Source organism: Pseudooceanicola antarcticus (assembly GCF_900215355.1).
Taxonomy (GTDB): domain Bacteria; phylum Pseudomonadota; class Alphaproteobacteria; order Rhodobacterales; family Rhodobacteraceae; genus Pseudooceanicola; species Pseudooceanicola antarcticus.
The window spans coordinates 274193-384924 of sequence record NZ_OBEA01000001.1 but is presented as its reverse complement, the minus strand read 5'-3'; the positions used below and the strand labels follow the sequence as shown (position 1 = coordinate 384924).

At 67.3% G+C, this 110732-nt stretch carries 111 protein-coding genes and 1 riboswitch (2 of these 112 running past the window's edge); of the genes, 61 read left to right on the top strand and 50 right to left on the bottom strand.

What is annotated here, in order from left to right; all coding sequences use genetic code 11:
* Positions 1–846, bottom strand: the 5' portion of a protein-coding gene (locus tag CRO50_RS01925) for a polyamine ABC transporter substrate-binding protein (protein WP_097144179.1). 243 nt of this gene lie to the left of the window's left edge; the window shows 846 of its 1089 coding nt (coding positions 1–846); the start codon lies at positions 844–846; the stop codon falls past the left edge of the window.
* Positions 847–1004: 158 nt separating this feature from the next.
* Here CRO50_RS01925 and CRO50_RS01920 point away from each other — a divergent pair, with 158 nt between their 5' ends.
* The 3 genes from CRO50_RS01920 to CRO50_RS01910 all read left to right on the top strand — a co-directional run bounded on the left by CRO50_RS01920 (position 1005) and on the right by CRO50_RS01910 (position 4246).
* Positions 1005–1700, top strand: a complete 696-nt coding sequence (locus tag CRO50_RS01920) for a GntR family transcriptional regulator (protein WP_097144178.1) — start codon at positions 1005–1007, stop codon at positions 1698–1700.
* Between the two features lie 85 nt (positions 1701–1785).
* Positions 1786–3180 (top strand): aspartate aminotransferase family protein, encoded by a 1395-nt coding sequence (locus CRO50_RS01915; RefSeq protein WP_097144177.1) that lies wholly within the window; start codon positions 1786–1788, stop codon positions 3178–3180.
* Positions 3181–3307: 127 nt separating this feature from the next.
* Positions 3308–4246, top strand: coding sequence for a formate/nitrite transporter family protein (locus CRO50_RS01910; protein ID WP_097144176.1), 939 nt, complete (start codon positions 3308–3310; stop codon positions 4244–4246).
* Between the two features lie 32 nt (positions 4247–4278).
* On the opposite strand, the gene CRO50_RS01905 is transcribed toward CRO50_RS01910, so the two are convergent.
* Positions 4279–5145 (bottom strand): branched-chain amino acid aminotransferase, encoded by an 867-nt coding sequence (locus CRO50_RS01905; protein ID WP_097144175.1) that lies wholly within the window; start codon positions 5143–5145, stop codon positions 4279–4281.
* A 240-nt stretch (positions 5146–5385) separates the two neighbouring features.
* Here CRO50_RS01905 and CRO50_RS01900 point away from each other — a divergent pair, with 240 nt between their 5' ends.
* From CRO50_RS01900 to CRO50_RS01890, 3 genes are all read left to right on the top strand, one after another.
* Positions 5386–5883, top strand: coding sequence for a MarR family winged helix-turn-helix transcriptional regulator (locus tag CRO50_RS01900; protein WP_097144681.1), 498 nt, complete (start codon positions 5386–5388; stop codon positions 5881–5883).
* The gene (locus CRO50_RS01895; protein WP_097144174.1) at positions 5880–6593 is read left to right on the top strand and encodes a response regulator; all 714 of its coding nucleotides are present in this window, start codon (positions 5880–5882) and stop codon (positions 6591–6593) included. The genes CRO50_RS01900 and CRO50_RS01895 overlap by 4 nt, the downstream gene beginning before the upstream one ends.
* A gap of 105 nt (positions 6594–6698) precedes the next feature.
* Positions 6699–7625: a histone deacetylase family protein gene (locus CRO50_RS01890; RefSeq protein ID WP_097144173.1), complete on the top strand. Its 927-nt coding sequence runs from the start codon at positions 6699–6701 to the stop codon at positions 7623–7625.
* Here CRO50_RS01890 and CRO50_RS01885 read toward each other — a convergent pair.
* Positions 7622–8590 carry a phosphotransferase gene (locus CRO50_RS01885; protein ID WP_097144172.1) on the bottom strand — a complete coding sequence of 323 codons (969 nt, stop codon included), beginning with the start codon at positions 8588–8590 and terminating at the stop codon, positions 7622–7624. The genes CRO50_RS01890 and CRO50_RS01885 overlap by 4 nt on opposite strands.
* Positions 8591–8722: 132 nt before the next feature.
* Between CRO50_RS01885 and CRO50_RS01880 the strand changes: the two genes are divergently transcribed.
* From CRO50_RS01880 to CRO50_RS20345, 4 genes are read left to right on the top strand one after another with little or no spacing between them, the layout of a single operon-like run.
* Positions 8723–8965 (top strand): exodeoxyribonuclease VII small subunit, encoded by a 243-nt coding sequence (locus CRO50_RS01880; protein WP_097144171.1) that lies wholly within the window; start codon positions 8723–8725, stop codon positions 8963–8965.
* Between the two features lie 2 nt (positions 8966–8967).
* The gene (locus CRO50_RS01875; protein WP_097144170.1) at positions 8968–9828 is read left to right on the top strand and encodes a polyprenyl synthetase family protein; all 861 of its coding nucleotides are present in this window, start codon (positions 8968–8970) and stop codon (positions 9826–9828) included.
* A 40-nt stretch (positions 9829–9868) separates the two neighbouring features.
* Positions 9869–11794 carry a 1-deoxy-D-xylulose-5-phosphate synthase gene (gene dxs, locus CRO50_RS01870; RefSeq protein ID WP_097144169.1) on the top strand — a complete coding sequence of 642 codons (1926 nt, stop codon included), beginning with the start codon at positions 9869–9871 and terminating at the stop codon, positions 11792–11794.
* 23 nt (positions 11795–11817) lie between these two features.
* Positions 11818–12750, top strand: a complete 933-nt coding sequence (locus CRO50_RS20345; RefSeq protein WP_097144168.1) for a restriction endonuclease — start codon at positions 11818–11820, stop codon at positions 12748–12750.
* Here CRO50_RS20345 and CRO50_RS01860 read toward each other — a convergent pair whose 3' ends face one another.
* Both CRO50_RS01860 and CRO50_RS01855 read right to left on the bottom strand, forming a co-directional pair.
* Positions 12751–13371 carry an exopolysaccharide biosynthesis protein gene (locus CRO50_RS01860; RefSeq protein WP_097144167.1) on the bottom strand — a complete coding sequence of 207 codons (621 nt, stop codon included), beginning with the start codon at positions 13369–13371 and terminating at the stop codon, positions 12751–12753.
* 51 nt (positions 13372–13422) lie between these two features.
* On the bottom strand, positions 13423–14289 hold the full coding sequence (locus CRO50_RS01855; RefSeq protein ID WP_097144166.1) for an SDR family oxidoreductase: 867 nt from the start codon (positions 14287–14289) through the stop codon (positions 13423–13425).
* A 141-nt stretch (positions 14290–14430) separates the two neighbouring features.
* On the opposite strand from CRO50_RS01855, the gene CRO50_RS01850 reads away from it, so the two are divergent.
* Positions 14431–15897, top strand: a complete 1467-nt coding sequence (locus tag CRO50_RS01850) for an AMP nucleosidase (RefSeq protein WP_097144680.1) — start codon at positions 14431–14433, stop codon at positions 15895–15897.
* Positions 15898–16040: 143 nt separating this feature from the next.
* On the top strand, positions 16041–16328 hold the full coding sequence (locus CRO50_RS01845; protein WP_010141693.1) for an HU family DNA-binding protein: 288 nt from the start codon (positions 16041–16043) through the stop codon (positions 16326–16328).
* A gap of 241 nt (positions 16329–16569) precedes the next feature.
* On the opposite strand, the gene CRO50_RS01840 is transcribed toward CRO50_RS01845, so the two are convergent.
* The 3 genes from CRO50_RS01840 to CRO50_RS01830 are packed head-to-tail and all read right to left on the bottom strand — an operon-like array spanning position 16570 to position 19708.
* Positions 16570–17613 carry an HlyD family secretion protein gene (locus CRO50_RS01840; RefSeq protein WP_097144165.1) on the bottom strand — a complete coding sequence of 348 codons (1044 nt, stop codon included), beginning with the start codon at positions 17611–17613 and terminating at the stop codon, positions 16570–16572.
* Between the two features lie 9 nt (positions 17614–17622).
* Positions 17623–19254 carry an MFS transporter gene (locus tag CRO50_RS01835; protein ID WP_097144164.1) on the bottom strand — a complete coding sequence of 544 codons (1632 nt, stop codon included), beginning with the start codon at positions 19252–19254 and terminating at the stop codon, positions 17623–17625.
* Complete coding sequence (locus CRO50_RS01830; RefSeq protein ID WP_097144163.1) at positions 19247–19708, bottom strand: MarR family winged helix-turn-helix transcriptional regulator; 462 nt, start codon at positions 19706–19708, stop codon at positions 19247–19249. Before CRO50_RS01830 ends, CRO50_RS01835 begins: the two co-directional genes overlap by 8 nt.
* Before the next feature lie 272 nt (positions 19709–19980).
* On the opposite strand from CRO50_RS01830, the gene CRO50_RS01825 reads away from it, so the two are divergent.
* The 4 genes from CRO50_RS01825 (at position 19981) to CRO50_RS01810 (ending at position 22456) form a co-directional block, all read left to right on the top strand.
* Positions 19981–20880 (top strand): DMT family transporter, encoded by a 900-nt coding sequence (locus CRO50_RS01825; protein WP_097144162.1) that lies wholly within the window; start codon positions 19981–19983, stop codon positions 20878–20880.
* Between the two features lies 1 nt (position 20881).
* Positions 20882–21235 (top strand): cupin domain-containing protein, encoded by a 354-nt coding sequence (locus tag CRO50_RS01820; protein WP_097144161.1) that lies wholly within the window; start codon positions 20882–20884, stop codon positions 21233–21235.
* Between the two features lie 71 nt (positions 21236–21306).
* Positions 21307–22020, top strand: a complete 714-nt coding sequence (locus tag CRO50_RS01815) for a cytochrome c biogenesis CcdA family protein (RefSeq protein WP_097144160.1) — start codon at positions 21307–21309, stop codon at positions 22018–22020.
* 13 nt (positions 22021–22033) lie between these two features.
* The gene (locus tag CRO50_RS01810) at positions 22034–22456 is read left to right on the top strand and encodes a thioredoxin family protein (RefSeq protein ID WP_097144159.1); all 423 of its coding nucleotides are present in this window, start codon (positions 22034–22036) and stop codon (positions 22454–22456) included.
* On the opposite strand, the gene CRO50_RS01805 is transcribed toward CRO50_RS01810, so the two are convergent.
* From CRO50_RS01805 to aroC, 3 genes are all read right to left on the bottom strand, one after another.
* Positions 22434–22745: a hypothetical protein gene (locus CRO50_RS01805; RefSeq protein WP_143516837.1), complete on the bottom strand. Its 312-nt coding sequence runs from the start codon at positions 22743–22745 to the stop codon at positions 22434–22436. The two genes, CRO50_RS01810 and CRO50_RS01805, sit on opposite strands and share 23 nt — an antisense overlap.
* Before the next feature lie 272 nt (positions 22746–23017).
* Entirely contained in the window at positions 23018–23965 is a 948-nt protein-coding gene (locus CRO50_RS01800) for an AEC family transporter (RefSeq protein ID WP_097144157.1), read from the bottom strand.
* Entirely contained in the window at positions 23966–25117 is a 1152-nt protein-coding gene (gene aroC / locus CRO50_RS01795) for a chorismate synthase (protein ID WP_097144156.1), read from the bottom strand.
* Between the two features lie 206 nt (positions 25118–25323).
* Between aroC and CRO50_RS01790 the strand changes: the two genes are divergently transcribed.
* The 7 genes from CRO50_RS01790 to CRO50_RS01760 all read left to right on the top strand — a co-directional run bounded on the left by CRO50_RS01790 (position 25324) and on the right by CRO50_RS01760 (position 33790).
* On the top strand, positions 25324–26211 hold the full coding sequence (locus CRO50_RS01790) for a glycosyl transferase family 90 (protein WP_232617778.1): 888 nt from the start codon (positions 25324–25326) through the stop codon (positions 26209–26211).
* Positions 26212–26252: 41 nt separating this feature from the next.
* A riboswitch (TPP riboswitch) is annotated at positions 26253–26352 on the top strand.
* Positions 26353–26406: 54 nt separating this feature from the next.
* Positions 26407–27384, top strand: coding sequence for a thiamine ABC transporter substrate binding subunit (gene thiB / locus CRO50_RS01785; protein ID WP_097144154.1), 978 nt, complete (start codon positions 26407–26409; stop codon positions 27382–27384).
* The gene (locus CRO50_RS01780) at positions 27360–28898 is read left to right on the top strand and encodes a thiamine/thiamine pyrophosphate ABC transporter permease ThiP (protein ID WP_097144153.1); all 1539 of its coding nucleotides are present in this window, start codon (positions 27360–27362) and stop codon (positions 28896–28898) included. Before thiB ends, CRO50_RS01780 begins: the two co-directional genes overlap by 25 nt.
* Entirely contained in the window at positions 28891–29601 is a 711-nt protein-coding gene (locus CRO50_RS01775; protein WP_097144152.1) for a thiamine ABC transporter ATP-binding protein, read from the top strand. Before CRO50_RS01780 ends, CRO50_RS01775 begins: the two co-directional genes overlap by 8 nt.
* A 31-nt stretch (positions 29602–29632) precedes the next feature.
* Entirely contained in the window at positions 29633–30304 is a 672-nt protein-coding gene (locus CRO50_RS01770; protein ID WP_143516836.1) for a 2-dehydro-3-deoxygalactonokinase, read from the top strand.
* A gap of 114 nt (positions 30305–30418) precedes the next feature.
* Positions 30419–31417, top strand: a complete 999-nt coding sequence (deoC, locus tag CRO50_RS01765; protein WP_097144150.1) for a deoxyribose-phosphate aldolase — start codon at positions 30419–30421, stop codon at positions 31415–31417.
* Between the two features lie 48 nt (positions 31418–31465).
* Complete coding sequence (locus CRO50_RS01760; RefSeq protein WP_097144149.1) at positions 31466–33790, top strand: aldehyde dehydrogenase family protein; 2325 nt, start codon at positions 31466–31468, stop codon at positions 33788–33790.
* A 9-nt stretch (positions 33791–33799) separates the two neighbouring features.
* On the opposite strand, the gene CRO50_RS01755 is transcribed toward CRO50_RS01760, so the two are convergent.
* The 6 genes from CRO50_RS01755 to serB all read right to left on the bottom strand — a co-directional run bounded on the left by CRO50_RS01755 (position 33800) and on the right by serB (position 37712).
* Complete coding sequence (locus CRO50_RS01755; protein ID WP_097144679.1) at positions 33800–34282, bottom strand: GNAT family N-acetyltransferase; 483 nt, start codon at positions 34280–34282, stop codon at positions 33800–33802.
* Between the two features lie 5 nt (positions 34283–34287).
* Positions 34288–35163: an aldose 1-epimerase family protein gene (locus CRO50_RS01750; RefSeq protein WP_097144148.1), complete on the bottom strand. Its 876-nt coding sequence runs from the start codon at positions 35161–35163 to the stop codon at positions 34288–34290.
* A 134-nt stretch (positions 35164–35297) separates the two neighbouring features.
* Positions 35298–35621, bottom strand: coding sequence for a YciI family protein (locus tag CRO50_RS01745; RefSeq protein ID WP_097144147.1), 324 nt, complete (start codon positions 35619–35621; stop codon positions 35298–35300).
* Positions 35618–36100, bottom strand: a complete 483-nt coding sequence (locus tag CRO50_RS01740; protein ID WP_097144146.1) for an SRPBCC family protein — start codon at positions 36098–36100, stop codon at positions 35618–35620. The genes CRO50_RS01745 and CRO50_RS01740 overlap by 4 nt, the downstream gene beginning before the upstream one ends.
* Positions 36097–36432 (bottom strand): ArsR/SmtB family transcription factor, encoded by a 336-nt coding sequence (locus CRO50_RS01735; RefSeq protein ID WP_097144145.1) that lies wholly within the window; start codon positions 36430–36432, stop codon positions 36097–36099. Before CRO50_RS01735 ends, CRO50_RS01740 begins: the two co-directional genes overlap by 4 nt.
* Positions 36433–36833: 401 nt before the next feature.
* Positions 36834–37712: a phosphoserine phosphatase SerB gene (serB, locus tag CRO50_RS01730; RefSeq protein ID WP_097144144.1), complete on the bottom strand. Its 879-nt coding sequence runs from the start codon at positions 37710–37712 to the stop codon at positions 36834–36836.
* A gap of 370 nt (positions 37713–38082) precedes the next feature.
* On the opposite strand from serB, the gene CRO50_RS01725 reads away from it, so the two are divergent.
* From CRO50_RS01725 to CRO50_RS01710, 4 genes are all read left to right on the top strand, one after another.
* On the top strand, positions 38083–39225 hold the full coding sequence (locus CRO50_RS01725) for a phosphoserine transaminase (protein ID WP_097144143.1): 1143 nt from the start codon (positions 38083–38085) through the stop codon (positions 39223–39225).
* Between the two features lie 104 nt (positions 39226–39329).
* On the top strand, positions 39330–40922 hold the full coding sequence (gene serA, locus CRO50_RS01720; RefSeq protein ID WP_097144142.1) for a phosphoglycerate dehydrogenase: 1593 nt from the start codon (positions 39330–39332) through the stop codon (positions 40920–40922).
* Positions 40923–41022: 100 nt separating this feature from the next.
* Positions 41023–41466 carry an RrF2 family transcriptional regulator gene (locus CRO50_RS01715; RefSeq protein WP_097144141.1) on the top strand — a complete coding sequence of 148 codons (444 nt, stop codon included), beginning with the start codon at positions 41023–41025 and terminating at the stop codon, positions 41464–41466.
* 4 nt (positions 41467–41470) lie between these two features.
* A complete protein-coding gene (locus CRO50_RS01710; RefSeq protein ID WP_097144140.1) occupies positions 41471–42361 on the top strand; it encodes an NAD(P)/FAD-dependent oxidoreductase in 891 nt (296 codons plus the stop codon).
* Positions 42362–42386: 25 nt separating this feature from the next.
* On the opposite strand, the gene CRO50_RS01705 is transcribed toward CRO50_RS01710, so the two are convergent.
* Positions 42387–42755: a hypothetical protein gene (locus CRO50_RS01705; protein ID WP_097144139.1), complete on the bottom strand. Its 369-nt coding sequence runs from the start codon at positions 42753–42755 to the stop codon at positions 42387–42389.
* 177 nt (positions 42756–42932) lie between these two features.
* On the opposite strand from CRO50_RS01705, the gene CRO50_RS01700 reads away from it, so the two are divergent.
* Both CRO50_RS01700 and CRO50_RS01695 read left to right on the top strand, forming a co-directional pair.
* Positions 42933–43700: a metallophosphoesterase family protein gene (locus CRO50_RS01700; RefSeq protein WP_097144678.1), complete on the top strand. Its 768-nt coding sequence runs from the start codon at positions 42933–42935 to the stop codon at positions 43698–43700.
* Positions 43701–43769: 69 nt separating this feature from the next.
* Positions 43770–44948, top strand: a complete 1179-nt coding sequence (locus tag CRO50_RS01695; RefSeq protein ID WP_097144138.1) for an acetyl-CoA C-acyltransferase family protein — start codon at positions 43770–43772, stop codon at positions 44946–44948.
* Between the two features lie 113 nt (positions 44949–45061).
* Here the strand turns inward: CRO50_RS01695 and CRO50_RS01690 are convergent, their stop codons facing one another.
* The 4 genes from CRO50_RS01690 to puuE are packed head-to-tail and all read right to left on the bottom strand — an operon-like array spanning position 45062 to position 49232.
* The gene (locus tag CRO50_RS01690) at positions 45062–46462 is read right to left on the bottom strand and encodes a uracil-xanthine permease family protein (protein ID WP_097144137.1); all 1401 of its coding nucleotides are present in this window, start codon (positions 46460–46462) and stop codon (positions 45062–45064) included.
* A 54-nt stretch (positions 46463–46516) separates the two neighbouring features.
* Positions 46517–47011: an ureidoglycolate lyase gene (locus CRO50_RS01685; protein WP_097144136.1), complete on the bottom strand. Its 495-nt coding sequence runs from the start codon at positions 47009–47011 to the stop codon at positions 46517–46519.
* Positions 47008–47826, bottom strand: a complete 819-nt coding sequence (locus CRO50_RS01680) for a bifunctional allantoicase/(S)-ureidoglycine aminohydrolase (protein ID WP_097144135.1) — start codon at positions 47824–47826, stop codon at positions 47008–47010. Before CRO50_RS01680 ends, CRO50_RS01685 begins: the two co-directional genes overlap by 4 nt.
* Positions 47823–49232 (bottom strand): allantoinase PuuE, encoded by a 1410-nt coding sequence (puuE, locus tag CRO50_RS01675; RefSeq protein WP_097144134.1) that lies wholly within the window; start codon positions 49230–49232, stop codon positions 47823–47825. The genes CRO50_RS01680 and puuE overlap by 4 nt, the downstream gene beginning before the upstream one ends.
* A gap of 86 nt (positions 49233–49318) precedes the next feature.
* Here puuE and uraH point away from each other — a divergent pair, with 86 nt between their 5' ends.
* Positions 49319–49678, top strand: coding sequence for a hydroxyisourate hydrolase (gene uraH / locus CRO50_RS01670; protein WP_097144133.1), 360 nt, complete (start codon positions 49319–49321; stop codon positions 49676–49678).
* Between the two features lie 147 nt (positions 49679–49825).
* Here the strand turns inward: uraH and CRO50_RS01665 are convergent, their stop codons facing one another.
* The 4 genes from CRO50_RS01665 to CRO50_RS01650 all read right to left on the bottom strand — a co-directional run bounded on the left by CRO50_RS01665 (position 49826) and on the right by CRO50_RS01650 (position 52673).
* Positions 49826–50101 carry a hypothetical protein gene (locus CRO50_RS01665; protein WP_097144132.1) on the bottom strand — a complete coding sequence of 92 codons (276 nt, stop codon included), beginning with the start codon at positions 50099–50101 and terminating at the stop codon, positions 49826–49828.
* A gap of 114 nt (positions 50102–50215) precedes the next feature.
* Positions 50216–50854 carry a YiaD family glycine zipper/OmpA-like lipoprotein gene (locus CRO50_RS01660; RefSeq protein ID WP_179747197.1) on the bottom strand — a complete coding sequence of 213 codons (639 nt, stop codon included), beginning with the start codon at positions 50852–50854 and terminating at the stop codon, positions 50216–50218.
* Positions 50855–50997: 143 nt separating this feature from the next.
* On the bottom strand, positions 50998–51849 hold the full coding sequence (locus CRO50_RS01655) for a methylated-DNA--[protein]-cysteine S-methyltransferase (RefSeq protein ID WP_097144130.1): 852 nt from the start codon (positions 51847–51849) through the stop codon (positions 50998–51000).
* A gap of 182 nt (positions 51850–52031) precedes the next feature.
* Positions 52032–52673, bottom strand: a complete 642-nt coding sequence (locus CRO50_RS01650; protein WP_097144129.1) for a Hint domain-containing protein — start codon at positions 52671–52673, stop codon at positions 52032–52034.
* Between the two features lie 91 nt (positions 52674–52764).
* Here CRO50_RS01650 and nth point away from each other — a divergent pair, with 91 nt between their 5' ends.
* From nth to lpxK, 5 genes are all read left to right on the top strand, one after another.
* A complete protein-coding gene (gene nth / locus CRO50_RS01645) occupies positions 52765–53409 on the top strand; it encodes an endonuclease III (RefSeq protein ID WP_097144128.1) in 645 nt (214 codons plus the stop codon).
* Positions 53406–54392 (top strand): adenosine kinase, encoded by a 987-nt coding sequence (locus tag CRO50_RS01640; protein WP_097144127.1) that lies wholly within the window; start codon positions 53406–53408, stop codon positions 54390–54392. Before nth ends, CRO50_RS01640 begins: the two co-directional genes overlap by 4 nt.
* A 222-nt stretch (positions 54393–54614) precedes the next feature.
* Complete coding sequence (locus CRO50_RS01635) at positions 54615–54860, top strand: DUF4170 domain-containing protein (protein WP_097144126.1); 246 nt, start codon at positions 54615–54617, stop codon at positions 54858–54860.
* A gap of 39 nt (positions 54861–54899) precedes the next feature.
* Positions 54900–56084 carry a 3-deoxy-D-manno-octulosonic acid transferase gene (locus tag CRO50_RS01630; RefSeq protein WP_179747186.1) on the top strand — a complete coding sequence of 395 codons (1185 nt, stop codon included), beginning with the start codon at positions 54900–54902 and terminating at the stop codon, positions 56082–56084.
* Positions 56084–57058, top strand: a complete 975-nt coding sequence (gene lpxK / locus CRO50_RS01625; protein ID WP_179747185.1) for a tetraacyldisaccharide 4'-kinase — start codon at positions 56084–56086, stop codon at positions 57056–57058. The genes CRO50_RS01630 and lpxK overlap by 1 nt, the downstream gene beginning before the upstream one ends.
* Before the next feature lie 102 nt (positions 57059–57160).
* On the opposite strand, the gene CRO50_RS01620 is transcribed toward lpxK, so the two are convergent.
* From CRO50_RS01620 to CRO50_RS01610, 3 genes are all read right to left on the bottom strand, one after another.
* Positions 57161–57961, bottom strand: a complete 801-nt coding sequence (locus CRO50_RS01620) for an inositol monophosphatase family protein (protein ID WP_097144677.1) — start codon at positions 57959–57961, stop codon at positions 57161–57163.
* A gap of 22 nt (positions 57962–57983) precedes the next feature.
* On the bottom strand, positions 57984–59330 hold the full coding sequence (locus tag CRO50_RS01615; protein ID WP_097144123.1) for a TldD/PmbA family protein: 1347 nt from the start codon (positions 59328–59330) through the stop codon (positions 57984–57986).
* A gap of 104 nt (positions 59331–59434) precedes the next feature.
* The gene (locus CRO50_RS01610) at positions 59435–60991 is read right to left on the bottom strand and encodes a DUF2125 domain-containing protein (RefSeq protein WP_097144122.1); all 1557 of its coding nucleotides are present in this window, start codon (positions 60989–60991) and stop codon (positions 59435–59437) included.
* A gap of 194 nt (positions 60992–61185) precedes the next feature.
* Between CRO50_RS01610 and CRO50_RS01605 the strand changes: the two genes are divergently transcribed.
* Together CRO50_RS01605 and CRO50_RS01600 are read left to right on the top strand one after the other, a co-directional pair.
* Positions 61186–61941, top strand: a complete 756-nt coding sequence (locus CRO50_RS01605) for an SDR family oxidoreductase (RefSeq protein WP_097144121.1) — start codon at positions 61186–61188, stop codon at positions 61939–61941.
* Positions 61938–62549 carry an enoyl-CoA hydratase/isomerase family protein gene (locus CRO50_RS01600; protein ID WP_097144120.1) on the top strand — a complete coding sequence of 204 codons (612 nt, stop codon included), beginning with the start codon at positions 61938–61940 and terminating at the stop codon, positions 62547–62549. The genes CRO50_RS01605 and CRO50_RS01600 overlap by 4 nt, the downstream gene beginning before the upstream one ends.
* A 75-nt stretch (positions 62550–62624) precedes the next feature.
* Here CRO50_RS01600 and CRO50_RS01595 read toward each other — a convergent pair whose 3' ends face one another.
* Positions 62625–62918 (bottom strand): HNH endonuclease family protein, encoded by a 294-nt coding sequence (locus CRO50_RS01595; RefSeq protein ID WP_097144119.1) that lies wholly within the window; start codon positions 62916–62918, stop codon positions 62625–62627.
* Between CRO50_RS01595 and CRO50_RS01590 the strand changes: the two genes are divergently transcribed.
* Complete coding sequence (locus tag CRO50_RS01590; RefSeq protein WP_097144118.1) at positions 62917–64116, top strand: TIGR03862 family flavoprotein; 1200 nt, start codon at positions 62917–62919, stop codon at positions 64114–64116. The two genes, CRO50_RS01595 and CRO50_RS01590, sit on opposite strands and share 2 nt — an antisense overlap.
* On the opposite strand, the gene CRO50_RS01585 is transcribed toward CRO50_RS01590, so the two are convergent.
* The 4 genes from CRO50_RS01585 to leuS form a co-directional block, all read right to left on the bottom strand.
* Positions 64095–64721 (bottom strand): glutathione S-transferase family protein, encoded by a 627-nt coding sequence (locus CRO50_RS01585; RefSeq protein WP_097144117.1) that lies wholly within the window; start codon positions 64719–64721, stop codon positions 64095–64097. The two genes, CRO50_RS01590 and CRO50_RS01585, sit on opposite strands and share 22 nt — an antisense overlap.
* 100 nt (positions 64722–64821) lie before the next feature.
* A complete protein-coding gene (gene holA / locus CRO50_RS01580; RefSeq protein WP_097144116.1) occupies positions 64822–65850 on the bottom strand; it encodes a DNA polymerase III subunit delta in 1029 nt (342 codons plus the stop codon).
* Positions 65847–66329 (bottom strand): LPS assembly lipoprotein LptE, encoded by a 483-nt coding sequence (gene lptE, locus CRO50_RS01575; RefSeq protein WP_232617779.1) that lies wholly within the window; start codon positions 66327–66329, stop codon positions 65847–65849. The genes holA and lptE overlap by 4 nt, the downstream gene beginning before the upstream one ends.
* A 13-nt stretch (positions 66330–66342) precedes the next feature.
* Positions 66343–68907 (bottom strand): leucine--tRNA ligase, encoded by a 2565-nt coding sequence (leuS, locus tag CRO50_RS01570; RefSeq protein ID WP_097144114.1) that lies wholly within the window; start codon positions 68905–68907, stop codon positions 66343–66345.
* Between the two features lie 137 nt (positions 68908–69044).
* Here leuS and CRO50_RS01565 point away from each other — a divergent pair, with 137 nt between their 5' ends.
* Complete coding sequence (locus tag CRO50_RS01565; protein WP_097144113.1) at positions 69045–70301, top strand: glycosyltransferase; 1257 nt, start codon at positions 69045–69047, stop codon at positions 70299–70301.
* A gap of 228 nt (positions 70302–70529) precedes the next feature.
* Here the strand turns inward: CRO50_RS01565 and CRO50_RS01560 are convergent, their stop codons facing one another.
* The gene (locus CRO50_RS01560) at positions 70530–70997 is read right to left on the bottom strand and encodes a DUF3576 domain-containing protein (protein ID WP_097144112.1); all 468 of its coding nucleotides are present in this window, start codon (positions 70995–70997) and stop codon (positions 70530–70532) included.
* Positions 70998–71284: 287 nt separating this feature from the next.
* Between CRO50_RS01560 and CRO50_RS01555 the strand changes: the two genes are divergently transcribed.
* The 3 genes from CRO50_RS01555 to CRO50_RS01545 all read left to right on the top strand — a co-directional run bounded on the left by CRO50_RS01555 (position 71285) and on the right by CRO50_RS01545 (position 74081).
* The gene (locus tag CRO50_RS01555) at positions 71285–72103 is read left to right on the top strand and encodes a porin (protein WP_097144111.1); all 819 of its coding nucleotides are present in this window, start codon (positions 71285–71287) and stop codon (positions 72101–72103) included.
* Positions 72104–72438: 335 nt separating this feature from the next.
* Positions 72439–73299: a porin gene (locus CRO50_RS01550; RefSeq protein ID WP_157791752.1), complete on the top strand. Its 861-nt coding sequence runs from the start codon at positions 72439–72441 to the stop codon at positions 73297–73299.
* A gap of 122 nt (positions 73300–73421) precedes the next feature.
* Positions 73422–74081, top strand: coding sequence for a YggS family pyridoxal phosphate-dependent enzyme (locus CRO50_RS01545; RefSeq protein ID WP_097144109.1), 660 nt, complete (start codon positions 73422–73424; stop codon positions 74079–74081).
* A 159-nt stretch (positions 74082–74240) separates the two neighbouring features.
* Here CRO50_RS01545 and CRO50_RS01540 read toward each other — a convergent pair whose 3' ends face one another.
* Positions 74241–74741 carry a L,D-transpeptidase family protein gene (locus tag CRO50_RS01540; protein WP_097144108.1) on the bottom strand — a complete coding sequence of 167 codons (501 nt, stop codon included), beginning with the start codon at positions 74739–74741 and terminating at the stop codon, positions 74241–74243.
* Positions 74738–75829: a GTP cyclohydrolase II gene (gene ribA / locus CRO50_RS01535; protein WP_097144107.1), complete on the bottom strand. Its 1092-nt coding sequence runs from the start codon at positions 75827–75829 to the stop codon at positions 74738–74740. The genes CRO50_RS01540 and ribA overlap by 4 nt, the downstream gene beginning before the upstream one ends.
* Positions 75830–76000: 171 nt before the next feature.
* On the opposite strand from ribA, the gene CRO50_RS01530 reads away from it, so the two are divergent.
* Positions 76001–76687, top strand: a complete 687-nt coding sequence (locus CRO50_RS01530) for a response regulator transcription factor (RefSeq protein ID WP_097144106.1) — start codon at positions 76001–76003, stop codon at positions 76685–76687.
* A 205-nt stretch (positions 76688–76892) separates the two neighbouring features.
* Here CRO50_RS01530 and CRO50_RS01525 read toward each other — a convergent pair whose 3' ends face one another.
* Both CRO50_RS01525 and CRO50_RS01520 read right to left on the bottom strand, forming a co-directional pair.
* Positions 76893–78503 carry a methyl-accepting chemotaxis protein gene (locus CRO50_RS01525; RefSeq protein WP_157791753.1) on the bottom strand — a complete coding sequence of 537 codons (1611 nt, stop codon included), beginning with the start codon at positions 78501–78503 and terminating at the stop codon, positions 76893–76895.
* Positions 78504–78523: 20 nt separating this feature from the next.
* The gene (locus tag CRO50_RS01520; RefSeq protein ID WP_097144104.1) at positions 78524–78823 is read right to left on the bottom strand and encodes a hypothetical protein; all 300 of its coding nucleotides are present in this window, start codon (positions 78821–78823) and stop codon (positions 78524–78526) included.
* 243 nt (positions 78824–79066) lie between these two features.
* Between CRO50_RS01520 and CRO50_RS01515 the strand changes: the two genes are divergently transcribed.
* Positions 79067–79855: an exodeoxyribonuclease III gene (locus CRO50_RS01515; RefSeq protein ID WP_097144103.1), complete on the top strand. Its 789-nt coding sequence runs from the start codon at positions 79067–79069 to the stop codon at positions 79853–79855.
* Positions 79856–79884: 29 nt separating this feature from the next.
* Here CRO50_RS01515 and CRO50_RS01510 read toward each other — a convergent pair whose 3' ends face one another.
* Complete coding sequence (locus CRO50_RS01510; RefSeq protein ID WP_097144102.1) at positions 79885–81303, bottom strand: hypothetical protein; 1419 nt, start codon at positions 81301–81303, stop codon at positions 79885–79887.
* A gap of 231 nt (positions 81304–81534) precedes the next feature.
* Here CRO50_RS01510 and CRO50_RS01505 point away from each other — a divergent pair, with 231 nt between their 5' ends.
* From CRO50_RS01505 to CRO50_RS01490, 4 genes are all read left to right on the top strand, one after another.
* The gene (locus CRO50_RS01505; protein ID WP_097144101.1) at positions 81535–82419 is read left to right on the top strand and encodes a leucine-rich repeat domain-containing protein; all 885 of its coding nucleotides are present in this window, start codon (positions 81535–81537) and stop codon (positions 82417–82419) included.
* A 110-nt stretch (positions 82420–82529) separates the two neighbouring features.
* Positions 82530–83450, top strand: coding sequence for a thioredoxin (trxA, locus tag CRO50_RS01500; protein ID WP_097144100.1), 921 nt, complete (start codon positions 82530–82532; stop codon positions 83448–83450).
* A gap of 55 nt (positions 83451–83505) precedes the next feature.
* Positions 83506–84150, top strand: coding sequence for an LON peptidase substrate-binding domain-containing protein (locus CRO50_RS01495; protein WP_097144099.1), 645 nt, complete (start codon positions 83506–83508; stop codon positions 84148–84150).
* Positions 84147–84329, top strand: coding sequence for a Trm112 family protein (locus CRO50_RS01490; protein ID WP_097144098.1), 183 nt, complete (start codon positions 84147–84149; stop codon positions 84327–84329). Before CRO50_RS01495 ends, CRO50_RS01490 begins: the two co-directional genes overlap by 4 nt.
* A 212-nt stretch (positions 84330–84541) precedes the next feature.
* Here CRO50_RS01490 and CRO50_RS01485 read toward each other — a convergent pair whose 3' ends face one another.
* On the bottom strand, positions 84542–85756 hold the full coding sequence (locus tag CRO50_RS01485) for an FAD-dependent monooxygenase (RefSeq protein ID WP_097144097.1): 1215 nt from the start codon (positions 85754–85756) through the stop codon (positions 84542–84544).
* Between the two features lie 138 nt (positions 85757–85894).
* Between CRO50_RS01485 and CRO50_RS01480 the strand changes: the two genes are divergently transcribed.
* The 4 genes from CRO50_RS01480 (at position 85895) to CRO50_RS01465 (ending at position 92653) form a co-directional block, all read left to right on the top strand.
* Complete coding sequence (locus CRO50_RS01480) at positions 85895–87229, top strand: amidase (RefSeq protein WP_097144096.1); 1335 nt, start codon at positions 85895–85897, stop codon at positions 87227–87229.
* A gap of 142 nt (positions 87230–87371) precedes the next feature.
* Positions 87372–88550, top strand: coding sequence for an aminotransferase class I/II-fold pyridoxal phosphate-dependent enzyme (locus tag CRO50_RS01475; protein WP_097144095.1), 1179 nt, complete (start codon positions 87372–87374; stop codon positions 88548–88550).
* A 15-nt stretch (positions 88551–88565) separates the two neighbouring features.
* Complete coding sequence (locus CRO50_RS01470) at positions 88566–91694, top strand: DNA translocase FtsK (protein WP_097144094.1); 3129 nt, start codon at positions 88566–88568, stop codon at positions 91692–91694.
* Positions 91695–91990: 296 nt separating this feature from the next.
* On the top strand, positions 91991–92653 hold the full coding sequence (locus CRO50_RS01465) for a LolA family protein (RefSeq protein ID WP_179747184.1): 663 nt from the start codon (positions 91991–91993) through the stop codon (positions 92651–92653).
* A 33-nt stretch (positions 92654–92686) separates the two neighbouring features.
* Here the strand turns inward: CRO50_RS01465 and CRO50_RS01460 are convergent, their stop codons facing one another.
* Both CRO50_RS01460 and CRO50_RS01455 read right to left on the bottom strand, forming a co-directional pair.
* On the bottom strand, positions 92687–93268 hold the full coding sequence (locus tag CRO50_RS01460) for a transglycosylase SLT domain-containing protein (protein WP_097144093.1): 582 nt from the start codon (positions 93266–93268) through the stop codon (positions 92687–92689).
* A gap of 97 nt (positions 93269–93365) precedes the next feature.
* The gene (locus CRO50_RS01455) at positions 93366–94247 is read right to left on the bottom strand and encodes an AEC family transporter (protein ID WP_097144092.1); all 882 of its coding nucleotides are present in this window, start codon (positions 94245–94247) and stop codon (positions 93366–93368) included.
* Positions 94248–94331: 84 nt separating this feature from the next.
* On the opposite strand from CRO50_RS01455, the gene hspQ reads away from it, so the two are divergent.
* On the top strand, positions 94332–94658 hold the full coding sequence (gene hspQ, locus CRO50_RS01450) for a heat shock protein HspQ (protein WP_097144091.1): 327 nt from the start codon (positions 94332–94334) through the stop codon (positions 94656–94658).
* 169 nt (positions 94659–94827) lie between these two features.
* On the opposite strand, the gene CRO50_RS01445 is transcribed toward hspQ, so the two are convergent.
* The 3 genes from CRO50_RS01445 to CRO50_RS01435 form a co-directional block, all read right to left on the bottom strand.
* The gene (locus CRO50_RS01445; protein WP_097144090.1) at positions 94828–96402 is read right to left on the bottom strand and encodes a gamma-glutamyltransferase family protein; all 1575 of its coding nucleotides are present in this window, start codon (positions 96400–96402) and stop codon (positions 94828–94830) included.
* Between the two features lie 594 nt (positions 96403–96996).
* On the bottom strand, positions 96997–97482 hold the full coding sequence (locus tag CRO50_RS01440) for an ATP-binding protein (RefSeq protein ID WP_097144089.1): 486 nt from the start codon (positions 97480–97482) through the stop codon (positions 96997–96999).
* Complete coding sequence (locus CRO50_RS01435) at positions 97472–97810, bottom strand: STAS domain-containing protein (RefSeq protein ID WP_097144088.1); 339 nt, start codon at positions 97808–97810, stop codon at positions 97472–97474. Before CRO50_RS01435 ends, CRO50_RS01440 begins: the two co-directional genes overlap by 11 nt.
* A gap of 90 nt (positions 97811–97900) precedes the next feature.
* Between CRO50_RS01435 and CRO50_RS01430 the strand changes: the two genes are divergently transcribed.
* The 3 genes from CRO50_RS01430 to CRO50_RS01420 all read left to right on the top strand — a co-directional run bounded on the left by CRO50_RS01430 (position 97901) and on the right by CRO50_RS01420 (position 100405).
* Positions 97901–99073 carry a thiolase family protein gene (locus CRO50_RS01430; protein ID WP_097144087.1) on the top strand — a complete coding sequence of 391 codons (1173 nt, stop codon included), beginning with the start codon at positions 97901–97903 and terminating at the stop codon, positions 99071–99073.
* Positions 99074–99214: 141 nt separating this feature from the next.
* Positions 99215–99664 (top strand): GAF domain-containing protein, encoded by a 450-nt coding sequence (locus CRO50_RS01425; RefSeq protein WP_097144086.1) that lies wholly within the window; start codon positions 99215–99217, stop codon positions 99662–99664.
* A 57-nt stretch (positions 99665–99721) separates the two neighbouring features.
* On the top strand, positions 99722–100405 hold the full coding sequence (locus tag CRO50_RS01420) for an RluA family pseudouridine synthase (RefSeq protein WP_097144085.1): 684 nt from the start codon (positions 99722–99724) through the stop codon (positions 100403–100405).
* An 81-nt stretch (positions 100406–100486) separates the two neighbouring features.
* Here the strand turns inward: CRO50_RS01420 and CRO50_RS01415 are convergent, their stop codons facing one another.
* Positions 100487–101512, bottom strand: a complete 1026-nt coding sequence (locus CRO50_RS01415; protein WP_097144084.1) for a serine/threonine protein kinase — start codon at positions 101510–101512, stop codon at positions 100487–100489.
* 133 nt (positions 101513–101645) lie between these two features.
* Here CRO50_RS01415 and CRO50_RS01410 point away from each other — a divergent pair, with 133 nt between their 5' ends.
* Positions 101646–102041 (top strand): VOC family protein, encoded by a 396-nt coding sequence (locus CRO50_RS01410; RefSeq protein ID WP_097144083.1) that lies wholly within the window; start codon positions 101646–101648, stop codon positions 102039–102041.
* A gap of 283 nt (positions 102042–102324) precedes the next feature.
* On the opposite strand, the gene CRO50_RS01405 is transcribed toward CRO50_RS01410, so the two are convergent.
* A complete protein-coding gene (locus CRO50_RS01405) occupies positions 102325–103767 on the bottom strand; it encodes an aldehyde dehydrogenase family protein (RefSeq protein WP_097144082.1) in 1443 nt (480 codons plus the stop codon).
* Positions 103768–103981: 214 nt separating this feature from the next.
* Between CRO50_RS01405 and CRO50_RS01400 the strand changes: the two genes are divergently transcribed.
* From CRO50_RS01400 to CRO50_RS01390, 3 genes are all read left to right on the top strand, one after another.
* Positions 103982–104635 (top strand): peroxiredoxin, encoded by a 654-nt coding sequence (locus CRO50_RS01400; protein WP_097144081.1) that lies wholly within the window; start codon positions 103982–103984, stop codon positions 104633–104635.
* Positions 104636–104721: 86 nt separating this feature from the next.
* The gene (locus CRO50_RS01395; protein ID WP_097144675.1) at positions 104722–105867 is read left to right on the top strand and encodes a capsular polysaccharide export protein, LipB/KpsS family; all 1146 of its coding nucleotides are present in this window, start codon (positions 104722–104724) and stop codon (positions 105865–105867) included.
* Positions 105864–106736, top strand: coding sequence for a glycosyltransferase family 8 protein (locus CRO50_RS01390; protein ID WP_097144080.1), 873 nt, complete (start codon positions 105864–105866; stop codon positions 106734–106736). Before CRO50_RS01395 ends, CRO50_RS01390 begins: the two co-directional genes overlap by 4 nt.
* A 3-nt stretch (positions 106737–106739) precedes the next feature.
* On the opposite strand, the gene CRO50_RS01385 is transcribed toward CRO50_RS01390, so the two are convergent.
* Both CRO50_RS01385 and pnp read right to left on the bottom strand, forming a co-directional pair.
* A complete protein-coding gene (locus tag CRO50_RS01385; RefSeq protein WP_097144079.1) occupies positions 106740–107825 on the bottom strand; it encodes a rhamnan synthesis F family protein in 1086 nt (361 codons plus the stop codon).
* Between the two features lie 140 nt (positions 107826–107965).
* Positions 107966–110098 carry a polyribonucleotide nucleotidyltransferase gene (pnp, locus tag CRO50_RS01380; RefSeq protein ID WP_097144078.1) on the bottom strand — a complete coding sequence of 711 codons (2133 nt, stop codon included), beginning with the start codon at positions 110096–110098 and terminating at the stop codon, positions 107966–107968.
* Between the two features lie 308 nt (positions 110099–110406).
* Between pnp and CRO50_RS01375 the strand changes: the two genes are divergently transcribed.
* Positions 110407–110732, top strand: the 5' portion of a protein-coding gene (locus tag CRO50_RS01375) for a class I SAM-dependent methyltransferase (RefSeq protein ID WP_097144077.1). The gene runs 355 nt beyond the window's last position; only the first 326 of its 681 coding nucleotides appear in the window; its start codon is at positions 110407–110409; its stop codon lies off the right edge, out of view.

Genomic DNA, 110732 nt, shown 5'->3' with positions numbered 1-110732 from the left:
CTCGGGGTTCGGGGCATCGACCGGGATCGCCATCATGTCGAACCACATCAGCGCACCCTCGGTGGGGATGTAGTATCCCACCTCGACACCGTTGTCGGCCTCGGCGGCACGGTCACGGGCGATCAGCACGTCGCCGGACCAGCCGAGCGCGACGCAGACATCGCCATTGGCCAGCGCGTTGATGTATTCCGAGCTGTGGTACTTCTGGATGAAGGGACGCACGGCGGTCAGCACTTCCTGTGCCTTGGCCAGGGCCTCGTCGGACTTGTCGTCGGGGTTGTCCCAGCCGGCATAGGTCAGCGCGGCGGGCACCGTCTCGGTCGGGGCGTCGAGCATCATGATGCCGCATTCGGCCAGCTTCTCGGCGTTGGCCGGATCGAAGATCAGCGACAGCGAGTTCATCGGCGCGTCCTCGCCCAGGATCTCCTGGACCTTGCCGACGTTCACGCCGAGGCCGGTGGTGCCCCACATGTAGTTGATCGAATACTCGTGGCCGGGATCGTAGACATCGGTCCGCTTTTCGATCACGTCCCACATGTTTTCCAGGTTCGGCAGCTTGGACTTGTCCAGCGGCTGGAAGGCGCCGGCCATGATCTGGCGCTGCAGGAAGGTGCCGGTGGGAACGACGACGTCGTAACCGGAGCCGCCGGCCAGCATCTTGGTCTCGAGCAGCTCGTTGCTGTCGAAGACATCGTAGACCAGCTTGATGCCGGTTTCTTCCTCGAACTTCGACAGGAGCTCTTCGTCGATGTAGTCGGACCAGTTGTAGACATGGACCTCTTCAGCCTGGGCCATGACGGCTCCAAGCGCGAGGGTCGCGGCCGTGAGGCCAAGAATCGTCTTCATGATATACTCTCCCGTTTGCGTATTTCGGGGTCTTTCGCCCCTCGCCCCTGGATTTTGATCAAAAACCAGGGCTTCTGGCAACATGAAGATGTTTTCATGCGGCCGGAAGCCGTGCAAGATGGCCTGCGAGAACGGAGGTTTGGTCCGAGGTGAGTAATTTGCAGGCAGCAGAGGCCACATCTGGCGGGATCACCCCCCAGGAGGCGCAGAACGAGCGGCAGGGGGCGGGTTTGCCCGCCCATGAAGTGGTCTATCGGACCCTCCGGGCCCGTGTGCTCTTTGGCCAGTTCGAGCCTGGGCAGGCGGTGACGATCCAGGGGCTGGTGGCCGAGCTCGGCGCCGGGATGACCCCGGTGAGAGAGGCGCTGCGCCGGCTGATGGCCGAGGGTGCGCTCGAGTTTCGCGGCAATCGGCGGATTTCCGTCCCCCAGCTTGGCCAATCCGAGATCGAGCAGCTTCTGACCGCCCGCCGGGGCCTCGAGCCCGAGCTGGCGCGCCGTGCCTGCGCCCGGATCACGCCGCGCGACGTGGCCGCGCTGGAGCGAATCGACATGGCGCTGGACGACGCCATCCGGCGCGGAAACGTGCATGACTACCTGGTCGAGAACCACCGTTTCCACTCTGATCTGAACCGTATCGCCGAGGCGCCGATCCTGGCCGAGCTGGTCGAGGGGCTCTGGCTGCGCTTCGGTCCCTCGCTGCGCGTGGTCTGCGGCGCCTTCGGCACGCGGAACCTGCCGGACATGCACAAGGATCTTCTTTCCGCCCTGAAAACAGGCGATGGAGAGGGCGCTGCCCGCGCCATGCAGGGCGATCTGGAGCAGGGAATGGAGATGATCCTTCGCGCGCTCTGAAGTGCCGCGATTCGATTGACACTGATCAATTTGATCATATTCTGGATTCGAGCGCCCTTTGCGGGCGGAGTTCGAGGATTCCAGCATGAACAAGATCAGCAACCACCTGCCGACGGCAGAGCTTCAGGCTCTGGACGCGGCGCATCATGTCCATCCCTTCAGCACCCAGGCCGAGCTGGCAGAGCGTGGCGCCCGTGTCATCACCCGCGCCGACGGCTGCTGGCTGACCGACAGCGACGGCGAGACCATTCTCGACGCCATGGCGGGGCTGTGGTGCGTCAACATCGGCTATGGCCGCGACGAGCTGGCCGAGGTCGCCGCGCAGCAGATGCGCGAGCTGCCCTATTACAACACCTTCTTCATGACGACCCATGTGCCGGTCATCGCCTTGTCGAAGAAGCTGGCGGAGCTGGCGCCGGGCAATCTGAACCACGTGATGTATTCCTCCTCGGGTTCCGAGGCGAATGACACCAACCTGCGCCTGGTCCGCACCTACTGGGCCGAGAAGGGCAAGCCCGAGAAGCAGGTGATCATCTCGCGCTGGAATGCCTATCACGGCTCTTCCGTGGGCTCGGGCTCGCTTGGCGGGATGAAGGGCATGCATGCCCAGGGCGGTCTGCCGATCCCCGGCATCCACCACATCGACCAGCCCGACTGGTGGAACGAAGGCGGCGACATGTCCCCCGAGGACTTCGGCCTGGAGCGCGCGCAGCAGCTGGAGAAGGCCATCCTGGAGCTGGGCGAGGACAAGGTCGCGGCTTTCATCGCCGAGCCCATCCAGGGCGCCGGTGGCGTCATCGTGCCGCCCGCGACCTACTGGCCCGAGATCCAGCGCATCTGCGACAAGTACGAGATTCTGCTGATCGCGGACGAGGTGATCTGCGGCTTCGGGCGCACCGGCAAGTGGTTCGGCTCTGAAACCGTGGGTATCCGTCCCGACATCATGACCATCGCCAAGGGTCTCAGCTCGGGGTACCAGCCCATCGGTGGCTCGATCCTGTCCGACGAGGTCGCCGCCGTGATCGGCGCGACCGAGTTCAACCACGGCTATACCTACTCGGGTCACCCCGTCGCGGCGGCCGTCGCGCTGGAGAACCTGCGCATCCTGGAGGAAGAGGGCGTCGTGGCCCGTTTCGGCGCCCAGACCGCGCCCTACCTGAAGGAAAAGTTCCAAAGCCTCGCCGATCACCCGATGGTGGGTGAGGCGAACATCGTTGGCGGCATGGGCTCTCTTGCGCTGACGCCGGACAAGGCCAGCCGCGCCAAGTTCGCCGCCCCTGCCGGTACGGTGGGCTACATGGTGCGCGAGCGCTGCTTCGCCAACAACCTGGTGATGCGCCACGTGGGCGACCGGATGATCATCTCTCCGCCGCTGGTGATCACCAACGAGGAAGTCGATACGCTGATCGAACGCGCCCGTCTCAGCCTCGACGAGGCCTACGAGAAGGTGAAGGCCGAGGGGCTGTTCGTCGCCGCCTGATCCGGCGCACGGTACGAGAGTGGGCGTCCTGCGGGGCGCCCCTTCGCGTTTCGGGCCCGGCCTCGTGGCGGAACCCGGTCTCTCCGGGGGCGTTCCATCTGTACAACAGATGTGACTGGAGCCCGCCGTGACCGATCTTTCCGACGACCGAGACTCCGGCCACCTGGCCCCGCAATCGGACGCCGCCGATGTCGAGGAGCTCGAGCCGCATCTGCCCTCGACCGCCGCCGCCGTCCACGAGGTGATCCGCCGCGCCGGCGAGAAGGAGATGGACCGCGACGGCATGGCGCTGATGTGGTCCGCCATCGCGGGCGGCATCACCATGGCGACCTCCTTCATGGCGCGCGGCCTGCTGCATGCGCATCTGCCCGAGACTGAGGTCGGCTTTCTCTTCGAGGCCATGGGCTACACGGTCGGCTTCATCTTCGTCATCTGTGCCGGGCAGCAGCTGTTCACCGAGAATACCGTCACCCCGGTGCTGCCGCTGATGTCCCAGCCGCGCCTGTCCAAGCTGTGGCGGGTGCTGCGGCTCTGGGGCATCGTGCTGGCGGGCAATACCATCGGCGGTGCGGTGGCCGCGGCGGTTTTCGCCTGGATGCCGCTCTTCGATGCCGAGACCTCGGAAAGCTTCGCGCAGATCGGGCTGCACCTGATCGGCAAGCCCGCGGGCGAGATGTTCGCCGGCGGCATCGTCTCGGGCTGGCTGATCGCCACGCTGGTCTGGGCCATGGCGGCGGCGCCGCAGGCCCGGTTGCCGCTGATCTTCCTCGCCACCTGGATCATCTCGCTAGGGGACTTCCCCCACGTTGTCGCCGGCACGGTCGAGGTGCTCTACCTCGTCTTCCTCGGCAACGAGGGGCTGGTCGCCGTGCTGGGCGAGTTCTGGCTGCCGACGCTGGCGGGCAATGTCATCGGCGGCACGCTGATCTTCGCCCTTGTCGCCCATGCCCAGGTACGGGCCGATGTCGAGGCGCATCCGTCGGATCACGGCGGGAGCGGAGCGGGCAAGATGGGCGATGGAGGGATGGGAAAGGCAAAAGGGGCCCCGCCGCGCGGAGCCCCCTGAATCGCAAGTGTTGAAGCGCAAGCGCTGACGGATCAGGCGCGGACCAGCTTCTCGTAGGTCTCGACCATATCCTTGGCCATGGCGCCCACCTCGAATGTGTAATCGCCGATCTGGCCCACCGGGGTCACCTCGGCGGCGGTGCCGGTCAGCCAGCACTGCTCGAAGCCTTCCATCTCTTCGGGCATGATGTGGCGTTCGTGCACCGTGATGCCCTTCTGCTTCAGCAGGTCGATCACCGTGCGACGGGTGATGCCGTTCAGGAAGCAGTCGGCCAGCGGAGTATGCACCTCGCCATCCTTGACGAAGAAGATATTGGCGCCGGTCGCCTCGGCAACGTAGCCGCGGTAATCCATGAACAGCGCGTCAGAGCAGCCCTTGGACTCGGCCGCGTGCTTGGACATGGTGCAGATCATGTAGAGACCGGCGGCCTTGGCATGCACGGGGATCGTCTCGGGCGAGGGGCGCTTCCACTTGGCGATATCCAGCTTGGCGCCCTTCATCTTGGCGTCGCCGTAGTAGTTGCCCCACTCCCAGCCGGCGATGGCCAGGCGGACCGGGTTGCGCCGTGCGCTGACACCCATGTCTTCACCGGCACCGCGCCAGGCAACCGCGCGCACATAGGCGTCGGTCCAGCCGTTGGCTTCCAGCATGGCGTATTTGGCCGCCTCGATCTCTTCCACGGAATAGGGGATCTCGAAGTCCAGCATCTGGGCCGATTTCTTCAGCCGTTCGGAATGCTCCACCCCCTTGAAGATCTTGCCGTTGTAGCAGCGCTCACCTTCGAAGACGGAGGAGGCATAATGCAGCGCATGGGTCAGCAGGTGTACATTGGCGTCGCGCCAGTCCACCAGTTTGCCGTCCATCCAGATCTTGCCGTCGCGGTCGTCATATGCAGACATCGCAACCTCCTGACATCAAAATTTTCATATGTTGCGCCGAAATGGTCCGAAGCGGGCATAATATTTCGTCTCAACGGGGGTTTGGTAACTTTTGATTCTTGGAATGTCAACAAGCCTGACTTATTCTCGGACCACCCGAGGCGGAGGCTTGGCTAAATCGGGCCGAGCGCCTATCGTCCCGAGGCCACACAAGGAACCAGCAACAGGGCCAGCCATAAGGCCAGCAAGATGGGAGGCACCATGTCTGAGGTCCAGGTCGGAGACTCGCTCCTTTTCCTGACGGATGAACAACTTCGTCAGGGCATAGAGGCGATGTTCTTTGCCTATCGCGGTTTCACTGTCGCGCCCGATCAGATCCTCGAAGGCACCGGCTATGGCCGGGCTCACCACCGGGCGCTGCACTTCATCGCCCGTGCGCCGGGGATGAACGTGAACCGGCTGCTGATGATCCTCGGCGTGACCAAGCAGAGCCTCAATCGGGTGCTGCGGACCCTGATCGCCGACGGGCTGGTGGAAAGCCGAGTCGGCCGGGCCGACAAGCGCGAACGGCATCTCTACCTGACCGAAGAGGGTGCGGCGCTGGAACAGAAGCTGTCGGATGCGCAGCGCAAGTGGATGCGCGACGCCTACCGCAAGGCCGGCCCCGAGGCGGTCGCCGGCTTCCGCCAGGTACTGGAAGCGCTGATGGACGGCGAGATCCGCCAGTCCCATGCCGCCCTGCGAGAGAACACCCCGTGAGCGACCCGGACCCGCATCTGCTGATCGTCGATGATGACGAACGCATCCGCGATCTGCTGGCGCGGTTCCTCAAGCGGCAGGGCTTCCTGATCACCACCGCCCGCGACGCCGTTCATGCCCGCCGCCTGCTGGCCGGGCTGGAGTTCGACCTGATCGTGCTGGACGTGATGATGCCGGGCGAGGACGGGATCAGCCTGACCGAAAGCCTGCGCGAAGAGATCCGCACCCCGATCCTGCTGCTCACCGCCCGTGGCGAATCCGAGGACCGCATCCGTGGCTTCGAGGCAGGCGCCGATGACTACCTCGTCAAACCCTTCGAGCCGCGCGAGCTGGCCCTGCGCATCAACGCCATCCTGCGCCGGGTGCCCGACAGCCCCGCCACCCGCGCCCTGCCCAAGGTGCTGCACCTGGGCGAGGTGCGCTACGATGTCGACCGGGCAGAGCTCTGGGCCGGTGACACCCCCGTGCGCCTGACCGCCACCGAGGTGCAGCTGATGCGGGTCTTCTCGGCCCATCCGGGCGAACCCCTGTCGCGTCAGCAGCTGGTCGAAGAGCTGGGCCGTGGCGCCAGCGCCGACCAGCCCGGTGCGCAGGAACGGGCCGTGGATGTGCAGATCACCCGCCTGCGCCGCAAGATCGAGGCCGATCCGAAGCAGCCCCGCTACCTGCAGACCATTCGCGGCGCGGGCTACATGCTGGCCCCCGATTGACCGCTCCTGATTGACAGGACCTCCGTTCCGCCTTTCAGCTTGCCCCAAGTATGCCCGCCGGAGGCGCAGCTTTCTGCCGGGCCTGACATCTGACGGAAAGCCCCCATGACCACCGCGCTCTATACCCATCCCGACTGCCTCTCCCATGTCACCCCCGAAGGACATCCGGAGCAGGTGGCGCGTTTGCGTCACGTGCTGGCGGCGCTGGAGGGCAAGGCGCTGGACCGCCATGAGGCCCCCCTGGCCGAAGAAGCCGACCTGCGTCTCTGCCATCCGCAGCGCTATATCGACCACGTGCGCAGCTCGGAGCCCGCAGAGGGCATCACCCAGATGGACCCCGATACCTGGATGTCGCCGGGCTCGATGCGGGCGGCGCTGCGGGCCGCCGGCGGGGCGATTGCCGCCGTGGACGCGGTGCTCGACGGGCGCGCGGACAATGCCTTCGTCGCCACCCGTCCGCCGGGACACCACGCCGAGACGGAAAGCCCGATGGGCTTCTGCCTCTTCGGCAATGTCGCCATCGCGGCGAAACATGCGCTGGAGCGGCGTGGCCTGAAGCGCGTGGCGATCTTCGACCCGGATGTGCACCACGGCAACGGCACCCAGGACCTGGTGCAATCGGACGGCCGTATCCTGTTCATCTCGACCCATCAGCAGCCGCTCTATCCCGGCACCGGCAACCGTGACGAATACGGCCCCCACGACACGATCCGCAACATCCCGCTGCCGCCCGAAACCGATGGCGAGACCTATCGGATGATCGTCACCCAGCAGGTGCTGCCCAAGATCGAGAGCTTCGCGCCAGAGTTGATCCTGCTGTCCTCGGGCTTCGATGCCCACAAGGACGACCCGCTCGCCTCGGTGAACCTGGAAACACAGGATTTCGCCTGGCTGACCGACCAGATGACCGCGCTGGCGGCGAAGGTCTGCGGCGGGCGGCTCGTGTCCTGCCTGGAGGGGGGCTACAACCTCGAAGCCCTGGCCGAGGCCGCGGCGGTACATGTCGACGGGCTGATTGCCGCCGGGGCCTAGTCCTTCATCAGGGCGCGCATGTCCTCGAACAGGGCCTCCGTCATCTCCTGGGTCAGGCGGATGCGGCGGCCGGGCATCTGGGGATGCTCGACCCGCGACAGGACCTCGTGGCAGATGAAGAAAGGCAGGTCAGTGGCAAGCTCCTGATCCGTCAGGGAAAAGGCCTGCGCAAAGGCCTGGAGGCCGCCCGCGTCCACCCCGTAGCGCATCTGGCCCGACGGCAGCATGCCGCGTCGCGCCCCATGCACCAGGTAGCGGGCGATATCGCGGCAAAGCGGCGCGCGGGTCGAGGCGCCGAGGTCGATGCCCCAGCACAGGCCCGCGCCGTCCAGCATCAGGTTGTTGGGGTGGAAATCCCCGTGACCAAGCGCCGTGCGCCAGGTCTCCTGCCCGCGCATGCGCCGCGACAGGGCGTGGAACTTCTGCGCCACGCGGGTCTCGATCCCGCGCAGGGCCTCATGGGGCTGCTGCTCCAGCCCCTTGTCGGCCCACTTGCGCCAGGGTCCCCGGTTCACCGGGCTTGTCTCCAGCGTGGGCGCCGCATGGGCGGCCAGCCAGCCCGCGCCAAGCGCCTGCAGGGCGGGGCGTTCGCCGGCTTCGGCCTGCCACATGGCCTGCAGCAGCGGCTGCCCCTCGATCCGGGCCACGGCGGTCAGCTCTCCGCCCTCCAGCAGGGCCAGCGGCTCGGGCACCCGGAAGGCGCCCTGGCCCATGTAGCCATGCACGCGGGTCTGCTCGGCGAAGCCCGAGGCGAAGGCGCGCGCCTGCTCTGGGTCCAGCGCCAGGTGAAAGACCACCTCCGCGCCCTGCCAGCTGCCCGCGAAGACGGCGCGGCGACCGGGCACCAGGTGCAGGATCTCGCCCGCCTCGCCGCCGCGGGCCGCAAGCACGGCCGCCAGCCGCCGGGCGGCCTGGGCGGCGGCTTCGGGGTGCAATTCGGCGGCATTTTCCAGCAGGGCGTTCATTCCTCCATGTTGCGCCCCGTCGCCGGGCAAGGTCAACGCGCCAGAAGCTCAATTGAACCGCCCTCGCGCCGGGGCTATGGTGCGCGCAAACGCCCCGATCGTCCTGCCTGACTGCCACGAAGGAGCCCTCAGATGTCCGATACCCCGATCGCCGAAATGTCCTTTGAGGCTGCCATGAAAGAGCTGGAAGGCGTCGTCGGCCAGCTCGAGCGCGGCGATGTCGAGCTCGAGGCCTCGATCAAGCTCTACGAGCGCGGCGCGCTGCTGAAGAAACATTGCGAGAAGAAGCTGGCCGAGGCCGAAGAGAAGGTTGCGGCGATCACCCTGGATGGCGACGGCAACCCCAGCGGTCTGAAGCCGGTCGAGGGGCTCTGATCTTGTTCAAGACGGCGCTGGCCGGGACGGCAGAGACCGTCACCGCGCATCTGGAAAAGGTACTCTCGGGCTACGAGGGAGAGCTGGGCGCGGCCATGCGCTATGCCTGTGGCGGCGGCAAGCGGCTCCGCGCCTTCCTGGTGCTGGAAAGCGCCCGGCTGCATGGCGTGGCCGAGGCGCCCGCGCTGGATGCGGCGGCGGCCATCGAGGCGCTGCATGCCTATTCCCTGGTACATGACGACATGCCCTGCATGGATGACGATGACTTGCGCCGCGGGTTGCCCACCGTCCACGTGAAGTGGGACGAGGCCATGGCCGTGCTGACCGGCGACGCGCTGCAATCGCTGGCCTTCGAGCTGGTCGCGGGCCTCGACCTGCCCGCCGAGCGCCGCCTGGCGCTGATGCAGGGCCTGGCGCGCGCGGGCGGCGGCCAGGGCATGGTGCTGGGGCAGGTGCAGGATATCGCCGCCGAAAGCGCCTCTGTCCCGCTGACGCTGGATCAGATCACCCGCTTGCAGGCACTGAAGACCGGCGCGCTCTTTGACTGGTCGGCCACGGCGGGTGCCGTGATGGCCGGGGCGGACCCCGCGCCGCTCTCGACCTATGCCAGCGCCTTCGGCCTGGCCTTCCAGATTGCCGATGACATCCTGGACGTCGAAGGCGACGAGGCCGCCACCGGCAAGCGCGTCGGCAAGGACGAGGCGGCCGGAAAGGCCACTTTCGTCTCGCTGATGGGGCTGGAGCCCGCCCGCAGCGAGGCGGGGCGACTTGTCTCCTTGGCCTGTGACGCCCTTGCCCCATATGGTGAGGCAGCAGAAAACTTGCGGCAAGCCGCCCGCTTCGTTATCTCGCGCCAAAGCTGATCTGCCCCGGATCGCCCCCAGCCCCGAAGAGCCATAGCCCATGACCTCCAGACCCGAGACCCCGTTGCTTGACCGTATCGTCACCCCGGCGGACATGAAGGGCCTTTCGGATGCCGAGCTCGTGCGTCTCGCCCACGAGCTGCGGGCCGAGACCATCGCCGCGGTGTCCGAAACCGGCGGCCACCTGGGCGCAGGCCTGGGCGTGATCGAGCTGACCGTGGCGCTGCATGCGATCTTCGAGGCGCCGCGCGACAAGATCATCTGGGACGTCAGCCACCAGAGCTATCCGCACAAGATCCTGACCGGGCGCCGTGACCGTATCCGCACGCTGCGCCAGAAAGGCGGGCTGTCGGGCTTCACCAAGCGTTCGGAAAGCCCCTACGACCCCTTCGGCGCGGCCCATAGCTCGACCTCGATTTCCGCCGCCCTGGGCTTTGCCGTGGCGCGCGACCTGGGCGGCCAGCTGCCCGAGGGGCTGGGAGATGCGATCGCGGTGATCGGCGATGGCGCCATGTCGGCGGGCATGGCCTTCGAGGCGATGAACAACGCGGGCCACCTGGGCAAGCGGATGATCGTCATCCTGAACGACAACGAGATGTCCATCGCGCCGCCCGTGGGCGCTTTGTCCAATTACCTGTCCCGCCTCTACGCGGGCGACCCGTTCCAGAGCTTCAAGGAAGCTGCCAAGGGCGCGGTCTCGCTGCTGCCGCCGCCCTTCCAGGAAGGCGCCAAGCGGGCCAAGGAAATGCTGAAGGGCATGGCCGTCGGCGGCACGCTGTTTGAAGAGCTGGGTTTCTCCTACCTCGGTCCGCTGGACGGCCACGACATGGGCCAGCTGCTGCCGGTGCTGCGCACCGTGCAGGCGCGCGCCACCGGGCCGGTGCTGATCCACGTGGTGACGAAGAAGGGCAAGGGCTATGCCCCAGCCGAGCGCGCCTCGGACAAGGGCCACGCCACCGCCAAGTTCGACGTGCCCTCGGGCAAGCAGAAGAAGGCGCCGTCTAACGCGCCCAGCTACACCTCGGTCTTCGGGGACGAGCTGGTGCGTCTGGCCGCCGAGGACAGCCGCGTCTGCGCCGTCACCGCCGCCATGCCCGATGGCACAGGCCTGCAGCTGATGGCCGAGCGCTACCCCTCGCGCACCTTCGACGTGGGCATCGCCGAGCAGCACGGGGTGACCTTCGCCGCGGCGCTGGCCGCAGGCGGGCTGCGGCCCTTCTGCGCGATGTATTCGACCTTCCTGCAGCGCGGCTACGACCAGGTGGTGCATGACGTGGCGATCCAGCGCCTTCCCGTGCGCTTCGCCATCGACCGCGCCGGCCTGGTGGGCGCCGATGGCGCCACCCATGCGGGCAGCTTCGACGTGGCCTTCATGGCCAACCTGCCCGGCATGGTCGTCATGGCCGCCGCCGACGAGGCCGAGCTGAAGCACATGGTCGCCACCGCCGCCGCCCATGACGAGGGTCCCATCGCCTTCCGTTACCCGCGCGGCGAGGGCGTGGGCGTCGAGATGCCCGAGAAGGGCGTGCCGCTGGAGATCGGCAAGGGCCGGATGATCCAGGAGGGCGGGCGCGTGGCGCTGCTGACCTTCGGTGCCCGCCTGAAAGAGGTCCAGGACGCCGCCGAGGCGCTTTCAGCGCGCGGCATCACCCCCACCGTCGCCGACGCCCGTTTCGCCAAGCCGCTGGACCGTGAGATGATCCTGCAGCTTGCCGCCGACCACGAAGCCCTGATCACCATCGAGGAAGGCGCCATCGGCGGCTTCGGCAGCCACGTGGCGCAGCTGCTGGCCGACGAGGGTGTCTTCGACAAGGGTCTGAAATTCCGCTCGATGGTGCTGCCCGATACCTTCATCGACCAGTCCAGCCCGGCGGACATGTACGCCACCGCAGGCCTCAACGCCGAGGACATCGAAGCCAAGGCGCTGGACGTGCTGGGCGTGGAACGGCTGGGGAAGAGGGCCTGACGCCAGATCGCATCGGAGACGCCATGCCTGTTCCAGACTACCAGACCTTGATGAGACCGGTATTGGAAGCTCTCTCAGATGGGAATGCGCATCGCGTCCGGGATATTCTTCCGTCTTTGATAGAACGTTATGATCTGACACCCGATGAGGTCGAGGAGCTGCTTCCCAGTGGCACCCAAACCGTCTTGGCAAACAGAGCTCATTGGGCGCGGACTTATCTTTCCAAGGCTGGACTGGTGCAGTCTTCGAGGCGCGGTTTTCATGAGATTACCGATCTGGGACGCAAACTTCTCAGGTCGCACTCCGGTCCAATAGGGAATGCCACACTCGCTCAATTCGAGACCTTCGAGGAATGGAGGGTGCCTGACCGGGATAGTACGCAACCGGGTGCCGTGGGCGACACGGCGAAAACGCCAGCGCAAGCTACCAGTCTTCCTCCGGAAGAGGCCCTGGAGGCGGCGGCGGCAGAACTCTTTTCGGCGCTTGAAAGCGACCTGTTGGAAGCTGTGCTTGGCATGGACCCCACGCGCTTCGAGCAGCTTATTGTCGACCTGCTTCTCGCCATGGGGTACGGCGACGGAAAGCGTCAGATGGCAGAGCGGTTAGGCAAGTCCAGTGACGGCGGTATTGACGGTGTGGTCAACGAAGACCCTCTTGGGTTGGATGCGGTCTACATTCAGGCCAAGCGATACGATCCCAAGAATACCGTTGGAAGTCCCGCAATCCGCGAATTTATCGGCAGCCTTGTTGGCGTCAGCGCGACCAAGGGCGTGTTCGTCACCACCTCCAGCTTCTCGCGCGAGGCGATTGCCTTCCTTGATCGGGTTCAGCAGCGCGTTGTCCTGATCGACGGACGCAGGCTTGCGGAACTTATGATCCGCCATGGGGTCGGAGTCCGTTCCCGGCAGACCTATGTGGTCAAGGGTGTCGACGAAGACTACTTTGGCGACGCCTGATCAGCCCCCTCCTGCGCCGCCTGTCAGCAGCCACAGCACCAACCCGCTCGACAGCGCCACCTGGGTGTAGCCCAGCAGGGTAAACAGACCGTCTCGGGTCAGCAGGCCGATGGCGAAGAGAGAGATGGCCACGGCGAAGATCGAGGTGACCATGGGCAGGATCTCGAGCGCCGGGATCACCAGGCAGATGCCCAGGATGACCAGCAGGGTCACCACGTTGGCCGGGCGCGAGACCAGCACGGTCAGTCGCGTGTGGGTGCGCCGGTCGACCCAGCCACAGGGTTTGCGCAGCCAGGAGATCGCCTTCTGCAACTTGCCTTCCGAGACCTCGCGCCGTTGCAGCACCTGGGGCAGCCAGACATGGTTGCGGCCCAGCAGTTTCTGGATGGTGATCAGGAAGATCAGCGCGGCGCCAAGGGTCGGCAGACCGAAGATCCCCGACAGCGGCGAGATCAGGATCAGCGCCGGCACCAGGATGATCGGCGCGAAGGCGCGGGTGCCAACTTCGTCCACGACGTCTCCGATGGAGACCTTTCCGTCATGGGCCGCACCCTCGAGCTTGTCGAGGATATCGCCCAGGCTGCGCAGGCGCGGTTCGGCGGCCTGTTGCGTTTCGCTCATGTGTCGGACCACCTGTTCCATTCAGGCACAACGCCTGCGCGGCGCGCTGGTTCACCGGGATCGGTCATTTTCCTGCTCCAGCATGGCGCCAAGGCTGTCGCGATAGGTCGGGTAGAGCAGTTTGACACCCAGCTCCCGCTTGATGCGGTCGTTCCGTACCCGCTTGCTTTCGGCGTAGAAACTGCGGGCCATGGGGGTCATCTCGGCGGTCTCGAAGGGCTCTTCGGGGGGCAGGGGCTTGCCCAGAAGCTCGCAGGCATGGGCAATGACCTCCTGCGGCGGGGCCGGGTCGTCGTCGCAGAGGTTGTAGGCCGCGCCGGGGTTGGGCCGCGCGATGGAGGCCGCCAGGACCTGGGCGATGTCATCGACATGGATGCGCGAGAAGACCTGGCCTTCCTTGATGATCCGCCGCGCCTTGCCGGAACGGACCTTGGACAGGGCCCCGCGACCGGGGCCGTAGATGCCGGCCAGGCGGAAGATATGCAGCGGCAGGCCGGGGATGGACTGCCAGGCGGCCTCGGCCTCGACCCGCCACTTGCCGCGCCGGGTGGAGGGGGTCAGCGGGGTGTCCTCGTCGACCCAGCCGCCGCCGTGATCGCCGTAGACGCCGGTGGTCGAAAGGTAGCCCACCCAGTCGTAGCGGGCGGCATTGGCGGCGATACGGTCGCGCCAGAGACGCAGCACCGGGTCCCCCTCGGCATCGGGACCGGCCGAGATCAGCAGGTGACTGGCGCTGTCGATCAGGGGCCCGAGGTCCTCTCCCGGCATCAGGTGGGGCGTCACGCCTGCGGCAGAGAGCGCCTCGGCCTTGTCGTCGGAGCGGGTCGTGCCGTGGATCTGCCAGCCCTCGGGCAGCAGCAGGCGGGTGAGGGCGCGGGCGGAATAGCCATGCCCGAAGGAGAGCAGGATCTTGGTCATGCACCACAGATGCGGTCTTCGCGCCGATCTGGCAAGCCTGCGCCTGCGTGACATCTTCATGACCGCTCCTGCCAGAGGGTGCCTCGGGTCTTGCACCCGTCTTCGATGCGCATCAGAAAGGGCAGAAAGGAGTCATCCATGATGGACCAGATCCTGACGCCGACCTCCGGCCCGTCCGAGCGTTTCTCTGATGCGGAGGCCGCCGTCGACAGGCTCGCCCAACTTTACGACGAGGCGGCCGAGTTCCTGCGCGACCATTTCCTGAAGGCCATGGCCGATGGCCGCCGCCCCGAGGGCCGCATCCGCGCCTTCTACCCGGAAGTCCGCCTGACCACCCAGAGCTTCGCCCAGATCGACTCGCGTCTGAGCTTCGGCCATGTCTCGATGCCCGGCGTCTATGCGGCGACGATCACCCGGCCCGACCTCTTCCGCAACTACCTGCTGCAGCAGATCGGCCAGCTGATCGAGAACTACCGCACCCATGTCGAGATCGGCTATTCCGACACGCCGATGCCGGTGCATTTCGCGGTGGCCAATGCCGGGATCACCGTGCCGCAGGAAGGTGCCGCCAAGTTCATCCTGCGCGATGTCTTCGACGTGCCGGACCTGACCACCACCAACGACGATATCGTCAATGGCGTCTATGAGCCGGGCCCCGATGGCGCCGGCCCCCTGGCCCCCTTCACCGCGCAGCGGGTGGATTACTCGCTGGCGCGTCTGTCGCATTACACCGCGACCGATGCCGAGCATTTCCAGAACCACGTGTTGTTCACCAACTACCAGTTCTACGTCAGCGAATTCGAGGCCTATGCCCGCAAGATGCTGGCCGATCCCGACAGCGGCTATACCTCCTTCGTCTCGACCGGCAATGTCGAGATCTCGGGTCCTGACGAGGCGATTCCGCCGACCACCAAGATGCCGCAGATGCCCAGCTACCACCTGAAGCGCCCCGGCGGCGGGGGGATCACGCTGGTCAACATCGGGGTGGGCCCGTCGAACGCCAAGACCGCGACCGACCATATCGCGGTGCTGCGTCCCCATGCCTGGATCATGGTCGGCCATTGCGCCGGCCTGAGGAATAGCCAGAACCTGGGCGATTTCGTCCTGGCCCATGCCTACCTGCGCGAGGACAAGGTGCTGGACGACGACCTGCCCGTCTGGGTGCCGATCCCGGCCCTGGCCGAGATCCAGGTGGCCCTGGAAGAGGCGGTCGAGAAAGAGACCCAGCTGGAAGGTTACGACCTGAAGCGGATCATGCGGACCGGCACCGTGGCGACGCTCGACAATCGGAACTGGGAGTTGCGCGACCAGCGCGGCCCGGTGCAGCGGCTGTCGCAATCCCGCGCCGTGGCGCTGGACATGGAAAGCGCCACCATCGCCGCCAACGGTTTCCGCTTCCGGGTGCCCTATGGCACGCTGCTTTGCATCTCGGACAAGCCGCTGCATGGCGAGCTGAAACTGCCGGGCATGGCGTCGGATTTCTACAAGACCCAGGTCAGCCGTCACCTGATGATCGGCATCCGCGCCATGGAATCCCTGCGCGACATGCCCCTTGAACGTATGCACAGCCGCAAGTTGCGCAGCTTCGATGAAACCGCCTTCCTCTGATTGAAACTGACCAAATGGTCGGAAAGGTCACGCAGGGTCAGAAAAGGCAAGAAAACTTACTCTATTTATTGTGCCTTTCCGCTACATCCGGTTATATGCGGCGCACGAGGCCCAAGACATCGGGCAGCAAAAGGAGACCTTGAATGGCAAAGCCGATGACGAAGACCCAGCTCGTGGCCGCACTGGCCGAGGAAATGGGCGAAGACAAGAAGACCGCCTCCGCCGCGCTGGATGCCGTGGTGGCTGTCATTACCAAGGAAGTGTCCGAAGGTGGCGCTGTGACCCTGCCCGGCGTTGGCAAGATCTATTGCCGCGAGCGCCCCGAGCGCATGGTCCGCAACCCGGCCACTGGCCAGCAGATCAAGAAAGAAGCCGACAAGGTCGTGAAAATGACCATCGCGAAAGCGCTGAAAGACAGCGTCAACGCGTGATCGGTTCCGTTCCGGCCTAAGCCAGGAACAGTGATCGAAGGCTGCCCTTGGGCAGCCTTTTTTCTTTTTGATCAGATGGTTGGTATTTGGGCCTTTGGGCCTCGGGCGTTGTGCCCATGCCGAGGCCGGGTTGGGGGCTCTGCCCCCCGGCGCTTCTGCGAAGCCCCTCCCCCCGCAGTATTTTCAGCCATCGGATGGGGGCAGGGGGCGGTGCCCGGCGTCACCGCCCCTCCCAGCTCGGTCAGCCTGCCGAGGTCCGTTCGATCTCGACCACGACCGAGAGGCCGGGAACCAGTTTCTCGAGGTCGGGCTGGCCGGGGTCGATCGAGATCCTGACCGGCACCCGCTGCGCCACCTTGGTGAAGTTGCCGGTGGCGTTCGAGGCCGCGAGGACCGAGAACTCGGAGCCGGTCGCGGGCGAGAAACGCTCGACCGCGCCGTGGAAGGTCTCGTGCCCCAAGGCGTCGACGGTGAAGCTGACGCGCTGGCCCGGCAGTATTCCGCCGACCTGGGTTTCGCGCAGGTTGGCGATGACCCAGGTCTGCGGCGCCACGTGGGACATCAGGGTGCTGCCGGCGGTGACGAACTGGCCTACCCGCACCGAGACCTGGCCCAGCCTGCCGCTTTCGGGCGCCCGCACCACCGCGTTGCCGAGGTCGATCCGGGCCAGCTCGAGAGAGGCCTCCGCCGAGGCGACCGAGGCCGCGAGCGCGCTGCTTTGCAGCCGGGCGCCGGCGACGCTTTCCTCTGCCACGGCGATGGCGCTATGGGCCTGGTCGACGGCGGCCTGGGCCTGTTTCAGCGAGAGCTCCGCCTGGTCGAAGGCGCTGGCCGAGACGACCTCGTGCTCTTTCAGCCGGGCGTAGCGATCCCAGGAGCTTTGCGCCACGGCCAGCTGTGCCTCGGCCGAGGCAAGGGCCGCGCGGCGGGCGGTGACGGTGGCTTCGGCCGAGCGGATCGCCTGGGCGTTGCCCTGCAGGCTGGCGCGGGCGCTGTCCAGCGCGGCGGTGGCCTTGGCCACGGCTTCTTTCAGCTTGCGGTCATCGAGACGGACCAGGACGTCTCCGGCCTCGACCTGCTGGAAGTCCTGCACGGCGACCTCGGTGACATGGCCCGAGAGCTGCGGCGCGATGGCGGTGACCTGGCCCCGGATATAGGCGTTCTCGGTCCGGGCGACATGGCTGTCGAAGGGCGGCAGCTGCCAGGCGTAAAGGACAAAGCCCAGCCCGGCGCAGCCGAGCAGCAGGATGACCAGGGCGTGTTTCGATTTCTTCAGGAGGGACATGGGGGGACCTCAGGCTTGAGCGGGCGCTTCGGCGCCCGTGGCACGGCTGCGGATCAGCCAGGCCAGGTGGATGAGAAGGAGGAGAAGCGCTGCCGTCGCCACGGCGCCGAGCAGCAGGAAGGCATCGTTGTAGGCCAGCACCGTGGCCTGGGACGTCAGCTCGGAACCGATGAGCTGCACCGCACCGGCCTGCATCGCGCCGGCATCGGTGGTCTGGGTCGAGAGCCCGCGGCTCAGCCCCGCGATCAGCTGGGTGACGGCGGGATCACCGGCCAGCAGCTGCTCTTTCAGGGCGGCCCCGTGGTGCGAGGCGCGCAGGCGGATGAAGCTGCGGAAGAGGCCCGAGCCGATGATGCCGCCAAGGCTTTGCGTCGACAGGAAGACGATGATGAAGCTCAGCAGGTATTGCGGCCCCTTCTGCAGCGCCAGCATCAGGCCGATGGCCATGGCCGAGGGCAGGAAGATGGCGCCGGCGAAGGCGATCATGCCCTGGCTGAGGTAGAGATCGGCGGGGCGGGTCAGCACCGTCGACTGGCTGTCGAGGAAGGCGCCCGTGGCGATCAGCGCCAGGGCCAGCGCATGGATCAGCGGCACGGTCTTCGGGCCGATGGCCAGCGCGCAGGCGACACCGCCGGCAAGGCTGGCCGCGACGATCACCGCGAAGAGGCCGCGCAGCTGCCAGGCGCCCATGCCGAGGGACTGGAACAGCCCCGGCGCGCCCGTGCTCTGTTCCGACAGCACGATACGGAAGAGCAGAAGCACCGCCGTCAGATGCAGGATCTGCGGCGAGGCCAGCCAGCGGATGTCGAGCAGCGGCGCTTCGCGGCCGAGCTCGATCACCGCGGCCAGGGTCAGCACCGCCAGCGACCCGGCCAGCACCAGGCCCAGCCAGGGGGTCTGGGCCCACCAATGCACCGTGCCCCAGGCGAAAACCGCCGTGATGCCGGCAAAGCCTGCGGCGATCAGCGCATAGGACAGCAGGTCCTTGCCCGAGATCACCTTCTCGCGCGGCTGGTGGCCCAGGGGCAGGTAGAGGATGAAGGGCAGCGCCAGCAGGATCATCCCCAAGTCGAAGAACTTCAGCGCCTGCCAGCCGCCGAGCTCCCACAGTGGCGGAGAGATCACACGCGCCAGGCTACTGCCCAGCATGATCAGCGTCAGCGCGCCGCAGAGACCGACCGAAAGCTTGGCCTTCGTCGGCAGGGTTTCCAGCATGTAGAGGAAGGCGAGGCTCGACAGCGGCGCGGCGGCGATACCGGCCAGCAGTTCCATGGCGATGGCCGATTGCAGGTCCGAGATGAAGAAACCAAGCAGCGCGGTGACCACATAGGCCAGGATGCCGACCTCGGCGAAGCGGCGCAGGCCGTATTGGGTGCGGATCTTGATCAGCAGGACCGGCAGCGAGGCGCGCGGCGCCATGTAGGCGACGGTCAGCCATATGGCCTGGGTCTGGGTGGCGCCGATCTCTCCGGCGATCTGGCCGGAATTGGCCAGCAGGAAACCTTGGCCCAGTGACTGGCTGATGGCGATCAGCGCTCCGGCGAAGAGGAAGGCGGCGATCCGCAGCGGCGGGTGCTGCACCTCGGCCTCGCCCATGCCGGGCGCGGCGGAGGGGGATGCCGGCGGTGTTGTCTCAGCCATTGTCCCGGCCCTTTGCCCTGGAGAGCCGGTCGAGGTTGGCAAAGATCTTGTCCAGCGTCGCCTCGGCGGCATCGAGCTCTGCCTCGGGGATGCCCGCCACCAGCGCATCGCGCAGACCGGCAGAGAAGGCGGTCAGCTCATCGGCCTCGGCGCGGGCGCTCTCGGTCAGCACCACCCGGCGGATACGCTTGTCGGCCTTGTCGGCAAGGCGGGCGACGTAGCCGTCGCGCTCCAGCCCGTCGAGGGTACGATTCAGGGTCGGGGTCTCGATCATCAGGCGCTCGGCCAGCTCGGTTTGGCTGAGGCCCTCCTGGTTGCGGATCACCAGCAGCGCTTCCATCCGCGCGTAGGAGATCCCGCGCTGGCGGGCCAGGGCGTCATAGCACTTGCGCATTGCACGGCTGAGCCGGGTGCTTGTCAGGGTGATCGAATGCGGCATCTTGGGCTGGGTCATGGCGGGTGCCTTGATTTGATTAGCAGGCTAATGGTTAGCAGTCTAATTAAATGCATGTGCTGATCATTCAAGTAATTTCCGTCCGGGGCCGCTGTTGAGCATGCGTCCGGTAAGATTCCCAAGGTGCTGAAATAAATGAGAAAAGTCTGCGGCTGTGCGAAATTGACATGACGGCTCTGCCGCGACTGCATGGCAGCTGCCCGGCCAGAGGGGTTCCCCCGTCGCCGTGATCTGGCATATCCCGGAGGCCAGTTTGAAGACAGGAGCGGCAGATGGACATTCGCGCGATCATCATGGGCATCACCTTCGTGCTGATGTGGTCCAGCGCCTTCACCTCGGCCCGGATCATCGTCGAGCACGCCCCGCCGCTGCTCTCGCTTTCGGCGCGTTTCCTGATCTCGGGCGTCATCGCCATGGGCCTGGCCTGGGCGCTTGGCCAGAAGCTGCGCCTGACCCGTGGCCAGTGGAAGGCAACGCTGATCTTCGGGGTCTGCCAGAACGCGCTCTACCTCGGTCTCTTCTTCGTCGCCATGCAGTGGATCGAAGCCTCGCTGGCCTCGATCATCGCCTCGACCATGCCGCTGATGGTCGGCCTCTTCGGCTGGCTGGTGCTGGGCGAGAAGCTGCGGCCCATGGCCGTCGGGGGCCTTGTCCTGGGTGTCATCGGGGCCGGGCTGATCATGGGCACGCGGCTGTCGGGCGGCGCGGATCTGCTGGGCGTGGCGATCTGCGTGCTGGGCACGGCGGCGCTTTCCGTGGCCACGCTTTCGGCGCGCGGGGCCTCGTCCGGGGGCAATGTGCTGATGGTCGTCGGGCTGCAGATGCTGGTCGGCGCGGCCTGCCTTGGCGTGGTCTCGCCCTTCGTCGAGACCTGGGCGGTCAGCTGGGACCTGTCGCTGGTGCTGGCCTTCTCCTACACGGTGCTGATCCCCGGCGTGGCCGCGACCTTCCTGTGGTTCGTCCTCGTCGGTCGCATCGGCGCGGTGAAGGCGGCGACCTTCCACTTCCTCAACCCCTTCTTCGGCGTGCTTGTCGCCGCCGTGGTGCTGGGCGAAAAGGTGGGGCCGCTGGACATCCTGGGCGTCGCGATCGTTGCGGCGGGGATCCTGGCGGTGCAATTGTCCAAGCAGCCCGCGGTGGTTGCCGCGCCGCTCAAGACCGCAGGAGAATGACATGACCGACGCCGTGAACCTTGCCCGGAAACTCTCGCTCTTCGATGAGCACTGGTCGCCGCGCGGCGTTGCCAGCTTCAACGGCCATGACGTGATGGTGGTGAAGGTGCAGGGGGAATTCACCTGGCATTCCCACGCCGACACCGATGACTTCTTCCTCGTCCTGAAGGGAGAGATCGAGATCCGCATGCGCGACCGCACCGTCACCCTGCGCGAAGGCGAGATGTTCGTGGTGCCCAAGGGCGTCGAACATTGCCCCTTCGCCCGCGAAGAGGCGCATCTGCTGCTGATCGAGCCCGCCGGCACGCCGAACACCGGCAACCCCGAAACCGCAGCGGTGCGGCAGTCAGTCTGAAACATTTGCCGCCGGATTCTCACGCAGAGTTCGGATGACAGTGAGGGGCATTGGGCGGCAATTTACCGCCCATGGAGATCGTCTTCGCATATCTCGCCGGGCTGCTGACCCTGATCAACCCCTGCGTCCTGCCGGTGCTGCCCATCGTGCTGGGCTCGGCCCTTCAGGCCAGCCCCCGTGGCCCGCTGGCGCTGGCGGCGGGGATGAGCCTGTCCTTCGTCAGCCTCGGGCTGCTGGTCTCGGGCTTCGGCTATGCGCTTGGCATCGACGAGGTGCTGGTCGGACAGATCGGCGCGTCGCTGATGATCGCCTTCGGCGCGGTGCTGCTGGTGCCGCGCTTCAGCCATGCCTTTGCCTCGGCCACCGGCGGGATCGCCGCAGGTGCCGATCAGCGTATCACCCGCATCGAGGCGACGGGCGCGCGGGGCCAGTTCCTGGGCGGCCTGCTTCTGGGCGCGGTCTGGAGCCCCTGCGTGGGGCCCACCCTGGGCGGAGCGATCTCGCTTGCGGCCTCGGGCGAGAGCCTGATGCGCGCGGGCGTGATCATGCTGGGCTTCGCCGCCGGGGTCTCGACCCTGATCCTGGGGCTGGGCTATGGCGCGCGGGGTCTTCTGGCGCGGCATCGCGCGGGCCTGCAGCGCTTTGCCCAGACGGCGCGGCCCCTGCTGGGGGTGCTCTTCATCGCCGTCGGCCTCGCCATCCTGTTCCGACTTCATCACCTGGCCGAGGCCTGGGCGCTGCGCGTCCTGCCGCCCTGGTTTCTCGACCTGTCCGTAGCTTTCTGAGGGAGGTGTTCCCATGAACCGCCGTCACTTCATCACCACCGCCAGCGCGATCGCCCTGGCCCCCACGGGCCTGCTGGCCGCCGGCACTGCGCCGCTGGACTACGAGCCCGGCGTCCTCGACCGTCACCTTGGTGCCGGAGAGGTCGTCTTCCTCGACTTCAAGGCCAGCTGGTGTACCACCTGCGCCGCCCAGGAGCGCGTGCTGGACAAGCTCAAGGCCGAGAACCCGTCCTATGAAGAGAACATCACCTTCATCAACGTCGACTGGGATACCTACGGCCGCTCGCAACTGGTGAGCCGCATGCGCATCCCGCGTCGCTCGACCCTGGTGGTGCTGAAAGGCGACGACGAGCTGGGCCGCCTGGTCGCGGATACCCGCGAAGCCAAGATCCGCGAGCTGATGGATATCGCGCTCAGGGCCTCGATGGACGCCTGAGCTCGGGTGCCCGAGAGGGGGGCGTGGCCTGGAGAATGGCGCTGAGGTGGAGGAATTCGGCCGGCACGGGGCCTGGGGCGCGATCGGCCAGCCGGTCGCCCTCGGGCCATGCCGGGCGCGGCGTGCCGGGCTCCAGCAGCAGGCTTTGCGAGGCCCGGACCAGTCCGGTGCCGCCAGCGGGCGGCGCGCCGAACCAGCCAGAGCTGAGCCCGACGATCCCTGCCATCAGCGCCACGGCCATCAGGCCCATGCCAAGCGGCTGGTCCCCCTCGGGGGTCAGGTCGGCCATGAGGCCCGCGCGCTCCCGCCCGCGCGGCGGGCCTTCGGCCCCGGTCTCTTGCCTCGGACCTGTCCCGCCGGCATTCCATCCGGTCGAATGCGCCATATGCATGATCTCCCTCCTGGCGGGCCGCGGCCCGCGAACCCGGGGGGCCGCCACATCCGGCCCCCGATCCCGCAGCCGCGCCAGGCGCGGCCCTGATCCGCAGATGCTGGGAGCATAGTCTTAACATAAGGCAAACGGCGCCCCGAGCAGGGCGCCGGCGGGACCATGGGACGGGGTCAGACCAGCAGGGCCAGCAGCACCGTCAGGGTCACGAAGGCCAGCGCGGTCGAGATGGTGACGGCCAGCGCCGCCGCACCTTCATGGCCCGAGCCCTGGGCGATGATCGGGAAGATCCCGAAGACCGGCATCGCCGTCGACAGGATCAGCGCCGGGTAGAGGTTGCCCGGCGGCAGCGGCAGCGCCAGCAGCCCGGCGATGGTCAGCAGCAGGAAGGCCACCGTCGGATGCAGCAGCAGCTTGCAGGCCGAGATGAAGCCGGCCAGCCCCAGGTTGCCCTTCAGCGAGAGCCCGTAGAGAGAGCCTCCGATGAAGAAGAGCGCCAGCGGCGAGGCGGCGCGGGCCAGGAGCTCCAGCAGGTTGACGAGCCCGGTGGGCAGCGGCACCGCCAGGATCGACAGCACGGTGCCGAAGAGGATCGCGAGGATGAAGGGCCGCTTCAGCACCGACAGGGCGATGCTTCCGATCCGGCGCAGCGGCGAGAACCCATGGGTCTGCGACGAGGCCGAGGCGATCATGGTCAGGCCCACGGGCTGCAGCATGAAGCTCTCGACCAGCATGTTCATCGCCAGGATCGAGGCGGCCTCTTCGGGGAAGACGAACTGCATGATGGCGAAGGACAGGAAGGCCGAGTTCGGCGTGGCCGAACCCATGGTGCCGATGGCCCGTCGTCCGGGACCGACGCCACGCAGGCGCAGCAGGGTCCAGGTGATCAGCTGGGTGCAGATCGCCGCCAGTGTCAGCAGGATCAGGAAGGAGGGATCGACCAGGGACGAGAAGCTGCGCGAGGCGGTGGCGTGGAACAACAGGGCGGGCAGGGCGACGAGCATGACGAACTTGCCCAGCACCCCGATGTCACCGGCGTTGAAGACCTTCAGCCCGCAAAGCCCATAGCCAAGCGCTATGAGCCCGAAAATCGGCAACGTAATGGTGAGAATGGTCAGCATCTAGCCAAGGGGGCCCTCGTCCTGACCTCCCTGGTTGCCTCCCTCTTGCGGGCCGATCTTGCCGCCCGCGTCGCCGATCTGGCCGCGATGCAGCAGCAGGTGATCAAGGATCACGCAGGCCATCATCGCTTCGCCCACGGGCACCGCGCGGATGCCGACGCAGGGGTCGTGACGGCCCTTGGTGATGATCTCGGTCTCTTCGCCGGTCTTGGTGATCGTCTTGCGCGAGCGCAGGATCGAGCTGGTCGGCTTCACGGCGAAACGCACCACGATTTCCTGCCCGGTCGAGATCCCGCCAAGGATGCCGCCCGCGTGGTTCGAGGAATAGACCGGCTGGCCATCCTCGCCCATGTAGATCTCGTCGGCGTTCTCTTCGCCGGTCAGGGTGGCGGCGGCCATGCCCTCGCCGATCTCGACGGCCTTCACGGCGTTGATCGACATCATCGCGGCGGCCAGGTCGGTATCCAGCTTGCCGTAGACCGGGGCGCCAAGGCCCGCGGGCACGCCACGCGCCACGATCTCGACCACGGCGCCGACGGAATTGCCGCTCTTGCGCAAGCCATCCAGGTAGTCGGCCCAGGTCTGGGCGGCGCCTGCATCGGGGCACCAGAAGGGGTTTTCCTCGATCTGGGCGGCGTCGAAGGCGGCGCGGTCGATGCCATGGGGGCCGACCTGGGTCATGTAGCCCTTGATCTCGACCGAGGGGGCGAGGCGGCCCAGCACGGCACGGGCCAGGCCCCCGGCGGCGACACGGGCCGCGGTTTCGCGCGCCGAAGAGCGCCCGCCGCCGCGGTAGTCGCGGATGCCGTATTTCTGGAAATAGGTGATATCGGCGTGACCGGGGCGGAACTTCTCGGCGATATCGCCATAGTCCTTCGACCGCTGGTCGGTGTTGCGGATCATCAGCTGGATCGGCGTCCCGGTGGAGCGCCCCTCGAAGGTGCCCGAGAGGATCTCGACCTGGTCCGGCTCACGCCGCTGGGTGGTGTACTTGGACTGACCGGGCTTGCGCCGGTCCAGCCAGAACTGCAGCAGCTCCGGGTCCACCGCGATGCCCGGAGGCACGCCATCCACCGTGGCGCCAAGCGCCGGCCCGTGGCTTTCGCCCCAGGTGGTGACGCGGAAGAGATGACCGAAGGAATTGAGAGACATTGGCGGCTCCGGGAAAACTTGCCCCCCGGTTACCCGATCCCGGCAGGGCGCGCAATTGCGGGCCGGGGCAAGCTGTGCATGATGGTCCTCTTGGACACCCATCGGAGTGAAAGAGATTGGATCTATCGAGGCCCGGCTATTTCTCGGCGGCGCTCTGGCGAAAGAGTCTGCCAGTCGCAAGTTTTACCCGCAAGCTAGACGCGTTGTTGCCCGAGAGCCTCGATACGCTGCCCGAGGCGCTGCGCCAAAGGATCGACTGGTGCTGCAAGCTGGACGCCGGGAGGGCTCTGCCTTCGACGCGTCTGGGCGATATGAAGATGGAGAAGCGCCAGGAGTTCTACTTCCTGGACCTGATGCGACATGCGAAAGGTTTCGGCTGGGATATGCGGCTGGACTGGCGCTTTGGCGACGTGACGGAGGTGCCCGAAGTTCCGGCGCTGCTGAAGAGTCGCCCGATCGGGGAAGACAACGCCAACTCCGTCGTGATGCCGCTGGACTACCTGCGCCATTTCAAGTTCCCCGATGATCCGGTGCCCCTGGCCGAGAAGCGGCCCTTGGCCGTCTTTCGTGGCCGCCTGGGGTCGGTCCAGGCCCAGCCGGCCCGATACGCCGCTGTCATGCAGCTGCACGACCATCCACGACATGACGTCGGGCAGGTGAACACGCGCGAGGATCTGCCGCCAGCAAAGGGCTGGATGACGATCCCTGATCAGCTGCGCTACCGATATATCCTGGCGCCCGAGGGCAATGATGTCGCCACCAGTCTGAAGTGGATCATGAACTCCAACTCCATCGCGGTCACTCCACCGCTGGAGTACGAGACCTGGTTCATGGAAGGCCGCCTTGTGCCGGGGGAACACTTCATCGGCGTCAAACCGGACTATTCCGACCTGGACGAGAAGATAGACTGGGCCGAAAGCCATCCTGAAGAGGCCGCCCGCATCAATCGCAACGCGAAGGCCTGGTGCGCGCAGTTCCATGATCGTCAGACGGAGAACCTGGTCGCTGCGCTGGTACTGCAGAAGTACATCGAGGCGACCGGAGGCCTCGCCCACAGTCGCATTCAGCGGAACCTGTTCTTTCCTGCCGGCTGAACTGCCCCGCCTTGAAACCCCGCCCGCAGCGCTCTAGGGTCCGCCGTACCTCGGGGTGCCCTGTCGGGCTGAGATGCGTCATGCGAACCCGTTGAACCTGATCCGGTTAATACCGGCGGAGGGATGGTCAGACAGCAAGGGCGCACCCGGCGCTGTCCCTGAACGTACTCCGCCCGTAGCAGATAGGAGGATGCCATGAAGCATCTCGCACTTGCCACGGGTTGTCTTCTTGCCACGCAGGCCGTGGCAGAGACGCCTGTTCTGAACGTCTACACCTACGAATCCTTCACCTCGGAATGGGGTCCCGGTCCGCAGATTGAAGCGGGCTTCGAGGCCGAATGCGGCTGCGATGTCGTCTTCACCGGCCTTGGCGACGGTGCCGCGCTGCTGTCGCGGGTGCGGCTCGAGGGCGAACGCTCCGAGGCCGACGTGGTTCTGGGTCTCGACACCTCGCTGATGGCGCAGGCCAAGGAGACGGGGCTCTTCGCGCCGACCTCCGCCAGCGCCGACTACGATCTGCCGATCGCCTGGACGGACGAGACCTTCGTGCCCTTCGACTGGGGCTATTTCGCCTTCGTCGCCAATGTCGGCGAGGACCACCCCTCGAGCTTCGAGGCCCTGGCCGCCTCGGACGCCAGCATCGTGATCCAGGACCCGCGCAGCTCGACCCCCGGTCTGGGCCTGCTGATGTGGGTCAAGGCGGTCTATGGTGACCGCGCGCCCGAGATCTGGGACGCGCTTTCCGACAACATCCTGACCGTCACTCCGGGCTGGTCCGAGGCCTATGGCCTGTTCCTGGACGGCGAGGCGGACATGGTGCTGAGCTACACCACCTCGCCCGCCTATCACATCATCGCCGAGGGCGATGAGACGAAGGAGGCCGTGCCCTTCGACGAAGGCCACTACATGCAGGTCGAGATCGCCGGCAAGCTGGCGGCTTCGGATCAGCCCGAGCTGGCCGATGCCTTCCTGCAGTACCTGCTGGGCGCAGAGGCCCAGGGCGTGCTGCCCGAGACCAACTGGATGTACCCCGCCGTGATGCCCGAGGGCGGGTTGGCCGCGGGCTTCAACCAGGTGGTGACGCCGGACAAGGCGCTGCTGCTGTCGCCGGAAGAGGCACAATCCCTGCGCGATGAGGCCCTGGCCGAATGGCAGGCCGCGCTGGCCCGCTAGGGCGCGCCGCCGGGGGCGCGGCGGGGCTTGCCCTCGTCGTGCTGCTGGTCGCGCCCCTGGTGATGACCTTTCTCAAGGCGGGGGAGGGGCGTCTGCCCGGCCCCGCCGAATATGGTGCGCTGCGCTTCACGCTGGTGCAGGCCACGCTCTCGGCCATCCTGTCGGTGCTGGTGGCGCTGCCCGTGGCCCGCGCGCTGGCGCGGCGGCGCTTTCCGGGGCGGCGGCTTTTCGTGACGCTGACTGGGGCGCCCTTCCTTCTGCCCGTCGCCGTGGCGGTGCTGGGTCTCCTGGCGGTCTTCGGCGCGCGTGGCTGGGTCAACGATCTGCTGGGGCTCGCCGGTCTCGGCCCCTGGCGGATCTACGGGCTGCACGGCGTCGTGCTGGCCCATGTCTTCTTCAACATGCCCCTCGCCACCCGCATGCTGCTGCAGGGCTGGAGCGCCATCCCGGCCGAGCGTTTCCGCCTTGCCGCGACGCTGGACCTGCCGCCGGGCCAGGTCTTCCGCCTGCTGGAATGGCCAATGCTGCGCCAGGTGGTGCCGGGCGCGCTGGCGGCGATCTTCGCCATCTGCCTCGGCAGTTTCTCGGTCGCGCTGATCCTGGGCGGCGGGCCGCGTGCCACGACGCTGGAGCTGGCGATCTACCAGGCCTTCCTCTTCGACTTTGACCTGGGCCGCGCCGCGCTGCTGGCGCTGATGCAGTCGGGCGTGGTGGCGCTGGCCGCCGTGATCTCGCTCAGGCTGGCGCGGATGGATGGTTCGGGCAGCGGTCTGGGCCGCGAACGGCAGCGCTGGGACGCACCGGGGGGCTGGCGTCGGGCGCTGGACTGCGTCTGGCTGGTGCTGGCCGGGCTCTTCCTGACGTTGCCGCTGCTGGCGCTGGTGCTGGACGGGATCGGCGGGCTGGCGGATCTGCCGGCGCGGATCTGGCCCGCCATGGGCAACTCGGTGGCGATCAGCCTGGGCTGCGCGGCGCTGACGGTCTGCCTGTCGCTGGCCCTTTCCGCCCCCATGGCGCGCTGGTCCGAGGGGCTGGGGCTGATGCCGCTGGCGCTGTCGCCGCTGGTGCTGGGGACGGGGTATTTCCTGATCCTCAATATCTGGGTCTCGCCCGCACGGCTGGCGCTGCCGGTGACGCTGCTGGTCAACACGCTGATGGCGCTGCCCTTCTGCCTGCGCCTGATCGCCCCCGCTTGGGCGCGGGCCGAGGCCGACCACGGGCGGCTTGCCAGCCAGCTTGGCCTCACCGGCCCCGCCCGCCTGCGCTGGCTGCTGCTACCCCGGATGCGCGGTGCCCTGGGCTTCGGCGCGGGGATTGCGGCGGCGCTGTCGATGGGCGACCTTGGGGTGATCACCCTCTTCGGCTCGCCCGAGCGCGAGACCCTGCCACTGCTGATGTACCGCCTGCTGGGCGCCTATCGCACCGATGCCGCCTCCGGAGCGGCGCTGGTGCTGCTGGCAATGTCCTTCGGCATCTTCTTCCTCTTCGACCGGCTGGGAGGCCGCGATGCTTGAGCTTTCGTCCCTGGTCCTGACACAGGGCGACTTCCGCCTCGAGGCGCATCTGAGCCTCTCCGAGGGCAGCTCGGTGGCGCTGATCGGCCCTTCGGGGGCGGGCAAGTCTACGCTGCTTGCGGCCATCGCGGGCTTCCTGCCGCCCACCGAGGGGCGGATACGCTGGCGTGGCCAGGAGCTGGCGGGCCTTGCGCCCGGAAAACGACCGGTGGCGATGCTGTTCCAGGACGGCAACCTCTTTCCCCATCTCGATATCTTCCGCAACGTGGCGCTCGGGATCTCTCCGCGCGGGCGGTTGTCGGGGGCCGAGCGCGGGCGCGTCGAACAGGCGCTGGAGCGGGTCGGCCTCTCGGGCTACGGCAGCCGCACGCCGGGCGAGCTTTCGGGCGGCCAGCAGAGCCGCGCCGCCCTGGCGCGGGTGCTGGTGCAGGACCGCCCGCTCCTGCTGCTGGATGAGCCCTTCGCCGCCCTCGGTCCCGCCCTGCGCGCCGAGATGCTGGCGCTGGTGGCCGAGCTGCGCGCCGAGACCGGCGCCACGCTGCTGATGGTCACCCATGAGCCCGACGACGCGCGCCGCATTGCCGATCAGATCGTGCTGGTGGCCGAGGGCCGCGCCGCGCCGCCCGCGCCGATGCGCGCCTTGCTGGACGATCCGCCGCCCGCGCTGCGCGCCTATCTGGGCGACAATGGCGCGGGTGATTGACCCGGCCCCGCGCAGCGCCCTATCAAGACGCATGAGCTGGATCGGACAGGAATATGGCGAGGCCCGCTGCTGGGGCCCGGATGGCGCGACCCCGGATCGCGCCTGCGCCCCCGAGGCGCGGATGATCGTCGGCGCGCCGAACGTGCCCGCCGACACCCTGCCGGGCGATCTGCTGCCCGCGCAGATGGCCCGCGCCCCCGACGGGTTGCACCTGCCGCCGCTCGAAGACCTGCCCGCCGCGCAGCGCCTGCGCCTGCTGGGGTTCCAGACGCTGAACGCCGATTGGGACGGCCTGGCCGTGATGCCCTGCGCCGAGCGCACCTATTGGGCTACCCTCTCTGCCGGAGAGCTGATCCATCTGCGGATTTCCGCGACCCCCTGCCTGGCCCGCGCCCTGGGCGCGGCAGAGGCAGAACCCCAGGGGCTGGACGAGGCCATGGCCCGCGCCGAGGCCCTGCCTTTCGAGCTGGCCCGCGCCGGCAACAAGGCCGAGGTGCTGGGCCTTCTGCTGGGGGCCGAGATGGCCGGGTCGAAAAGTCTCTGGTTGGGTCAGCAGGCGGTTCTGATCGGTCATGGCGCCATGGCCAAGGCCTATCTTGCGGCGCTGCAGGGGCTTTATGTCCCCGTCACCGAGACCGCTGAGGATGCGCTGCTGCGCGAAGGCTTCCGGGCCCTGGCGAAGAAATTCGTCGCTCCGGTCTAGGGTCTTCGGCAAGTTTTTGACCCTTTGGTCCAGTTTATGCAGCGTCATGGTGGCTCGCCGCTTGCGTGAATGAAGGCGGCATGGGAATGTCGCGGCCAAGTTCAGGAGAGCGCCATGCAGACCGAGACCGCCGCCACGGCCCAGCTTCCCCAGACCATCGCCGAGCAACATGAGCCCCGCAATCCGGGCATGGAGCTGGACATGGACTGGGTCATGACCGCCCGCGCCAACCGCTCGGCCATCGAGCGGCGCGCTGCCACGCTGCCGGGGCGGCGCTCGGTCAAGAAGGACTACCAGGCGGCATGGCTGGCCCGTGCGATTTCCTGCATCGACCTGACCACCCTCGCGGGCGACGATACCGAAGGCCGCGTGCGGCGTCTTTGTGCCAAGGCCCGCCAGCCAGTGCGCGCCGACCTGCTTGAGGCGCTTGGCATGCAGGGTCTGACCACCGGCGCGGTCTGCGTTTATCACGACATGGTCGACACCGCCGTCGAGGCGCTGAAGGGCTCGGGCATCCCCGTCGCCGCCGTCTCGACCGGCTTTCCGGCAGGCCTGTCGCCCTTCCACCTGCGCCTGGCCGAGATCGGTGAAAGCGTGAAGGCAGGGGCCGAGGAGATCGACATCGTGATCACCCGCCGCCACGTGCTGCAGGGCAACTGGCAGGCGCTTTATGATGAGATGAAGGCCTTCAGTGCCGCCTGCGGCGAGGCCCATGTGAAGGCCATTCTTGCGACCGGAGAGCTGGGGACGCTGCAGAACGTCGCCAAGGCTTCGCTGGTCTGCATGATGGCCGGGGCGGATTTCATCAAGACCTCGACCGGCAAGGAGAGCGTCAACGCGACGCTGCCGGTGTCGCTGGTGATGATCCGCGCCATCCGCGACTACCATCAGCGCACCGGCTACCGGGTCGGTTACAAGCCTGCGGGTGGGATCTCGAAGGCGAAGGATTCGCTGGTCTACCTGAGCCTCATCAAGGAAGAGCTGGGTGACCGCTGGCTACGCCCCGACCTCTTCCGTTTCGGTGCCTCCTCGCTTCTGGGGGATATCGAGCGGCAGCTCGAACACCACGTGACCGGCGCCTATTCGGCGTCCTGGCGCCATGCGGCGGGGTAGCAAGATGAGTATTTTTAGCCTGGTGATGAACTTGGGTGGGGCAAAGCGATGAACGTCAAGGATATCTACGAGAGCATGGAATACGGTCCCGCCCCCGAGGCCGCCGGAGACGCCCTGGCCTGGGTTGTCGATCAGGGTAGCCGGTTCGGCCATTTCATCGACGGGGCCTTCACCAAGCCGGGTGAGACCTTCGAGACCACCAGCCCCGCCTCGGGCGAGGTGCTGGCCGAGGTCTCTCAGGCGACCTCCGCCGATATCGACGCCGCCGTCGCAGCCGCGCGCGCGGCGCAGGGCAAGTGGGAGAAGCTGGGCGGCAAGGGCCGGGCCCGCTATCTCTATGCGCTGGCGCGGCTGGTGCAGAAACATGCCCGGCTGTTTGCCGTGCTGGAAACGCTGGACAGCGGCAAGCCGATCCGCGAGGCGCGCGATATCGACGTGCCGCTGGTGGCGCGGCATTTCTACTATCACGCGGGCATGGCCCAGCTGATGGAGTCCGAGCTTCCGGGCCGCGCCGCCATCGGGGTCTGCGGCCAGGTGATCCCCTGGAACTTCCCCCTGCTGATGCTGGCCTGGAAGGTCGCGCCCGCGCTGGCCATGGGCAATACCGTGGTGCTGAAGCCTGCCGAGTGGACCTCGCTCACCGCGCTGCTGTTCGCCGATATCTGCCGCCAGGCCGGGCTGCCTGCGGGCGTGGTGAACATCGTCACCGGCGATGGTGCCGTTGGCGCCGAGCTGGTCGCCCATGAGGGCATCGACAAGGTGGCCTTCACCGGCTCCACCGAGGTGGGCCGCAAGATCCGTGCCGCGACGGCGGGCCAGGGCAAGGCCCTGACGCTGGAGCTGGGCGGCAAGTCGCCCTTCGTGGTCTTCGAGGATGCCGACCTGGATTCCGCGGTCGAGGGTCTGGTCGATGCGATCTGGTTCAACGGCGGGCAGGTCTGCTGTGCCGGCTCCCGCCTGCTGGTGCAGGAGGGCGTGGCCGAGCGTTTCCATGCCAAGCTGAAGGCGCGGATGAAGTCCCTGCGCGTCGGCGATCCGCTGGACAAATGCATCGACGTGGGCGCCATCGTTCACTCCGAGCAGCTGGCGCGGATCAAGGCGCTGGTCGCCGAGACCGATGGCGAGGTCTTCCAGACCGCCGCGCCCGAGGGCTGCTACTACCCCCCGACCCTGATCGAGGGGCTGCACACCGCCGACAAGCTGATGCAGGAAGAGATCTTCGGCCCGGTTCTGGTCTCGATGACCTTCCGCACCCCCGCCGAGGCGGTGCAACTGGCCAACAACACCCGCTACGGGCTGGCGGCGAGCGTCTGGAGCGAGAACATCAATGTCGCGCTCGACGTGGCGCCGAAGCTGGTCGCGGGGGTCGTCTGGATCAACGGCACCAACATGTTCGACGCCGCCGCCGGGTTCGGTGGCGTGCGCGAAAGCGGCTTTGGCCGGGAAGGTGGCTGGGAGGGGCTTCAGGCCTATACCAAGCCTTCCGGAAAGCCCAAGGCGCTGAAGCTGAAGGCGCCCGAGGCGGGCGCGCCGGAGCTGCCCGAGGGGCTGGACCGCACCGCCAAGCTCTATGTCGGTGGCAAGCAGGCGCGGCCCGATGGGGGGTATACCCGCACCGTCTGGGGCAAGTCGGGCAAGGCCATCGGCCAGGTCGGCATCGCCAACCGCAAGGACCTGCGCAATGCGGTCGAGGCGGCACGCGGGGCGGCTGGCTGGTCTGGCGCCACGGCCCATAACCGGGCGCAGGTGATCTATTACATCGCCGAGAACCTCGAGGCGCGGGCCGAGGAATTCGCCGCCCGCATCGACGCGGTCACCGGCAAGGGCGGCAAGGCAGAGGTCGAAGCGGCGGTCAGCCGGTTGTTCAGCTACGCGGCCTGGGCCGACAAGTTCGGCGGCGACCTGCGGCAGGTGCCGATGCGCGGCATGGCGCTTGCGGTGCGGGAACCCATCGGCGTGATTGGCGCGCTCTGCCCCGAGGAGGCGCCCCTGCTGGGGCTGATTTCCGTGATGGCGCCGGCGATTGCCATGGGCAACCGGGTGGTGCTGGTGCCGGGGCAGGCGGGGGCGCTCTCGGCCACCGACCTCTACCAGGTGCTGGATACCTCGGATCTGCCGGGCGGGGTGGTCAACATCCTGACCGGCGATCACGCCGAGCTGGCGCCGGTGATGGCCAAGCACCTGGATGTCGACGCGGTCTGGAGCTTCTCTGCCGCCGACATCAGCGAAGTGATCGAGCGCGAGAGCGCCGGCAACCTCAAGCGCACCTGGGTGAACAACGGCCTGGGGCGTGACTGGGAGCAGGCCGAAGGCCGCGAGTTCCTGGAGCAGGCGACCGAGGTGAAGACCGTCTGGGTGCCCTACGGGGCCTGATCTTGGGGCCTAGAGCTTCTTGAAATAGCGCGCGACGGGCCAGGGTTTGAAGCCTTGGCCCTCGTAGGCCTTCCGGGCCGGGGCGTGGCCGCTGTCGCCCACCGTTTCCACCATCACCATCTGCAGACCCAGATCGCGCAGGATCTCTTCGGCGCGGGCCATCAGGGCCGTGCCGATGCCCTGGCGCTGATGCGCGGGGTCGACGGCCAGCAGGTGGATCTCTCCCATCCGGTCCTCGGGATGGGCGCGCAGGCAGAGGATGCCCACGGGCAGATCGTCCTTCAGGGCGACCCATGAGGCGGCGGGATCGTCCTCCAGCAGGGCGGCCACGTCCCGGCGCTGCCGGACCTGCCAGCCCTCGGGATAGAAATTGTCGTAGACGAAGCCCGGCACCGCGTCGCGGGTGCGGGGCATGATGTCTTGCCAGGCGCGCAGGACGAGATCCAGCACCGCGTCCCGGTGGTCGGGGGCATAGGGGCGGATCTCGGTCATGGCCATCAGCTGACGCTGACCGACCAGGCGAAGCGTGCGGTCTCTCCGGGTGCGAGCTCCATCGACAGCGGGCGTTCCGCGATCTCGGGGCCGGCCCCCTGGCGGGCGGCAACGCCATGCCAGGGCTCGACGCAGATGAAGGGCGCGCCTTGGGGCTTGGTCCAGATGCCGAGGGCGGGCAGGTTCTCGAACCGGAAATGCAGCGCCGGTGCATCGGTGCCGGGCGCGGCATAGGTCAGCGCGTCGCCGGCGCCTTCGAGGAAGACCAGCGCGTCGTTCTCGAAGAGGGCATGCGCCAGCGTCAGCTCTCCGGCGGTGAAGGGCGAGGGCAGCATTTCCGGAGCCAGCAGGGAGTCGCCGTCGATGGCCGAGCAGGGCGGCTCGGCGCCATTGTCGAGCGTGATGCGGTGCGGGGCGTCCCCGGCACCGGGCAGGGGCCAGTTGAAGGCGGGGTGGAAGCCCAGTCCGAAGGGCAGGGGCTGGTCGCCGGTATTGCGCACCTCGGCGGTGGCGGTCAGGGTCGCGCCCGACAGCGCATGGGTCAGCGAGAGCTGGAAGGCGCGGGGGTAGATGGCGCGGGTCTCGGCGGTGTCGCGCAGGACATGGGTGCAGCTGGTGGCGGTATGTTCGGCCAGTTCCCAGGCCATCTTGCGGGCGAAACCGTGCTGACGCATCGGCGCCTCTTGCCCGTCCACCGCGATCACGTCCCCCGGCGCACGGCCGACGATGGGAAAGAGGATGGGCGAGCGGCCCGACCAATGGGCGGCATCGCCATGCCACAGCAGCTCTCCGCTTTCATGGGTCAGGCTTTGCAGCTCTGCGCCGAGGTCCGAGACCGTCGCGGTGAGCTGGTCGTTCGAGAGGGTGATGTCCGAGGCCATGGTCCGTCCTGCGCTGATAGGCGTCACGTCGGGAACAGGGATAGGGGCGGGGCGGCGCTCGGGCAATGGGGAAGGGGGCATCCGGCGGGGCGGGGCCGCCGGATGCCGTTTCGGGATGCTGTTTCGGGGGGCGCTTACATTTCGATGGGCACGATGGGGGTCACTTCGACCTCGCCGCCGCCAAGGATCATCGGGTTGCCCTCGGCCAGGGAGCAGGCCTCTTCGATGCTGTCGCATTCGACGATGGAATAGCCCATGATCGGCAGCGCATTGCCGCCCTGCCGGGCGCCCTTGCCGTCAACGGTCCAGCTGGTGCCGACGGGATTGCCGGGGTCGACCAGCTTCGGGCCCACCTTCTCCATCCATGCGCCCCAGGCGGCCATGGCCTTTTCGCCCTCTTCCGGGGTCGAGGGCACCTGGCTGGTTTCGGCCTTGTAGATATAGAGATACTTGGTCATTCCGGGGTCTCCGTTTGTGGTCCGAGGAAGAAGTAATCGAGGCTGCGCAGGGTCGAAAGCCAGCCACGGCTGTGGCTCTGCGCGCTTTCCAGATCGGGCAGGGCGACATGGGAGAGCGTGAGGCGGGCGCCCTTTGCGGTCTCTTCGACGGTGAAGGTGACGTGGCTTTCATGTCCGCGTGTGCCGTCCGGCCCGTGCCAGGCCCAGGTGAAGGCGACATGACCCTTTCCGCCCTCGGGCGGGCGGATCGAGGTGACCACGCCGGAGAGCACGAAGGCATCGCCGCTCTCCTTGCCGATCATGGTGCAGGACCAGGGGCCGGTGCGGGAGAAATCGGGGCTGTCGTCGCCATTGTAGAGCCCTTCCGGCCCGAACCACTGGATCAGCTGGCGCGGCTCGGTCACCGCGCGCCAGAGCCGGTCGAGGGAGACCGGGTAGTCGCGGATGAGCTCGAGCTCATGGGTTTCGCTGTCCTTCATCGGTCTTCCTCCTCTTCGGGGTCGAGTGCCAGGAGGGTGTCGAGCCGGTCCAGGCTGCCCTCCCAGAAGGCGCGGTGGTTGCGGGTCCAGCCGTGGATCTCGGCCAGGGCCTGCGGGTTGGCGCTGTAGTAGCGATGCGTGCCCGCGACGCGCTGCGTGATGAGACCCGCCTGGCGCAGGATCTTGAGATGGCGCGAGATCGCCGGGGCCGAGATCCCGGCCCCCTCGGAGAGCGCACCGGCGGGCAGCTCTCCGTCCCGGATGAGCTTCTCCAGCAGGGAGAGCCGGGTGGAATCGGCCAGGGCGGCGAAGGTGGCGGGCAGGTCTGTCATGAGAGGAGGGTGTGGCGATTCTTTATTTCGCGCAAGTGTTAATTAACGGGTGTTGGAAATATTGGAGGGATGGTGGGATGGCTCCCACCCTACGCATTCAGGCACCTTTGGCGCGGGGCGTCAGCCCCGGGCCGCGCCCGACCCTCCCCCCGGGAGGGCGCATTGGCGATGTCGGAAGATGGGGGCGCGGCGTGGATGCTTCGAGGACGGTGCGCTGGCCAGAGGCCGTGTCGCGCCCACCCAGGGTCGGGCGCGACCCTCAGCGCTGCATGGGCCACCGGGGCATCCAACGCCTGACAGGGCAGAAGGCGACATTTGCGTAGGTTGGGAGATATCCCACCAACCGGCGGCCAAAGGTGGATTGGCATCCGCCCTGCGGCTTTGGCCTGCGTCGGTCCCGGTCAGACCGGCGCGAAGTCTTCCTTCGCATAGCCCTGCAGGTAGAGCAGCGCCGTCAGGTCGCCGAAGTTCACCCGCAGCGCACATTGCGCCGCGACCGAGGGCTTGGCGTGCAGCGCCACGCCCGCGCCCGCGCGCGTCAGCATGCCAAGGTCGTTGGCCCCGTCGCCAACCGCCAGCACCTCGGCGTCCGAGATGCCCAGCTTCGCGGTGATCTCTTCCAGCGCCTGCACCTTGGCCTCGCGCCCCAGGATCGGTCGGCCGACCTCGCCCGAGAGCCTGTCTCCGTCCGTCAGCAGCGTGTTGGCGCGGTTCTCGTCGAAGCCCAGCCTGGCGGCCACTTTTGCGGTGAACATGGTGAAGCCGCCCGAGACCAGCGCGCAATAGGCGCCGTCCGCCTTCATCGTGGCCAGCAGCTCGGGGCCGCCGGGCATCAGGGTGATACGGGTCTCCAGCACCTTGTCGATGACCGAGACCGGCAGGCCCTTCAGCAGCCCGACGCGCTCGGTCAGGGCACCTTCAAAGTCCAGCTCTCCGTTCATCGCGCGGGCGGTGATGTCCTTGACGCGTTCGCCCACGCCGGCCTCTTCGGCCAGCTCGTCGATGCATTCCTGCTGGATCATGGTCGAATCCATGTCCGCCAGCAGCATCTTCTTCTTCCGCCCTTCGGAGGGCTGCAGGCAGAGGTCGACCCCCTGTTTCTGCAGATCCGCCCAGACGGTCTCGAAGTTGTCGGGACGGGCGGGCAGGGTGAACTCTCCGGCCTCGCCGGGTGCCAGCATCCGCGCGCCATCGCCACCCCAGGCATTGCGCAGGGTCATCAGCAGCTCGGGCTCGAGCGACGGAGAGGCAGGGGCGGTAATCAGGGTGGCGGTGAACATGGCGGGCTCCTTCGGTTGGGGCCTTTAAGCATGCGGCCGCGCGTCTTGGAAGAGTGGTTGGCGCTTCGTCGCATGGCGACAGGTTGGCGGGGGATGGGGGCTCTGCCCCCGTCGCAGGAGGGCGGTTGATCGAGGCAAGGAGGGGGCTCTGCCCCCGTCTCCGTGCCGGAGACTCCCCCGCAGTATTTTCAGCCGTCGGATAGGGGCAAGTTTCCGATAGGCGTCACGGGCCGTGTAGAAAATTGCGGATGCGACGGCGGCGGGTGCGTTTGCGACATTTGCGTGCTTGTCGGGGGCAGATTCGGTCTCTATACGCGGCGGCGGGACACCCTTCCCCAACGAAGGGCGATTATCTGGAAGGATACCAGCAATGGCTATCGAAGCTCCGGCCGCGCGGCCGGCCAACCCGCGTTTCTCTTCTGGCCCCTGTGCCAAGATTCCCCAATTCACCACGGATATGCTTGCCGACGCCGCGCTTGGGCGCTCGCATCGTGCTGCCATCGGCAAGGACAAGCTGAAGGCCGCGATCGAGACCACCCGCGAGATCCTCGGCGTGCCCGCCGACTACAAGATCGGCATCGTTCCGGCGTCGGACACCGGCGCCGTCGAGATGGCCATGTGGTCGATGCTGGGCGCCCGCCCCGCGACCATGGTGGCCTGGGAAAGCTTCGGTGCCGGCTGGGTCACCGATGTGGTCAAGCAGCTGAAGATCGAGGCCGAGGTCAAGACCGCCGACTACGGCGACATCGTCGACCTGGCCGAGGTGGATTTCGATACCGATGTCGTCTTCACCTGGAACGGCACCACCTCGGGTGTGCGCGTGCCCAACGGAGACGCAATCCCCGCCGACCGTGCCGGCCTGACCATCTGCGACGCCACCTCTGCCGCCTTCGCCCAGGACCTGCCCTGGGACAAGCTGGATGTGACCACTTTCTCCTGGCAGAAGGTGATGGGCGGCGAAGCGGCCCACGGCATGCTGATCCTCAGCCCCCGCGCCGTCGAGCGGCTGGAAAGCTACACCCCCGCCTGGCCGCTGCCGAAGATCTTCCGCCTGACCAAGGGCGGCAAGCTGATCGAGGGCATCTTCAAGGGCGAGACGATCAACACCCCCTCCATGCTGGCGGTCGAGGACTACCTGGTCGCACTGGACTGGGCCAAGTCCGTCGGAGGCCTGAAGGGCCTGATGGGCCGCGCCGATGCCAATGCCAAGGTGATCTGGGACTTCTGCGAGACCCGCGACTGGATCGCCAACCTGGCCAATGACCCGGCGACGCGCTCCAACACCTCGGTCTGCCTGAAGTTCACCGATGACCGCATCAAGGACGGTGCCACCTTCGCCAAGGCCGTTGCCAAGCGGCTGGAGAAGGAAGGCGTGGCGCTGGACATCGGCGCCTACCGCGACGCCCCCGCCGGTCTGCGGATCTGGTGTGGTGCCACGGTCGAGACGTCCGACCTGGAAGCGCTGATGCCCTGGCTCGAATATGCCTTCGAGGCCGAGATCGCCGCGCAGTAAGCGCGTCGGGCGGGGGGCGACCCCGCCTCCCCGGATACCTGGAGGGCGCGGAGTTCCCCGCGCCCCGTCCCCCTCAAATCCCGACTTTTGAAGGAGCGCCCAAGATGGCCCCCAAAGTTCTGATTTCCGACAAGCTTTCCGCCGCAGCCGTGCAGATCTTCAAGGATCGCGGCATCGAGGTCGACTTCCAGCCCGACCTCGGCAAGGACAAGGACAAACTGGCCGAAGTGATCGGCAATTACGATGGCCTGGCCATCCGCTCGGCCACCAAGGTCACCGAGAAGATCCTGGCCAATGCCACCAACCTCAAGGTGATCGGTCGCGCCGGTATCGGCACCGACAACATCGACAAGGAAGCGGCCTCGAAGAAGGGCGTGATCGTCATGAACACGCCCTTCGGCAACATGATCACGACGGCCGAGCACGCCATCGCGATGATGTTCGCCGTGGCCCGCCAGATCCCCGAGGCCTCTGCCAGCACCCACGCCGGCAAGTGGGAGAAGTCGAAGTTCATGGGTGTCGAGCTGACCGGCAAGACCCTGGGCGTCATCGGCGCCGGCAACATCGGCGGCATCGTCTGCAACCGTGCGCTTGGCCTGAAGATGAAGGTCGTCGCCTACGATCCCTTCCTGGGCGAGGAAAAGGCCAAGAAGATGGGCGTCGAGAAGGTCGAGCTGGACGAGCTGCTGTCCCGCGCCGACTTCATCACCCTGCACGTGCCCTACACCGAGCAGACCGCCAACATCCTCTCGGCCGAGAACCTGGCCAAGACCAAGAAGGGCGTCCGCATCATCAACTGTGCCCGTGGCGGCCTGGTCGATGAGGTCGCGCTGGCCGATCTGCTGAAGTCCGGTCACGTGGCCGGCGCCGCCTTCGACGTCTTCGCCGAAGAGCCCGCCACCGATAACGCGCTGTTCAACCTGCCCAACGTGGTCTGCACCCCGCACCTGGGCGCCGCCACCACCGAAGCCCAGGAAAACGTCGCCCTGCAGGTGGCCGAGCAGATGTCGAACTACCTGCTGGACGGGGCCGTCGAGAACGCGCTGAACATGCCCTCGATGACCGCCGAGGAAGCCAAGATCATGGGCCCCTGGGTCCAGCTCGCCGGCCATATCGGCAACTTCATCGGCCAGCTGACCGACGAGCCGATCAATGCCATCAACATCCTCTATGATGGCGTGGCCTCCGAGATGAACCTGGCGGCGCTGAACTGCTCGGTCATCGCCGGTATCCTGAAGAAGGCCAACCCGGACGTGAACCTGGTCTCCGCCCCCGTGGTGGCGAAGGAGCGTGGCGTGCAGATCTCGACCACCAGCCAGGCCAAGGGCGGCACCTTCGACGGCTACATCAAGGTGACCATCGTCACGCCCGAGCGTGAACGCTCCTGCGCCGGTACCGTCTTCAGCGATGGCAAGCCGCGTTTCATCCAGATCAAGGGCATCAACATCGACGCCGAAGTGGGCGAGCACATGCTCTACACCACCAACGAGGACGTGCCGGGCGTCATCGGCACCCTGGGCATGACCCTGGGCCAGAACGGTCAGAACATCGCCAACTTCACCCTTGGCCGCACCAAGACGGGCCAGAGCGCCATCGCGCTTCTGTACCTCGACGAGAAGGCCAAGCCGGAAGTCATCAAGGCGCTGCGCGACACGGGTCTCTTCCAGCAGATCCGCCCGCTGGAATTCACGCTCTGATCGGGCGCTGATCCAATCCCTGCGAGAGGCCGTCCTTCGGGGCGGCCTCTTTGCGTTGGTCCTCTTGATCTCGGGAACGAATCGTAACATATGAAGTTACATGAAGCGCGATAGCAGATTATCCTCGGTCCTGCATGCCCTGCTGCACATGGCAGAGCATGACGGACGCATGACCTCGGACGCCCTGGCGCAATGCCTGGGCACCAACCCGGTGGTGGTTCGCCGGACCATGGGCCTGCTGCGCAAGCAGGGGCTGGTGGACAGCGACCGCGGGCCCTCGGGCGGATGGCGGATCACGGCGGACCTGGACAAGGTCACCTTGCGCCAGCTGCACGAGGCTCTGGGAGAGCCGGCCTTCTTCGCCATCGGCCACCGGCAGGAGACGCCGGAATGCCTGGTGGAACAGGCGGTCAACGCCGCCCTGGATGATGCCTTCGGCGAGGCCGAGGCCCTGCTGCTGAAGCGCTTTGCCCATGTCACCCTGGCCGACCTGGCGAAGGATTTCGCCCGGCGGCACAGGGAGAGGAAAGCCGCAAAGGACTGACAAAATGACCCATGACGTGATCGTCATCGGGGGCAGCTACGCCGGAATGGCAGCCGCCCTGCAACTTCTGCGTGCCCGCCGTTCGGTGCTGGTGATCGACGCGGGCCAGCGTCGCAACCGCACGGCCGAGGCCTCGCACGGGTTCCTCGGGCAGGATGGGGTCGATCCGGGCCGGATTGCCGCCGAGGCCCGCGCCCAGCTCGAGCGCTACCAGACCCTGACCTGGATCGAGGGCGAGGCGGTTGCCGCCGGTGGCAGCCGCGACAGTTTCGAGGTGCTGACCTCTGACGGGACCCGGCACGCGGGACGTCGCCTGCTCTTTGCCACCGGGGTCAGGGATGCGCTGCCCCCGGTCGAGGGCCTGGCCGAACGCTGGGGCCGCCATGCCTTCCACTGCCCCTACTGCCATGGCTACGAGCTCGAGATGGGCCGGATCGGGGTCATCGCCACCGGGCCGAGCTCTTTGCACCAGGCGCTGATGCTGCCGGAATGGGGGCAGGTCACCCTGCTGGTCAATGACGCGCTGACGCTCGACGACGAGGCCCGCGCGGAGCTGGACGCCAGGGGGATCGCGATCGAGGAAACGCCGATTGCCCGGCTGAGCGGAGAGGCCACCGCCGAGCTGACCGATGGCCGCAGCCTGACCTTCGCCGGGCTCTTCGTGGCCAGCACCACCAGCCCCGCCACGCCGCTGGCCCAGGAGATGGGCTGCGCGCTGCAGGAAACCCCGATGGGCATGCAGTTGCAGACGGACGATCTGAAAGAGACCTCGATCCCGGGCGCCTATGCCTGCGGAGATACGGCACGAATGCCGCACTCGGTTTCACTGGCGGTGGCCGATGGCGCCTGGGCGGGCGCGACGATCCACCGCTCGCTGATCTTCCCGGCGGCCTGACGCGGCGCGTCAGGGGCCGAGTCGTTCAGGCCCGGCCCTTGACGATCACCGTGTAGACGAAGATCAGCATCGACAGGATGGTCAGCACCGAGCCGAGCTTGGCCAGGGTCTCTCCGGTCTGGTTCAGCGCCTGGACGATGCCGGGAACGATGATCACCACGCCGACCACCGCCAGACCGAGGTGGATCTTCGGCAGCAAGCCCTCGGCGGCCTTGGGCACGAGATGGTAGTAGGTGCCGAAGATGGCCATCGACACCCAGCCGATCAGGTTGAGATGCGCATGGGCGGGCGACAGCAGGTGGTTGCCGCTGGCGGACATCTGGATGCCCCACCCCATGCCGATCAGGCCACAGAGCGCGGCCGCGACGAAGAAATAATACGAAATGCCTTTCACTGTCTTCTCCCTGGATAGGGGTCTGATTGCCCCGTGTCTTAGGTCAGGATGCCCGGCCTCCCGCCGGAATCCTGGATCCAATATACACCATTCCTGGGCGCATGGCTGGTTTTCCCTTTGGGCTCTGGCCTTTGATCCTCTGCCATGGTCCAAGGAGGCCGTGGAAAGGGGATGCTCATGACCATCTATGCCATCGGCGATATCCACGGGCAGATCGGAATGCTGGACGCGGCGCTCGCCCGGATCGAGGCGGACGGAGGCGACACCGGCCCCGGCGGCGCGGACGAGGTGATCTTTCTCGGCGACCTGGTCGACCGCGGCCCCGCCGCGCGCCAGGTGTTGGAAAGGCTGATCGCGGGCCGGGCCGAGGGGCGGCGCTGGTCGGTGATCCGCGGCAATCACGACACCATGTTCCTGCGTTTCCTGCGCGACGGAGAGCTGAACGATCCGGCGATCAAGTCCGGCAACGGCTGGACCCATTACACCCTGGGCGGCTGCGCCACGCTGGAAAGCTACGGCGTCGACACCGCGATGGAGCGCCCGATAGAGGACCTGCTCCGCCAGGCGCAGGCGCTGGTGCCCGCAGAGCACCGCGCCTTCCTGGAAAGCCTGCCGCTGTACCTGCGGCGCCCCGGTCTGCTGTTTGTCCACGCGGGCATCCGCCCCGGCGTGGCGCTGGAGGATCAGGCCGAGCAGGACCTGATCTGGATCCGCGACGACTTCTACGCCGAGGAGGGCCCCCTCCCCTGGCTGGTGGTGCATGGCCATACCATCGTCTCGAGCCCCACGCACTTCGGCAACCGCATCGACATCGATACCGGCGCCGGTGCCAATCCGACGCCCCGCTACCTGAGCGTGGCGGCCTTCGAGGGCACCGATTGCTTCATCGTGACCGACGAGGGGCGGCAGCCCCTGCTTCCCCCGACCCCATCCCGGACGTCGTAACGAAACGTCACTGTCGCGCCGCTGCGGCGCGGTGATACTCTCCGCCCGAACGACATTCGGGAGGATCTCATGGACGATATCGTCATTCTCGGCGGCGCCCGCACCGCCATCGGCACCTTCGGTGGCAGCCTGGCCGCCGTGCCGCCCATCGAGCTGGGCACCACCGTGGCAAAGGCCGCGCTGGAGCGCGCCGGCGTCGAGGGCGGCCAGATCGGCCACGTGGTCTATGGCCATGTGATCAACACCGAGCCGCGCGACATGTACCTCAGCCGCGTCGCCGCCATGCAGGCCGGTATCCCCGAGACGACACCGGCGATGAACGTCAACCGCCTCTGCGGTTCGGGCGCCCAGGCCATCGTCTCGGCGGTGCAGTCGCTGATGCTGGGGGATGCGGATTTCGCCCTGGCAGGCGGCGCCGAAAGCATGTCGCGCTCGCCCTATATCGTGCCCAGCCAACGCTGGGGCGCGAAGATGGGCGACATCAAGACGCTGGACATGATGCTGGGCGCGCTGAACTGCCCCTTCGGCACCGGCCACATGGGCATCACCGCCGAAAACGTCGCAGCCGAGACCACGATCACGCGCGAGGATCAGGACGCCTTCGCGCTGGAAAGCCAGAGCCGCGCCGGTGCCGCCATCGAGGCGGGGCATTTCGATAGCCAGATCGTGCCGGTCACGGTGAAGGTGAAGCGGCAGGAGGTCGCGTTCGCCACCGACGAACACCCCAAGCCCACAACCACCGCCGAGGCCCTGGCCGGGCTGCGCCCGGCCTTCCAGAAGGACGGCACGGTGACGGCAGGCAATGCCTCTGGTCTGAATGATGGGGCGGCGGCACTGGTGCTGGCCCGCGCCTCGGTCGCCGAGGCACAGGGCCTCACTCCCAAGGCGCGCGTCCTGGGCTACGCCCATGCCGGGGTGCGCCCGGAGGTGATGGGGGTGGGCCCGATCCCCGCCGTGCGGAAGCTGCTGGAAAAGACCGGCCTCAGCGCCTCGGACTTCGACGTCATCGAATCGAACGAGGCCTTCGCCGCCCAGGCCATCGCGGTGAACCGCGCCCTGGGCCTGGACACCGCCAAGGTGAACCCGAACGGCGGCGCCATCGCGCTTGGCCACCCGGTCGGCGCCACCGGCGCGATCATCACCGTCAAGGCGCTCTATGAGCTGGAACGGATCGGTGGCAAGCGCGCCCTGATCACCATGTGCATTGGCGGCGGACAGGGCATCGCCCTGGCGATCGAGCGGATCTGATCGAACGGGGCGCCACGCCCCATCCTATCCGACGGCCATAAATACTGTCGCCGAAGGCAAAGGCGCGCCCCGTCAGGGGCGCGCCTTATCTCTTTCAGACGTTTGTCAGCCGATCAGGCGGCGTCGACCTCGGCCGAGGCTTCCTCTTCCGCCAGTTCCTCTGCGGTCTCTTCCGGCAGCACGAGGTTGAGGATGATCGACAGCGCCGCCGCCGGCAGCAGGCCCGAGGTCATCAGGATCTGCAGCGTGCGCGGCAGGTGCTGCAGCGCCGAAGGCTCCAGCTGCAGGCCGAAGCCCACCGAGAGCGACACGGCGAGGATGATCATGTTGCGGCGGTTCCAGGCGACCTCCGACAGCATGTTGATCCCCGAGGCGGCGACCATGCCGAACATGACGATGACGCCACCGCCCAGCACATTGATCGGCACCGTGTTGATCACCGCGCCGACCTTGGGCACCAGGCCGCAGACGATCAGGAAGACCGCGCCGATGGTCACCACGTGGCGGCTCATCACGCCGGTCATGGCGATCAGCCCGACGTTCTGGCTGAACGAGGTGTTGGGCAGGCCGCCGAAGATGCCGGCCAGCGCCGAGCCGAAGCCATCAGCGAAGGTCGCGCCCTCGATCTCCTTGTCGGTGGCCTCGCGGCCCGCGCCGCCCTTGGTGATGCCCGAGGTGTCGCCCACGGTCTCGATGGCCGAGATCACCGCCATGAAGCACATGCCGACGATGATCGCCGGATCGAAGCCGAAGCCCCACTTGAAGGGCATGGGCAGATCGAAGAAGGAGGCCCGGCCGACGTTGCCGAAGCTGACCTGGCCCATCAGGGCGGCCACGGCATAGCCCGCCAGGATGCCGATCAGCACCGAGGCGACCGAGAGCAACCCGGTGGTGAAGAACGACAGCGCCAGCGCCACGACGATCACGACTAGCGCCGGGAACCACATGGCCAGGGTGCCGAACTCGGGCTTGCCGACCAGCGGCACGCCACCGGCGGCGTACTGGATGCCGGTCTTCAGCAGCGCCAGGCCGATCATCAGTACGATCAGGCCGGTCACCAGCGGCGGCAGGGCAAAGCGGATGCGCCCGATGAAGAAGCCGATGCAGAAGTGGAAGATGCCGCCAATGACGATGCCGGTCATCAGGCCGGGCATGCCGTCGACACCCAGGCCCGCCACCGCCGGGATCATCACCGGCAGGAAGGCGAAGGAGGTGCCCTGAACCACCGGCAGGCGGGCGCCCACGGGGCCCAGGCCGATGGTCTGGAAGAGCGTCGCGATCCCGGCGAAGAGCATCGCCATCTGGATCATGTAGGTCATGTCCGGGAAGCCGAGCGCCCCCTGGTCCGACCCGAAGCCGAAGCCCGCGGCCCCGGCAATGATGATCGAGGGGGTGACGTTCGAGGCGAACATCGCCAGCACGTGCTGAATCCCCAAGGGCACCGCGTCTGCAATCGGCGGCATGTAATTCGGGTCTCGCAGCTGTTCTGCGGTCCCCACAGATGTGTCGGCCATAATACCGTCCCCTGTTGTTTCCTGAGAATTGCCCCTCTTGCCGGGGGCTGATCCTCAAAGGATGACAGTAAACGGACGATCTAGGAAATGTTCTTCGAGGTTCGGCGTGTCTCCGATCCGGTCGATCACCGCAAATAACCCCGGTTCCGCCAAAGGCGTGAGCACTCCATGCCAGGTGCCCCGGTGGAAGTTCACCCCCTGGCCGGGCTGCGGCAGGAAGGCCTGGGGTGTACCGGGGACGCCGCCGGCGTCCGGCGCAACGATCACCAGCCATGCGGCCTCGGACATCGGCACGAAGGCCTGAGAGCCCTCGGGGTGCCGTTCCAGCAGGTCGCAGCTGTAGGGCAGGGTGCGCGGCTTCGCATTGAACAGCGAAATGCCGGCCCGCCCGCCGGGGCCGAAATCGAGCTGCGCACGGTCGTGGAAGCGCTCGCACATGCCGGCGTTGATCAGCTTGTCGTAATCGCCGCGCAGCTCCAGCACGTCGCCGAAGGGCGCGAACCCCTCGGCGGTCAGGGGAACCGCGCGGATCACCGTGGTCTCGCTCACAGGGTCAGCCCCGGCAGGCGGTTCACGTCCTTGTAGAGCAGGTAGCGGAAGGGCTCGTCCCCGACCTGCTCGCAGGCCTGCGGGCAGAAGGCGCGCAGCCACATGTAGTCACCGGGGCCCACGTCGACCCAATCGGTGTTCAGCAGGTAGCGGCCCCGGCCCTGCAGCACGTAGAGGCCATGTTCCATGACATGGGTCTCGGCAAAGGGGATGCGGCCGCCGGGCTGGAAGGTGACGATGTTGACATGCATGTCATGGCGCAGGTCGTCGGGTTCGACGAAACGGGTGGTCGCCCATTTGTCGGTGTTGGACATCACATGCGCGGGCTTGTCGTCGTCATGGCTGACGAAGCTCTCCGGCGCGGCGATGCCCGGCGCGGGCTGGTAGCGCTTGCGCACCCAGTGGAAGCTGGTCGTCGCCTCGCCCGCGTTCTTCAGCGACCAGTCGGCACCGGGGGCGAGGAAGGCATAGCCGCCCGCGTCCAGCTGATGGTCCTGCCCGTCCAGCGTCAGGGTCAGCACACCGTCGGTGACGAAGATCACCCCCTCGGCGCCGGCATCGGTCTCGGGCTGGGGGGCGCTGCCGCCCGCCGAAAGCTCGACGATCATCTGACAGAAGCTCTCGGCGAAGCCCGAAAGCGGCCGGGCGATGATCCAGGCGCGGGCGCCGGTCCAGCCGGGCAGGGCCGAGGTGACGATATCGGTCATGCAGGCGGCGGGGATCACCGCATAGGCGGTGGTGAAACGCGCCGGGTCGTAAAGCTGTTCATGCTGGGCGGGCAACCCGCCGCGCGGAGTGTAGTAGCTGCGTGTCACGCAAGAAGATCCTTCACACGGTGATAGGCGATCCGCTCGACCTGACGGCAGGCCTCGGCCAGCTCGGTCTCGCGGTCATGGGCCAGACGATCCTTCATCGCCGCCATGATCGAGGCCTTCGTATGATCTTTCACGCAGATGATGAAGGGGAAGCCGAAGGTTTCTGTGTAACGCGCATTACCCTCTTCAAAGAACTTGCGCTCGTCGTCGGTCAGCGCGTCCAGCCCGGCGCTGGCCTGTTCGGCACTGCTTTCCGCGGTCAGTCGCTTGGCCGCCGCCAGCTTGCCCGCCAGGTCGGGGTGGGCCTGCAGCACGCCCAGGCGTTCCTCGGCAGAGGCCCGGCGGAAGGCGCGGGCCAGGGCGTTCCACAATCCGATGGGCCGGTCATGGGCCGGGCCCAGCTCGAGCTCCCATGCACGTTCGGCAACCCAGGGCGAATGTTCGTAGACAGAGCCATAGGCGGCGACGAAGTCCTCGCGCGACATGGTCGAGGGGCGGGGGCCCGGCGCCACATAGGGGTGATGCTCGGCCCAATGGTCGTAGATATCGCAGCGCCGCGCGACCCAGACGTCTTCGTATTCGGCGATCTGTTCCAGGAACTGCTTCAGCGCCTGGAAACGGCCCGGTCGGCCCATCAGGCGACAGTGCAGGCCGATGGAGATCATGATCGGACGCCCGGCCTGGCCCTCTTCATAGGCGGTGGCGAAGGCATCGCCGACGATGTCGAAGAAATCGGTCGGAGAGCCGAAGCCCGCCGGCACCGCGAAGCGCATGTCGTTGGTGTCCATGGTGTAGGGAATGACCAGCGTCTTCCCGTTCTCGTGCCAATAGGGCAGGTCGTCGTCGATGGTATCGGCCACCCAGTCCAGCCCGAGGTCGGCGGCGATCTTGACGGTGTTCATCGAGCAGCGCCCGGTGTACCAGCCGCGCGGCTTGGCGCCGGTGATCTCTTCATGCAGCGAGATGGCCTCTTCCATCAAACCGCGTTCCTCGGCCTCGGGCATGTCCTTGTGCTCGACCCACTTCTTGCCGTGGCTGGCGACCTCCCAGCCGGCTTCCTGCATGGCCCAGACCTGCTCGGGGCTGCGCGCCATGGCATCGGTCACGCCGTAGACGGTCAGCGGCATGTTCATCTGGGTGAACAGGCGATGCAGCCGCCAGAAGCCGGCGCGGGCGCCGTATTCGTAGCAGCTTTCCATGTTCCAGTGCCGCTTGCCCTCCCAGGGGGCGGCGCCGATGATCTCGCTCAGGAAGGCCTCGGAGGCCGCATCACCGTGCAGGATGTTGTTTTCGCCGCCTTCTTCGTAATTCAGCACGAAAGAGACCGCCACGCGGGCACCGCCGGGCCATTTCGGATCGGGCGGGTTGGGGCCGTAGCCGATCATGTTGCGCGGGTAGCGGTTCATGTGGTTCTCTCCGTCTGCATCTGGGCCGTCGCATCTTCATCGTCAGGCGGCCGGGGCTCAAGGGGATTTTTGGGAAAGGGACCGGAATGGCCGAAGGCTATCTGACGACGCATGTTCTTGATACGGCAAAGGGCATTCCCGCGGCGGGGCTGGAGATCGTGCTCTACCGCCTCGAAGGCGATGTGCACGACGAGCTGGCGCGCATGGTGACCAATGCGGACGGGCGCACCGATGCGCCGATCCTGCCGAAAGAGCATTTCCTGCCCGGCGCCTACGAGCTGGAGTTCCACGCCGGTGCCTATCTCGACGCCAGCGGCACCCCGCCCGAGAGCCCGCGTTTCCTGGACGTGATCCCGCTGCGCTTCGGCATCTCGGACGACAGCGCCCATTACCACGTGCCGCTGCTGCTCTCGCCCTTCGGCTATTCGACCTATCGCGGCAGCTGATCCGCTCTTGCGGAAGCTGTCATGGCGCAGGCGATGCCGAGGGGACGGGCCGTTCCCTCGGCACCCTTGTCGCGGCAGACCGTTCCGGCAGCGCTGCCGCCTGGAGCCCGTGCGGGTCGCGGCGACGGGCTTCCATCGGCTGAGGCCCTAGATCATCGCCACCGGCAGGAACCTGGTCTCCAACTGCTCAAGCGCCGGCGCGGCGCGGGCAGAGATCATGCGCTTGTCCTGCATGTAGGCCTCGTAGGTCTCTTCATCCGGGAAGCCGTAGAGCTGCGTCTCGCCGGTGCCGTCCAGATGGCGCAGGCAGAACAGCCGTTCCGCCCCGTATTCTGCGAGAATCGGGAAAGAAGCCGCCTCCAACGCCTCGACGTCACGGAAGTCGGCGCCGTTCGGATCCACGAAGAGCAGCACGCAATACATGCGGCGCAGCCTAGCGGGCTTTTCTCTCCAAAGCGTTCACCGAAAGGAAAAAGCCGCACCCGAGGGCGCGGCTTCCATGGTCTTTTCTGGTTTCCAGGTCTGCCCTGGCGCGGGTCAGACGCGCGGCAGGATGACGATCTCGACCCGGCGGTTCCGGGCGCGGCCCTCGGGCGTCAGGTTCGAGGCGCGGGGCTGGTCCTCGCCACGGCCGATGGCCTGGACGCGGCCCGAAGAGACGCCGTAGCTGATCAGGGTCGAGGCCACGGTAGCGGCGCGACGGCGCGACAGGTCCTGGTTGTAGGCGGCGGCGCCGGTGTTGTCGGTATGACCCAGCACCTGCACGGTGGTCTCGGGGTAATCGTTCAGCGACGCGGCCACGGCGCGCAGGTCCGAGGTCAGGTCGGGGCGCAGGGTGGCGCTGTCGGTCTGGAACAGGATGTCCTGCGGCATGGTGACGATCAGCCGGTCGCCGGTGTTGACGATCTCGACGCGGCCGCCCAAGTCCTGGCGCAGCTGCGCTTCCTGGCGGTCGAGGTAGGCGCCGTAGCTGCCGCCCGCGATCCCGCCGAGCGCGGCACCGACCACGGCCCCCTTGGCCTTGTTGTCGGACACCGCGGCACCGAGCGCGGCGCCGAACAGCGCTCCGACACCCGCGCCCTCGCGGGTCTTCTGCTGGCCGTCATCGGGATTGACGCAGGCGGTGAGAAGCATCAGCGACGCGCCGCTGAGAGCCAGAATGGATTTGTTGATCATGGTCGTCATTTCTTGTGTCCTCCGAAGGTCCCGCTGCCGGGCTGCTCGGGTTCCGGGATACAGCAGATTCCCGAACCGCCCAATGGACAACGCCCGAGCCGACGGCGGGTTTCCGCTTCCGAAGAAAAAACCTGCGCCCCCGATCAGGCGGCCAGCCCCGAGGCGGCTTCGGATCGGGCGGATTCCCGCGCCAGCATGGCCCGTTTCACCGGCAGCCCCCAGTGATAGCCGCCAAGCGCGCCATCCTTGCGCAGCACCCGGTGGCAGGGAATCAGCAGCGACAGCGGATTGCGGCCCACGGCCGAGCCGACGGCGCGGCTGGCCTTCGGATGGCCGATGGCCCGCGCCAGGGCGGAATAGCTGCTCACCTCGCCCTCGGGGATCTGCAGCAGCGCTTCCCAGACCTTGATCTGGAAGGGCCCGCCCATGACATGGGCGCGGGCCCGGCGCCCGGCAAAGGCATCCTCGGCCAGCGGCCCGATACGCTCGGGGGTTTCGTGGTAGCTGGCAGAGGGCCAGCGGGCAGAGAGATCGGCAAAGGCCGCCTCCGCGCCGGTCTCGGCGGTGAAGGCGATGCCGCAGATGCCGTGCTCGGTGGCCATGACCAGCGCGGGCCCATAGGGCGAGGCGCAGAGCGCCCAGTCGATCCGCAGCCCCTCGCCGCCGCGGGCCAGCTCACCGGGGCGCATGGCGTCCCACCGCAGCACCAGGTCATGCAGCCGTCCGGGCCCCGAGAGCCCCGCCGCCGCGGCGGTCTCGAGCAAGGTCTCGCGGGCGCGCAGCATCTCGCGCGCACGGCCCAGGCCCAGGTATTGCTGGTAACGCTTCGGAGAGATCCCGGCCCAGGCCGAGAAGACCCGCTGGAAATGCGCCGCGCTCATTCCCATCCGCGCCGCCAGCCCCTCCAGCGACAGGGGCGCCTCGGCGGCGTCGATCTCTTCGATGGCGCGGCGGATGAGCTGGTAGTGGTAGCTGTCTTCGGGGGCGGGCTGCATGGGAACCTCCTGTCTCTGTCCCCAGATTAGGAGCCGCGCGCCCGCCTTGCGACCCGGAACATGCGCAAACCAGCCGGATCCCGCCAGCCAGGCGCGCTCCGCATCGGGCGGATGCGCCACGCCCCTGGCATCACCAGGCTGAAAATACTCCCGCCGGAGGCGGTCCCGGCCCGCGCCGTGCCTCACGCGGCCAGCAGATCCAGGAGAGACAGTTCCGGCGGACATTCCTGGCGGATCAGCAGCGCCTCTTCGCGGGTCAGGCAATGGCGTGCCGCCCGCGCCTCGGGATCGAAAAGCGCCGTGGCCCGCTTCACCGCCGGCGGCAGCTCCAGCCGTTCGGCCATGGCGGTGCAGGTGCTTTCGACCCAGAGCGAGCCGGCCGAGATGATCTCGTGCTGTTCCATGATCACCAGGTGATAGGTCAGCCCGCCCATGGTCGGATCGGGACGCGAGCGGTTGCGGCGCGAGATGTCACCGAAGCGCGCCAGCGCCTCGTCACTGCCGAAGTTCAGCGCCACCTCGGGGCGGCGGATCAGCCCGCGATGGCCCGGCGCGACGCGCAGCTTTTCCGTCAGCTCGCCCTGGGGGCCGCATTCGCCGCGCAGGAAGGTCAGCGGCGGCGGCAGGGTGCCGCCACCGGGCAGCTGGCGCAGGCGCGCGATATGCAGCACCGGCTGGGCACCATGGTCACGGGTGATCAGCTTGTCGCCCGGCGCCAGCCATTCGATCGGCATTTCGCCGTCCAGCGTCAGCACCATGCAACCGGGCCCAAGGCCCGACAGCTGCAGGTCCCGCCCCTGCCGCAATGATGTAGAATCGTTCATCTGCCTGCCTCCGAAGCCACTTTCGGCACAAGCCCTTTCAGCCGGGTTAAATCCCTTGTTGCCGAAGGTCTTTCAGGGCAGAAACACCGCCATGGCCCGCCAATTGCCCTATCAGACCCTGCGCGAGATCTTCACTCGCTTCCAGCAGGCAGAGCCCACGCCCGAGGGCGAGCTCGATCACACCAATGCCTATACCCTGCTGGTTGCCGTCGCGCTTTCGGCCCAGGCCACCGATGTCGGGGTGAACCGTGCGACCAAGGACCTGTTTCCCATCGCCGATACGCCGCAGAAGATGCTGGCGCTCGGAGAGGAAGGCCTGATCGAGCACATCAAGACCATTGGCCTCTATCGCAACAAGGCGAAGAACGTCATCAAGATGGCGAAGATCCTGGTCGAGGACTACGGCGGCGAGGTCCCCAACTCCCGCGCGGCGCTCGAGAGCCTGCCGGGGGTGGGCCGCAAGACCGCCAACGTGGTGCTGAACATGTGGTGGCGGTTCCCGGCCCAGGCCGTGGACACCCATATCTTCCGCCTGGGCAACCGGGCGGGCATCGCGCCGGGCAAGGATGTCGTCGCCGTCGAGCGCGCCATCGAAGACAATATCCCCGTGGATTTCCAGCTCCACGCTCATCACTGGATGATCCTGCACGGACGTTACGTCTGCACTGCGCGTAAACCGAAATGCGGTACATGCCTGATCCGGGATCTCTGCGAATTCGAGGAAAAAGTTCTATGACCCAATATGACGTGATCGGTATCGGCAATGCCGTGATGGACGTGATCTCCCAGTCTGACGACGCCTTCCTGACCCGGATGGGCATCGAGAAGGGGATCATGCAGCTGATCGAGCAGGAGCGTGCCGAGCTTCTCTACGGTGCCATGGAAAACCGCCGCCAGATTCCCGGCGGCTCGGTGGCCAATACCGTGGCGGGCGTCGCCAACATGGGTCTGAAGACCGCCTTCATCGGCAAGGTGCGCGATGACGAGGTGGGCCGGGAATATGCCGAGAAGACCCGCCAGGGCGGCACCGATTTCCCCAATGACCCCTTCACCGGAGAGCAGCTGCCTTCGTCGCGTTCGATGATCTTCGTCTCGCCCGATGGCGAACGCTCGATGAATACCTACCTGGGCATCTCTTCCGAGGTCGGCCCGGACGATGTGCCGGACGAGGTCTGCAAGAACGCCCGCATCCTGTTCCTCGAGGGCTATCTCTACGACAAGCCCAAGGGCAAGCAGGCCTTCGAGACCGCCGCCCGCATCACCCGCGCCGCCGGTGGCATGGCCGGGATTGCCCTGTCGGACCCCTTCTGCGTCGACCGCCACCGCGAGGACTTCCGCAAGCTGGTGAAGGAGCTCGACTACGTGATCGGCAACGAGCACGAGTGGAAATCCCTCTACGAGACCGAGGACCTGGGCTTTGCCCTGGAAACCGCCGCCGCCGAGTCGGGCCTGGTTGTCTGCACCCGCTCCGGCCACGACGTGGTCATCGTGCGCGGCGAGGAAGAGGCCATCGTCCCGGTGACCGAGGTCACCCCGGTGGATGCCACCGGCGCCGGTGACCTCTTCGCCGGCGGCTTCCTCTTCGGCCTGGCCAAGGGCGCGGACCTGGCCACCGCGGGCCGCATGGGCTGCGTTGCCGCGGCCGAGGTGATCTCTCATTACGGTGCACGCCCCGAGACGGACCTCAAGGCGCTCTTCAAGGCCGAAGGGCTGCTCTAAGCGCGCGCGGGGGCGGGCGCCCCGCCGGGGCGCGGCCTCCGGGTGGCGGATCTGGGGACGGGCTCAAAGCAGGGCGCGCGCTGCCGTTCGGCTAGATTGCGCGTCCGTCACGCCCCGTCGGCGGCCTCCGGCGACCCATCATCGCAGGGCGGAGGCCGCACTTGACCCGCCCCCCGCAATCGGCGCAAACCTGCGCCTGAAGCATCCGGAAAGGAAACGCCCATGGCGCAGCGCCTGCACCTTGTCTTCGGCGGAGAGCTTGTCGATCCGTCCAAGAACGTCTTCCGTGACATCGACGACCTGCATATCGTCGGCATGTTCCCCTCTTATGCCGAAGCCTATGACGCCTGGAAGGCAGAGGCCCAGAAGACCGTCGATAACGCGCATATGCGCTACTACATCGCCCATATCCATCGGCTGCGGGACGAAGAGCTGGAAGGCTCGCCCACCGAGGAACTGGGCAACTGAGGCTTGATGGGCCCGACGGGACGCATTGCGCATAAGGCGTTGACCCGGCGGGGTGCGCGGGGCGGAGAGGATCTGCCGCCGCGCCCCGAGGGACCGCTGGTCTGGATTCACTGCCCCCGCGCCGGGCGCCGCAAACCGGCGGAAGAGCTGGCCCGGCGCCTGCTGCAGATGGATCACGGGGTCAGCGTCCTGCTGACCCTGGGAGAGCCCGACCGGCTGCCTCCCATCGACGATCCCTCGCTGATCACCCTGCCCGCTCCGGGGGACGAGACCTCGGTGTTGCAGTCCTTCTTCGCCCATTGGCGGCCGGCGCTGCTGGTCTGGCTCTCGGGCGATCTGCGCCCGGCGCTGCTGGCCCAGGCGCGGCGTGCCGGTTGCCGGATGCTGCTGGCCGAGGCCGAAGAGGATGGCTTCACGGCGCCGCGGTTCAGCCTGCGCCCCAACCAGACCCGCCGCATGCTGGAGCGCTTCGATGCGCTCTGCGCCAGCACCGCCAATGCGGCGCGGCGCTTGCAGCGCCTGGGGGCCGATCCCGCCAAGATCGAGATCACCGGCCCGCTGCAGGAAGCGGGCGCGGCACTGCCCTGCAACGAGGACCTGCGCGACGAGCTGGCCGGAGAGCTGGCAGGCCGTCCGATCTGGCTGTCCGCCATGGTCCACCGGGAGGAACTGGCCGCGGTGCTCGACGCGCATCGCCGCGCCTCGCGGCTGGCGCATCGGCTGCTGTTGCTGCTGGTGCCGGATGACCCGGAAGAGGCCGGTGCGTTCCGCGAGGTGCTGGACGAAGAGGGCTGGCGCTATCTCAGCTGGTCCGAGGGCGACATGCCGCGCGAGGAAACCCAGGTGCTGCTGGCCGATACCCGTGGCGACATGGGGCTCTGGTACCGGCTTTCGCCGGTTACCTTCATGGCGGGTTCGCTGATGCGGGGGATGAAGGGGCATGATCCCTTCGAGCCGGCGACGCTTGGCTCCGCGGTGCTCTACGGGCCCTTCGTGGCGCATCATCTGCCCGCCTATTCGCGGCTGGCGCAGGCGGGCGCGGCGCGGCTGATCCGCGATTCCGACAGCCTGGCGCAGGGGCTGTCGCGTATCCTCGCCCCCGACCAGGCCGCCACCATGGCCACCGCCGCCTGGGACGTGGCCACCGAGGGGGCCGAAATGACCGACCGCGTCTTTGCCTGGGTGGCCGAGGCGCTGGACGAAAGCCTGGAAGGGGCAAGTTGATGCAGGCTCCGGATTTCTGGTTCCGCCCGCCCGGTGTCCGGGCGCGGCTGCTGTCGCCGTTAGGCAAGCTTTATGCCACCGCCACGGCGCGCCGGCTGGCCGGTGGTACGCCGGTCGATCCCGGCGTGCCGGTGATCTGCGTCGGCAATCTCAACGCCGGGGGCACCGGCAAGACCCCGACGGCGATCGAGCTGCTGATGCGGCTCTCGGCGCGAGGGCTCAACCCGCATTTCCTGTCGCGCGGCTACGGTGGCACGCTGGAGGGGCCGGTCCAGGTCGACTCCAAACAGCACAGTGCCGATCAGACCGGCGACGAGCCGCTGCTGCTTGCCGCCTTCGCGCCGGGCTGGATCTCGAAGGATCGCCTGGCCGGGGCCCGAGCGGCGGTCGCGGCAGGGGCCGGGGTGATCGTCATGGACGATGGCTTCCAGGACCCTGCGTTGCGGAAGGCGCTCTCGATCGTCGTGGTGGATGCGGCGCGGGGCTTCGGCAACGGGCTCTGCCTGCCCGCCGGACCCCTGCGCGAGCCTGTCGCCGTCGGTATGGCGCGTGCCGACCTGTTGCTCTCGATCGGCAATGACGCGGCCCAGGCGGGCTTTGCCGCGCCCGAGGGGGTGCCGCATATGAAGGGCAGCCTGATGCCGCTGCCCACGGGGATGGACTGGCAGGACATGAAGGTCATGGCCTTCGCGGGCATCGGCCACCCCGAGAAGTTCTTCGCCACGCTCAAGTCGCTGGGGGTGCAGCTGCTGCATGGAGAGGCGCTGTCGGATCATCAGCCGCTGACCAACTCGCTGCTGACCCGGCTGGAGCGCGACGCGGCCCAGCATGGCGCCCAGCTGGTCACGACCGAGAAGGACGCCGTGCGCCTGCCGCAGGAGTATCGCCAGAAGGTGCTGACCCTTCCGGTGCGCCTGGCGCTCGAGGATGACACGGCGCTGGAAGAGCAGCTGGATCGTCTGTTTCCGGGCTAGGCCCCGTCGCCGTAAGGCGACAAATCTGTCCCGTCGCCCCGTGTGGCGACAAAAATGTTCCGTCGCCGGAGGCGTGGACCGCTGGGGCGGGCGCTTGGGTCTTCAGTCTCGCAGCGGCGGCAGAGAATCGCGCGGGGCGTCGGGATCGAGGCGCGAGAGGATCTGGGCATGCAGCGCCGCGCCTGCGGCGACCACGCCATCCAGCAGCGGACGCGGAGCGTTGAAGCGCAGCGGCCCGCCCGTGCGGTCGGTGACCGTCGCACCGGCTTCTTCCGCCAGCAGGGCGCCGGCGGCGATGTCCCATTCCCAGGAGGGGCGCAGGGTCATCATCGCGTCAAAGCGGCCTTCGGCCACCGAAGAGAGGCGATAGGCCAGCGAGGGGCGGTAGTGGCGGGCCACGTCCGGCACCGGGCCCAGCCAGTTCGCGGGGGCGTAATTGGGCTTTGCGGCGAGGAACTTCGCCCCGGAGATCCCGGCGCGGGTGGTGGCGCGGATCGGGGCGCCGTTCAGTGTCGCGCCGCTGCCCCTGGCTGCGGCATAGAGGCTGTCCTTGGCGGGCAGGAAGACCACCGCCGCCGTCACCACGCCATTGCGCGTCACGGCCAGTGAATGGGCCCAGGCGGTATTGTCCCCGGCGATGAAGGCGCGGGTGCCGTCGATCGGGTCGATGATGAAGACATGCTCATGGGCGAGCCGCGCCGCGTCGTCGGGGCGTTCTTCCGAGAGCCAGCCGTAGCCGGGACGCGCAGCGCGCAGGATCTCGTGCAGGCGCGCGTCCACGGCCAGGTCGGCATCTGTGACCGGCCCCTGGCCATCGGCTTTCTCGGTGATCTCGAGCCCGCGCGCCTTGCAGGCGAGGGCGATCTCTCCGACCTCGCGCGCCGCCTCTACCAGCAGCGCCATGTCCTCGGTGGGCTGTCCGGCCTCAGTTCCCGGCAAGGGTCATTCCTTCGACCAGCAGCGAGGGCACCCGCATCGAGGCCCAGGGCCTTGCGTCATTGGCCGGGATGATCCGGCCCAGCATGTCGCGCAGGTTGCCGGCGATGGTGCATTCGTTGACCGGGCGGGCGATCTGCCCGTTCTCGATCCAGAAGCCGCTGGCCCCGCGCGAGTAATCCCCGGTGTCGGGGTTGATCGTCGAACCGATCATCGAGGTCACCAGCAGCCCGGTGCCCATCTGCGAGATCAGCTCGGCCTGGCTGGCGCTGCCGGGGGTGAGCTCGATGTTCCAGTTGGTGGGCGAGGGCGGAGAGGTCAGCCCGCGCGCCGCATTGGCCGAGGGCGAGACGCCCAGCTTGCGGGCGGTGGCGAGGTCCACGGTCCAGCCGGTCAGCACGCCGTCCCGGACGATGTCGCGGGGCGCGGTCTGCAGCCCCTCGGCATCGAAGGGCCGCGAGGAGGTGCCGCGCGGGCGCAGCGGGTCCTCGGTCAGGCTCAGGCCCTCGGGCAGCACGGTCTCGCCAAGCGCGTTGCGCAGGAAGGAAGAGCCCCTCGCCACGGCCATGCCATTGGCGGCCGAGAGCAGGTGCCCGATGAGGCTGGCAGCGACGCGCTCGTCGAAGAGCACCGGGTAGGTGCCGGTCTTGGGGGCGGTGGCGCCCATGCGCTCCACGGCGCGGCGGGCGGCGCGTTCGCCGATCTCTTCGGCGCTGCGCATGTCGCTGGCGAAGATGCGGAAATCGCTGTCGTGGTCTCGTTCCATCGCGGCGCCGGTGCCGGCGATGGCGACACAGGCCAGCGAATGCGACGAGCGCCGGTAGCCGCCCTCGAAGCCGTTGGAGGCGGCCAGGTAGACCTCGCTCTCGCCATAGGCGGCGGAAGCGGTGGAGACCTGCGAGATCCCCTTCTGTGCCAGCGCCACCTCTTCGGTGCGGATGGCGGCCTCCTTCATGGCCTCGGGCGAGGGCTCGCCCGCCGGGTCGTACATTTCCAGGCCTGCCGCATCGCGGCGGGTGGCCAGCTGTTCAGGCTCAGCCAGGCCGATCCATTGATCCTCGGGGGCTTCGCGGGCCATGGCGACGGCGCGTTCGGCCATCATCGCCAGCCCTTCGCCCCGCGCGTCCGAGCCCGAGACACAGGCCTGCCGCTTGCCGATCAGCACCCGCAGGCCGATCTCGAAACCTTCCGAGCGTTCGGCCTGTTCCAGCGTGCCGCCGCGCACGTCGATCGAGACCGAGGTGCCCTGGCGCGCCAGCACATCGGCGCTGTCGGCACCGGCGCGGGTGGCGGCCTGGAGAAGGGCCTGCGAAAGATCGGGAAGCGAATGGGACATGGGAAAGCCTTGCATTTGATCCCTAGGACCTAGCCTTTGGCCGGGATCGGATCAAGGCGGGCGAAAGGGGGGCCGCTGGCCCCCCTTCCGAAACCTGACGTCGATCAGGGCATCATCATCTGGCCGTTGACCAGTACCTGCTCGTCCTCGGTGACCTCGATGGTCGAGGCCAGGTCGTCGGGCCCCGAGAGCTGGCGGGTGAACATGCCCGCCATCATCGGCACGGTCATCGCCTGTTGCGGCGGGATCAGGCCCATCTCGGCCAGGGTCTGCACCAGGCCCAGCACGCCCTGCGCCGTGGCATCCACCTGTCCGGTGAACTTCGGCATGTCGGGGTTGATCCGGGACTTGGCGCTGTTGTCGATGTCGAAGCTGCCATTGGCGCTGATCATCGCGCCGCCCAGTTTCACCAGCAGGCTGTTGAGGCTGAGCGAGCTGATCTCGCCCGGTGCCTCGTCGCCGTCCATCTCTTCCAGCTCGGAGAAGTCACTGGTCATCCGGCCCATGGCGCCAAGGTCCAGGCTGATGGTCATCGGATCGCGCGAGAGCTTGCCCGCCGGATCGAAAAGCGCCCAGAGCTGCTCGGGCAGGGCCACGTCCTGCAGGTTCAGCTTGAAGCCCAGGGGCTGCTCTTCGGGGGTGACGGTCAGCGGCATGGTCAGGCCGAAGCCAACCTGGCCGATGGTGGCGCCGGCGCCGGGCGGGATCATCGGCGCGCTCACCGACATGGCAAGATCTGAGGCCACGACCTGGGAGTCGAGCCCCTCGGCAGAGATGGAGAGATCGACCGCGCCCGCGGCGACGGTTTCCTCGTAGTGCAGCGGATCGGGGCCCTCGACATCCATCAGCATTGCGCCGGCGCCGTATTGCGCGTGCATGGCCAGGTTGTAGCCGGAGCGCAGCAGCTCGTCGAAGGCGACGGTCTCCAGGTCCTGCCCCTCGGGCAGGGCCAGCGTGCCGTTCATGGCCACGTCCGAGATGTTGCCGGTGGCAGTGATCCGAACCGGGCCCTCGCTGTCCTCTTCGGGGGCTAGCATGTCGAGGGTGAAGGAGATCGTGTCGACGCTGCCGGTGCCCTCGACCCGGTTCAGGTCGCCGCTGACGATCCGGCTGTCGCCGTTCAGGCCCGAGAAGGTGACCTCGGCCAGGTCTTCCAGCGGCGCCTCGTCGGGCGCGTCGATCCGGTCGATGCTCAGCACCAGCGTACCGTCGGAGACGACGGCCCGCATGTCGTCACGCTCGCCCGAGAAGACATATTCCAGGTCCGGGGCGGTGGCGGTCATCACCATCTCGGTGACCTCGCCGTCGAACTCCGAGCGGCTGGTGATGGTCAGGGCTGGGTCGAAGCGCATCACCACCTCGTCGCCGCGCGGCTCCAGGCGGTAGCCGGTCATGGTGGTGGTCGAGGTGATCTCTTCGTCGGCGATCTCCTGCACCATGGTCGAGACGATCCGGTCGATGACCAGGGTGTCGCCCTCCTTGTGGCTGTCGATATCTAGCTCGGTGGCCATGGTCATGGATTGGTCGGTCATCAGGTCCAGTACGTCTTCGGGGCTGAGCGCGAAGGCGGCGGGGGCTGTGACGGCCCAGAAGGCGAGGGCCGAAATGCCCTGTCGGGAAAGGGTTTTTCGCGAAATGCGGGACGAGAACTGAGCGGGCATGGAAATCTCCTGCGGAAGTAGAGCGCGAAGAGTGGCCTCTGGCAGGGGAACAATCAAGCGCGCAGGCCCCGGCCGGACGCTGTGGCATGAGGTCGCCTATCGCCGGGGGCTGCATGCTGGACGGGCGGCTGCGGGGAGGGTAGCTCTGGCTCGAAACACTTGTCAGGGCCCGCCTGGCCCGGAAGGGAGCCTCCATGACCGATCTGACCGGAAAGACCGCGATCATCACCGGCGCGAGCCGTGGCATCGGTGCCGCCGCCGCACGCCTTTTCGCCGAGAAGGGGGCCAATGTCGCCCTGCTGGCCCGTGGCGGCGACGAGATCGCCGAGATCGCCGGCGAGATCGGTGACAAGGCGGTGGCCATCCCCTGCGACGTGTCGCGCTACTGGGAGGTCGAGGAGGCGGTGAAGAAGGTCGCCGAGACCTTCGGCAGCGTCGACATCTTGATCAACAACGCCGGTATCCTGAAGCCGATCGCCTCGCTGGCCGAGGCCGATCCCGAGGGCTGGGGCCATGTGATCGACGTCAATATCAAGGGCGTCTTCAACGGCATGCGCGCCGCCATGCCGGTGATGATCGCCGCCGGTGGCGGCACCATCATCACGGTGAGCTCGGGCGCGGCCCATAATGCTCTGGAAGGCTGGAGCGCCTATTGCACCTCGAAGGCCGGGGCCGCCATGCTGACCCGCGCGGCGCATCTCGAGGGCGCCTCGAAGGGGCTGCGTGTCATGGGGCTGTCGCCGGGCACGGTGGCCACGCAGATGCAGCGGGACATCAAGGCCTCGGGGGTGAACCCGGTCAGCCAGCTGAACTGGGAAGACCACATCCCCGCCGAATGGCCCGCCAAGGCGCTTCTGTGGATGTGCGGCCCCGAGGCCGACAGCCACCTGGGCCAGGAGCTGGCCCTGCGCGACGAGGGCTTCCGCGCCGAGCTGGGCCTGGTGAAGTGATCCGCTCCGAGATCCTGGACAGCGGGCTGCACCTGGTCACGCTGGCGCGGCCCGAGAAGGCCAATGCGCTGAGCGCAGCCATGTTGCAGGAGCTGACCGGGGTCATTGCGGCCTCGACCGCCAGGGCGCTTGTCCTGACGGGTGAGGGGCGGGTCTTTTCCGCCGGTGCCGACCTTGACGAGGCGCATCGCGGCCTCGGGGTCTCGCCGCTGTGGGAGGAGCTTTCGGGCGCCGTCGCGGCGCATCCGGGGCTGACCATCGCGGCGCTGAACGGCACCCTTGCCGGGGGCGCCATGGGCATGGCCCTGGCCTGCGATCTGCGCCTTGCGGTGCCCGAGGCGCGGTTCTTCTACCCGGTGATGAAGCTGGGCTTCCTGCCGCAGCCCTCGGACCCGCGCCGGATGGGGCAGCTCATCGGGCCGTCGCGGACGAAGATGCTGCTGATGGGCGGGCAGAAGATCGGCGCCGAGGAGGCCCTGGCCTGGGGGCTCGTCGACCGGGTGGTCGCGCAGCCGCTGGTCGAGGCGCAGGCGCTGGCCGCCGATGTGCTGGCCGCCGCGCCGGAGCATGTGACGGCGATCAAGCGGATGTGTGGCCCCGAGACGTAGAGGGGGCGGGGGGCTCTGCCCCCCTTTCGCCTGCGGCTCAATTCCCCCTGGAGTATTTTCAGCCTGGTGATGGGATCAGCGATGGCGGCGCTTGCCCGGCGTCCTGGAATGAAAGTCGGGCGGGCGCCTTGCGACCCAGGCGGCGAATTTCGCCAGGCGGGGGTGGCGGCGCAGGGCTTCGGGCGTGTGGTAGTCGCGGGCCAGTTCGGACTCTGTCAGTGTGGCGTGGATCTCGTTGTGGCAAATCTGGTGCAGGCGGACCATCGGCCCCTTCTTGCCACCGCGCAGGCGCGGGATCAGGTGATGCAGGCTTTGTGGCGCATGGGGTGGTATGGGGCGCAGGCAGAGCGGACAGATGGGATGGGTCATGATCTCCGAGGATAATCAGACAGTGGAAAAAGGCGAGACCGCGCTGGTGATCGGCGGCGGCCCGGCGGGGCTGATGGCAGCCGAGGCGCTGGCCGGGGCCGGGCTGCCGGTGCTGGTGGCCGACAGGATGCCCAGCCTGGCGCGCAAGCTGCTGATGGCGGGCAAGTCGGGGCTGAACCTGACCAAGGCCGAGCCGCTGACCCCGATGCTGCGCGCCTATGGCGAGAGCGGCGACTGGCTGCGCCCGATGCTGCGCGACTTCGGCTCGGACCAGGTGCAGGCCTGGGCGCGGGGGCTGGGGCAGGAGCTGTTCATCGGCTCGACCGGGCGGGTCTTTCCGCGGGTGATGAAGGCCTCTCCGCTGCTGCGCGCCTGGCTGCGGCGGCTGGATGGCGCGGGGGTCGAGGTGGCCACCCGCTGGACCTGGCAGGGCTGGGACGGCGACCGGGTGCTCTTCGACACGCCCGACGGGCCGCTGCGGCTGGCACCGACGGTGACGGTGCTGGCGCTTGGCGGCGGAAGCTGGGCGCGGCTCGGCTCGGATGGGGCCTGGGCGCGGCACCTGGAGGGCGTCGCCCCCTTCGCGCCTTCGAACTGCGGCTTCCGGCGCAGCTGGTCGGATCACATGGCGGGTCATTTCGGTGCCCCGGTGAAGGCGGTGACCCTGCGCGCCGGTGGCCGCGGGAGCCGGGGGGAATTCGTCATTTCCCGTGGCGGGATCGAAGGCGGCGGCATCTATGCGCTCTCGGCGCCGCTGCGCGAGGGCGCGGCGCTGGAGATCGACCTTTTCCCGGACATGGGCGCCGACACCCTGGCCGAGAAGATCGACAGGCTGCGCAAGGGCGAGAGCGCGGGCAACCGGCTGCGCAAGCTGGGGCTCGATGGGGTGAAACGGGCGCTGGTGATGGAGCTGCTGCGCCCCATGCCCGCGGGCGCCGAGCTGGCCGCGGCGCTGAAGGCGCTGCCGCTGGCGCTGGAGGGCCCGCAGGATATGGACCGGGCGATCTCGACCGCCGGCGGCCTGACGCGTGCGGCGCTGGACGAGGGGCTGATGCTCAGGGCGCGGCCCGGCACCTTCGCCGCGGGCGAGATGCTAGACTGGGACGCGCCCACCGGGGGCTACCTGCTGACCGCCAGCCTTGCCACGGGGCTCTGGGCCGGGCGGGCGGCGGCGCGCTACGCGCTCTCGGAGGCCTGACGCGCGGCCAGCAGCTCTTTTTCCGAGGCCACGGCGCGGCGGTAGGCGTCGCGCGACCGCATGCGGGCACCATAGGCCTGCAGCGCCTCGTTGGGCACCTCGAACTTGGCCGCCACGGCCCAGTTGAGGCAATGGGCCAGCAGCAGGTCGGGCACGGTCATCTCGTCGCCCATCAGGAAGTCGCCCTGCATCCGGCTGGCCAGCACATCGCAGTTGCGGGCGAATTCCCAGGCCAGGGTCGGCTTGATCTCGGGCACGCGGCGCTCTGTTGGCAGGATGAAGCTGTGCCGGGTGGCGATCCAGAGCTGGCCTTCCAGCTCATCCACGATCTGCTGGGTGAGGCCGTCTTGCTGCGCCCGCGCGAGGCTGCCCGCCGGGGCGGTCATCCGGCCGGTGCTGTCGGCCAGCCAGGTCAGGATGGCCACCGAATCGGTCAGCGGCACGTCATCGACCATCAGCACCGGGATCTTGCCGAGCGGCGACTTCTCGCGGACCAGCGGGTCATGGGGATGGGCGTCCTGCCGTTCATAGGGCAGCCCCAGTTCCTCCAGCATCCACAGGACGCGGAACGTGCGGTTATTGGGACCGCCGATAAGCGTGTACATGAAATTTCCTCCCTCTCTCCTGCCGTCAGGGAAGCCCGGATGGGGCGGAAAGGCCAGAGTTTCGCTGCGTCTCGGCGGGTCGGCCCCGCCGGGGGGGCACCTAGCGCGGGCGGCCCAGCATGGCGAGGCGGATCAGCATGCGCTCGACCAGCGCCAGATCTGGCGCGGTGGCCCCGGCAGAGCGCAGGGCCAGGTCGGTCTCGATCACCAGCGACAGCGCCTGTTCCAGCTTCGGCGCGCCCCAGGCCCCGGCCTGGCGCATGATCCGGTCGCGGCGCGGGCCGAAGACCGGCGGGCGCAGCTTGCCGATGCCCTCTCCCGGTCCGCCGGGATGCGAGGCCACGGCATAGAGGGTGCGGAAATGGCGCAGCGCGGCGATGCAGAGGCCGGTGGGGTTCACCCCCTGGGCCTTCAGCCGCCGCATCACCGGGCCGATCTCGGCGGCGCGGGCCTCGGCCACGGCATGCAGCACGTCGTCCAGCTCGGCCTCGGTCGAGGCGGGGGCGCATAGCGCGATCTCTTCGCCCGTCAGCGGCGTGTCGTCGCCGTGCTTGTAGAGCGCCAGTTTCTCGACCGTCTGGCGGAAATCGCCGGGGTCGAGCGCCAGGGCCAGGTTGGTCAGGTCGCGCAGGGTGTCCGGGGGCAGCTTGCGCAGGCCCGCCTTGGCCAGGGTCGCCTCGATTTCCTCGCGCGAGGGCGGGTCGTCGTAGATGCCGCAGGCATGGGCGTTGCGGTGGCCCTCGAAGGCCTTGCGGATCTTCGACGTGGGCTTCAGCTGCCCCGCGGTAATCACCAGTTGCGCATCGCCCGGCTGCCATTCCTCCAGCGCCGCCAGGATCGCCGGCGCGCAGGTTTCGGTCACCTCTTCCACGAAGACGACACGGGGGCCGGCGAAGAAGCTCTGCGCCTTCATGGCGTCGATCAGCTTGGCGGTGTCGCGGCGCAGCTCTGCGCCCTGCATGCGCGAGAGGCGCATTTCCTCGTCGGCCTGGGGGCCGGTCAGATTGGCGATGATCTCTTGCCGGCGCAGCGCGATTCGCATGGCGTCGGGGCCATAGAGCAGGATGCCCGTGCTGCTGGCATCGGGCTTGCCGGCATAGCGGGCGATCTCGCGGGAGGCGAGCTTCATGTCTCGGCCGTGGGGACCGGGGGCAGCTCGGCCACCAGCCGGGTCATCAGCAGGTCCGACAGGATCACCACCACGCGGGCGCGGGCGTCGCTCTTGGCCGCCTGGGTGGCGACGGTCGAGCCGGTAGCGGAATAGCCGGTGAAAGAGGTCACCTCGCCACGCGTCAGCTCGTTCCCCCGTGCATCGCGCAGGGCGTAGTCGAGCCGGCCCGCGACGCGGAACCGGGTGGTCGAGTTCTCGGCGGTGACGGCCAGGCGGCTTTCCGACAGGCGCAGGGTCAGGTCCAGCGCGTAATCGGGCGCGGTGGCGCGACCCAGCCGGCCCTCCAACGCGCGGACCAGCTGGTAGCTTTCCTCGGTGTTGGGTTCGGGCAGGGCGGTGCGGCCATAGAGCCGCGAGGCCGGGCCGCCCGGTGCATAGACCGGGCTGAAGCCGCAGGCAGAGACCCCCGCCAGTCCGAGACCAGCGAGGAGTTTCAAGGCGTTACGTCGGTCAGGCAACCACATTCACGATCCGTCCGGGGACGACGATGATCTTCTTGGGCTGGGCCCCATCCAGCGTCCTTTGGACAGCATCGCTGGCCAGCGCCAGCTTTTCAACCTCGTCCTTCGGCATATCCTTGGGCACGGTCAGCTCGCCGCGCCGCTTGCCGTTGACCTGGATCGGCAGGGTCACCGTGTCCTCGACCAGCATGGCCTCGTCCGCGACGGGCCAGGGTGCCTGGGCGATCAGCCCCTCGCCGCCGAGGATCTGCCACATCTCTTCCGCCAGGTGCGGCGTCATCGGAGACATCAGCTGCGCCAGCACCTTCAGCGCCGTGCGCTTGGCCTCGGAACCCGCCTTCGACTTCGAGATCGTGTTGGTGAACCCGTAGAGCTTGGCGATCGAGGCGTTGAAGCCGAAGCTTTCCACCCCCAGGGTCACGTCGCGGATCGCCTTGTGCATCTCGCGCAGCAGCGCCTCGTCCTCGGAGGCATTGGCCGGGGCATCGCCCAACTCGGCGGCCATGCGCCAGACCCGCGCCAGGTGCTTGGAGGCCGCCTCGGCGCCCGATGCGGTCCATTCCACGTCACGCTCGGGCGGGGAGTCACTCAGCACGAACCAGCGCGCGGTATCTGCGCCGTACTGTCCGATGATCGCCACGGGATCGACGACGTTTTTCTTCGATTTCGACATCTTGGCCGAGGGGATGATCTGCACCTCGGTCCCGTCTTTCAGGAAGCCCTTGCCGTCGCGCAGCTCGACATCCTCGGGGTAGTGGTAGACCGGGCGGCCATCGGCACTCTTGGTCTGGTAGATCGCATGGGTCACCATGCCCTGGGTGAAGAGCGCATCGAAGGGCTCCGACGACTTGGCAGGCAGATGGCCACAGATCTGCATCGCCCGCGCGAAGAAGCGCGAATAGAGCAGGTGCAGGATCGCGTGTTCGATGCCGCCGATGTACTGATCGACGTTCATCCAGTATTCCGCCTCGGCCATGTCCACCGGTGTCTCGGCACGGGGCGAGGTGAAGCGGGCGAAGTACCAGGACGAATCGACGAAGGTATCCATCGTGTCCGTCTCGCGCAGGGCGGGCTTGCCGCAGGCGGGGCAGGCGCAATTGCGCCAGGTCGGGTGGCGGTCCAGCGGGTTGCCGGGCACCGCGAAGTCGATCGGCTTGTCGCCCTCGTCATAGGGCAGCTGGATCGGCAGGTTCTCTTTCTTCTCGGGCACCACGCCGCAATCGTCGCAATGGACGACGGGGATCGGGCAACCCCAGTAGCGCTGCCGCGAAAGGCCCCAGTCCCGCAGCCGGAACTTGGTCACGCCCTGGCCGATGCCCTTTTCCTCGGCATAGGCGACGGTGGCGTCGATGGCCTCGTTGCCGGTCATGATCTCTTCGCCCGCGACCTTGCGGATGAAACGCACCTTCTCGGGCTTGGGCGGCACGTAGGCGCCCTTTTCGGGGTAATCGCCCTCGACCGGCTCGAAGACCGGGGTGATCGGCAGGTCGTACTTGGAGGCGAATTCGTGGTCGCGTTCGTCATGGGCGGGCACGCCGAAGATGGCGCCGGTGCCGTAGTCCATCAGGATGAAGTTGGCGATCCAGACCGGCAGCTTCCATTCCGGATCAAGCGGATGGGAGACGGTCAGCCCGGTATCAAAGCCCAGCTTCTCGGCGGTCTCGATGGCCTCTTCGGTGGTGCCGCCCTTGCGCGCCTCGGTGCAGAAGGCCGCAACCTTCGGGTCCTTGGCCTCAAGCGCCTTGGCCAGCGGGTGATCGGGCGAGATGCCGACGAAGCTGGCACCCATCAGGGTGTCGGGACGGGTGGTATAGACCTCGATCTGCTCGAAGCCTTCCGCCGGTGCGGTCAGATCCCAGGCGAACTGCAGGCCACGGCTCTTGCCGATCCAGTTGGCCTGCATGGTCTTCACCTTGGCGGGCCAGTTGTCGAGACCGTCGAGCGCGCTCAGCAGATCCTCGGAGAAGTCCGAGATCTTGAAGAACCACTGGGTCAGCTCCTTGCGCTCGACCAGCGCGCCCGAGCGCCAGCCGCGGCCGTCCTCGACCTGCTCGTTGGCCAGCACGGTCATGTCGACCGGATCCCAGTTCACCACGGCGTTCTTGCGGTAGACCAGGCCCTTTTCGAGGAAATCGAGGAAGAGCGCCTGCTGCTGGCCGTAGTATTCCGGATCACAGGTGGCGAACATGCGCGACCAGTCGAGACCGAAGCCAAGCGGCTTCATCTGCTCGACCATCGTGTCGATGTTGGAATAGGTCCAGTCCTTGGGGTGGCCGCCATTGGCCATGGCGGCGTTCTCGGCCGGCATGCCGAAGGCGTCAAAGCCCATGGGATGCAGCACGTTATGCCCGGTGGACAGCTTGTAGCGCGCCACCACGTCGCCCATCGTGTAGTTGCGCACGTGTCCGATGTGGATGCGCCCCGAGGGGTAGGGGAACATCTCAAGCACGTAGTACTTGGGCTTGTCCCCGTCGCGGCGGGCCTTGAAGACCTGGGCGTCGTCCCAGGCCTTTTGCCATTTCGGTTCGATTTCGGCGGCGGAATAGCGCGACATTGCGGGCCCTCGGATGCGTCTGGCTTCAGGCGGGGTTGATATTGTGCCTGCGGCCAAGGGTCCAGCCCTTTGCGCGCGGGCGGCTTTTCAAGCCGCGGCAGGCGTGGTTCACTGGCACGGTTGCCGGAGTGTGCCCCTTGAATATCCTTTTCATTCACCAGAATTTTCCCGGTCAGTTCAAGCATCTGTCGGTGGCGCTGGCGGCGCAGGGTCACCAGGTGACCGCGCTGACGCTCAGGGTGAAGGAACCCGCCACCTGGCGTGGCGTCCGGGTCCTCCCCTATGGCGTCCAGCGCAGGGGCGGCCAGAAGCTGCATCCCTGGCTGCTGGACATGGACAGCAAGGTCACCCGGGGCGAGGCCTGCTACCACGCCGCGCAGAAGCTGAAGGAACAGGGCTACCACCCGGATGTGATCATCGCCCATCACGGCTGGGGAGAATCGCTCTTCCTGCGTGATGTCTGGCCGCGCGCCCGGCTGGGCATCTACTGCGAGCTCTACCACCTCGCGGGCTACCCCCACCTGGGCTTCGACCCCGAGTTCCAGTCCCGCGATCCCGGTGCCGAGGCGCTGCGCATCCGGCTGAAGAACCTCAACAACCACATGCACTTCGATGTGGCGCAGGCCGGGCTCTCTCCGACCAGCTTCCAGGCGGATACCTTCCCGCAGCCCTTCCGCGACAAGATCAGCGTGATCCACGACGGGATCGACACCGCCCAGGTGAAGCCCGATCCGGGCGTGCGTTTTGCCCTGGGCGACCGGGTGCTGACCCGCGACGACGAGGTGATCACCTTCGTCAATCGCAACCTCGAGCCCTACCGCGGCTACCACGTCTTCATGCGCGCCCTGCCGCAGCTCCTGCGCGCGCGGCCCGAGGCGCAGATCCTGATCACCGGCGGCGACGGCACCTCCTACGGGGCCAAGCCGCCGCCGGGGAAGACCTGGAAGCAGATCTTCATCGACGAGGTGCGCGGCCAGATCCCGGATGAAGACTGGGCGCGGGTGCATTTCCTTGGCCGTATCCCCTACGACCGGTTCCTCGACATGCTGCGGCTGAGCCGGCTGCATATCTACCTGACCTATCCCTTCGTGCTCTCGTGGTCCCTGCTCGAGGCCATGGCGATGGAATGCGCCATCGTCGCCTCTGACACCGCGCCGCTGCGCGAGGCGATCACCCATGACGAGACCGGACGGCTGGTCGACTTCTTCGATGCGGCCAAACTGGTGGAGGAGGTCTGCGCCCTGCTGGACGATGCCCCCGCCCGCGCCCGCCTTGGCGCGGCAGCGCGGGACCATATCGTCCAGACCTACGACCTGCAGAACATCTGCCTGCCGCAGCAGATCATCTGGGTCGAAGCGCTGGCCCGGCTTCCGGTGCCGGATCTCCCGGTCTGAGCGGGCCTGTCGATCCCTGCGGGATCGAGCCTCCGGCGGCAGTATTTTGGGCCGCCGGATAGAAGCAAGAGGCCCTTTCTCCATCCGGCGGCCAAAAATACTGCGGGGGAGTCTCCGGTACGGAGACGGGGGCAGAGCCGCCCTTCTGACTTTGGAAGTGGCGCCAAATGGCGACGGGGGCAGAGCCTCTCGGCCCCACCCCCGTCAAAACGCGGATCTTTCAGAAGATCAGAACTTGCGGTCGCCGGTGCGCAGTTGGCGGGCGCGGGTGAGGATCGCATCCTCGACGGCGCGCTGCGTGCCCGCGGCCACGGGGCGGCCACCGCTGGTCTGGATCGAGACGTTCAGCGAACGCGCTTCCAGCGCCGGGTCCGAGATATAGACGGTGGCGCGATAGGCGCGGCCGCCGCCCGGCGGGGTGCCGTAGCCGAAGGAGATGACGCCGGTGAAGGGGTCGATGGACTCGACGGGCAGGAAGTTCAGCACATCCAGGGAGGCGTTCCAGAGATAACGGTTCACCGCCACCTTGGTGCCGTCGTCCTTCTGGTTGAACAGGTCCCAGATCGTCTCGCGCTGTTTCAGCTGCTCCGAAGGGGTCGGACCCGGATCGGAGTTCTTGCCACAGGCCGCCAGTGCCAGAAGGCCGGCCACGGTCGCGCCCTTGGCCATCATTCGGATTGCGCGAGAAGTGATCATGCGTCGGCCCCGTATAGATTGGTCCCCTCCGATCTATCGAAGGCATCCCTTCGGGGCAAGCGCCTTTCAGGACCCGCATTTCCCCTGCCTGTCGCCCGCCGGACATAAAGCGCGCAGTGTGGCGGGGCCCAAGGGGCACTGTGGCACCTTTGCACCATTCCGGACTGCGGATTTAAGGGTCTCCGACGGTCCGCTTGCCAAGACAGAGCAAAAAGGGCGAAAGACCTTGGCATACCCACGACGGATTCTCCGTTTTGGGGCAGACTGAGAAAAACCGAGGGAAAACCATGAAAAAGATTCTCTTTGCATCGACCGCCCTGGTCGTGACCGCCGGCGCCGCTGCCGCTGACATCACCCTGTCCGGCTCCGCCAACATGGGCCTGTACTACGATGGCACCACCACCATCGTGAAGAACGAAATCGACTTCGGCATCAACGCTTCGGCGACCACCGATTCCGGCATCGAGTTCGGCGCTTCCATCGACCTGGACGCAGCCCACAACGACTCCACCAGCACCCAGGATCCGGGCTCCTTCGACCCCGAGGTCTACATCTCCTCCGGCGGCCTGACCCTGACCGTTGGCGACATCGGCGAAGCAGCTGACGTTGCTGGCCTGGCCGACGTCGGCTTCGACGAACTGGCCGTTGACGATGACGCAGAAGGCGTTGTTGCTCTGGGCAGCCACGACGTCTCCGTTGCCTACTCCATGGGCGACTACTCCTTCGGCGCGTCCTTCGACTCCGCTTCCTCCGACTGGGGTGTGAGCGTTTCGGGTTCCGCTTCCGACCTGTCCTTCGCTCTGGGCTATGCCGAGACCGCCGGCGCAGACAACTTCATCCTGGACCTGTCCTACGATCTGGGTGACGTCACCGTTGGTGCCGTGTACCTCGACGGCACCGCAGCTGGCTACGGCTTCGACGTTGCCTACACCGCCGGCGACCTGACCGTGACCTTCGTCTACGGCGACACCGACGCAGCTGGCGACGAAGCCGACTACGGTGTGGGCGCAGCCTACGACCTGGGTTCCGGCCTGGGCGTTGCTGGTGGCCTGGCTTCCGTCAACGGCACCACCGTTGCCGACTTCGGCGTGACCATGTCCTTCTAATAGACCCTACGGTCTATCGGAATTGGGAAGGGCGAGCCTTTGGCTCGCCCTTTCTGCTTTCCGGAAGTGCCTCGTGACGCTCGCCCGATGGGCCGGCCCAAGGCACCCGTTTCGGCAAAGGCGCCTGCGCGCGACGCGTGCCTCACATGCTTTCGGTGAAAATACACTTGTTACAACAACTTACCAATTGGTAAGCGTTGCTGTCCTGCATCATGCGGCGCATGAGCGTCAGGTTACCGATCGGTAACGTTGAAGCCCTGCCCGAGTGCCATGCATCTGTCCCCGTGCCCCATGCGCAGATCCGTTTGGGGGCTCAACAAATAACGGGACAGACCATGAAAACTCTTCTCCTCGCTTCCAGCGCACTGGTGATGACCGCCGGTGTCGCAGCTGCAGACATCAGCCTTTCGGGCTCGGCCAACATGGGCCTGAGCTACGATGGCACCGAGACCACCGTGTCGAACGAGATCGACTTCGGCATCAACGCCTCCGGCACCACCGATTCCGGCATCGAGTTCGGCGCCTCCATCGATCTGGACGCGGGCCACGTCGATTCTGCCAGCACCCAGGATCCGGGTTCTTTCGACCCCGAGGTCTACATCTCGGCCGGCGGCCTGACCCTGACCGTCGGTGCGGTCGATCCGGCGACCGATCCCTTCGGCATCGGTGATATCGGCTTCCTGGGCCTCGGTGTGGACGACATCGGTGAGAAAATGGCCGGCTTCGGCGTCAAGGGCGATGCTGACGTTCTGGTCGAATACACCATGGGCGACTACAGCTTCGCGGCGTCGACCGACACCTCGGGCACCGACTTTGCCCTAGCCGTCTCCGGCACTGTCGGCGACCTGTCCTTCGGCATCGGCTACAACGAAGCCGACCTGGGCATGCCCGCATCGCTTGAACTGACCTGGGTCGACCTGAGCTACACCTCGGGTGCCTATACCGTCGGCGCCTTCTACGCGCACGGTCTGGCCCCGTGGTCGGGTGCGACCACCGACGACTACGGTCTCGAAGGTTCCTATGCCGCTGGCGACCTGACGATCTCTGTAGCCTATGCCTATGACGACCTGAGCGGCACGGATGCCTATGGCATCGGCGCGGCCTATGACCTGGGCTCTGGCCTCGGCGTCGCCGGTGGCGTGGCGGATGTTGCCGGCACCACGGTCGCGGATTTCGGCGTGACCATGTCCTTCTGATAGGTCCCTCGGCCTGTCGGAATTGGAGGGGGCGGACCTTGTGTCCGCCCTTTCTGTCTTCCCGCCCCTTCCCTTTTGCGCCGTCCTGATGTTCCTTGGCCGCGCAGCAGAAAGAGGCCCCCATGTCCCTGTCCGAAATCCGCTCTCGTATTGCCACGGCCTGCGACGCCGCTGGCCGTGATACCGCCGATGTCACCCTGATCGCCGTTTCCAAGGTGCAGCCGCTGGAGCGGGTGCAGGCGGTGCTGGACGAAGGCCAGCGCGTCTTCGGTGAGAACAGGGTGCAGGAGGCCGCCTCGAAGTGGCCCGGTTTCCGCGAGAGCTATGACGGGATCGAGCTGCATCTCATCGGCCCGCTGCAAAGCAACAAGGTCCGCCAGGCGATGGAGCTGGCACAGGCGATCCATTCGGTCGACCGGCCCAAGCTGGCCACGGCCATCGCCCGCATCGCCGATGAGACCGGCAACTGCCCCGAGCTCTTCATCCAGGTGAACACCGGCGAAGAGCCGCAGAAGGCCGGCATCCTGCCCGCCGAGGCCGATGGTTTCATCGCCGAGTGTCGAGCCCTGTCGCTGCCGGTGAAGGGGCTGATGTGCATTCCCCCGGTCGAGGAAGAGGCCAGCCTGCATTTCGCCCTGCTGGCGAAGATCGCGGCGCGCAACGGGCTGCCGGGCCTGTCCATGGGCATGTCCGGTGACTTCGAGAAGGCGATCTCCTTCGGCGCGACCCATGTGCGGGTCGGTTCAGCCATCTTCGGTCAGCGCGAAGGCTACACGGGCTGAGGTCTCTGCACCCGCCGTCGTAGGGCGACAGATGAAGGCGAGGGGGCTCTGCCCCCGTCGCTGCGCGACTCCCCCGCAGTATTTTCAGCCATCGGATGGGAACAAGGCCCTTTGTCTATCCGATGGCCATAAATACTGCCGCCGGAGGCTCGGGCTTCGTCAGAAGGCCGAAAGGGGAGGGACCTCGACCTCGGAGCCGGGCGCGAGCTTCCTGGCGATGTCGCGCAGCTGGTCCCGGCGCAGGGCGAGGCAGCCCTCGGTGGGGTAATGCGCGCGGCGCCATTGGTGGATGAAGATCGCAGACCCCAGCCCCGGGCGCGCGTCAGGACAGTTCCAGTCGAGCACCAGGACGAGATCATAAAGCGGGTCTGCCCGGCGCAGTTTTTCGTGGCTGGCGGAGAAGGGCGCGCGGACGTGCAGGTTGTAATCGGGGTGATCCGGGGCATCGCACCAAAGATCGCCGGGGCCAATCGGGCGCGCCCAGGGGGTGGGCTTCGCCAGCCGGTCGGGGCGATACCAAAGTTCGGCGACGCGGTGCAGGCCCGTGGGTGTGGCGCCGTCGCCCTCGCGCTTCGTGCCGCTGAGCCCGCCGCGCCCGATGCTGCAGGGATAGGTCCTTTGGCCGAGGCGCAGACCCTGCGGGGTCAGCACCGCCTTCACAACAGGTGGCCTGACTTTGCCGCCTTGGTGGCCAGGTAGGCGCGGTTGTAGGCGGTCTCGCCGACCTTCAGGGGCACGCGCTCGACGACCTCGATGCCGTTGCGGCGCATCATTTCGATCTTGGCGGGGTTGTTGGTCAGCAGCCGGACCGAGGAGAAGCCAAGCCGTTGCAGCAGCTCGGCGCCGAGGCGGAAGTCGCGCTCGTCATCCTCGAAGCCCAGGCGGTGGTTGGCCTCGACCGTGTCGAAGCCCTGGTCCTGCAGGGAATAGGCGCGCATCTTGTTGGCCAGGCCGATGCCTCGCCCCTCCTGGTTGAGGTAGAGCAGCACGCCTGCGCCTTCCTCGCCCATGTGACCCAGGGCGCCGCGCAGCTGCGGGCCGCAGTCGCATTTCAGCGAGCCCAGCACGTCGCCAGTGAAACAGGCCGAATGAAGCCGCGCCAGCACCGGCGCGGAGCGGTCGGGGCGGCCGATCTCGACGGCGTAATGCTCTTCGCCGCCATCGGCGGGGCGGAAGACATGCAGCCGTCCGGCCTCTGACACCTCCAGCGGCAGGCGGGCGGACACCACCGAGGCCATCGGGCTGGGCCGGTCGATATGCAGGGCGGTTTCGCCGGCGGGTAGCAGGGTCAGGTTCCAGGCCTGGGCGAAGGCCGCGGCATGGTCGAGCGGCAGCAGCAGGGCGGCGGGCAGCAGGCGCGCGGACTTGGCCAGCTTCAGGGCCAGCCGGTGCAGCGTCGCATCGCCCGAGCGCAGCGCCATCAGCGGCCCCTTCATCGGGTGGCGCAGGTCGTCGGCGGGATCTGCCAGGGCGCGCACCCATTGCGGAGTGGCATCGGCGGGCAGGGGCAGCCGGGCGAGGTCGCCATCATAGGGGCGGGCCTTCAGGGTCTCTGCGCGGCGCGCGGTCAGCGCCAGCTCGGCGCGGCCTGGCAGCTTCATCAGCTCGGACAGGCGGGCAGGCGTCAGCGTTTCGGCGGCCAGCACAAGGGCGCCGCCGCCATGGGTCTCGAAGACCACGGGAACGCCCATGCGCAGATCGGCGCGGGCGCGGGCCAGGCATTCGGGGATATCGGGGGCGAGACTCATCACGGCTTCCTCGGCAGCAGGGCTTGTCATAGCCTGAGCGTGCGGGTTTTGAAACAATCCCCGCCTGGGGGACACGAGAGCGTGAGATTATTGCAGCAAATCTTGCCGATCGGAAGCGGCGCGCGCATCTGCTTTTGAAATCAACCCTCTATGCAATCGGAGGCCCGAGACATGGCGCAACTGAAGAAGATCCTGCTGGTCGACGATGATGAGGACCTGCGCGAAGCGCTCAGCGAACAGCTGGTGATGACCGAGGATTTCGATGTCTTCGAGGCCGGCTCGGGCGCCGAGGCGACGCAGAAGGTGAAGGAGGGGCTGTTCGACCTGGTGATCCTGGACGTGGGCCTGCCCGACACCGATGGCCGGGAGCTGTGCCGCCTGCTGCGCAAGCAGGGGCTGAAGAGCCCGGTGCTGATGCTGACCGGCCATGATTCCGATGCCGACACGATCCTTGGCCTCGATTCCGGTGCCAATGACTATGTCACCAAGCCCTTCAAGTTTCCCGTCCTGCTGGCCCGCATCCGGGCTCAGCTGCGCCAGCACGAGCAGAGCGAGGACGCGATCTTCCAGCTGGGGCCCTATTCCTTCCGCCCGGCGATGAAGCTTCTGGTCACCGAGGACGAGAAGAAGATCCGCCTGACCGAGAAGGAAACCAACATCCTCAAGTTCCTCTATCGCTCGACCGAGGGCGTGGTGCCGCGCGATGTGCTGCTGCACGAGGTCTGGGGCTACAACGCCGGGGTCACCACCCATACGCTGGAAACCCACATCTATCGACTGCGCCAGAAGATCGAGCCGGACCCCTCGAATGCTCGACTTTTGGTCACCGAGAGTGGCGGATATCGGCTGGTCGCCTGAGACCAAGGGAGAAGTTCCGGTATTCCGTACTTTTCCCCGCCATCATGGGTGCTTAAGTGGAAGTCATGTTCCACGGAACTATCCCGCGCATATCCGGGTTTGATATGCACCTCCCTGTTGGACTGGCCCAGGTTTTTACCTGGGCCTTTTTTTTGCGGTGCCCCCATAGGGCTCTTGGACTGCGGCCAGGCGCCGCGCGGGTGGCTCAGAACTCGCTCCATTCCTCGGCGGGGCCGGGCGTCTTGGCGTTGACCAACCGCTTTGCCGCCGGGGCGGCGGCAGGGGCGAAGATGCCCATGGAACCGTCGTTGAAGCTCTGATCCTCGCCGGTCTGGAAGCGAAGCATCAGCGTCGAGAGCTCTTCCGCCTCGCGGTTCAGCGCCGAGGAGGCGGCGTTGGTTTCCTCGAACATGGCGGCGTTCTGCTGGGTGACCTGGTCCAGCTCCTTCATGGTCTGGTCGATCAGCGCGATGGAACCCGATTGCTCATTCGCGGAGGAGGCGATCTGGGAGACGAGCTCTGCGACGCCCGAGACCGATTCCGAGATGCTCTTCAGCACGTCGCCGGTTTCGTTGACCAGCGACACGCCGCTTTTCACATGTTCAGAGGATTTCTGGATCAGCTCCGAGATCTCCCGCGCCGAGGTCGAGGACCGCGCCGCCAGCGCCCGCACCTCTGTCGCCACGACCGAGAAGCCGCGTCCGGCCTCGCCGGCGCGGGCGGCCTCGACGCCGGCGTTGAGCGCCAGCAGGTTGGTCTGGAAGGCGATGTCCTCGATCACCTGGATGATCTTGTGGATCTCGGAGGACGAGCTTTCGATGGCGGCCATGGCGTTGACCGTGCGCAGCACCACCTCGTCCGAGGCGGCAGAGCGCGATTGCGCCTCATTGGCCACGGTCGAGGCGCTGCGCGCGGCCTCGGCGGTGGAGCGGACGTTCTGGTTGATCTCCTGGATGGCGTTCGCGGTCTCTTGCAGGGAGGCCGCCTGGCGTTCGGTGCGCTGCGCCAGGTTGTTCGAGGCATTGGCGATGGAATCGGCGTCCTCGGACACGGCGCGGGCGTTGCGGATCACCTGCTGCACGGTGCCGCGCAGCTCTTCGATGGCGTGGTTGAAGTTCTGCCGCAACCGGTCGTGGTCGGCGTCGAACTGGGTCTCGATGGAGACCGACAGGTCGCGCCGCGCCAGCCGGGTCAGGGCGTCGCCCAGTTGCGCCACCACCAGATCCTGCACGCTGGAGGCCTGGTTCAGCAGCGATTTCTCGCGCTGCGTCGCCTCGCGCATGGCGCGGGTCGCGGCCTCTACGTGGCGGTCGAGAATACGCCGCTGGCGGATCGAGGAATAGAGCACCAGAGCCTCCATCCCGACGATCGCCCCGTGCAGGGCGGTGCGTTCGATGTTCGTCATCAGGTCGGAGGTGGGATAGATCAGCGCCGGGATGGTCACCGAAAGCACGAGGTGATGCAGGGCGATGGCCCCGGCGGCGATGAGGATCGCGCGGGCGTCCGAGAGGTACATCACCACCGCCAGCAGGGCGAAGAACAGCATATGGGCGTCAAGCTGCCAGGGGTGCCCGGTGAAGGCGGCGGTAAAGGCCATGGCCTGGCCGACGAGGCCGAGCGCCACCAGGGCCCGCCCGTTGCGCCCGCCCATGAGGTTGCCCCAGACCGCCAGCCCGGCTGCCACCAGCGCAAAGAGCGTCACCGGCAGCACCCGGTTGCCCGCCAGCATGGCGGCGATCGGGGACAGTGCCACCAGTCCGACCGTCAGGCGCATCAGATGGCCCGTCGCCTGCCTGCGGGCTTCGATAAATTCCATTGGGGGCTCGTTCAGCTCGGTCATCCGGTAACTCCGCAGAGGGCTGTTAGGGCGCGTCCGTCAAGGACAAGGAAGGGGCCTGCCGCCCGCAGGCGGGGCCCGAAATCGGGTGCGTCGGCCTGGGCCAGCGTGCCCATGGCGGCGATCCGGGGCCCGATTCCGCGCCCGCCGGCGGCCAGGATCTGCGCCTCCCGCTCCGTCCAGGGGGGCGAGACGACCAGCACCAGGCCGTGATTGACCGGCGGCAGGCTGGCCAGGGCCAGCACCGGGCCGGACAGGCAGAGCGCCAGGGCGACAAGGGAGATCGACAAATTTTCCACGTCACGGACTCCTTACCGGGACAGGCGATAAGCCCATTCCCTTGCCGCGCCGTTAAAGTGGCAATTGTCTCTTTCTACGCAGCCCGGCTTTCCGCAGGCCCGGCCTCGGCCGCCGCGCGCGGACCAAAAGAACATCACGGGAACAAAAAGGCCGCTCCGCGCGGCGGGATCGCTTTCAATGGGGTCGCTGCGATGCTAACCCGAAGCGATCCGGCATCTCCTGAACGAGGCGAGTGAAAGAACATGTCATTTACCCTGGCCACCTGGAACATCAATTCCGTCCGTCTGCGCGAGGCGCTTGTCTGCAAGCTGATGGAGACCGAGGCGCCCGATGTTCTGTGCCTGCAGGAGTGCAAGTCCCCGGTCGAGAAGATCCCGCTCGAGCAGTTCCGGGCCCTTGGCTACAGCCACATGGTGGCGCGGGGGCAGAAGGGCTACAACGGCGTGGCCATCCTGTCGAAGCTGCCGATCGAGGAGGTGGGCGCGCAGGACTTCGCCACCCTGGGGCATGCGCGGCACATCGCCGGACGGCTGCCCAACGGGGTGACGGTGCATAACTTCTACGTCCCCGCCGGTGGCGACAAGCCGGACCGCGAGATCAACGAGAAGTTCGGCCAGAAGCTGGATTACCTGACCGAGATGCGTGACTGGTTCCGCGCCGAACGCCCCGAGAAGGCGATCCTGGTGGGCGATCTCAACATCGCTCCGCGCGAAGATGACGTCTGGGATCACAAGAAGCTGCTGAAGGTGGTCTCTCATACCCCCGTCGAGGTCGCGCACCTGGCCGAGACCCAGGAGGCCGGCGGCTGGGTCGATATCACCCGGCAGGACATCCCCGAGGGCAATCTCTATTCCTGGTGGTCCTATCGCTCTCCGGACTGGGATGCGGCGGACAAGGGGCGGCGGCTGGATCACGTCTGGGCGACGCCGGATATCTCGAACGCCGGCCATGGCTCGCGCGTGCTGCGCGAGGTGCGCGGATGGGAACAACCCAGCGATCACGCGCCGGTCTTCGCGACCTTCGACCTCTAGGTCCCTTGCGCGTTGCGCGCGCGCCCGGGTCAGGCCAGCAGCAGCACCCAGACCGAGAGCACCACGCCGAGGATCGCCACATAGGCGCCGTTCCAGCGGTGGCTGACCTCGCGCGCGTCGGTGTCGCCCAGTCGTGCGGTCAGCATGACCGATGCGGTGAAGGGAGAGGTCACTCCCGACAGCGCCCAGCCCGCGGTCAGTGACAACACCATGGGCAGCGCCGAGATCCCCAATTCGGAGGGCGCCGGCAGCAGCGGTCCGAAGAGCGAGACGAAGAGGATGGGGTTCATGCCGATCTGCCCGCCGAGCGGGATCAGCCAGATCGGCAGCAGAAGCAGCAGCCAGACCGGCAGCGCGGCCAGGTCTAGCCCCGTTGCCTGCACCAGGGGCGCCAGCAGCGTGCCCGCCCCGGTGCCCAGGAAGCCCGCCAGGGCCAGCAGCACGATCTCGGAACGCAGCGCGGGCAGCTCTGCAAAGAGGAAGGCGCCGGAGTGGCTGGCAAGGTAGCGTGCGCGCGCCCCGCGTGGGCCCATGCTCCAGAGCCAGCCGGCGGCGACCATCGGCACCACCGCCAGCACGATGCGCGAGGCCGGCAGGCCGGTGGCCAGATGTACCGCCCCCACGGGCAGGGCGATCAGCAGGAGCAGGCCCAGCACCGGCAGCAGGGTCCGTGCGCCGCCGCTTTGCGCGGGGTCGGCGCGGGTGGGAACCTGGTCGGGACGCAGCTTCGGCTTGAAGGCCCGGTCCAGCCCCCAGCCCACCCCGGTCATCAGCGCCGCCGATACCAGCGAAGGCAGCACCACCGAGCCCCAGCTCGCCCCCGGCACGACGCTGGTCGAGATCACCACCGCCAGCGCCAGCGGCGACCAGAAGAGCGAGGCGGCGAAGCCGCGCTGTACCGCCAGCAGCATGCGGCGGGTGCGGATGCGGGCGATGTCGGGGTCGGGTTCCGAGGCGGCAGAGCTGCGCGCCATGGTGCCCAGAAGCGAGATCGAGCCGTAATTCAGCACCAATGCGAAGACCTGCGCCCCGAGGGTCAGCGCGGTATAGCGCCGTCCGGGCGGTTGCTGCGCCAAGTAGACGGCGGCACGGGTGATGCCCCGCGACAGCTCTGCCGCGTGACGCAGGGTGGCGAGCGCGCAGAAGAAGGCCAGGATGAAGCTGCCCTGGGCCAGGGCGCGGGCCAGCACCTCGCGCGCATTGGGGGCGGTCAGCTCGGCATAGAGGGCCAGTGCCAGCCCCAGCAGGACGAAGATCTGCCGCGAGGGCCGCACGGTGGGTGTCAGCCAGAGGATCACCGCCACGCTCGCCAGATCGGCGAGCCATCCGGCCCAGCTCCAGCCCGGCCAGCTGCGCAGCACCACGCCCAGCACCGCTAGGCACAACAGCAGTCCGGTGATCCGGTCATGCCGGGCCGTGGCGGTGAGAATGGGCAGAGAGAAACGCATGAAAGGCCTTTCGCCCAGCCAGTTAGACCCGGCGCGGGCGGGAAGGCAAGCGGGGCCCGTACCTTGGGTCACGGCGGTGCGGCGCGGCATCTGCACGGTGGCATGGCATCTGCATGGCGGGGCGGCAAAGCTCCGCCGGTTCGCCGCGCCCTGCCGCTGGCCGGCGCAACAGTTCTGGCGCGCGGAGCGGGGCTGTGCTTGTCTCTGGCCAGCCCTGAGGGAGTCCCGCGCATGACCGAGGCAAAAGGAGCCGACGCCCAGACCGCCTACGAGATGGCGGAGGCGATGATCGACGCCGCCCGCGTCTGTCGTGGCACCCTGCTGGAATTCGACGATGCCGACATGGCCGCGCTCGAGGAGCTGCCGCCGGGCATCGCCGATCTGCCCTACCTGCGTGGGCTGCACCTGCATGGGACGCGGGTCTCGGATCTGTCGCCGCTGGCCGGGCTGCCGCGGCTGGAACGGCTGCGCATTGGCGCGACGCGCGTTTCCGACCTCTCGCCGCTGGCCGATCTGCCCGCGCTTTCGGGGCTCTTCTTTCCCGACACCGCGGTAAAGGACATCTCTGCGCTGCGCCATTGTCCCAACCTGGCGCATCTCAGCGCCTATGGCACCGGCATCAGCGACATCGGCCCGCTGGAGCGGCTGCACAGGCTGACCCGGCTCGAGCTTTCGGGCACCGCGGTCAGCGACCTGACAGCGCTCACCGGGCTGCGGCGACTGGAGGCGCTCTGGCTCAACGAGACGCCGGTGCGCGATCTCGACCCCCTGGCCGCGCTGTCCGAACTGGTCTTCCTGGGGCTCGAACGCAGCGCGGTGCAGGATCTGGCGCCGATCGCGGCGCTTTCGGGGCTCTGGCGGATCTGGCTGCGGGGCACGGGGGTGAGCGAGCTCGCGCCGCTCAGGGGCATGGACCGGCTGGAATACCTGCGCATCGACCACACCCCCGTCGAGGATCTGCGGGTGATCCGCAACCTGCCGGCGTTGCGCAACGAGGACATGGGCCTGACCTTCGAGGGCTGCCAGGCGGCGCTGCTCGATCCGATGCTGGCCGATATCGCGGCGCTGGTGGATGGCGAGGCGCGCTACGACCTGCTGCTGGTCCACCTGGCCTGATCCGCGACCATCGGCCCCCACCCGACGGGGGCGATCTGCCTGCATTCGCCTTGGAAAACGCCCCGCGAGGGTCCATATAGGCCCAGAGATTTGCACAAGGGAGTTCCGCCATGATCGAGCTTGGAACCGGACAGACCCAACCCGCCGCCGGTGGCGGCGAACACGTCAAGGATGTCTCCGAGGCGACCTTCATGCAGGACGTGGTCGAGGCCTCGCAGGAGGTGCCGGTCATCGTCGATTTCTGGGCCCCCTGGTGTGGCCCCTGCAAGACCCTCGGCCCGGCGCTGGAAGAGGCGGTGAACGCCGCAGATGGCGCGGTAAAGATGGCCAAGGTCAATGTCGACGAGAACCAGATGATCGCCGGACAGATGCGCGTCCAGTCGATCCCCACGGTCTATGCCTTCTTCCAGGGCCAGCCGGTGGACGGTTTCCAGGGCGCCCTGCCGCCCTCCGAGGTGAAGGCCTTCGTGCAGAAGCTGGTCGAGATGTCGCCCGGTGCCGATGGTGGCCTGGCTGATGCCGTCGCCGCCGCCGAAGAGATGCTGGCCGAGGGGGCTGCCTCCGACGCGGCCCAGACCTTCGCCGCGATCCTGCAGGAAGATCCGCAAAACGCCCCGGCCTATGGCGGCCTGGTGCGTGCGCACCTGGCGCTGGACGAGCTCGACCAGGCCGAGGCGATCCTGAACGGTGCCCCGGCCGAGATCTCGAAGGCTCCCGAGCTCGAGGCGGCCCATGCCCAGCTGGAACTCGCCCGCCAGGCCGCCGATGCCGGTCCGGTGGCCGAGCTGACCGCCAAGGTTGAGGCCGATCCCGACGACCACCAGGCCCGTTTCGACCTCGCCCAGGCGCTGCATGCCGGTGGCCAGGTGGAAGAGGCCGTGGACCAGCTGCTGGAGCTCTTCCGCCGCGACCGCGAATGGAACGATGCCGCCGCCAAGCAGCAGCTCTTCACCATCTTCGATGCGCTGAAGCCGCAGGACCCGGTGGTGCTGAACGGGCGTCGCAAGCTCTCGTCGATGATCTTCGCATGAGTTTTTCCCGCCTCCGGGGCTTTCCCGGAGGCGCGGGCGGCCTAATCTCCTGAACATGATGAAACCCGCAGATCTTCCCGAGGTGATCCCCATCTTTCCGCTGCCGGGGGCCCTCCTTTTGCCGCGCGCACGGTTGCCGCTGCATCTCTTCGAACCGCGCTACCTTGCCATGTTCGAGGATTGCCTGAAGACGCCGCACCGGCTGATCGGGATGATCCAGCCCGGTGACATGCCGGGGCCTGGGGACCACGGGCTGCACAAGATCGGCTGCGCCGGTCGCGTCACCCAGTTCTCGGAGACCGAGGACGGGCGCTACATGATCACCCTCACCGGCATCTCGCGCTATCGCATCGCCGATGAGATCGAGGGCTTTACCCCCTATCGTCGCTGCCGCGTCGACTGGGCGGGCTTCGAGCCCGACCTGGCGCCTTCGGACCGCGACCCCGGTTTCCGCCGCGAGGCCTTCATGGACCTGCTGTCGCGCTACTTCGACACCCAGGGCCTGTCGACGGATTGGGAGACCCTGCAGGATGCCGATGACGAGCTGCTGATCAACTCGCTGTCGATGCTGCTGAATTTCACCCTGGATGAGAAACAGGCGCTGCTCGAGGCGCCTTCGCTGACAACCCGCCGCGAGACGCTGGTGACGCTCATGGAATATGCGTTGCGCGGCGGCGATGGACAGGAATTGCTGCAATGAACGACACGCCCGCCTTTGACCGCCGCATGCTCGAGGCCCTGGTCTGCCCGCGCAGTCATGCCACCCTGCGCTATGACGCCGAGCGGCAGGAGTTGATCTCGGAGTCCGCGGGCCTGGCCTATCCGATCCGTGCCGGTATCCCGGTGATGCTGGTCGACGAGGCCCGTGTGCTGGACTGATCCGGAGAGAGTTTTCGCCCCGTGCCGGGGCGAAGCCTCCGGCGGCAGTATTTGGGCCGTCGGATAGTGGCAGTGGCCATGGCGCCGGGCGCGGGCGTCTTGCGCAAATGTCCGGCGGGGGAGGTGGGATATCTCCCACCCTGCGGGCCTTCGGTCGTCAGGTCCGGGCCGCGCAGATTTCGTAGGGTGGATGCCAATCCACCTGCCCTGTCTCAGCGCATCAGTTCGGGCAGATCCCCCGTCAGGCCCGCCGCCTCGCGGATGAAGCCGCGGCGCAGACCGGGGATACGGTTGACCAGGCCCAGGCCCAGGTCCCGCGTGGCGCGCAGCAGCGGGTTGTCGTTCGAGAACAGCTTGTTGGTCAGATCCGTCGCCAGTGCCAGGGTACCGGTGTCGAAGCGGCGCCATTCCTGGTAGCGCTCCAGCACGTTCAGGGCGCCGATGTCCTCGCCATGCTCCCGCGCCTCGCGCAGCACCTGTGCCAGCGCCGCCACGTCGCGCAGCCCGGCGTTCAGCCCCTGGCCGGCGATCGGATGCATGCCATGGGCGGCGTCACCGACCAGCGCCAGCCGCCAATCCGCGAAGCGCTCGCAGATCGACAGGCCCAGGGGGTAGGTGAACCGCGCGCCTTCCAGCGCGATCTCGCCCAGGAAATCACCGAAGCGGGGCCGCAGGGCGGCCAGGTAGTCGCCATCGGGCAGTGCGTTGATCGCCTGCGCCGTGGCGTCCCGCTCGCTCCAGACGATGGAGGAGCGGTTGCCGGGCAGGGGCAGGATGGCCAGCGGGCCGGGGGGCATGAAGAACTGATGCGCGACGCCCTCGTGGGGCTTCTCGTGCGCGATGGCGCAGACCAGTGCGGTCTGGCCGTAGCCCCAGCCGTGCCGCCGGATGCCCGCGCGGGCGGCGGTGCCCGAGCGCTTGCCGTCGCAGCCCACCACCAGCTGGCCGCGCAGCACCTCTCCCGAGGCGAGGGTGACCGAGGCGCCTTGCGGGCCGGTCTCCTGTGCCACCACGCGGGCCTCGTTGATCACGGTGACCTCCGGCGCGGCCTCCACGGCCTCCAGCAGGGCACGGCGCAGGTAGCGGTCCTCGATCATGTGGCCCATGGGGCCTTCCTCGATCTCGGCGTGGTCGAAGTGCAGGAAGAAGGGCGAGGGCCCCTCTCCGGCGCGCCCGTCGCTGACCTTGATGTCGAGCATCGGCTGGCTTTGGTCCGCGACCCCGTCCCAGACGCCGATGGCGCGCAGCAGCCGCACCGAGGCCAGGGCCAGCGCATAGGCGCGGCCGTCGAAGCTGGCGCCCGAGAGCTCGCTCCGGGGCAGCGCGTCGATCAAGGTGCTTGTCAGCCCCGCCTTGGCGGCCGCAAGGGCCAGCGCGGGGCCGTTCAGCCCGCCGCCGACGATAAGAAGATCGCTTTGCTCGCTCATGGCCCTGCCTTTCGTCACTTCCCCAGATAGGCGCTCCGCCCCCGATAAGCGCCCCTGCACCAGATATGCCCCCTCGGGCGGGATTGTCCATGCGCCCGCCTGCCGCTACCGTCGCCGCGAAGAATACGGAGTGGTGTGATGCAAGACTGGCTGTGGATGGAAGCGGCGGCGCTTGGTGCGGGAATCGAGCGCGGAGAGATCGACCCGGTGGCCCTGGCCGAGACCTATCTGAACGCCATCGACGCCCATGAGGCCGGCCCCCGCATCTACGCCCGCACCATGGCCGACCGCGCCCTGGCCGAGGCGAAGGCCGCCGCCGACCGGGCCCGCCTGGGCATCCGCCTGCATCCGCTGGACGGGGTGCCGATCTCCTGGAAGGACCTTTTCGACACGGCCGGCGTGGCGACCGAGGCGGGCTCTGCGCTGCTGGAAGGCCGCGTGCCTGCCGAGGACGCCCGCGTGCTGCGCAATGCCAGCCAGGTCGGGCTGGTCTGCCTCGGCAAGACCCATATGACCGAACTGGCCTTTTCCGGCATCGGGCTGAACCCGGTGACGGCGACGCCGCCCAACGTGAACCACCCCGACTGGGTGCCCGGCGGCTCGTCCTCGGGCGCGGCCTCTTCGGTGGCGCATGGGCTGGCGGCGGGCGGCATCGGCTCCGACACCGGCGGCTCGGTGCGTATCCCGGCGGCCTGGAACGACCTGGTGGGCTTCAAGACCACCTCCGGACGGGTCAGCCTGGAAGGCGTGGTGCCGCTGGCCAAGCGTTTCGACACCGTGGGTCCCATCGGGCGCTCGGTCCTGGATTGCGTGCTCATGCTCTCGGCGCTGGAGGGCAGGCCTGCCCCGGATCTGACCGGTGCCAGCCTGCGCGGCATGCGCCTGGCGACCATGGAGAACCACGTCCTGGACGATATCCGCCCCGAGCCCCTGGCCGCCTACCGCCGCGCCGTCGAGGTGCTGCGCGACGCGGGTGCCGAGGTGGTCGAGGTGCGCTCGCCCGAGTATGACCGCGCCGCCCTGCTGACCAAGCAGCTCATCGCGCCGGAAGGCTATGGCCTGTGGAAGGACGTCATCGAGGCCGCGCCCGAGAAGATGTTCCCCGAGATTCTCGAGCGCTTCCGGGGCGGCGGGCAGGTGCTGGCCAGCGACTACGTGGCCGCCTGGGAGCAGCTGGAGCAGGCGCGTGCCGAATGGCATGCGCGGATGGCGGGATATGACGCGGTGCTTTCGCCCAGCTCGGCGATTCTGCCGCCCTTCGCCTCGCGGATGCTGTCGAATCACGACTACTACGTGACCGAGAACCTGCTGGCCCTGCGCAACACGCGGGTGGGCAACCTGATGGGGCTTCCGGCGGTGACCCTGCCCGCCGGCGCGCCCTCCTGCGGGATCATGCTCATGGGCAAGCCCTTCGCGGAAGAGGCCCTGGCAAGGGTCTCGGCCGCCGCCGAGGCCGCCCTGCGCGCCGCCTGATCCGGAAAATCCCGTGGAAACACGGGGTTTCGATGCAACAGCCCTGTTGCAGAGGCGCAAGAGCGCTGGACGCATCGCTCCCTCATAGGTTACGCTGAGGCTCAAACGGGGCGTTACGACCCTGATCCAGAGGCAGTTTCAAATGTTTCCAGAGCGGTTTTCGAACCTTCCGGAATATGCGTTCCCGCGCCTGCGCGCCCTTCTCGATTCGCATGAACCGGGTGGTGAGGTAACGCATATGACCATCGGAGAGCCCCGGCACCCCTTCCCGGAGTGGGTGGGCCAAGTGCTGTCCGAGAACGTGGCAGGTCTTGCCAAGTATCCCCCCAACGACGGCACGCCCGAGCTGCAGGCCGCGATCACCGGATGGATCGCGCGGCGCTACGGCGTGACCATGGACCCCGCGCGCCAGGTGATGCCGCTGAACGGCACCCGCGAGGGGCTTTACAACGCCGGTATGGCGTTGATTCCCGAACAGAAAAACGGGCAGCGCCCGGTGGTGTTGATCCCTAACCCCTTCTACCAGGTCTACATGATCTCGGCGATCTCGGTCGGCGCGGAGCCGGTCTTCGTGCCCGCCACCGAAGAGACCGGACATCTGCCCGATTATGCGAGTCTGCCCGACGAGGTGCTGAACCGCACGGCGGCGGTCTACATCTGCTCTCCGGCCAACCCGCAGGGGGCCGTGGCCTCTGCCGCCTATTGGCGCGAGCTGCTGGCCCTGGCCGAGAAGTGGGATTTCCAGGTCTTCGCCGATGAATGCTATTCCGAGATCTGGCGCGACGCGGCCCCCGTGGGGGCGCTCGAGATCGCGCAGGAGATGGGCGCCGACCCCGAGCGGGTGGTGATCTTCCAGTCGCTGTCGAAGCGCTCGAACCTGCCCGGTCTGCGGTCGGGTTTCGTGGCGGGCGGACCGGAATCGATCCGTCGCATCCGCCAGCTGCGTGCCTATTCGGGTGCGCCCCTGCCGCTGCCGATCCAGAAGGTCAGCGAGCGTGTCTGGGCTGACGAGGCCCACGTGGAAGAGAACCGCGCCCTCTACCAGCAGAAATACCTGGCGGCCGACCAGGTGATGGGCGGCGTGCCCGGCTACAAGGGCCCCGAAGCGGGGTTCTTCCTCTGGCTGCCGGTCGAGGATGGCGAGGCCGCGGCGCTGAAGCTGTGGACCGAAACCGGGGTGCGGGTCCTGCCCGGCGCCTACCTCAGCCGCGAGACGGCCGAGGGAACCCCCGGCAAGGGCTATATCCGTGTCGCCATGGTGGCGGCGCGGGACGAGATGGTGACGGGGCTGGAAAAGCTGCGCGCCTGCCTGTGGGACTGACGAGGAGCGAAGAGCATGGCCTACCAGACGAAACGTGATCCCCTCTTCGACAGCGATATGCAGGCGGCGCTGGAAAAGCGCGGCAAGGAGCTGATCGGCCTCGTGCTTCTGGGCTTCGGCCTGATGCTGGCGGCGGTGCTCTACAGCTATGCGCCGCAGGACCCGTCGTGGTTCTCGGCCTCGGATGCGCCGGTGCAGAACTGGCTGGGGCTCTTCGGTGCCTCGATCTCGGCGCCGGTGATCATGGTGATCGGCATCGGGGGCTGGGCGATCGCCGTGCTCTCGGTGATCTGGGGGCTGCGCTTCGGCCTGCACCTGGCCGACGAGGCCCCGGTGGGCCGGCTGGTCTTCGCGCCGGTCTTCGTGGTGCTGATGTCGGTCTATGGCGGTGCGCTGAACACCTCGGAAAGCTGGCCGCATGCCTTCGGGCTGGGCGGTCTCTTCGGGGACACCGTGCTGGGCGCGCTGATCGGGATCTCTCCGCTGTCCGTCGCCGGTTCGCTGAAGGTGGCGGCGCTGGTGCTGGGCCCGGCCATGGTGGCGCTTGGTCTCTTCGTGGCCGGTATCACCAGGGTCGAGATGCGGCTGGCCTTCCGCTGGCTGCTGATCGCCATCGTCCTGACCTATGCCTTCATTGCGAAACTGCTGGGCCGTGGAGCCGTCGGGGCCGTCTCGGTCGCCGGCCATGCGACCCGCAGCGCCGGTGAAGGGCTGCGCGCCCGCGCCGAAGCCCGCGCCGAGCGTCGCCGCGATGCGCGCCTGACCGCGCCCGCCGCGGCCGATCCCGCCTGGGCCGAAGATCCCTGGGGTGCCCAGGACGACGAACCGCTCTACTACGACGAGACGCCCGCTCCGGAAGAGAAACCGGGCCTGCTGGGTCGCCTGCCGGGGCTGGTGCGCCGCCCCGAGCCGCAGCCGCAAAGCTGGGACCAGATGGATGACGACGAGGTGCTGATGGCCCTCGGCGAAGAAGAGCTGCCGGGCGACGACCGTATCCGCGCCAAGATCGCCGACGTGGTGCGCGCCCGCGCCCGCCGCGGAGAGCCGATCTCTGCCGAGGAAGGCCCCGAGATGGAGGATGTGCCGCTGAGCGCCATCCAGGCCGCCGCCCGCCGCGCCAAGCGCCGCAGCCCGGCGCCGCTGATCTTCTCGGGCGACCGTGCCGCAGCCCCCGACCATGGCCTGCCGCCCGAGCCGCCGCTGACCGCCGCCGCTGCCGCGCCGACGCCGCGCCTCGGCGGCGCCGACCCGCGCCATGCCGGGCTCTCCTACCCCGACGAGGCGCCCATGGCGGCGCTCGACGACGACATGGGTCACGCAGAGCTGGCCCAGTCCGAGATGCCGGCCCCCGAGCTGGTCGATGCCGGCCAGCTGCGGGTCGAACGCGGCGTGCCCTCGATCCCGCCCGCGCCCGAGTTCCGCGACGATGACGACGACGAGCACTATGATTTCGCCGCCCCCGAAGAGCTGCCCGCCGAGCCGCGCAGCATGGGCTTCACCGAGGGGGCCAAGATCCCCGTCGCCGAGCCGCGCAAGGTGGTGCAGCACAGCACCCGCAAGCCGGTGCAGCCCTCTGCCCGCGCCCAGGCCGAGGCCCAGCCCTCTCTGGCCTTCGACCCGGCCGAGGCGGAATACGAGCTGCCGCCGCTGTCGCTGCTGACCTCTCCCGAGACCATCCAGCGCCACCACCTCTCGGACGAGGCGCTCGAGCAGAACGCCCGCATGCTGGAATCGGTGCTGGACGACTACGGCGTGAAGGGCGAGATCGTCTCGGTCCGCCCCGGCCCCGTGGTGACGATGTACGAGCTGGAACCGGCGCCGGGCCTCAAGGCCTCGCGCGTGATCGGCCTGGCCGACGATATCGCGCGTTCGATGTCGGCGCTGTCTGCGCGTGTCTCGACCGTGCCGGGCCGCTCGGTCATCGGTATCGAACTGCCCAACGACAACCGCGAGATGGTTGTGCTGCGCGAGCTGCTGGCCGCGCGTGATTTCGGCGACAGCCACATGAAGCTGCCGCTGGCGCTCGGCAAGGACATCGGCGGTGAGCCGGTGATCGCCAACCTCGCCAAGATGCCTCACCTGCTGATCGCCGGTACGACCGGCTCGGGCAAGTCGGTGGCGATCAACACCATGATCCTGTCGCTGCTCTACCGCCTGACCCCGGAAGACTGCCGGCTGATCATGATCGACCCGAAGATGCTGGAACTGTCGGTCTACGACGGCATCCCGCACCTGCTTTCCCCGGTTGTGACCGATCCCAAGAAGGCCGTGGTGGCCCTGAAGTGGGTCGTGCAGGAGATGGAAGAGCGCTACCGCAAGATGTCCAAGATGGGCGTGCGCAACATCGACGGCTACAACGGCCGCGTGGCGGATGCGCTGAAGAAGGGCGAGATGTTCTCGCGCACCGTGCAGACCGGCTTCGACGAAGAGACCGGCGATCCGATCTTCGAAACCGAAGAGATCCAGCCCGAGAAGATGCCCTATATCGTCGTCATCGTCGACGAGATGGCCGACCTGATGATGGTCGCGGGCAAGGAGATCGAGGCCTGCATCCAGCGCCTTGCGCAGATGGCGCGGGCCTCTGGCATCCACCTGATCATGGCCACGCAGCGCCCCTCGGTCGACGTGATCACCGGCACGATCAAGGCCAACTTCCCCACCCGGATCTCCTTCCAGGTGACCTCGAAGATCGACAGCCGCACGATCCTGGGTGAAATGGGGGCCGAGCAGCTCCTGGGCATGGGCGACATGCTCTACATGGCCGGCGGCGCGAAGATCACCCGTTGCCACGGTCCCTTCGTCAGCGACGAAGAGGTCGAAGAGGTGGTCAGCAATCTCAAGGCCTATGGCCCGCCCGAGTACATCGGCGGCGTGGTCGAAGGGCCGGACGACGAGAAGTCCGCCGATATCGACGCGGTGCTGGGTCTCAACACCGGCGGCAATACCAATGGCGAAGACGCGCTCTATGACCAGGCGGTGGCGATCGTGATCAAGGATCGCAAGTGCTCGACCTCCTACATCCAGCGCAAGCTGGCCATCGGCTACAACAAGGCCGCGCGCCTGGTCGAGCAGATGGAGGACGAGGGCGTGGTCAGCGCCGCCAACCACGTCGGCAAGCGTGAAGTGCTGGTGCCCGAACAGTAAGGGCCCATAGGGGAAGGGGGCTTTGCCCCCGCCCGCCTGCGGCGGACTCCCCCAGAGTACTTTCAGCCTGGTGATGCTGCATGACGCAGCCATGGGGGCGACCTCCCTCTGCCTGAAGAGCGTGCCACGCTCCCAGTTGAAAAGGAGGGTGCCTTTCCGGGCACCCTCCTGCTGCATCACCAGGCTGAAAATACTCCGGGGGTGAATGAAGCCCATGGCTTCAGAGGGGGCAGCGCCCCCTCCCTTCCGGCGCTCTCGTGCCGATGGCGGAACGGTGAAGGGACCTGGCGCGTTTGATGCTGGAACCGATCCCTGCCGGAGCTTACATCTATCCCATGACCATGCTGACCCGCCTCCTGGCCCCCGCCGCCCTTCTGGTTGCCAGCCTGCTGCCCGCAGGCGCGGCACCGATCCCGCTGGACGCGATCTCGGACTACATGAACGGGATGCGTACCGCTGAAAGCAAGTTCACCCAGGTCAATGCCGATGGCTCGATCTCGACCGGCACGCTCTATATCAAGCGGCCCGGTCGCATGCGGTTCGAATACGACCCGCCGGAAGAGGCGCTGGTCATCGCCGGCGCGGGCGCCGTGGCGATCTTCGATCCGAAATCCAACGGCGGCCCCGAGACCTATGGTCTGAACCGCACGCCGCTGAAGCTGATTCTCGATGACAACATGGATCTGAGCCGCGCCAACATGGTCACCGGGCACCGCGAAGAGGGGCCCTCGACCGTGCTGCGCGCGCAGGACCCCGAGCATCCCGAGTACGGCAACATCGAGCTGGTCTTCACCGGCGGCCCCCAGGAGGGGGCTCCGGTTGAGTTGCGGCAATGGGTGGTGACGGATGAAGCCGGCAGCCAGACCACGGTGATCCTGGGAGAGCTGCAGACCGGGTTGAACCTGGGCGACAGCCTCTTCTCGATCCGGCGCGAGACCGCGCGGCGCGGCGGGAACTGATCCCCGCCGCCCCCGTGCCGGCCGTTCCCCTGCCTAGAGGCAGTAGGCCAGCTGATCGGCGTAGAGCTCGGAGCGGAGGGCGACCCGCTGCGAAACCGAGAGCAGCCAGGACTTGTTGCGATAGGAGCCACGGGAATAGCCCGTGCGCCCTTCGTGATAGGCCAGGTATTGGGCGCGAGCGTCGGACAGGGGGATGCCCAGGCGCAGGGTCGTCTCGGACATGTACCAGCCCATGAAATCCGCGGCATCGTCGATATCTGTGCGTCGCGCGCGGCGGTTGCCGGTCTTGCGCTGGTATTCCTCCCAGGTGCCGTCCAGCGCCTGGCTGTAGCCCGTGGCCGAGCTCTGCCGGCCCATCGGGATGATGCCGAGCGCGAAGCGATGCGGCGTCCTGGCGTTGCCGATGAACTTGCTCTCCTGGTGCATCACGGCCATCTGCACGTGCACCGGGATGCCATACTTGCGCTCGGTGCGCTTGAAGGCCTTCTTGAAGTGGGGGCGCTGGTCCAGGATGGAACAGGCGTTATCCATGTTACGCGGGGCCACCGTGTCCCGACCGCCGCCACAGGACGCGACGATGAGCACGATTAGAATCGCGGGAAGCTTCTTGATCATCTGCCTCTCGATGTCTGCTCTTGTTGTGTTTTTTCGAAAGTCTACACGAAAGCCGGAACTGACGGAACCTTCAAAGCCGTGAACGGCGTCCCTCGGCCTAGAGAAGCACGGCCAGAAGCAGCGGCAGCATCAGCACCGAAAGCAGGGTCGAGACCACGACCAGGCCCGCCACAGCATCCGCATCGGCGCCGTATTTCACCGCCAGCAGGTAGGAGGTGACGGCCACCGGGGTCGAGACCTGCAGCACCAGCACTGCGAAGGCCACGTCATCCAGCCCGAAGAGGCGCCCGATGATCCAGGAGGTCCCGACACAGAGCGCGATCTTCAGCAGCGACAGCACCGAGGCCAGCCGGATGGAGCCGGGCCGCAGCCGGGCCACGGCGACGCCGAGGGTGATCAGCATCAGCGGGATCGCCATCTGGCCCGTCAGCTCCAGCGTGTTGGTCAGGAAGACCGGCGTGTGCCAGCCCTGGCTCAGGAAGATGCCGCCGAGGATGGTGGCCCAGAGCAGCGGCTCCTTCAGGGCGCGCACCACCGAGCCGCCGCCCGAGACCACCCAGATGCCGAAGGTGAAGCTCCAGAGGGCCATGACCGCGAAGACCACCACCGCGTAGCCCAGGCCGGCCTCGCCGAAGGCAAAGAGCGCCAGCGGCAGGCCGAGGTTGCCGGTATTGCCGAAGATCAGCGGGGCCAGGTAGCTGCGCAGGTCGAGCTTGGTCAGCCAGAGCACCAGCGCGGTGACCAGGGTGAGCGCGGCGTAGACCCCGACCGAGGCCAGCGAGAGCGCAGTCAACGCCGCCGGGTCGATCTCGGTCCGCATCAGCGCGGTGAAGATCAGGCAGGGCACCGAGAGCGTCATCGCCATGCGGGTGACGAAGTCGATCTGGTACTCGAAGCCCATGCGCACCCAGATGAAGCCGATCGCGGCCAGGAGGAAGACCGGAGCGGTGATCTCCAGCACTGTCAGGACAAGGTTCACAGTGTGTTTCCCTCAATTTCGCGGAGTCGGTTGGACAATGGGCGGGGATTGACGTTAGTAGGGGGTCTCATGACGTGCAAGACGATGCTGAAGACGAACGCGAAATATCATCTGGGCCAGGTTGTCCGGCACCGCAAACACCCGTTTCGCGGGGTAATTTTCGATGTCGACCCGGAATTCAGCAATACCGAGGAATGGTATGATGCGATTCCCGAGGACGCCCGTCCGCTGCGCGATCAGCCCTTCTACCACCTTCTGGCCGAGAATGACCAAAGCTACTACGTGGCCTATGTCTCGGAGCAGAACCTGGTCGAGGACATGTCCGGCGAGCCCGTCGATCACCCCGATATCCCCGATCTCTTCGGCGCCTTCGAGGATGGTCACTACCAGCTCGAGTTCCAGCTGAACTGAGGCCGTCCGTAGGGGGGCGCTGCCCCCGTCTCCTGCGGAGACTCCCCCGGAGTATTTTCAGCCCGGTGATGCGTGCAAGAGCACCCTATTCCATCACCAAGCGAAAAATACTCCCGCCGGAGGCGAACTCGGGCGGGAGCAGGGGCAGGTCTCTGCCAATTCAGCGATATCAGTAGCCGATGGCGCAGCCGTCCTTGCGCGGGTCCGAGCCGGCCTCCATCACGCCCGAGGGGTGGATGCGGATCGCCTGGGCGCCACCGATGGGCGCGGGCGGCGGGGTCAGCTCATGGCCCATCTCCTGCAGTTTCGCGGCCACCTCGGGGGCGTAGCCCCGTTCGATCTGCAACTTGCCGCCCGAAGGGAAGGCGCGGGGGGCGTCGATGGCCTCCTGCGGCGATAGACCGTAATCGCGCAGGTTGGTGACGAAGCGCGCGTGGCCCGCCGCCTGGTACTGGCCGCCCATGACGCCGAAGGGCAGGTTGGGGGTGCCGTCCTCGGCCAGCATGGCCGGGATGATCGTGTGCAGCGGGCGTTTGCCCGGCGCCAGCATGTTGCCGTGACCCTCTTCCAGCGTGAAGCCGCAGCCCCGGTTGTGCAGCACCAGGCCGAATTTGTCGGTGCCGATGCCAGAGCCGAAGGAGTGGAAGACCGAGTAGATCAGCGAGACCGCCATGCGGTCGCGGTCGACGACGGTGATATAGACCGTGTCGCGGTGCGGCGCGCCCGAGATCTGGTCGGGCACGGATTGCGCCCGTTTCGGGTCGATGGCAGCGGCGAGCTCGGCAGCGAAGGCCGGGTCCATCAGCTTCGCGGCATCCGCCGTCGCCGGGTCGGCAATGAAGCGGTTGCGCGCGGCATAGGCCAGCTTGGCGGCCTCTGCCTCGACATGGGCACGCTCGGCGCCGAAGGGATCCATCGAGGAAAGGTCGAAGTGGCTCAGCATGTTGAGCATCAGGATCGCCGTGGCGCCCTGGCCGTTCGGCGGATGCTCGTAGAGCGCGGCGCCCTTGTAGCTGCCCTGAATGGTCTCGGCCTGCATGCCCTTGGCGGCGGCGAAATCATCGAGGGTCTGGGGGCCACCGGCGGCCTGCAGCGCGGCGACCATGTCTTCGGCCACCTCGCCCTCGTAGAAGGCCTTCGCGCCGTCGCGGGCGATGCGGCGCAGCACCTCGGCCTGGCCGGGCAGGGCGAAACGCTCTCCCTCCACCGGGGGCTTGCCCTGGGGCATCAGGTGGCGGGCCGCGGTGGCGTCGAGGCGTCCATGGCCGTTGGCGAAGTCGTAGGCGACGCGGGAATGCACCGGCACCCCGGCCTCGAAATAGGAGATCGCGGGCGCCAGGCTGTCGGCCAGTCCCAGTTTGCCCCAGAGCGCCGACATCTCGTCGAAGGCGGCGATGGCACCTGGGATCGTCACGGCGCGGGCATCGCCATCGGGGATCTCCGAGAGGCCCTCGGCGCGCATGGCGGCGGCATCGGCCCCGGCGGCGGCGCGGCCCGACCCGTTGTAGGACAGCACCTGGGTGCTGCCGGCGGGCTTGACCAGCGCGAAGCAATCGCCCGCGAGGCCGCACATGGCCGGCTCGCAGACGCCAAGCGCCACGGCACCCGCGATGGCGGCGTCCATGGCGTTGCCGCCGCGTTTCAGGACGTCGAGCGCCGCATTGGCGCCGATCGGGTGAGACGTGGCACAGAGGCCGTTGTCGGCCCAGACGGGCGAACGGCCGGGCAGTTCTAGGTCGCGCATGGTTCCTCCTCTGACGGGCCGCGATGCTGCGTCCGAAGCGGAGAAGGGTCAAGGGGGTACGGGGGAGGGGGGTGTCCTGCTGGTCTTAAACCTCGACGCCACGCACTGGGTGGGGGCTGTAATACGCGGCGCCGAGGGAAGCCAGTGCAGCTACCCTTACAAACTCGCCTTGGGTCGTGGCTCCAATGGGATTGCGGTGCGGCGATTTCGGGGCAATTCCCGCGATTATGGCGAAAATGCCGCGTACCCGTGGCCGAGCCCGGAAGTGCGCCATGATTGGACGGTTTTGGCCCAGCTTCGGCGCGATTTCCGCCGCGATCTGGCGGGGCGGCGCAGGCAGAATCACTTTCGATACGGGGGCGCTCTGCGGGCCCGCCGCGCTGGCAAGGGGCGTTGGCACCGCGCTTGCCATGATCCTGCCTGAAAACGCCCGTTGCGGAGGCTGCCGGGACCGGGGCCGGAGTAGGGTCTGCCGCCGGATGGCCCGGATCTTGCCATGGCATCGTGGCAAGGAGGCGCCCTGAGCCGGTGCCGAAGGGCGCTGGCCTTGCCTGTTGTGGCAGGCGCTTTCCGGTGGGGCCGGTTCCCAGGGTTTCAGTTCTTGCGGGGGGAGGTGTCGACCTTGATGCGGAAGGTCAGCTCGTTCACGTCGTCCAGGCGGCTGTAGTGTACATCACGGGACAGGTCCTTGATCAGGAACCAGCCAAAGCCGCCCTCGGGCAGCTTGTCCAGCACCTCGGGCAGGGGCGCGGGTGCGCCCATGGGCGGGGTGTCGTCGGGCATCGGCCGCCCCTCGTCGCGGATGCGGAAATGCAGCCCGTCCCGTTCCGTCGCGCATTCCAGGCTGATCCAGCCGCGTTCATCGGCGCCATAGGCATGTTCGACCACGTTGTTCAGCACCTCGGCCAGCACCAGTTCCACCGAACCCCGCTCTTCCAGCTCAAGCTCCTGCAGGTCGGCGACGATGGTCTGCAGGGCCCGGCGCACGGAAAGCGGAGAGCTGGGGAAGGTCAGGCGGATGTCCTTGGTATGGCGATGCAGGGCCTGTTCCGGCAGGCTGCGCCCGGCTTCAGTTTGCATGGCTGTTCACCGCGTTGCCCAGGCTGGCGTGAATCGGAAAGACCGTATCCATGCGGGTCAGCCGGAACACCTTGTCCACATTGGCATTGAGCGCCGCCAGTTCCAGCTTCTGGCCATCGCCGAGCTGCTTCATCGAGGCGACGATGGCCCCCAGCCCGCTGGAGTCGATGAAATCCACCTGGCCCAGATCGAGGATGATCCGACCCGTGCACCCCTCTGCGGTGTCCCGCATCAGGTCCTTGAAGCGGATGGCCACGGCTGCATCGATCCTCTCGGCCTCGACCGTGATGATCGTGGCGTCTTTCTCTGTCCGGGTGGAAAGCTGCATCGTGATGCTCCCTGGCGGCTCTGGTCAGGGGAACGCTAGACGGCAATCCTTACCATTCGGTATGCAGGGGAAAGACAGAGGGAGGGTCCGATGCAGGAAGTCTATATCACCGGGGCGGCGCGCACCGCCATGGGCGGGTTCCAGGGCAGCCTCGCGCCGCTCGCCGCGCCCCAACTGGGCGGCGCCGCGATCAGGGCGGCGCTTGCGGGCGCCGGGCTCGAGACCGTCGACGAGCTGCTGATGGGCTGCGTCCTGCCCGCGGGCCAGGGCCAGGCCCCCGCCCGCCAGGCCGGTTTCGCCGCGGGGCTGGGCGAAGAGGTCCCGGCCACGACGCTCAACAAGATGTGCGGCTCCGGCATGAAGGCGGCGATGATGGGGTTCGACCAGATCGCGCTCGGCCATGCCGCGACGATGGTCGCCGGCGGAATGGAGAGCATGTCCAATGCCCCCTACCTGCTGCCCGCCATGCGCGCCGGTGCCCGGCTTGGTCACGGGCGGACCGTGGATCACATGTTCGTCGACGGGCTCGAGGACGCCTATGACAAGGGCCGCCTGATGGGCACCTTCGCCGAGGATTGCGCCGAGGCCTTCCAGTTCACCCGAGAGGCCCAGGACGACTACGCCCTGGCCTCGCTGGACCGCGCGCTTGCGGCGCAGCAATCCGGTGCCTTCGCCGCCGAGATCGCCGCGGTCGAGGTCACCACCCGCAAGGGCAGCACGGAGGTGGCGGAGGATGAACAGCCCCTGACCGCCCGCCCCGAGAAGATCCCGACCCTGAAACCCGCCTTCCGCGAGGGCGGCACGGTGACCGCGGCCAATGCCTCTTCGATCTCGGACGGGGCGGCGGCGCTGGTACTGGCGGGGCGTGCCGCGGCCCGCGCCCGCGACCTGCCGATCCGCGCCCGTATCGCGGGCCATGCCAGCCACGCCCAGGCGCCCGCCCATTTCCCGACCGCGCCGGTGCCCGCCGCGCGCAAGCTGCTGAAGAAGCTCGGCTGGAAGGTCGAGGACGTGGACCTCTGGGAGGTCAACGAGGCCTTCGCGGTGGTTCCCATGGCCTTCATGCGCGAGCTGGGGATCGACCACGCCCGCGTCAACGTCCACGGCGGCGCCTGTGCCCTTGGCCATCCCATCGGTGCCTCTGGCGCGCGGATCATCGTCACCCTGCTTAACGCCATGGAGCAACGTGGCGCGAAGCGCGGTATCGCTGCCATCTGCATCGGCGGCGGAGAGGGCACCGCGCTGGCCATCGAGCGCCCCTGACCCGAGGCGCGGCGGCAGACTACGTGGCGCCACACCCCTTTTCCCATCCGATGGCCTGAAATACTGTCGGGGGTGAATTGCGGCCCTGGGCCGCAAGAGGGGGCAGACAGCCCCCTCTCCCCCCTCACCGAAAGACCCGACATGCCCGACTACAAGATGCTTGCCGCCACCATCCGCTCTCTCACCGAGGGCGAGACCGACGAAGTCGCCCTGATGGCGACCCTCGCCTGCGAGATCCACCACAGCGACGACCGTTTCGACTGGACCGGCTTCTACCGGGTGACCGAGCCCGAACTGCTGAAGATCGGCCCCTACCAGGGCGGCCACGGCTGCCTGCAGATCCCCTTCTCGCGCGGGGTCTGCGGTGCTGCCGCCCGCAGCGGCGAGACCCAGCTGGTCGATGACGTGGAGGCCTTTCCGGGCCATATCGCCTGTGCCTCCTCGACCCGCTCCGAGATCGTGATCCCGGTGCGCAACAAGGCCGGGCAGGTGATCGCCGTGCTGGATATCGACAGCGACCAGCCCGCCGCCTTCACCGAAGAGGACGACAAGGCGCTTTCGGCGATCCTCTCCGAGGTCTTCGCGGCCTGAGCCCCGACTTGTGGCGCGCCTCTCGACCGGCGCGCCATATCAGGCTATCTGCCGATCATGAGCGATACGCCCCAACACCCGCCTTCCAATCTGCCGCCCGATGACTACCAGCCGCCGGACGTGCCGCTGCAGGTGATCCACGAGGACCACGAGATCCTGATCGTCGACAAGCCCTCGGGGCTGCTGTCGGTGCCGGGACGTGGAGAGCACCTGGCCGACTGCCTGCTGTCGCGGGTGCAGGTGGCCTTTCCCATGGCGCTGCTGGTGCATCGGCTCGACCGGGATACCTCCGGGGTGATGGTCTTCGCCATGACCCCCCATGCGCAACGCCACCTTGGCCTGCAGTTCGAGCACCGCCGGGTGAAGAAGACCTATGTGGCGCGGGTCGCGGGCAAGCTGGAGCCCAAGACCGGCACCGTCGATCTGCCGCTGATCGTCGACTGGCCGAACCGGCCCAAGCAGATGGTCGACCACGAGAACGGCAAGCCCGCGGTCACCGACTGGAAGGTGCAGCGCTACGCAGAGGGCGAGACCCGGGTCAGGCTCTTTCCCCAGACCGGACGCTCGCACCAGCTGCGGGTGCACATGCAGGCGATGGGACATCCGATCCTGGGTGACCCCTTCTACGCCGAAGGTGCCGCGCGCGACTTCCCGCGCCTGATGCTGCATGCCGAAGAGCTGCGCCTGCTGCATCCCGATGGCGGCCAGGGCACGAAATTCCGCGCCAAGGCGCCGTTCTGACTATAGCAAGAATCAATGTCGGTATGACGTCGGTATCCTGTCGGTATCGCGTCGGTGGAAATGCGGTTTCACCCGCCCGGCTCACTTTCGCAGAATGCGGTCCGTCAGGTTCTGCCGCCCGGCCATGAGCGCGTCGATCTCGGGTGCCAGTTCGGGCTCGCGCAGGCGGATGGCCTCGATCTCGTCCAGGCGGTTGGCGGCGATCAGGGCCAGCAGGTCGATGCGCAGCGCGCCACTGGCGTCACGGGGCAGCGTCGGGCAGGGCTGGATCTTCTCGGAGAGCGACTCCGGCAGCAGCGCCCGCAGCTCGGCGGGGCTGAGGTCGGTTTCGGCGAAGGTATAAAGCCCGGTGCCGCGCCCCGGCACCGCATAGGTCGCCACGTGATGCGCGGTGACCGGCGCATCCTTCAGCGCCGCGGCGATCTGCGGGCCGTTGCGCTCGATCCGGTCCTCGGTGCCCTCGCCATCGGACCAGTCCAGCAGGCGGCGGGTGACGAAGTTGTAAAGCCGCTTGCCGGTGGCCATCCAGATCCGTGTCGGCAGCGCCTTGCGGGCCAGCATGGCGCGTTCGGCGGGGGTCAGCAGGTCCGGCGCATAGGCGCGCTTCTGCTTCAGCAGATGGCGCAGGTCCTCGCGCGCCATGGTGCGGAACAGCGGCCCGCGAAAGCGATGCACCGAGGCCAGCTGGAAGTCGATCACCGCCGCGCCGCCATCGGGGCGCATCAGCCAGTTCTGCGGTTTGGCGATATCGTTGTGCGTCACGCCCCGGCGGCGCATCTCGCGCAGCAGCCGCTTGGCATCGCGGTAGAAGAAGGCCTCGGAGGGCCGGGACAGCTGCAGCGGCGTGCCCTCGGACCAGACCCGGACCAGCCCGCGCCGGTCGGCGCGCAGCAGTTCCGGGCAGCCCTCGATCCCCTGCACGGCGGCCAGGCCGCGGATCTCGCGCCGGGCCAGCATCTGGGCGATGGGACGCGACCAGAGCGGCAGGCGATCGAGACGACGGAAGGCCAGCCGGCGCTCGGGCGCATCGGCGAAATGCCCCGAAATCGTCTCGGAGAAGGGATCGCGCTTGAGCACGGTGGTTTCGATGAATTCGGGGTCAGTCATGGCACCGCCGGGCTCGGCTGCATTTCGGGCGTGCTGGCATCTACCAGTCTCGGGAAGGCGCTGGCAAGCGCGGCGGGGCTTTCACCCCGGCGCGCGGGCGGCTAGGCCTTGGCGGCAAGCAAAGGAGATCCCCATGGCCAAGATGATCCACTCCATGATCCGCGTGCTGGACGAAGCCCGCGCCCTGTCCTTCTACGAGACCGCCTTCGGCCTCTCGGTGGCCGAGCGGCTGGACTTCGAGAGCTTCACCCTGATCTACTTGAGCAACGCGGAAACCGGCTTCGAGCTGGAGCTGACGGTGAACAAGGACCAGGTCGAGCCCTACCAGCTGGGCAATGGCTATGGCCACCTGGCGGTCTCGGTCGAGGACCTGGAGGCCGAACACGCCCGTCTCGAGGCCGCGGGTCTCGCGCCCCGCAAGATCGTCGAATTCGCGCCCGAAGGCCGCTACGTGGCGAAGTTCTTCTTCATCACCGACCCCGACGGCTACGAGATCGAGGTGATCCAGCGCGGTGGTCGCTACCTCTGACCGGGGAAGGTGGGTTGCCACCCACCCTACGCCCTTGGCGGGCCGCCGGGCGATATGGTGCCCGGCTTGACCTTGGCAAATCGGGTAGATGAGTATTTTCGGCCTGGTGATGCACCAGGTCGAGACAATGGGGCGGCCGCCTTCTCAGGTGAGAGCGTGCACGCCCTGACCGCGAAAGTAGGCCGCCCTGCCGGGCACTGTCCCGCTGCATCACCAGGCTGAAAATACTCGCGGGGGGAGGCCCCCGCAGGGGGGCGGGGGGCGGCAGCCCCCCTCCCCGATCTCAGGCGTCTTCGGTCCAGCCGGAGACCGCCTTGACCTCGAGGAAGTCTTCCAGCCCCCAGACGCCGCCCTCGCGGCCGTTGCCCGAGGCCTTCATGCCGCCGAAGGGGCTGCCCGCGCCGCGCGGCTGGCCGTTCATCTCGACCATGCCCGAGCGCAGCTGCAGCGCCATGCGGTTGGCGCGGGCGCCGTCGCCGGTCTGCACGTAGTTGGTCAGCCCGTAGGGGGTGTCATTGGCGATCCGGATGGCCTCTTCCTCGGTATCGAAGGGCATGATCGTCAGCACCGGGCCGAAGATCTCTTCCCGGGCGATGGTCATCTGGTTCGTCGCATCGGCAAAGACCGTTGGACGGACGAAGTAGCCGCGGTTCATACCCTCGGGGCGACCCGGCCCGCCGGCGACGAGGCGTGCGCCTTCCTTCATGCCGGTCTCGATCAGGCCCTGGATCTTCTCGAACTGGCTCGCATTGACCACCGGACCGATATGGCGACCGGGCTCCGAGGCCGGACCCACGGTGACCGCGCTGGCCACGGCGGCGGCCTCTTCCACGGCGGCCTCGTAGCGCTCGCGCTGCACCAGCATCCGCGAGGGCGCGTTGCAGCTCTGGCCCGAGTTGTTCATCATGCTGAGCACGCCCCGCTTCACCGCCTTCTCGTCGGCATCGGCGAAGATCACGTTGGCGCCCTTGCCGCCGAGCTCGAGATGCACCTTCTTCAGGGTCTTCGCCGCGTTCTGCGAGATGGCGATCCCGGCGCGGGTCGAGCCGGTAAAGCTGACCATGTCCACGTCCTCGTGACCCGAAAGCGCGGCGCCGACACCCGGCCCGTCGCCGTTCACCAGGTTGAAGACACCGGCCGGGAAGCCGGCCTCGTCGATCATCTCTGCAAAGAGCAGGGCATTGAGCGGGCTTTCCTCGGAGGGTTTCAGCACCATGGTGCAGCCGGCGATCAGCGCCGCGATCACCTTCAGGGTGATCTGGTTCATCGGCCAGTTCCAGGGCGTGATCAGCGCGCAGACGCCGGTGGCTTCATAGACGATGCGGTCGTTGGGCGCGTGATCCCCCAGCGGGCGGATGAACTGGAAATCCTTCGCCGTGCGCAGGAAGGTCTTGGTATGGGCGTACCCCGCGCCCCATTGCGCCGAGCTCGCCAGGTCGATGGGCGCGCCCATCTCCATCGAGATCGCCTCGGCCATCTCGTCCTTGCGGCGGGTGTAGATCTCGAGGAACGTCTCGACCAGGGCGATGCGCTCTGCGGGATCCCTGGCCATCCAGGCGGGGAAGGCGGCCTTGGCGGCGGCCACGGCGCGGTCGGCGTCGCCCTCGGCGCCAAGCGAGATCACCGCGCAGGGCTCCTCGGTCGAGGGGTTGATCACCTGGTGGTCGCGGGGCGACAGGGGCTGCACCCATTCGCCGCCGATGTAGAAGGCGCGTTTCTCGATCATGGAGTTCTCCCTGTTCAAATTCCGCCATGCGGATATTGATTTTGCATCTTGCGGGGGCACCATGTCACCGACGCGGTGCCGGGGCAAGATGCGCCTCGGCCCGCTCGGCGCGCTGCCGCAAGACCGCCATGCGGAAAGTGCAGGCGGGAAGGGGTGCAAATGACGCCGGGGCATATTAACTATGGCGCCAATGCAAGCATGACAGGAGGATCTCATGGCTCTGCGCATCAACGATACCGTGCCCGATTTCACCGCCAAGACGGACAAGGGAGAGATCTCTTTCCACGACTGGATCGGTGACAGCTGGGCGATTCTGTTCAGCCACCCGAAGGATTTCACCCCGGTCTGCACGACCGAATTCGGCGCCGTGGCGCAGCTGGCCCCCGAGTGGGAGAAGCGCGGCACCAAGGTGATCGGCATCTCGGTCGACGGCGTGGAAGAGCACAAGGGCTGGAAGGGCGACATCGAGAGCTTCGCCGGCACCGACGCCACGTTCCCGATCATCGCCGACGAAGACCTGGTCGTGGCCAAGCTCTTCGACATGCTGCCCGCCGAGGCCTATCTGCCCGATGGCCGCACCCCGGCTGACAGCGCCACCGTGCGTTCGGTCTTCATCATCGGCCCGGACAAGAAGCTGAAGCTTCAGATGACCTACCCGATGACCATCGGCCGCAACTTCGGCGAGGTTCTGCGTGCCCTCGACGCCCTGCAGCTTACCTATGGTGTCCCGCTGGCCGCGCCGGCAAACTGGGAAGTGGGCCAGGACGTGATTGTCGCAACCTCGCTCAACAACGAGCAAGCTGCTGAAAAATATGGCGAACTGGACATCAAACTGCCCTATCTGCGCTTCGTGAAGAGCCCTTCGTAGGAAGGTCGTATTTGCGAACCGGTTCAGGGCTGAAACTGTAAGGAGGGGCTATGTGGGTAGCCTCTTCTTTCCTGAATGGTGAGCAGATGATTTTCCTGAAGCTCGATACGTCAGTTATCGACAGTTTCGACGCGGCCCTGGGACGAGATGGCCTGCGAATTGACACAAGTTTGAGCGCGGTGCTGGGCCGGTTGGCCCGGCACAGTAGCTGGGGCGCGGCCCTGGGCGCTCTGGCCGGGGCCCTTCTGGGCCCCGGTGCCGAGGCACGGCAGGCCGTGCAGGGCAACCTGAGGCGCAAGCGCATAAGGCTTCCGTCGGTCTTCGGCAACCCGGTGGTCGGCGGCATCTACGGCTATGTAAAGCGGGTGCAGGCGGCGCTGTTGCGGCGCTGTCTAGATGCCGAGATCGCGGCCACCGATCCCGAGGTCGTGGTGATCTACAATGGATCGGTCTTTCCCGAATCGGTGCTTGAAGCCGCGAGCCGGGGCCGCCGGCGGGTGTTCGTCGAGGCGGGTTTCTTTCCGAATTCCCTGCAGCTGGACCCCAAGGGCCTCAATGGTGCGAATTCCGTGCCGCGCAACCCGGATTTCTATCTCGAGACGCCCGAGGATTTCGCCGCCGAAGGGCTGCCGGCCGCGGTGAACAATCGCGCTTCCAAGCTGCCCGAGGAGGAGGTCTCGCTCTCGCCCGGCTATGTCTTCGTGCCCTTCCAGGTGCCGTCGGACATGCAGGTGATGGCGCATTCGCCCTGGGTGCGCAGCATGGAGCAGTTCCTCGATGTGGTCTGCGAGGCGGCCGAACGGAACCCCGACGACACCTTCGTGATCAAGGAGCACCCGAGCTTCCGGCATTCGGTGCGTGATCTGCGGTCGCATCCGCGCGTGATCTTCGCCAATGGCAATGTCACCTCGGAGCTGGTCCGCGATGCGCGGGCCGTCATCACGCTGAATTCCACCGTGGGAATCGAGGCGCTGCTGATGGGCAAGCAGGTGATCACCCTGGGGGAGGCCTGTTACAACATCGACCGGCTGGTGCGCCATGCCGAGGGGCCCGCGGCGCTGGATGCCGCCCTGGCAGACCCCGACTGGAAGCCGGAAGAGGCCCTGCGCTACCAGTTCCTGGGCTTTCTGTGGAATCGCTACCTGGTACGGGGCTCTTACGCGGATCTGCCCGGCGACTTCGCAGAACGGCTGGCAGAGAAGTCCCGTCAGGGCGTGGGGACCTTCGCATGAGTGATACCCGACTGAAGATTTCCCTGGCTTCGGACCGGGGGATGATCGACGCCGCGCTGGTGGTGCTGGGCACGGTGGCAGAGCATTGCTCTGCCCCGCTGGAGCTGCATTTCCTGGGCCACGGCCTGCGGGACGAGGACCGTGACCGGCTGGCCCATGCCTGTGACGCGCATGGTTGCGCGCTGGTGCTGCATGCGCTGCAGGACGAGGACTTCGGCGATGCGGTTCAGGTGAACGAGAATATCCCGTTGGTCGCCATGGCGCGCCTGTTGCTGCCGCGGCGGGTCTCGGGACGGGTTCTTTACCTTGATTGCGATATGCTGGTGCAAGGGGACGTGGCCGAGCTCTTTGAGCTGATGCCGCAGGGCGCCGCGCTGGGTGCCGTGCGGGATTTCTACGTGCTGGACCAGATGCGGCCGGGCTCGGAACGTCCTGAAAAGCTTGCCTGGCACAGCAAGGTGCTGGGCCGGAGCGAGGTGGAAGGCTATTTCAACTCGGGTCTGCTGCTTCTGGATTGCGACGTTATCCGAAGCGACAGGGCGCTGATGACCCGCATGACGGACTTCGCCGCGGCCAACGATTATCGCTACATGGATCAGGATTATCTGAACGTCCTGTTCGACGGTCGCGTATTCTACCTGCCGCAAGCATGGAACAGCATCTGGGGGCGGGACAGGCTTCGCGCGAAGACACTGGCGGAACTGACATGGTTGCCCGACGCCGAGAGAACACCGGCGACGAGCAAGGTGATTCACTATACCGGGCCGAACAAGCCTTGGAAAAGCCAGAGCAAATTGCTGGCGCTTCTGCGCGGGCGACTTCCTGCGCTGATGAAGTGGCGCCGCGCCGCATCCGGGCGTTACGCCTGACGCTCAGCCGTCCCAGCCGGCAATTTCATCTCTGACGGTGGGGTGTAGCCTATCCCCCAGGTTGCACCGGAAGATCTCGGAGCGCATGTCCACGAAGACCTCATCACGGTTCTTCTTCAGGATCGGAGTGTCGAGACCCTTGATCTGAACCAGCGGGTGATTGGCGATATACGTGAGAGTGAAGTTGGTGGACGTCAGCATCTCCGCCACCGCCTTCCGATCCTTGAAGCGATCCGGGCCGGACGCGTTGAAGGCCTTCAGTTCCGGCACCAGGGCAATGCGGTGTCTTTCGGCAAAGGCAAGGACGTCGACCAGTTCCTCGTCAGACAGAGACAGCGTCGCATCCAGAATGTCCTGGGGGGTGACCAGGGTTCCGAGACTGAACCCCTGTTCCCGGAAATACTTGCTTGTCCCAACCTCATAGCGTCGGACCACCAGCCGTTTTTCGTTCACGAGGGGCATTGTCTCCCAGAACTTCCGGAACGCATCGCTTGTGAAGGTACGACGATTGAAGCGGTAGAAATAAGAATGCAGGTGCTGTTGCTCTGGCCGCTTCAGCGGAACAACAAGATAAAGGCCCCAGACATCCTCCGGTGCCGCGCGTGCGGCCTCGATCACTGTGCTGTCGCCGCTGACAGGGAACCAGTTGCTGTCGTTGAGGATATAGAGCGCTTCCGTATCGGGCAGGTTCTTCAGGACCCAGAGGGTCCCTTCTCGATACCCGCCGAAGTCGTAGCCGAGGTTCGGTCGCTCGATCATGCGGAAGCAAAACGGTGCGAGGGCTTTCTGGTGACTCTCTGTCAGGGGATGGTTCGCCACCACGATCGGCGCAATGCCACGACTGACAAGATGTTCCAGCAGGAGCAGGGTTGAGCCAAGGATTTCCTTCGGTTGGTAGATCAGGAAAACGGCAATTTCCGGCGCCTGCGGCAGGTGCCCGGCATGTACATGAACGGTCTTGTGGGCCGTGAGATCATGTCCGCGCCGTATCAAGGGGGCAAAACTGGCTCGGAATTTGCTGAACACGCTGACAGGAAATCTAACGAGTTCTCTTTTAATTTTCCAAAGAGGGGGCAGTCCCTTTGCCATCTCGTTGATCTCCCACGTGTCTTCCGGGGCGGCTGAGACGGCCGCCTCGTTCCGGATATACCGTGGGAAAGCGCAGGCTACGACGAAAAGAAGCCCCCGGTTGGGGGCTTCCTCTCATTTCAGCGAAAAGTGGTGCGCAATTACTCTGCGCCTTCCTCTTTCGTTGCTTCCTCGCCGGTCTCCTGGTCCACGACCTTCATCGACAGGCGGACCTTGCCGCGATCGTCGAAGCCCACGAGCTTGACGAAGACTTCCTGGCCTTCCTTCAGCACGTCGGAGGGGTGGTTCAGGCGGCGGTTCTCGATCTGGGAGACGTGCACGAGGCCGTCACGCTTGCCGAAGAAGTTCACGAAGGCGCCGAAATCGACGAGCTTCACGACCTTGCCCTTGTAGATCTTGCCCTCTTCCGGCTCGGCCACGATCGAGTAGATCATGTCGTGGGCGCGCTGGATGGCGTCCGCGTCCGACGAGGCGATCTTGATGATGCCGTCGTCGTTGATGTCGACCTTGGCGCCGGAGGTTTCCACGATCTCGCGGATGACCTTGCCGCCCGAGCCGATCACTTCACGGATCTTGTCGGTGGGGATCTGCATGGTCTCGATGCGCGGGGCATGCGCCGAGAATTCCGCAGCGCCGTCGAGCGCCTTGTTCATCTCGCCGAGGATGTGCAGACGGCCTTCCTTGGCCTGGGCCAGGGCGGTCTTCATGATCTCGGGCGTGATGCCCTGGACCTTGATGTCCATCTGCAGCGAGGTGATGCCCTCGGAGGTACCGGCCACCTTGAAGTCCATGTCGCCGAGGTGATCCTCGTCGCCCAGGATGTCGGTCAGCACGGCGTAGGAGCCGTCATCTTCCAGCACCAGGCCCATGGCCACACCGGCCACGGCGGCCTTCAGCGGCACACCGGCGTCCATCATCGACAGCGAGCCGCCGCAGACGGAAGCCATCGAGGAGGAACCGTTCGACTCGGTGATCTCGGACACGATGCGGATCGTGTAGGGGAAATCGGTGGCGGCGGGCAGGACGGCCTGAAGGGCACGCCAGGCCAGCTTGCCGTGACCGATTTCACGACGACCGGGGGAACCAACGCGGCCCACTTCACCGACCGAGTAGGGCGGGAAGTTGTAGTGCAGCATGAAGTTGGATTTGAAGTTGCCATGCAGGGCGTCGATGAACTGCTCGTCATCGCCGGTGCCCAGCGTGGTCACGACCAGGCCCTGGGTCTCGCCACGGGTGAACAGGGCAGAGCCGTGGGTCCGGGGCAGCAGGCCGGTTTCGGCCACGATCGGACGCACTTCGTCGGTGCGACGACCGTCGATGCGCTTGCCGTTCTTCACCACGTCGCCACGCAGGACGGTGGATTCCAGCTTCTTCAGCGCGGAGCCCAGGTTGGCATCGGCCAGCTGCTCTTCGGAGAGAGCGGCCTGGATCTCTTCCTTCACCGCGGCAACGGCGCTGGTGCGCTCCTGCTTGTCGGTGATGGCATAGGCGGCGCGCATCTTGTCTTCACCGGCGGCCTTCACGGCGTCGTAGAGCGCCGAGTAATCCGGGGGGGTGAACTCGAAGGGCTCTTTCGCGGTCTCTTCGGCCAGCGAGACGATCAGGTCGATGACCGGCTGGATCTGCTCGTGGGCGAAGGTGACGGCGCCCAGCATCTCGTCTTCGGTCAGCTCGTAGGCTTCCGATTCGACCATCATCACGGCGCCCTTGGTGCCGGCGACGACGAGGTCGAGACGCTGCTCGGGGTTGTTGCGCAGGCCCTGCATGTCGTCGACAGAGGGGTTCAGCACGTATTCACCGTCGACGAAGCCGACGCGGCAGCCTGCGATCGGGCCCATGAAGGGCGCGCCCGAGATGGTCAGCGCAGCGGAGGCGGCGATCATGGCGACGACATCGGGGTCGTTCTCCAGGTCGTGGCTCAGCACGGTGCACATGACGAGGACTTCGTTCTTGAAGCCGGGGGCGAACAGCGGGCGGATCGGACGGTCGATCAGACGCGCGGTCAGGGTCTCTTTCTCGGTGGGGCGGGCCTCACGCTTGAAGAAGCCACCCGGAACCTTGCCGGCTGCGTAATACTTTTCCTGGTAATGCACGGTCAGAGGGAAGAAATCCTGGCCCTCTTTCTGCTTCTTGGCGAAGGTGACGTTGGCCATCACGCTCGTTTCGCCCAGGGTGGCGATGACGGTGCCATCGGCCTGGCGGGCAACCTTGCCCGTTTCCAGCGTGAGGGTCTCGTCCCCCCACTGCATCTCTTTTTTCGTTACGTTGAACATCAGCGTATCCTGTCTGGAGGCACTCACGGGCGCTCCCGTGTCCTCCGTTTGCATGGCGGCCCCATTGCCGCCGACCCCTAAATCCTCATGTCACGGCGCCGGGGTCCCTTGCGCCACGTCTCAGATTGGCTCGGGCCATACAGGAGAATGGCCCACTTGGAAAGTGCCATGGGCAAGGGCGCGCCTGCGGCTTTTACGTTTCCCGGCGCGGTCTTTCGCTGTATCGGGGCGCATCGCGGGTCCGGACCCGCGTCGCGGAAACGCTTTGCGGGTGCCTTGCCCGCGCGGCCCGAGCCCGAGAGAGACCGATGTCCGACCTGCCCCCCTCTCCCTACGAGGCGCCCGGTTTCCACGCCGAGGCCATCGCCGCGGGCCGTCACCGCGCCATCGTCGGCGGCCGCTGGGACGAGACGGGCCGGGCGCAGATGGCGCTGCTGCGCGATCACGGGCTGCGGCCCGAGCATCACCTGCTGGATATCGGCGCCGGGTCGCTGCGCCTGGGCTGCAAGGCCACGGCCTATCTCGAGCCCGGACACTACTGGGCCACCGATGCCTCGCGGGATCTGCTGCTGGCGGGGCTGGAGCGCGAGCTCTCGGATGTGCCCGAGGCGCAGCGCCCGCCCGAGGCGCAGCT

Coding starts and splice junctions, on each gene's coding strand:
- CRO50_RS01915 (WP_097144177.1), top strand. CDS start 1,786: ATGAACAAGATCAGCAACCACCTGCCGACGGCAGAGCTTCAGGCTCTG.
- CRO50_RS01905 (WP_097144175.1), bottom strand. CDS start 5,145: ATGTCTGCATATGACGACCGCGACGGCAAGATCTGGATGGACGGCAAA.
- CRO50_RS01900 (WP_097144681.1), top strand. CDS start 5,386: ATGTCTGAGGTCCAGGTCGGAGACTCGCTCCTTTTCCTGACGGATGAA.
- CRO50_RS01890 (WP_097144173.1), top strand. CDS start 6,699: ATGACCACCGCGCTCTATACCCATCCCGACTGCCTCTCCCATGTCACC.
- CRO50_RS01885 (WP_097144172.1), bottom strand. CDS start 8,590: ATGAACGCCCTGCTGGAAAATGCCGCCGAATTGCACCCCGAAGCCGCC.
- CRO50_RS01880 (WP_097144171.1), top strand. CDS start 8,723: ATGTCCGATACCCCGATCGCCGAAATGTCCTTTGAGGCTGCCATGAAA.
- dxs (WP_097144169.1), top strand. CDS start 9,869: ATGACCTCCAGACCCGAGACCCCGTTGCTTGACCGTATCGTCACCCCG.
- CRO50_RS20345 (WP_097144168.1), top strand. CDS start 11,818: ATGCCTGTTCCAGACTACCAGACCTTGATGAGACCGGTATTGGAAGCT.
- CRO50_RS01860 (WP_097144167.1), bottom strand. CDS start 13,371: ATGAGCGAAACGCAACAGGCCGCCGAACCGCGCCTGCGCAGCCTGGGC.
- CRO50_RS01855 (WP_097144166.1), bottom strand. CDS start 14,289: ATGACCAAGATCCTGCTCTCCTTCGGGCATGGCTATTCCGCCCGCGCC.
- CRO50_RS01850 (WP_097144680.1), top strand. CDS start 14,431: ATGGACCAGATCCTGACGCCGACCTCCGGCCCGTCCGAGCGTTTCTCT.
- CRO50_RS01845 (WP_010141693.1), top strand. CDS start 16,041: ATGGCAAAGCCGATGACGAAGACCCAGCTCGTGGCCGCACTGGCCGAG.
- CRO50_RS01840 (WP_097144165.1), bottom strand. CDS start 17,613: ATGTCCCTCCTGAAGAAATCGAAACACGCCCTGGTCATCCTGCTGCTC.
- CRO50_RS01835 (WP_097144164.1), bottom strand. CDS start 19,254: ATGGCTGAGACAACACCGCCGGCATCCCCCTCCGCCGCGCCCGGCATG.
- CRO50_RS01830 (WP_097144163.1), bottom strand. CDS start 19,708: ATGACCCAGCCCAAGATGCCGCATTCGATCACCCTGACAAGCACCCGG.
- CRO50_RS01825 (WP_097144162.1), top strand. CDS start 19,981: ATGGACATTCGCGCGATCATCATGGGCATCACCTTCGTGCTGATGTGG.
- CRO50_RS01820 (WP_097144161.1), top strand. CDS start 20,882: ATGACCGACGCCGTGAACCTTGCCCGGAAACTCTCGCTCTTCGATGAG.
- CRO50_RS01815 (WP_097144160.1), top strand. CDS start 21,307: ATGGAGATCGTCTTCGCATATCTCGCCGGGCTGCTGACCCTGATCAAC.
- CRO50_RS01810 (WP_097144159.1), top strand. CDS start 22,034: ATGAACCGCCGTCACTTCATCACCACCGCCAGCGCGATCGCCCTGGCC.
- CRO50_RS01805 (WP_143516837.1), bottom strand. CDS start 22,745: ATGGCCGACCTGACCCCCGAGGGGGACCAGCCGCTTGGCATGGGCCTG.
- CRO50_RS01800 (WP_097144157.1), bottom strand. CDS start 23,965: ATGCTGACCATTCTCACCATTACGTTGCCGATTTTCGGGCTCATAGCG.
- aroC (WP_097144156.1), bottom strand. CDS start 25,117: ATGTCTCTCAATTCCTTCGGTCATCTCTTCCGCGTCACCACCTGGGGC.
- thiB (WP_097144154.1), top strand. CDS start 26,407: ATGAAGCATCTCGCACTTGCCACGGGTTGTCTTCTTGCCACGCAGGCC.
- CRO50_RS01780 (WP_097144153.1), top strand. CDS start 27,360: ATGGCAGGCCGCGCTGGCCCGCTAGGGCGCGCCGCCGGGGGCGCGGCG.
- CRO50_RS01775 (WP_097144152.1), top strand. CDS start 28,891: ATGCTTGAGCTTTCGTCCCTGGTCCTGACACAGGGCGACTTCCGCCTC.
- CRO50_RS01770 (WP_143516836.1), top strand. CDS start 29,633: ATGAGCTGGATCGGACAGGAATATGGCGAGGCCCGCTGCTGGGGCCCG.
- deoC (WP_097144150.1), top strand. CDS start 30,419: ATGCAGACCGAGACCGCCGCCACGGCCCAGCTTCCCCAGACCATCGCC.
- CRO50_RS01760 (WP_097144149.1), top strand. CDS start 31,466: ATGAACGTCAAGGATATCTACGAGAGCATGGAATACGGTCCCGCCCCC.
- CRO50_RS01755 (WP_097144679.1), bottom strand. CDS start 34,282: ATGACCGAGATCCGCCCCTATGCCCCCGACCACCGGGACGCGGTGCTG.
- CRO50_RS01750 (WP_097144148.1), bottom strand. CDS start 35,163: ATGGCCTCGGACATCACCCTCTCGAACGACCAGCTCACCGCGACGGTC.
- CRO50_RS01745 (WP_097144147.1), bottom strand. CDS start 35,621: ATGACCAAGTATCTCTATATCTACAAGGCCGAAACCAGCCAGGTGCCC.
- CRO50_RS01740 (WP_097144146.1), bottom strand. CDS start 36,100: ATGAAGGACAGCGAAACCCATGAGCTCGAGCTCATCCGCGACTACCCG.
- CRO50_RS01735 (WP_097144145.1), bottom strand. CDS start 36,432: ATGACAGACCTGCCCGCCACCTTCGCCGCCCTGGCCGATTCCACCCGG.
- serB (WP_097144144.1), bottom strand. CDS start 37,712: ATGTTCACCGCCACCCTGATTACCGCCCCTGCCTCTCCGTCGCTCGAG.
- CRO50_RS01725 (WP_097144143.1), top strand. CDS start 38,083: ATGGCTATCGAAGCTCCGGCCGCGCGGCCGGCCAACCCGCGTTTCTCT.
- serA (WP_097144142.1), top strand. CDS start 39,330: ATGGCCCCCAAAGTTCTGATTTCCGACAAGCTTTCCGCCGCAGCCGTG.
- CRO50_RS01715 (WP_097144141.1), top strand. CDS start 41,023: ATGAAGCGCGATAGCAGATTATCCTCGGTCCTGCATGCCCTGCTGCAC.
- CRO50_RS01710 (WP_097144140.1), top strand. CDS start 41,471: ATGACCCATGACGTGATCGTCATCGGGGGCAGCTACGCCGGAATGGCA.
- CRO50_RS01700 (WP_097144678.1), top strand. CDS start 42,933: ATGACCATCTATGCCATCGGCGATATCCACGGGCAGATCGGAATGCTG.
- CRO50_RS01695 (WP_097144138.1), top strand. CDS start 43,770: ATGGACGATATCGTCATTCTCGGCGGCGCCCGCACCGCCATCGGCACC.
- CRO50_RS01690 (WP_097144137.1), bottom strand. CDS start 46,462: ATGGCCGACACATCTGTGGGGACCGCAGAACAGCTGCGAGACCCGAAT.
- puuE (WP_097144134.1), bottom strand. CDS start 49,232: ATGAACCGCTACCCGCGCAACATGATCGGCTACGGCCCCAACCCGCCC.
- uraH (WP_097144133.1), top strand. CDS start 49,319: ATGGCCGAAGGCTATCTGACGACGCATGTTCTTGATACGGCAAAGGGC.
- CRO50_RS01665 (WP_097144132.1), bottom strand. CDS start 50,101: ATGTATTGCGTGCTGCTCTTCGTGGATCCGAACGGCGCCGACTTCCGT.
- CRO50_RS01660 (WP_179747197.1), bottom strand. CDS start 50,854: ATGATCAACAAATCCATTCTGGCTCTCAGCGGCGCGTCGCTGATGCTT.
- CRO50_RS01655 (WP_097144130.1), bottom strand. CDS start 51,849: ATGCAGCCCGCCCCCGAAGACAGCTACCACTACCAGCTCATCCGCCGC.
- CRO50_RS01650 (WP_097144129.1), bottom strand. CDS start 52,673: ATGAACGATTCTACATCATTGCGGCAGGGGCGGGACCTGCAGCTGTCG.
- nth (WP_097144128.1), top strand. CDS start 52,765: ATGGCCCGCCAATTGCCCTATCAGACCCTGCGCGAGATCTTCACTCGC.
- CRO50_RS01640 (WP_097144127.1), top strand. CDS start 53,406: ATGACCCAATATGACGTGATCGGTATCGGCAATGCCGTGATGGACGTG.
- CRO50_RS01635 (WP_097144126.1), top strand. CDS start 54,615: ATGGCGCAGCGCCTGCACCTTGTCTTCGGCGGAGAGCTTGTCGATCCG.
- lpxK (WP_179747185.1), top strand. CDS start 56,084: ATGCAGGCTCCGGATTTCTGGTTCCGCCCGCCCGGTGTCCGGGCGCGG.
- CRO50_RS01620 (WP_097144677.1), bottom strand. CDS start 57,961: ATGGCGCTGCTGGTAGAGGCGGCGCGCGAGGTCGGAGAGATCGCCCTC.
- CRO50_RS01615 (WP_097144123.1), bottom strand. CDS start 59,330: ATGTCCCATTCGCTTCCCGATCTTTCGCAGGCCCTTCTCCAGGCCGCC.
- CRO50_RS01610 (WP_097144122.1), bottom strand. CDS start 60,991: ATGCCCGCTCAGTTCTCGTCCCGCATTTCGCGAAAAACCCTTTCCCGA.
- CRO50_RS01605 (WP_097144121.1), top strand. CDS start 61,186: ATGACCGATCTGACCGGAAAGACCGCGATCATCACCGGCGCGAGCCGT.
- CRO50_RS01590 (WP_097144118.1), top strand. CDS start 62,917: ATGATCTCCGAGGATAATCAGACAGTGGAAAAAGGCGAGACCGCGCTG.
- CRO50_RS01595 (WP_097144119.1), bottom strand. CDS start 62,918: ATGACCCATCCCATCTGTCCGCTCTGCCTGCGCCCCATACCACCCCAT.
- CRO50_RS01585 (WP_097144117.1), bottom strand. CDS start 64,721: ATGTACACGCTTATCGGCGGTCCCAATAACCGCACGTTCCGCGTCCTG.
- holA (WP_097144116.1), bottom strand. CDS start 65,850: ATGAAGCTCGCCTCCCGCGAGATCGCCCGCTATGCCGGCAAGCCCGAT.
- leuS (WP_097144114.1), bottom strand. CDS start 68,907: ATGTCGCGCTATTCCGCCGCCGAAATCGAACCGAAATGGCAAAAGGCC.
- CRO50_RS01560 (WP_097144112.1), bottom strand. CDS start 70,997: ATGATCACTTCTCGCGCAATCCGAATGATGGCCAAGGGCGCGACCGTG.
- CRO50_RS01555 (WP_097144111.1), top strand. CDS start 71,285: ATGAAAAAGATTCTCTTTGCATCGACCGCCCTGGTCGTGACCGCCGGC.
- CRO50_RS01550 (WP_157791752.1), top strand. CDS start 72,439: ATGAAAACTCTTCTCCTCGCTTCCAGCGCACTGGTGATGACCGCCGGT.
- CRO50_RS01545 (WP_097144109.1), top strand. CDS start 73,422: ATGTCCCTGTCCGAAATCCGCTCTCGTATTGCCACGGCCTGCGACGCC.
- ribA (WP_097144107.1), bottom strand. CDS start 75,829: ATGAGTCTCGCCCCCGATATCCCCGAATGCCTGGCCCGCGCCCGCGCC.
- CRO50_RS01530 (WP_097144106.1), top strand. CDS start 76,001: ATGGCGCAACTGAAGAAGATCCTGCTGGTCGACGATGATGAGGACCTG.
- CRO50_RS01525 (WP_157791753.1), bottom strand. CDS start 78,503: ATGGAATTTATCGAAGCCCGCAGGCAGGCGACGGGCCATCTGATGCGC.
- CRO50_RS01515 (WP_097144103.1), top strand. CDS start 79,067: ATGTCATTTACCCTGGCCACCTGGAACATCAATTCCGTCCGTCTGCGC.
- CRO50_RS01510 (WP_097144102.1), bottom strand. CDS start 81,303: ATGCGTTTCTCTCTGCCCATTCTCACCGCCACGGCCCGGCATGACCGG.
- CRO50_RS01505 (WP_097144101.1), top strand. CDS start 81,535: ATGACCGAGGCAAAAGGAGCCGACGCCCAGACCGCCTACGAGATGGCG.
- trxA (WP_097144100.1), top strand. CDS start 82,530: ATGATCGAGCTTGGAACCGGACAGACCCAACCCGCCGCCGGTGGCGGC.
- CRO50_RS01495 (WP_097144099.1), top strand. CDS start 83,506: ATGATGAAACCCGCAGATCTTCCCGAGGTGATCCCCATCTTTCCGCTG.
- CRO50_RS01490 (WP_097144098.1), top strand. CDS start 84,147: ATGAACGACACGCCCGCCTTTGACCGCCGCATGCTCGAGGCCCTGGTC.
- CRO50_RS01485 (WP_097144097.1), bottom strand. CDS start 85,756: ATGAGCGAGCAAAGCGATCTTCTTATCGTCGGCGGCGGGCTGAACGGC.
- CRO50_RS01480 (WP_097144096.1), top strand. CDS start 85,895: ATGCAAGACTGGCTGTGGATGGAAGCGGCGGCGCTTGGTGCGGGAATC.
- CRO50_RS01475 (WP_097144095.1), top strand. CDS start 87,372: ATGTTTCCAGAGCGGTTTTCGAACCTTCCGGAATATGCGTTCCCGCGC.
- CRO50_RS01470 (WP_097144094.1), top strand. CDS start 88,566: ATGGCCTACCAGACGAAACGTGATCCCCTCTTCGACAGCGATATGCAG.
- CRO50_RS01465 (WP_179747184.1), top strand. CDS start 91,991: ATGCTGGAACCGATCCCTGCCGGAGCTTACATCTATCCCATGACCATG.
- CRO50_RS01460 (WP_097144093.1), bottom strand. CDS start 93,268: ATGATCAAGAAGCTTCCCGCGATTCTAATCGTGCTCATCGTCGCGTCC.
- hspQ (WP_097144091.1), top strand. CDS start 94,332: ATGCTGAAGACGAACGCGAAATATCATCTGGGCCAGGTTGTCCGGCAC.
- CRO50_RS01445 (WP_097144090.1), bottom strand. CDS start 96,402: ATGCGCGACCTAGAACTGCCCGGCCGTTCGCCCGTCTGGGCCGACAAC.
- CRO50_RS01440 (WP_097144089.1), bottom strand. CDS start 97,482: ATGCAAACTGAAGCCGGGCGCAGCCTGCCGGAACAGGCCCTGCATCGC.
- CRO50_RS01435 (WP_097144088.1), bottom strand. CDS start 97,810: ATGCAGCTTTCCACCCGGACAGAGAAAGACGCCACGATCATCACGGTC.
- CRO50_RS01430 (WP_097144087.1), top strand. CDS start 97,901: ATGCAGGAAGTCTATATCACCGGGGCGGCGCGCACCGCCATGGGCGGG.
- CRO50_RS01425 (WP_097144086.1), top strand. CDS start 99,215: ATGCCCGACTACAAGATGCTTGCCGCCACCATCCGCTCTCTCACCGAG.
- CRO50_RS01420 (WP_097144085.1), top strand. CDS start 99,722: ATGAGCGATACGCCCCAACACCCGCCTTCCAATCTGCCGCCCGATGAC.
- CRO50_RS01415 (WP_097144084.1), bottom strand. CDS start 101,512: ATGACTGACCCCGAATTCATCGAAACCACCGTGCTCAAGCGCGATCCC.
- CRO50_RS01410 (WP_097144083.1), top strand. CDS start 101,646: ATGGCCAAGATGATCCACTCCATGATCCGCGTGCTGGACGAAGCCCGC.
- CRO50_RS01405 (WP_097144082.1), bottom strand. CDS start 103,767: ATGATCGAGAAACGCGCCTTCTACATCGGCGGCGAATGGGTGCAGCCC.
- CRO50_RS01400 (WP_097144081.1), top strand. CDS start 103,982: ATGGCTCTGCGCATCAACGATACCGTGCCCGATTTCACCGCCAAGACG.
- CRO50_RS01395 (WP_097144675.1), top strand. CDS start 104,722: ATGATTTTCCTGAAGCTCGATACGTCAGTTATCGACAGTTTCGACGCG.
- CRO50_RS01390 (WP_097144080.1), top strand. CDS start 105,864: ATGAGTGATACCCGACTGAAGATTTCCCTGGCTTCGGACCGGGGGATG.
- CRO50_RS01385 (WP_097144079.1), bottom strand. CDS start 107,825: ATGGCAAAGGGACTGCCCCCTCTTTGGAAAATTAAAAGAGAACTCGTT.
- pnp (WP_097144078.1), bottom strand. CDS start 110,098: ATGTTCAACGTAACGAAAAAAGAGATGCAGTGGGGGGACGAGACCCTC.